Annotated in this window: 97 protein-coding genes (2 of these 97 running past the window's edge); 68 read left to right on the top strand and 29 right to left on the bottom strand. The window is 70.8% G+C overall.

Annotated elements, in window-relative coordinates; translation table 11 throughout:
• From AABA78_RS05435 to ftsZ, 13 genes are all read left to right on the top strand, one after another.
• Positions 1-520: the 3' portion of a UDP-N-acetylmuramoyl-L-alanyl-D-glutamate--2,6-diaminopimelate ligase gene (locus AABA78_RS05435; RefSeq protein ID WP_171415304.1), read on the top strand. The gene continues 1,019 nt to the left of window position 1, outside the view; only the last 520 of its 1,539 coding nucleotides appear in the window; its start codon lies off the left edge, out of view; it ends in the stop codon at positions 518-520.
• 24 nt (positions 521-544) lie between these two features.
• On the top strand, positions 545-1,945 hold the full coding sequence (locus AABA78_RS05430) for a UDP-N-acetylmuramoyl-tripeptide--D-alanyl-D-alanine ligase (RefSeq protein WP_338261938.1): 1,401 nt from the start codon (positions 545-547) through the stop codon (positions 1,943-1,945).
• Positions 1,945-3,123 carry a phospho-N-acetylmuramoyl-pentapeptide-transferase gene (gene mraY / locus AABA78_RS05425; RefSeq protein ID WP_171420265.1) on the top strand — a complete coding sequence of 393 codons (1,179 nt, stop codon included), beginning with the start codon at positions 1,945-1,947 and terminating at the stop codon, positions 3,121-3,123. The genes AABA78_RS05430 and mraY overlap by 1 nt, the downstream gene beginning before the upstream one ends.
• A 35-nt stretch (positions 3,124-3,158) precedes the next feature.
• The gene (gene murD, locus AABA78_RS05420; RefSeq protein WP_338261937.1) at positions 3,159-4,529 is read left to right on the top strand and encodes a UDP-N-acetylmuramoyl-L-alanine--D-glutamate ligase; all 1,371 of its coding nucleotides are present in this window, start codon (positions 3,159-3,161) and stop codon (positions 4,527-4,529) included.
• A 5-nt stretch (positions 4,530-4,534) separates the two neighbouring features.
• Positions 4,535-5,698, top strand: coding sequence for a putative lipid II flippase FtsW (gene ftsW, locus AABA78_RS05415; RefSeq protein WP_171420263.1), 1,164 nt, complete (start codon positions 4,535-4,537; stop codon positions 5,696-5,698).
• Positions 5,695-6,846, top strand: coding sequence for an undecaprenyldiphospho-muramoylpentapeptide beta-N-acetylglucosaminyltransferase (murG, locus tag AABA78_RS05410; protein WP_338261936.1), 1,152 nt, complete (start codon positions 5,695-5,697; stop codon positions 6,844-6,846). Before ftsW ends, murG begins: the two co-directional genes overlap by 4 nt.
• Positions 6,843-8,267: a UDP-N-acetylmuramate--L-alanine ligase gene (murC, locus tag AABA78_RS05405; protein WP_120523260.1), complete on the top strand. Its 1,425-nt coding sequence runs from the start codon at positions 6,843-6,845 to the stop codon at positions 8,265-8,267. The genes murG and murC overlap by 4 nt, the downstream gene beginning before the upstream one ends.
• A gap of 3 nt (positions 8,268-8,270) precedes the next feature.
• A complete protein-coding gene (murB, locus tag AABA78_RS05400; RefSeq protein WP_171420261.1) occupies positions 8,271-9,203 on the top strand; it encodes a UDP-N-acetylmuramate dehydrogenase in 933 nt (310 codons plus the stop codon).
• Positions 9,200-10,156, top strand: coding sequence for a D-alanine--D-alanine ligase (locus AABA78_RS05395; RefSeq protein WP_171420260.1), 957 nt, complete (start codon positions 9,200-9,202; stop codon positions 10,154-10,156). Before murB ends, AABA78_RS05395 begins: the two co-directional genes overlap by 4 nt.
• 134 nt (positions 10,157-10,290) lie before the next feature.
• Positions 10,291-11,148 (top strand): cell division protein FtsQ/DivIB, encoded by an 858-nt coding sequence (locus tag AABA78_RS05390; RefSeq protein WP_338261935.1) that lies wholly within the window; start codon positions 10,291-10,293, stop codon positions 11,146-11,148.
• Between the two features lie 41 nt (positions 11,149-11,189).
• Positions 11,190-12,425, top strand: coding sequence for a cell division protein FtsA (gene ftsA, locus AABA78_RS05385; RefSeq protein ID WP_014398878.1), 1,236 nt, complete (start codon positions 11,190-11,192; stop codon positions 12,423-12,425).
• A gap of 341 nt (positions 12,426-12,766) precedes the next feature.
• Positions 12,767-21,196, top strand: a complete 8,430-nt coding sequence (gene agmC, locus AABA78_RS05380) for an adventurous gliding motility protein AgmC (RefSeq protein ID WP_338261934.1) — start codon at positions 12,767-12,769, stop codon at positions 21,194-21,196.
• 339 nt (positions 21,197-21,535) lie between these two features.
• Positions 21,536-22,771 (top strand): cell division protein FtsZ, encoded by a 1,236-nt coding sequence (ftsZ, locus tag AABA78_RS05375; protein ID WP_171419065.1) that lies wholly within the window; start codon positions 21,536-21,538, stop codon positions 22,769-22,771.
• Between the two features lie 16 nt (positions 22,772-22,787).
• Here the strand turns inward: ftsZ and AABA78_RS05370 are convergent, their stop codons facing one another.
• Positions 22,788-23,132 carry a hypothetical protein gene (locus AABA78_RS05370; protein ID WP_338261933.1) on the bottom strand — a complete coding sequence of 115 codons (345 nt, stop codon included), beginning with the start codon at positions 23,130-23,132 and terminating at the stop codon, positions 22,788-22,790.
• Positions 23,133-23,305: 173 nt separating this feature from the next.
• On the opposite strand from AABA78_RS05370, the gene AABA78_RS05365 reads away from it, so the two are divergent.
• Genes AABA78_RS05365 through AABA78_RS05355 form a run of 3 tightly spaced genes read left to right on the top strand, consistent with a single transcriptional unit; the run spans position 23,306 to position 25,698 of the window.
• Positions 23,306-24,655, top strand: a complete 1,350-nt coding sequence (locus AABA78_RS05365) for an acetyl-CoA carboxylase biotin carboxylase subunit (protein WP_338261932.1) — start codon at positions 23,306-23,308, stop codon at positions 24,653-24,655.
• A 26-nt stretch (positions 24,656-24,681) separates the two neighbouring features.
• A complete protein-coding gene (locus tag AABA78_RS05360; RefSeq protein ID WP_338261931.1) occupies positions 24,682-24,894 on the top strand; it encodes an acetyl-CoA carboxylase biotin carboxyl carrier protein subunit in 213 nt (70 codons plus the stop codon).
• 39 nt (positions 24,895-24,933) lie between these two features.
• The gene (locus AABA78_RS05355) at positions 24,934-25,698 is read left to right on the top strand and encodes an enoyl-CoA hydratase/isomerase family protein (RefSeq protein WP_171419074.1); all 765 of its coding nucleotides are present in this window, start codon (positions 24,934-24,936) and stop codon (positions 25,696-25,698) included.
• Here AABA78_RS05355 and AABA78_RS05350 read toward each other — a convergent pair.
• Both AABA78_RS05350 and AABA78_RS05345 read right to left on the bottom strand, forming a co-directional pair.
• Positions 25,695-26,288 carry a response regulator gene (locus AABA78_RS05350; protein WP_014398871.1) on the bottom strand — a complete coding sequence of 198 codons (594 nt, stop codon included), beginning with the start codon at positions 26,286-26,288 and terminating at the stop codon, positions 25,695-25,697. The two genes, AABA78_RS05355 and AABA78_RS05350, sit on opposite strands and share 4 nt — an antisense overlap.
• 44 nt (positions 26,289-26,332) lie before the next feature.
• The gene (locus tag AABA78_RS05345; RefSeq protein WP_338261929.1) at positions 26,333-28,177 is read right to left on the bottom strand and encodes an FHA domain-containing protein; all 1,845 of its coding nucleotides are present in this window, start codon (positions 28,175-28,177) and stop codon (positions 26,333-26,335) included.
• Between the two features lie 108 nt (positions 28,178-28,285).
• Here AABA78_RS05345 and AABA78_RS05340 point away from each other — a divergent pair, with 108 nt between their 5' ends.
• Positions 28,286-29,839: a rhomboid family intramembrane serine protease gene (locus AABA78_RS05340; RefSeq protein WP_370469439.1), complete on the top strand. Its 1,554-nt coding sequence runs from the start codon at positions 28,286-28,288 to the stop codon at positions 29,837-29,839.
• A gap of 33 nt (positions 29,840-29,872) precedes the next feature.
• On the opposite strand, the gene AABA78_RS05335 is transcribed toward AABA78_RS05340, so the two are convergent.
• A complete protein-coding gene (locus tag AABA78_RS05335) occupies positions 29,873-30,730 on the bottom strand; it encodes a hypothetical protein (RefSeq protein ID WP_338261927.1) in 858 nt (285 codons plus the stop codon).
• A gap of 7 nt (positions 30,731-30,737) precedes the next feature.
• On the bottom strand, positions 30,738-32,039 hold the full coding sequence (locus AABA78_RS05330; protein ID WP_338261926.1) for a hypothetical protein: 1,302 nt from the start codon (positions 32,037-32,039) through the stop codon (positions 30,738-30,740).
• A 289-nt stretch (positions 32,040-32,328) separates the two neighbouring features.
• On the opposite strand from AABA78_RS05330, the gene AABA78_RS05325 reads away from it, so the two are divergent.
• The 4 genes from AABA78_RS05325 to AABA78_RS05310 all read left to right on the top strand — a co-directional run bounded on the left by AABA78_RS05325 (position 32,329) and on the right by AABA78_RS05310 (position 37,644).
• On the top strand, positions 32,329-34,641 hold the full coding sequence (locus AABA78_RS05325; RefSeq protein WP_338261925.1) for an ArnT family glycosyltransferase: 2,313 nt from the start codon (positions 32,329-32,331) through the stop codon (positions 34,639-34,641).
• A complete protein-coding gene (locus tag AABA78_RS05320; protein ID WP_338261924.1) occupies positions 34,638-35,597 on the top strand; it encodes an ABC transporter ATP-binding protein in 960 nt (319 codons plus the stop codon). Before AABA78_RS05325 ends, AABA78_RS05320 begins: the two co-directional genes overlap by 4 nt.
• A gap of 2 nt (positions 35,598-35,599) precedes the next feature.
• On the top strand, positions 35,600-36,400 hold the full coding sequence (locus AABA78_RS05315; protein WP_171416690.1) for an ABC transporter permease subunit: 801 nt from the start codon (positions 35,600-35,602) through the stop codon (positions 36,398-36,400).
• A gap of 197 nt (positions 36,401-36,597) precedes the next feature.
• Positions 36,598-37,644: an SPFH domain-containing protein gene (locus AABA78_RS05310; protein WP_171416688.1), complete on the top strand. Its 1,047-nt coding sequence runs from the start codon at positions 36,598-36,600 to the stop codon at positions 37,642-37,644.
• A gap of 69 nt (positions 37,645-37,713) precedes the next feature.
• Here the strand turns inward: AABA78_RS05310 and AABA78_RS05305 are convergent, their stop codons facing one another.
• Entirely contained in the window at positions 37,714-38,256 is a 543-nt protein-coding gene (locus AABA78_RS05305) for an FHA domain-containing protein (RefSeq protein WP_338261923.1), read from the bottom strand.
• Positions 38,257-38,314: 58 nt separating this feature from the next.
• Positions 38,315-39,934 (bottom strand): chromosome segregation protein SMC, encoded by a 1,620-nt coding sequence (locus AABA78_RS05300; protein WP_370469438.1) that lies wholly within the window; start codon positions 39,932-39,934, stop codon positions 38,315-38,317.
• A 149-nt stretch (positions 39,935-40,083) separates the two neighbouring features.
• Between AABA78_RS05300 and epmA the strand changes: the two genes are divergently transcribed.
• Genes epmA through AABA78_RS05285 form a run of 3 tightly spaced genes read left to right on the top strand, consistent with a single transcriptional unit; the run spans position 40,084 to position 42,568 of the window.
• Positions 40,084-41,097, top strand: coding sequence for an EF-P lysine aminoacylase EpmA (epmA, locus tag AABA78_RS05295; protein WP_338261921.1), 1,014 nt, complete (start codon positions 40,084-40,086; stop codon positions 41,095-41,097).
• On the top strand, positions 41,097-41,834 hold the full coding sequence (locus AABA78_RS05290; RefSeq protein WP_338261920.1) for a lysophospholipid acyltransferase family protein: 738 nt from the start codon (positions 41,097-41,099) through the stop codon (positions 41,832-41,834). Before epmA ends, AABA78_RS05290 begins: the two co-directional genes overlap by 1 nt.
• Complete coding sequence (locus AABA78_RS05285) at positions 41,831-42,568, top strand: inorganic pyrophosphatase (protein ID WP_338261919.1); 738 nt, start codon at positions 41,831-41,833, stop codon at positions 42,566-42,568. Before AABA78_RS05290 ends, AABA78_RS05285 begins: the two co-directional genes overlap by 4 nt.
• A 75-nt stretch (positions 42,569-42,643) precedes the next feature.
• On the opposite strand, the gene AABA78_RS05280 is transcribed toward AABA78_RS05285, so the two are convergent.
• Complete coding sequence (locus AABA78_RS05280; protein WP_338261918.1) at positions 42,644-43,303, bottom strand: MmcQ/YjbR family DNA-binding protein; 660 nt, start codon at positions 43,301-43,303, stop codon at positions 42,644-42,646.
• Between the two features lie 199 nt (positions 43,304-43,502).
• Between AABA78_RS05280 and AABA78_RS05275 the strand changes: the two genes are divergently transcribed.
• Together AABA78_RS05275 and AABA78_RS05270 are read left to right on the top strand one after the other, a co-directional pair.
• Positions 43,503-44,948 (top strand): nicotinate phosphoribosyltransferase, encoded by a 1,446-nt coding sequence (locus AABA78_RS05275; protein ID WP_338261917.1) that lies wholly within the window; start codon positions 43,503-43,505, stop codon positions 44,946-44,948.
• A gap of 41 nt (positions 44,949-44,989) precedes the next feature.
• Positions 44,990-45,961 (top strand): nicotinamidase, encoded by a 972-nt coding sequence (locus AABA78_RS05270; RefSeq protein WP_338261916.1) that lies wholly within the window; start codon positions 44,990-44,992, stop codon positions 45,959-45,961.
• Between the two features lie 159 nt (positions 45,962-46,120).
• Here AABA78_RS05270 and AABA78_RS05265 read toward each other — a convergent pair whose 3' ends face one another.
• From AABA78_RS05265 to AABA78_RS05255, 3 genes are all read right to left on the bottom strand, one after another.
• On the bottom strand, positions 46,121-47,236 hold the full coding sequence (locus AABA78_RS05265; RefSeq protein ID WP_338261915.1) for a glycerate kinase: 1,116 nt from the start codon (positions 47,234-47,236) through the stop codon (positions 46,121-46,123).
• An 82-nt stretch (positions 47,237-47,318) separates the two neighbouring features.
• Positions 47,319-47,813 carry a YkgJ family cysteine cluster protein gene (locus AABA78_RS05260; protein WP_338261914.1) on the bottom strand — a complete coding sequence of 165 codons (495 nt, stop codon included), beginning with the start codon at positions 47,811-47,813 and terminating at the stop codon, positions 47,319-47,321.
• A gap of 65 nt (positions 47,814-47,878) precedes the next feature.
• The gene (locus tag AABA78_RS05255) at positions 47,879-49,192 is read right to left on the bottom strand and encodes a class I SAM-dependent rRNA methyltransferase (protein ID WP_338261913.1); all 1,314 of its coding nucleotides are present in this window, start codon (positions 49,190-49,192) and stop codon (positions 47,879-47,881) included.
• 61 nt (positions 49,193-49,253) lie between these two features.
• Here AABA78_RS05255 and AABA78_RS05250 point away from each other — a divergent pair, with 61 nt between their 5' ends.
• Complete coding sequence (locus AABA78_RS05250; RefSeq protein WP_338261912.1) at positions 49,254-49,805, top strand: hypothetical protein; 552 nt, start codon at positions 49,254-49,256, stop codon at positions 49,803-49,805.
• Between the two features lie 117 nt (positions 49,806-49,922).
• Positions 49,923-50,489, top strand: coding sequence for an FxsA family protein (locus AABA78_RS05245; protein ID WP_338261911.1), 567 nt, complete (start codon positions 49,923-49,925; stop codon positions 50,487-50,489).
• On the opposite strand, the gene AABA78_RS05240 is transcribed toward AABA78_RS05245, so the two are convergent.
• Both AABA78_RS05240 and AABA78_RS05235 read right to left on the bottom strand, forming a co-directional pair.
• Positions 50,461-52,353 carry a FecR domain-containing protein gene (locus tag AABA78_RS05240; RefSeq protein WP_338261910.1) on the bottom strand — a complete coding sequence of 631 codons (1,893 nt, stop codon included), beginning with the start codon at positions 52,351-52,353 and terminating at the stop codon, positions 50,461-50,463. The two genes, AABA78_RS05245 and AABA78_RS05240, sit on opposite strands and share 29 nt — an antisense overlap.
• Positions 52,340-53,008, bottom strand: coding sequence for a sigma-70 family RNA polymerase sigma factor (locus AABA78_RS05235; RefSeq protein WP_171420825.1), 669 nt, complete (start codon positions 53,006-53,008; stop codon positions 52,340-52,342). The genes AABA78_RS05240 and AABA78_RS05235 overlap by 14 nt, the downstream gene beginning before the upstream one ends.
• Positions 53,009-53,244: 236 nt before the next feature.
• Between AABA78_RS05235 and AABA78_RS05230 the strand changes: the two genes are divergently transcribed.
• Positions 53,245-54,444: a Dickkopf N-terminal cysteine-rich domain-containing protein gene (locus AABA78_RS05230; RefSeq protein WP_338261909.1), complete on the top strand. Its 1,200-nt coding sequence runs from the start codon at positions 53,245-53,247 to the stop codon at positions 54,442-54,444.
• A gap of 17 nt (positions 54,445-54,461) precedes the next feature.
• On the opposite strand, the gene AABA78_RS05225 is transcribed toward AABA78_RS05230, so the two are convergent.
• Positions 54,462-55,451 carry a class I SAM-dependent methyltransferase gene (locus tag AABA78_RS05225; protein WP_338261908.1) on the bottom strand — a complete coding sequence of 330 codons (990 nt, stop codon included), beginning with the start codon at positions 55,449-55,451 and terminating at the stop codon, positions 54,462-54,464.
• A gap of 50 nt (positions 55,452-55,501) precedes the next feature.
• Here AABA78_RS05225 and AABA78_RS05220 point away from each other — a divergent pair, with 50 nt between their 5' ends.
• The 7 genes from AABA78_RS05220 (at position 55,502) to AABA78_RS05190 (ending at position 61,385) form a co-directional block, all read left to right on the top strand.
• A complete protein-coding gene (locus tag AABA78_RS05220; RefSeq protein WP_338261907.1) occupies positions 55,502-56,263 on the top strand; it encodes a crotonase/enoyl-CoA hydratase family protein in 762 nt (253 codons plus the stop codon).
• Positions 56,264-56,323: 60 nt separating this feature from the next.
• Positions 56,324-57,469, top strand: coding sequence for a cystathionine gamma-synthase (locus tag AABA78_RS05215; RefSeq protein WP_338261906.1), 1,146 nt, complete (start codon positions 56,324-56,326; stop codon positions 57,467-57,469).
• 85 nt (positions 57,470-57,554) lie between these two features.
• Positions 57,555-59,381 (top strand): discoidin domain-containing protein, encoded by a 1,827-nt coding sequence (locus tag AABA78_RS05210; protein ID WP_338261905.1) that lies wholly within the window; start codon positions 57,555-57,557, stop codon positions 59,379-59,381.
• A gap of 74 nt (positions 59,382-59,455) precedes the next feature.
• Complete coding sequence (locus tag AABA78_RS05205; protein WP_338261904.1) at positions 59,456-59,905, top strand: MaoC family dehydratase; 450 nt, start codon at positions 59,456-59,458, stop codon at positions 59,903-59,905.
• 66 nt (positions 59,906-59,971) lie between these two features.
• The gene (locus AABA78_RS05200; RefSeq protein WP_171421364.1) at positions 59,972-60,433 is read left to right on the top strand and encodes a hypothetical protein; all 462 of its coding nucleotides are present in this window, start codon (positions 59,972-59,974) and stop codon (positions 60,431-60,433) included.
• A 151-nt stretch (positions 60,434-60,584) separates the two neighbouring features.
• A complete protein-coding gene (locus tag AABA78_RS05195) occupies positions 60,585-60,980 on the top strand; it encodes a hypothetical protein (protein ID WP_171421365.1) in 396 nt (131 codons plus the stop codon).
• A gap of 3 nt (positions 60,981-60,983) precedes the next feature.
• On the top strand, positions 60,984-61,385 hold the full coding sequence (locus AABA78_RS05190; protein ID WP_171421366.1) for a hypothetical protein: 402 nt from the start codon (positions 60,984-60,986) through the stop codon (positions 61,383-61,385).
• An 89-nt stretch (positions 61,386-61,474) separates the two neighbouring features.
• Here AABA78_RS05190 and AABA78_RS05185 read toward each other — a convergent pair whose 3' ends face one another.
• Positions 61,475-62,842, bottom strand: coding sequence for a pyridoxal-phosphate dependent enzyme (locus AABA78_RS05185; RefSeq protein WP_338261903.1), 1,368 nt, complete (start codon positions 62,840-62,842; stop codon positions 61,475-61,477).
• 306 nt (positions 62,843-63,148) lie between these two features.
• Between AABA78_RS05185 and AABA78_RS05180 the strand changes: the two genes are divergently transcribed.
• Positions 63,149-64,189 (top strand): aminoglycoside phosphotransferase family protein, encoded by a 1,041-nt coding sequence (locus tag AABA78_RS05180; RefSeq protein ID WP_338261902.1) that lies wholly within the window; start codon positions 63,149-63,151, stop codon positions 64,187-64,189.
• A 4-nt stretch (positions 64,190-64,193) separates the two neighbouring features.
• Positions 64,194-65,222, top strand: a complete 1,029-nt coding sequence (locus tag AABA78_RS05175; protein ID WP_338261901.1) for a nucleotidyltransferase family protein — start codon at positions 64,194-64,196, stop codon at positions 65,220-65,222.
• Between the two features lie 78 nt (positions 65,223-65,300).
• On the opposite strand, the gene AABA78_RS05170 is transcribed toward AABA78_RS05175, so the two are convergent.
• Both AABA78_RS05170 and AABA78_RS05165 read right to left on the bottom strand, forming a co-directional pair.
• Positions 65,301-66,065 carry a Stp1/IreP family PP2C-type Ser/Thr phosphatase gene (locus AABA78_RS05170; RefSeq protein WP_171421370.1) on the bottom strand — a complete coding sequence of 255 codons (765 nt, stop codon included), beginning with the start codon at positions 66,063-66,065 and terminating at the stop codon, positions 65,301-65,303.
• Between the two features lie 146 nt (positions 66,066-66,211).
• Positions 66,212-66,580 carry a DUF192 domain-containing protein gene (locus tag AABA78_RS05165; RefSeq protein ID WP_338261900.1) on the bottom strand — a complete coding sequence of 123 codons (369 nt, stop codon included), beginning with the start codon at positions 66,578-66,580 and terminating at the stop codon, positions 66,212-66,214.
• Between the two features lie 17 nt (positions 66,581-66,597).
• On the opposite strand from AABA78_RS05165, the gene AABA78_RS05160 reads away from it, so the two are divergent.
• The 5 genes from AABA78_RS05160 to rsmA all read left to right on the top strand — a co-directional run bounded on the left by AABA78_RS05160 (position 66,598) and on the right by rsmA (position 78,233).
• Positions 66,598-67,101, top strand: coding sequence for a tRNA (cytidine(34)-2'-O)-methyltransferase (locus AABA78_RS05160; protein ID WP_014398831.1), 504 nt, complete (start codon positions 66,598-66,600; stop codon positions 67,099-67,101).
• 34 nt (positions 67,102-67,135) lie between these two features.
• Positions 67,136-73,381, top strand: coding sequence for a DnaJ domain-containing protein (locus tag AABA78_RS05155; RefSeq protein WP_338261899.1), 6,246 nt, complete (start codon positions 67,136-67,138; stop codon positions 73,379-73,381).
• 143 nt (positions 73,382-73,524) lie between these two features.
• Positions 73,525-76,302, top strand: coding sequence for a response regulator (locus AABA78_RS05150; protein WP_338261898.1), 2,778 nt, complete (start codon positions 73,525-73,527; stop codon positions 76,300-76,302).
• A 43-nt stretch (positions 76,303-76,345) separates the two neighbouring features.
• A complete protein-coding gene (gene tsaD / locus AABA78_RS05145) occupies positions 76,346-77,344 on the top strand; it encodes a tRNA (adenosine(37)-N6)-threonylcarbamoyltransferase complex transferase subunit TsaD (RefSeq protein ID WP_120558644.1) in 999 nt (332 codons plus the stop codon).
• 10 nt (positions 77,345-77,354) lie between these two features.
• On the top strand, positions 77,355-78,233 hold the full coding sequence (gene rsmA / locus AABA78_RS05140) for a 16S rRNA (adenine(1518)-N(6)/adenine(1519)-N(6))-dimethyltransferase RsmA (protein ID WP_338261897.1): 879 nt from the start codon (positions 77,355-77,357) through the stop codon (positions 78,231-78,233).
• Positions 78,234-78,241: 8 nt separating this feature from the next.
• Here rsmA and AABA78_RS05135 read toward each other — a convergent pair whose 3' ends face one another.
• Positions 78,242-78,529, bottom strand: coding sequence for a hypothetical protein (locus tag AABA78_RS05135; protein WP_338261896.1), 288 nt, complete (start codon positions 78,527-78,529; stop codon positions 78,242-78,244).
• A 178-nt stretch (positions 78,530-78,707) separates the two neighbouring features.
• On the opposite strand from AABA78_RS05135, the gene AABA78_RS05130 reads away from it, so the two are divergent.
• The 5 genes from AABA78_RS05130 (at position 78,708) to AABA78_RS05110 (ending at position 82,373) form a co-directional block, all read left to right on the top strand.
• Complete coding sequence (locus AABA78_RS05130) at positions 78,708-79,349, top strand: deoxynucleoside kinase (RefSeq protein ID WP_171417131.1); 642 nt, start codon at positions 78,708-78,710, stop codon at positions 79,347-79,349.
• A 173-nt stretch (positions 79,350-79,522) separates the two neighbouring features.
• Entirely contained in the window at positions 79,523-80,431 is a 909-nt protein-coding gene (gene panB / locus AABA78_RS05125; RefSeq protein ID WP_338261895.1) for a 3-methyl-2-oxobutanoate hydroxymethyltransferase, read from the top strand.
• Between the two features lie 2 nt (positions 80,432-80,433).
• Complete coding sequence (gene panC / locus AABA78_RS05120; protein WP_338261894.1) at positions 80,434-81,288, top strand: pantoate--beta-alanine ligase; 855 nt, start codon at positions 80,434-80,436, stop codon at positions 81,286-81,288.
• 17 nt (positions 81,289-81,305) lie between these two features.
• Positions 81,306-81,791, top strand: a complete 486-nt coding sequence (gene smpB, locus AABA78_RS05115; protein WP_014398822.1) for an SsrA-binding protein SmpB — start codon at positions 81,306-81,308, stop codon at positions 81,789-81,791.
• A gap of 36 nt (positions 81,792-81,827) precedes the next feature.
• Positions 81,828-82,373 carry a ClpXP protease specificity-enhancing factor SspB gene (locus tag AABA78_RS05110; RefSeq protein ID WP_338261893.1) on the top strand — a complete coding sequence of 182 codons (546 nt, stop codon included), beginning with the start codon at positions 81,828-81,830 and terminating at the stop codon, positions 82,371-82,373.
• Between the two features lie 36 nt (positions 82,374-82,409).
• Here AABA78_RS05110 and AABA78_RS05105 read toward each other — a convergent pair whose 3' ends face one another.
• From AABA78_RS05105 to AABA78_RS05080, 6 genes are all read right to left on the bottom strand, one after another.
• The gene (locus AABA78_RS05105) at positions 82,410-84,485 is read right to left on the bottom strand and encodes a serine/threonine-protein kinase (RefSeq protein WP_338261892.1); all 2,076 of its coding nucleotides are present in this window, start codon (positions 84,483-84,485) and stop codon (positions 82,410-82,412) included.
• 31 nt (positions 84,486-84,516) lie between these two features.
• Positions 84,517-84,858, bottom strand: coding sequence for a gamma-butyrobetaine hydroxylase-like domain-containing protein (locus AABA78_RS05100; RefSeq protein ID WP_171417119.1), 342 nt, complete (start codon positions 84,856-84,858; stop codon positions 84,517-84,519).
• Between the two features lie 102 nt (positions 84,859-84,960).
• Positions 84,961-86,673 (bottom strand): HD domain-containing phosphohydrolase, encoded by a 1,713-nt coding sequence (locus AABA78_RS05095; RefSeq protein ID WP_338261891.1) that lies wholly within the window; start codon positions 86,671-86,673, stop codon positions 84,961-84,963.
• A 28-nt stretch (positions 86,674-86,701) separates the two neighbouring features.
• Positions 86,702-87,562 (bottom strand): peptidoglycan-binding protein LysM, encoded by an 861-nt coding sequence (locus tag AABA78_RS05090; protein ID WP_338261890.1) that lies wholly within the window; start codon positions 87,560-87,562, stop codon positions 86,702-86,704.
• Positions 87,559-87,969, bottom strand: a complete 411-nt coding sequence (locus AABA78_RS05085; protein WP_171417112.1) for a FecR domain-containing protein — start codon at positions 87,967-87,969, stop codon at positions 87,559-87,561. The genes AABA78_RS05090 and AABA78_RS05085 overlap by 4 nt, the downstream gene beginning before the upstream one ends.
• A gap of 131 nt (positions 87,970-88,100) precedes the next feature.
• Positions 88,101-88,904, bottom strand: coding sequence for a carbon-nitrogen hydrolase family protein (locus tag AABA78_RS05080; protein WP_120549650.1), 804 nt, complete (start codon positions 88,902-88,904; stop codon positions 88,101-88,103).
• Positions 88,905-89,114: 210 nt separating this feature from the next.
• On the opposite strand from AABA78_RS05080, the gene rimP reads away from it, so the two are divergent.
• From rimP to purB, 16 genes are all read left to right on the top strand, one after another.
• Positions 89,115-89,600, top strand: a complete 486-nt coding sequence (gene rimP / locus AABA78_RS05075) for a ribosome maturation factor RimP (protein WP_171417110.1) — start codon at positions 89,115-89,117, stop codon at positions 89,598-89,600.
• A gap of 70 nt (positions 89,601-89,670) precedes the next feature.
• Entirely contained in the window at positions 89,671-91,371 is a 1,701-nt protein-coding gene (nusA, locus tag AABA78_RS05070; RefSeq protein ID WP_338261889.1) for a transcription termination factor NusA, read from the top strand.
• Between the two features lie 17 nt (positions 91,372-91,388).
• Positions 91,389-91,685: a YlxR family protein gene (locus AABA78_RS05065; protein WP_338261888.1), complete on the top strand. Its 297-nt coding sequence runs from the start codon at positions 91,389-91,391 to the stop codon at positions 91,683-91,685.
• Between the two features lie 120 nt (positions 91,686-91,805).
• Entirely contained in the window at positions 91,806-95,012 is a 3,207-nt protein-coding gene (gene infB, locus AABA78_RS05060) for a translation initiation factor IF-2 (RefSeq protein ID WP_338261887.1), read from the top strand.
• Between the two features lie 150 nt (positions 95,013-95,162).
• Positions 95,163-95,765, top strand: coding sequence for a DUF503 domain-containing protein (locus AABA78_RS05055; RefSeq protein ID WP_171421123.1), 603 nt, complete (start codon positions 95,163-95,165; stop codon positions 95,763-95,765).
• Positions 95,762-96,121 (top strand): 30S ribosome-binding factor RbfA, encoded by a 360-nt coding sequence (rbfA, locus tag AABA78_RS05050; protein WP_120523869.1) that lies wholly within the window; start codon positions 95,762-95,764, stop codon positions 96,119-96,121. The genes AABA78_RS05055 and rbfA overlap by 4 nt, the downstream gene beginning before the upstream one ends.
• 10 nt (positions 96,122-96,131) lie before the next feature.
• Positions 96,132-96,995, top strand: a complete 864-nt coding sequence (gene truB, locus AABA78_RS05045; protein WP_338261886.1) for a tRNA pseudouridine(55) synthase TruB — start codon at positions 96,132-96,134, stop codon at positions 96,993-96,995.
• Between the two features lies 1 nt (position 96,996).
• Positions 96,997-97,326 carry a hypothetical protein gene (locus AABA78_RS05040; RefSeq protein WP_171421125.1) on the top strand — a complete coding sequence of 110 codons (330 nt, stop codon included), beginning with the start codon at positions 96,997-96,999 and terminating at the stop codon, positions 97,324-97,326.
• Positions 97,327-97,451: 125 nt separating this feature from the next.
• A complete protein-coding gene (gene rpsO / locus AABA78_RS05035) occupies positions 97,452-97,721 on the top strand; it encodes a 30S ribosomal protein S15 (protein ID WP_014398807.1) in 270 nt (89 codons plus the stop codon).
• A 405-nt stretch (positions 97,722-98,126) separates the two neighbouring features.
• Positions 98,127-100,283, top strand: a complete 2,157-nt coding sequence (pnp, locus tag AABA78_RS05030) for a polyribonucleotide nucleotidyltransferase (protein WP_338261884.1) — start codon at positions 98,127-98,129, stop codon at positions 100,281-100,283.
• A 445-nt stretch (positions 100,284-100,728) separates the two neighbouring features.
• A complete protein-coding gene (locus AABA78_RS05025) occupies positions 100,729-101,526 on the top strand; it encodes a hypothetical protein (RefSeq protein ID WP_338261883.1) in 798 nt (265 codons plus the stop codon).
• 11 nt (positions 101,527-101,537) lie between these two features.
• A complete protein-coding gene (locus AABA78_RS05020; RefSeq protein ID WP_338261882.1) occupies positions 101,538-102,548 on the top strand; it encodes a M23 family metallopeptidase in 1,011 nt (336 codons plus the stop codon).
• A 76-nt stretch (positions 102,549-102,624) separates the two neighbouring features.
• Complete coding sequence (gene dut, locus AABA78_RS05015) at positions 102,625-103,080, top strand: dUTP diphosphatase (RefSeq protein WP_171411689.1); 456 nt, start codon at positions 102,625-102,627, stop codon at positions 103,078-103,080.
• Positions 103,081-103,194: 114 nt separating this feature from the next.
• Positions 103,195-106,068, top strand: a complete 2,874-nt coding sequence (locus tag AABA78_RS05010) for a protein kinase domain-containing protein (RefSeq protein ID WP_338261881.1) — start codon at positions 103,195-103,197, stop codon at positions 106,066-106,068.
• The gene (locus AABA78_RS05005; protein WP_338261880.1) at positions 106,065-107,024 is read left to right on the top strand and encodes an ABC transporter substrate-binding protein; all 960 of its coding nucleotides are present in this window, start codon (positions 106,065-106,067) and stop codon (positions 107,022-107,024) included. Before AABA78_RS05010 ends, AABA78_RS05005 begins: the two co-directional genes overlap by 4 nt.
• The gene (purB, locus tag AABA78_RS05000) at positions 107,021-108,334 is read left to right on the top strand and encodes an adenylosuccinate lyase (protein WP_171411692.1); all 1,314 of its coding nucleotides are present in this window, start codon (positions 107,021-107,023) and stop codon (positions 108,332-108,334) included. Before AABA78_RS05005 ends, purB begins: the two co-directional genes overlap by 4 nt.
• A gap of 31 nt (positions 108,335-108,365) precedes the next feature.
• On the opposite strand, the gene AABA78_RS04995 is transcribed toward purB, so the two are convergent.
• Complete coding sequence (locus tag AABA78_RS04995) at positions 108,366-109,322, bottom strand: phosphoribosylaminoimidazolesuccinocarboxamide synthase (RefSeq protein ID WP_338261879.1); 957 nt, start codon at positions 109,320-109,322, stop codon at positions 108,366-108,368.
• Positions 109,323-109,401: 79 nt separating this feature from the next.
• The gene (locus AABA78_RS04990) at positions 109,402-109,971 is read right to left on the bottom strand and encodes a hypothetical protein (RefSeq protein ID WP_253894810.1); all 570 of its coding nucleotides are present in this window, start codon (positions 109,969-109,971) and stop codon (positions 109,402-109,404) included.
• Positions 109,972-110,043: 72 nt separating this feature from the next.
• On the opposite strand from AABA78_RS04990, the gene AABA78_RS04985 reads away from it, so the two are divergent.
• On the top strand, positions 110,044-110,784 hold the full coding sequence (locus AABA78_RS04985; protein ID WP_171411695.1) for an RNA methyltransferase: 741 nt from the start codon (positions 110,044-110,046) through the stop codon (positions 110,782-110,784).
• A gap of 37 nt (positions 110,785-110,821) precedes the next feature.
• Here the strand turns inward: AABA78_RS04985 and AABA78_RS04980 are convergent, their stop codons facing one another.
• From AABA78_RS04980 to AABA78_RS04970, 3 genes are all read right to left on the bottom strand, one after another.
• Complete coding sequence (locus tag AABA78_RS04980) at positions 110,822-111,091, bottom strand: vegetative protein (RefSeq protein WP_338261878.1); 270 nt, start codon at positions 111,089-111,091, stop codon at positions 110,822-110,824.
• A gap of 151 nt (positions 111,092-111,242) precedes the next feature.
• Positions 111,243-112,478, bottom strand: coding sequence for a S1C family serine protease (locus AABA78_RS04975; protein ID WP_338261877.1), 1,236 nt, complete (start codon positions 112,476-112,478; stop codon positions 111,243-111,245).
• A gap of 116 nt (positions 112,479-112,594) precedes the next feature.
• A complete protein-coding gene (locus AABA78_RS04970; RefSeq protein ID WP_171411698.1) occupies positions 112,595-112,882 on the bottom strand; it encodes a hypothetical protein in 288 nt (95 codons plus the stop codon).
• Positions 112,883-112,995: 113 nt separating this feature from the next.
• Here AABA78_RS04970 and AABA78_RS04965 point away from each other — a divergent pair, with 113 nt between their 5' ends.
• The 3 genes in view from AABA78_RS04965 to AABA78_RS04955 are tightly spaced (at most 10 nt apart) and all read left to right on the top strand, a layout consistent with a single transcriptional unit that may run on beyond the window.
• Positions 112,996-114,060, top strand: a complete 1,065-nt coding sequence (locus AABA78_RS04965) for a CFI-box-CTERM domain-containing protein (RefSeq protein WP_338261876.1) — start codon at positions 112,996-112,998, stop codon at positions 114,058-114,060.
• The gene (locus tag AABA78_RS04960) at positions 114,057-114,635 is read left to right on the top strand and encodes a TlpA family protein disulfide reductase (RefSeq protein ID WP_338261875.1); all 579 of its coding nucleotides are present in this window, start codon (positions 114,057-114,059) and stop codon (positions 114,633-114,635) included. Before AABA78_RS04965 ends, AABA78_RS04960 begins: the two co-directional genes overlap by 4 nt.
• Before the next feature lie 10 nt (positions 114,636-114,645).
• A protein-coding gene (locus AABA78_RS04955) for a DHHA1 domain-containing protein (protein ID WP_338261874.1) crosses the window boundary here: on the top strand, positions 114,646-115,343 show its beginning. The gene runs 1,141 nt beyond the window's last position; only the first 698 of its 1,839 coding nucleotides appear in the window; it begins with the start codon at positions 114,646-114,648; its stop codon lies off the right edge, out of view.

Raw genomic sequence — 115,343 nt, 5'->3', positions numbered from 1 at the left:
CATGGACCGCGCGGAGAACCACCGCGGCGGCCCCGCGCCGGCGGTGCTGGTGGACTACGCGCACACGGATGACGCGCTCAAGCGCTCCATCGAAGCGGCGCGCACGCTGGCCAAGGGCCGCGTCATCGTCGTCTTCGGCTGCGGCGGCGACCGCGACAAGGGCAAGCGCCCGCTGATGGGCACCGTGGCCGCGGAGGGCGCCGACCTGGTGATGGTGACCAGCGACAACCCGCGCACGGAGGACCCGGAGGCCATCATCGCGGAGGTGACGCCGGGCCTGGAGAAGGGCGGCCTGCGCCGCATCTCCGCGGGCAAGGCGAAGGTCGGGGAGAAGGGCTACCTCGTGGACGCGGACCGCCGCGCCGCCATCGAGCAGGTCATCAACCTGGCCAAGGACGACGACGTCGTCCTCATCGCCGGCAAGGGCCACGAGACCTACCAGACGGTGGGCACGGAGAAGCTCGCGTTCGACGACCGCGAGGTCGCCGCGCGCGCGCTGGCCAACCGCATCCCGGGCTGAACGCCCCAGGCCACACCCCCCTCCATGGCCGCTCGATTCTCCGATGACGAGGTGGTGCAGGCGACGGGTGCGACCCGTCGCGGGGAGCCCGTTGCCGCGGGCTTTCCCGCCGTCTGCACCGACACCCGGTCGCTCACCCCCGGGTGTCTCTTCGTGGCGCTGCAGGGCGAGCGCTTCGACGCCCACGACTTCGTGGACGGCGCCCAGCGCCAGGGAGCGGCCGGGGCGGTGGTGAAGCGGGGGAGGGCGCTGCCGGCCCTGCCCCCGGGCTTCGCGCACTACGAAGTCGACGACACCCTGGCCGCGCTGGGCGGGCTGGGGGCGCTGCACCGCCGCCGCTTCCAGATTCCGGTGGCGGCGGTGGGGGGCTCCAACGGGAAGACGACCACCAAGGAGATGGTGGGCGCCATCCTGGCCACGCGGGGCCCCGCGCTGAAGACGGAGGGCAACTTCAACAACGAGGTGGGCGTCCCGCTCACGCTCTTCCGGCTGGAGCCGTCCCACGTGGCGGCCGTCATCGAAGTGGGGATGAACCAGCCGGGCGAAATCGAAAGGCTCACCCGGAAGGTGCAGCCGGACGCGGGTGTCATCACCGTGGTCCAGCCGGAGCACCTGGAGGGGCTGGGCAGCCTGGAGGGCGTGGCGGAGGCGGAAGGGGAGATGTTCCGCGAGCTCTTGCCCCAGGCCACCGCCGTGGTGAACGTGGATGACGCGCTCATCGTGCGCCAGGCCGCGCGCAGCGGCGCGAAGCACCTGACGTTCGGCCGGGCGGAGGGCGCGGACGTGCGGCTCGCCGCCGTCCACACGCTGGGCCGCGACGGCATGGTGGCCACCGTGCGCTACCAGGGGAAGGACTGGCCGGTGCGCCTGCACTTCGTGGGGCCGCACAACGCGCAGAACGCGACGGCGGCGTTCGCGACGGCGCTGGCCCTGGGCTACTCCCCGGAGGAGTGCGTGAGGGGCCTGGAGTCCGCGCGGCCGTACGCGCGCAGGCTCAACATCGTGGACGGCAGGAACGGCGTCACGGTGGTGGACGACTGCTACAACGCCAACCCGGCCTCCATGGAGGCCGCGCTCGTCACGCTGGGCACGCTGGTGCCCGAAGGCGGCCGGGCGGTGGCGGTGCTGGGCGACATGCTGGAGCTGGGCTCGGGTGAGGCGGAGGAGCACGCCCGGCTGGGTGCGCTCGTCGCGCGGCACGCGAAGCTGGTCGCGTTCTTCGGCCCCCGGTCCTCGGGCGGCCTGCGGAGCGCGGACATGAAAGATTCCGCCGCCCACTTCACCGAAGTGGAGCCATTGGTGGCGTGGTTGACGCCCCGGCTCTCTCCCGGTGACGTGGTGCTGGTGAAGGCCAGTCGCGGCATGCGATTGGAGCGCGTGGTGGCGGCCCTCACCGGCGCGTCCCCCCCCGGAGGGAGTCACTAGTGCTGTACCTTCTGTACGAGCTCATCCAGAACACCGAGGCCGGGCGCGTCCTCAACTTCCTGCGCTACCCGACCTTCCGCATCATCGCCGCGGGCGTCTTCGCCCTGCTCCTGGGGATGCTGATTGGCCCGCGCCTCATCGCGCGGCTGCGCCTGAAGCAGCACGGGCAGAGCAACGTGCGCGAGGACACCCCGGACACGCACCAGAAGAAGAAGGGCACGCCCACCATGGGTGGCGCGCTCATCCTCATCTGCATCGCGGCGGGCACGCTCCTGTTCGCGGACCTCAAGTCGCGCGGCGTCTGGGTGATGATCCTCCTCACCTTCGGCTACGGCTTCATCGGCTTCCTGGACGACTGGCTCAAGCTGTCCAAGCGCAACTCCAAGGGCCTGGCCGGGCGCAAGAAGATGGTGCTGCAGACCGTCTTCTACCTCATCGCCATCTTCGGCCTGATGTGCACGTGGACGAAGGCGGACGGCTCCTTCGGGCCCACGCTGCTCATCGACACGCGGCTGACGCTGCCGTTCGTGCCCTCGCACTGGTTCAACCCGGACCTGGGCTGGTTCTACGTCGTGTTCGCGTGGGTGGTCATCGTGGGCACGTCCAACGCGGTGAACCTCACGGACGGCCTGGACGGCCTGGCCATCGTCCCCACCATCGTGTCGGCGGTGACCTTCTGCGTGCTCTGCTACGTGGCGGGCACCACGCTGCACATCGCGGACACGGAGACGGTGAACGGCGTCGCCAGGCTCACGGCCACGCCGCTGTACCGCTACCTGGGCATCCTCCAGGTGCCGGGCGGCGCGGAGCTGGCCGTCTTCTGCGCGAGCATCGTGGGCGCGGGCATCTCCTTCCTCTGGTTCAACACCTACCCGGCGTCGGTGTTCATGGGCGACATCGGCTCGCTGGCCCTGGGCGGCGCGCTGGGCGGGCTGGCGGTGTTCTCCAAGAACGAGGTGGTCTCCGCCATCATCCACGGCATCTTCTTCGCGGAGGCGCTCTCCGTGATGATCCAGGTGGCGTCCTTCAAGATGACGGGCAAGCGGGTCTTCAAGATGGCGCCCGTGCACCACCACTTCGAGCTCAAGGGACTGGCCGAGCCGAAGATCATCGTGCGTTTCTGGATTGTCGCCATCCTCTGTGGTGGCGTGGCCCTGCTTTCCCTGAAACTGCGCTAGTCGCTTAGCTCTCGTAGACGAGGTCGGCCCGCCCCATGAATCCCTCGCTGTCCGGTCGGAAGGTCGCGGTGTTCGGGCTGGCCAAGAGCGGCGTCGCGGCGCTCCGGCTGCTCGTCCAGCAGGGCGCGAAGGTGACGGCGCTGGACGCGCGCTCCGAGGACGCGCTCGGCGACGTGGCGAAGGAGCTCCGCGCGAAAGGCGTCGAGCTCGTCACCGGCGCCACGCCCGAGGGGCTGCTCACCCGCCAGGACCTGGTGGTGGTGAGCCCGGGCGTGCCGCTGTCGCTGCCGGAGCTGGAGGCCGCGCGCACGTCGGGTGTCCCCGTGTGGGGCGAGATTGAACTCGCGGGCCGCTACCTCACGGGCACGCGCTTGCTGGGCATCACCGGCACCAACGGCAAGAGCACCACCACGGCGCTCACCGGCGAGCTGTACGCGAAGGCGGGCCTGCGCACCTTCGTGGGTGGCAACCTGGGCCGTCCGCTGGCGGAGGCGGCCATGTCGCCCGGGGACTGGGACGCGCTGGTGGTGGAGCTGTCCAGCTTCCAGCTGGAGGGCATCCACCAGCTCAAGCCCACGGGCGCGGCCATCCTCAACCTCACGCCGGACCACCTGGACCGCTACGCCAACCACGCCGAGTACGGCGCGGCCAAGGCGCGCATCTTCATGAACCAGGACGCGGGCAGCGACTTCGCCGTGGTGAACGCGGACGACGCGGCGGTGATGGGGCTGGCCACGTCCGCGCGCGCGCCCGTGTACGGCTTCAGCCTCACGGGCCGCCCGGTGGTGGACGCGCCGAAGCTGGCGGGGCTGGCCATCGCCCGGCCCGGCGGCTTCGAATTGGAGTTCGCGGGCGAGTCCTACACGCTCACCAACCGCTCGCTCCGGGGCGCGCACAACGCGCAGAACGCGATGGCGGCGGCGCTGCTGGCGCGGCTGGGCGGCGTGGCGAAGGACGCGGTGCAGGCGGGCCTGGACAGCTACCCGGGCCTGGCGCACCGGCTGGAGAGCGTGCGCGTGCTGGACGGCGTGGAGTGGGTGAACGACTCCAAGGCCACCAACGTGGACTCCGTGCTGGTGGCGCTCAAGGCGTTCGCGGGCGACGTGTGGCTCATCGCGGGCGGCAAGGGCAAGGGCGCGCCGTACGCGCCCATGGTGGAGGCGGGGCAGGGGAAGGTGAAGGGCGTGCTGACCATTGGCCAGGACGCGGACGCGCTGGCGCGGGCGTACGCGAACGACGCGCCGGTGCACGCGTGCGGCACGCTGGACGCGGCGGTGGCGAAGGCGCGTGAGGTCGCGCGGCCCGGGGACACGGTGCTCCTGTCCCCGGCGTGCGCGTCGTACGACCAGTTCAAGAACTTCGAGGACCGGGGCGACACGTTCAAGCGCCTCGTCGGGGCGCTCTGACCGTGATGAAGACCTCTCCTCCGGCCGCCCCCGTGCGGTTCGATCCGATTCTGCTGTGCGCGGTGCTGGCGCTCGTGGCGCTGGGCCTGGTGATGACGTACTCGGCCAGCGCGGTGCTCGCGCAGGACAAACTGGGCGACAGCCTCTACTTCCTCAAGCGCCAGCTGTCCGCCGCGGGCCTGGGCCTCGTGGCCATGGCGGTGGCCATGAAGCTGGGGTGGCGGAAGCTGGCGCGGCTGGCGTACCCGCTCCTGCTCATCGCCATCGTGCTGCTCATCGCGGTGGCCATCCCCGGCATCGGCACCACGGCGGGCGGCGCGCGGCGGTGGATCCGCCTGCCGGGCTTCAGCCTCCAGCCCGCGGAGATCGCCAAGTTCGCGTGGCTCGTCTACCTGTCCTATTCGCTCGCGAAGAAGCGGGAGAAGGTGGCCACGTTCTCCATCGGCTTCCTGCCGCACCTGGCCCTGTGCGGCATCCTGGTGCTGCTGTGCATGCTCCAGCCGGACTTCGGCAGCAGCGTGCTGCTGGTGTTCATGCTCTTCGTGCTGCTGTTCGCGGCGGGCACGAAGCTGTCGTACCTCGTGGGGTCCGTGCTGCTCGCGCTGCCGCTGGCCTTCGTCGCCATCGCGACCAGCCCGTACCGCATGAAGCGCATCCTCGCGTTCCTGGACCCGTGGGCCCACCGGCACGACGTGGGCTACCAGGTGGCGGAGTCGCTCATGTCCATCGGCTCCGGTGGCATCACCGGCCTGGGGCTGGGGGACGGCCGGCAGAAGCTGTTCTTCCTGCCGGAGGCGCACACGGACTTCATCTTCTCCATCCTCGGTGAGGAGCTGGGGCTCATCGGCGTGGGGCTGCTGGTGGTGCTGTACGCCGTCGTCCTCTGGCGCGGCATCCGCGCGGCCCTGGCGGCGGGGGAGACCTTCGGCACGTACCTGGGCCTGGGCATCAGCTCCATCATCGCGTTCCAGGCCACGGTGAACATGTGCGTGGCCATGGGCCTGTTGCCCACGAAGGGCCTGACGCTGCCGTTCGTGTCCTACGGCGGCACGTCGCTGGTGGTGCTGATGGGCTCCGCGGGCGTGCTGTTGTCGCTCAGCGCGAACACCCAGGGCGCGGCGCGGCCGGTGCGCACGGGCACGACGGACCTGCGGGAGGTGACGGCGTGAAGGTGCTCATCGCGGGCGGCGGCACCGGCGGCCACCTGTTCCCGGGCATCGCGCTGGCGGAAGAGGTCGTCACGCGCCATCCGAACAACCAGGTCGTCTTCGTGGGCACCGAGAAGGGCCTGGAGGCGCGCGTGGTGCCCAAGGAGGGCTACCCGCTGGAGTTCGTGAAGGTGCAGGGGCTCAAGGGCAAGGGCCTGCTCGGGCTCATCAAGGGCCTCATCGCGCTGCCGCTGGCGTTCCTCGCGTCGTTCCGCATCCTGTCGCGCCAGAAGCCGGACGTGGTGGTGGGCGTGGGCGGCTACGCGAGCGGGCCGGTGGTGCTGGCCGCGTGGCTGATGGGCATCCCCACCGCCATCCAGGAGCAGAACGCGCTGCCGGGCCTCACCAACAAGGTGCTGGGCCGCATCGTGAAGGTCGTCTTCACCGCCTTCGAGGAGGCGCGGACGTACTTCCCCGAAGCCAAGGTGCAGATGATTGGCAACCCCATCCGCAAGAAGCTGATGGACAACTACCTGCGCAGCAGCGCCGCGCACGAGAAGTTCACCGTCCTCATCTTCGGCGGCAGCCTGGGCGCGCGCGGCCTCAACAACCGCGTGCTGGACGCGCTGGACTCGCTGGGGGACGTGAAGGAGCAGCTCGACATCGTCCACCAGACGGGGAAGCTGGACCTGGAGACGGTGAGGAAGGGCTACGCGGACAAGGGCTTCGCGGACGTGGCCCAGGTGGTGGAGTTCATCGACGACATGTCCTCCGCCTACGCGAAGGCGGACCTGGTCATCTGCCGCGCGGGCGCCACGTCGCTGGCGGAGCTGACGGTGTGCAAGAAGGCCAGCATCCTGGTGCCCTTCCCGCACGCGACGGACAACCACCAGGAGGTGAACGCCCGCGCGCTGGTGGACGCGGGCGCGGCCCTGATGTTCCGCGAGTCGGAGCTCACCGGGCAGAAGCTGGCGCAAGAGCTGCGAGGCCTGATGACGGACCCGGCGAAGCTCAAGCAGATGGCGAAGAAGGCGGGCATCCTGGGCCGCCCCGCCGCCGCGAAGGAGCTGGCGGACGTGTGCGTGGACCTGACCACCCAGGCCTGGGGCCCGGGCGGACGGGACCGCGGACCCAAGGACGTGAAGAAGGCCCCCGGGAGCAAGGCATGAGCAGCAAGACCGTCAGCAACAAGCCCGGCAGCCTCTTCAAGACGCGCCACGCGGCGCACGTGCACTTCGTGGGCGTGGGCGGCATCGGCATGAGCGGCATCGCGGAGGTGCTGCTCAACCTGGGCTACCGCGTCTCCGGCTCGGACCTGCGCGAGAGCGACATCACCCGCCGCCTGGCGAAGCTGGGCGCCACGCTCTACGAGGGCCACAAGGCGTCCAACCTGGTGCACGCGGACGTGGTCGTCATCTCCTCCGCGGTGCGCAAGGACAACCCGGAGGTGGTGACGGCGCGCCAGCGCAAGATTCCCGTCATCCCTCGCGCGGAGATGCTCGCGGAGCTGATGCGCCTGAAGTACGCGGTCGCCGTCGCCGGCAGCCACGGCAAGACGACGACGACGTCCATGGTGGCCACGGTGCTGTCCGCGGCGGGCCTGGACCCCACGGCGGTGGTGGGCGGCAAGGTGAACGTGCTCGACTCCAACGCCAAGCTGGGCAAGAGCGAGCTGATGGTGGTGGAGGCGGACGAGTCCGACGGCAGCTTCCTCAAGCTGCACCCGTCCATCGCGGTCGTCACCAACATCGACCCGGAGCACATGGACCACTACGGCGACCTGGAGACGCTCCAGTCCGCCTTCGTGGAGTTCTGCAACCGCGTGCCCTTCTACGGCCTCAACGTGCTGTGCCTGGACAACCCCAACGTCCAGGCGCTCTTGCCGCGCATCGAGAAGCGCTTCGTCACCTACGGCAGCTCGCACATGGCGGACTACCGGCTGGAGGGCATCGCGCTGGACGGCTTCACCACCACCTTCCGCGCCTTCCGCCGCGAGGAGGACCTGGGCGAGTTCCGCGTGCGCATGGTGGGCGCGCACAACGCCTTCAACGCGCTGGCGGTGGTGGCCATCGCGGAGGAGATGGACATCCCGCTGGAGACGGTGCGCGGGGCGCTGGCGGAGTTCGGCGGCGTGCAGCGCCGCTTCACCGTGCGCGGCGAGGTGGGCGGCATCACCGTGGTGGACGACTACGGGCACCACCCCACGGAGGTGATGGCCACGCTGTCCGGCGCGCGCCGCGCGTTCGGCCGCCGGGTGGTGGCCGCCTTCCAGCCGCACCGCTACACGCGCACGCACGACCTGATGAAGGAGTTCGCCACCGCGTTCAACGACGCGGACGTGCTGCTGGTCACCAGCGTCTACGCGGCGGGCGAGGAGCCGATTCCTGGCGCCACCGGCGATGCGCTGGCGGAGGCCATCCGCGCGCACGGCCACCGCGACGTGACCTTCGTGGAGAAGCGCGCGGACGTGGCGAAGGCGCTGCTGGAGCGCGTGCGCGAGGGCGACCTGGTGCTGACGCTGGGCGCGGGCGACATCACCCAGGTGGGCCCGGACCTGCTCACCCTGATGGGCGCGGCGAAGGGCGGGTAGGGGATGGAGCCGGGGCAGGTGACACCGCTGGCGGCGCGCGTGGCGCGGCTGCCGGGCCTGGACGTCAAGCCGGGGGAACCCCTGGCGCCGCTCATCAGCGTGCGCGTGGGCGGCCCGGCGGAGGCCCTGGTGCGGCCGCGCTCGCCGGACGCGCTGGTGGACCTCTTGCGCCTGGCCCGCGACGAGGGCCTCCCCGTGACGGTGCTGGGCGGCGGCGCCAACACGCTGGTGGGCGACGGCGGCGTGCCGGGGCTCACCGTGAAGCTGCCCCCGGATTTGTTCCCGGAGGTGCTGGACGTGGGCCCGGACGACGGGCGGGTGACGCTGGGCACGGGCGCGGCCATCGCCCGGCTGGTCAACGTCATGCGCGCGCAGGGACTGGTGGGCGCGGAGTTCCTCGCGGGCATCCCCGGCACCCTGGGCGGCGCCGTCACCATGAACGCGGGCACCAAGAACGGCGAGTGCTTCCGCGTGGTGGAGGCCATCGAAGTGGCCACCGCGGACGGGGTGGGGTGGCTGACGAAGGCGCAGGTGCCGCACACCTACCGTCACGCCACGCTGCCCGCTGGAGGTATCGTCACCCGCGTGCGCTTCCATCTTCCCAAGGGCGATGTCGTGGCCAGCAAGGCGGCCATGGACGCGGACTTGGGCTACCGCAAGCGCACGCAGCCCTTGAGTCAGCCCAACTTCGGCAGCGTGTTCACCAACCCGCCGGGCGACCACGCCGGGCGGCTCATTGAACTTGTCGGCCTGAAGGGGCACACCCTGGGGCGCGCGCAGGTGTCCACGCTGCACGCGAACTGGATCGTCAACCTGGGCGGCGCGGCCGCTCGCGACGTGCGGGGCCTCATCACCCTGATGCAGGACCGGGTACAAGAGGCCACCGGCATCGTCATGCACCCCGAAGTCAAATTCGTCGGAGTCTTCCTTCCATGACCATCGGTCCTCGAGGCTTCACCCCGGCTGAGTTGAAGGCCAAGCGCGTCGGCGTGCTGTACGGCGGCCTCTCCAGCGAGCGCGAGGTGTCCCTGCGCACCGGCGCCGCCGTGGCGGGCGCGCTCAAGGGGCTGGGCTACGACGTGGTGGAGATCGACGTGGGCAAGGACCTGCCCGCGCGCCTCATCGCGGAGAAGGTGGACGTGGCGTGGCTCGCGCTGCACGGCCGCTTCGGCGAGGACGGCTGCGTCCAGGGCCTGCTGGAGGCCATGTTCATCCCCTACACCGGCAGCGGCGTGATGGCGTCCGCGGTGGGCATGGACAAGGTGTACGCGAAGGAGATCTTCGTCGCGCGCGGCATCCCCACGCCGCCCTACCGGGCGTTCGACTCGGCGGAAGCGGCGCTCGCGGAAGCGGACCGCCTGCCGTTCCCCTTCCCGGTGGTGGTGAAGCCCAGCCGCGAGGGCAGCAGCGTGGGCGTGCACATCTGCAAGACGCGCGAGGACTACACCGCCGCCGTCCAGGACGCGGCGAAGTACGCGGGCACGCTCCTGGTGGAGCAGTTCATCAAGGGCCGGGAAGTGCAGGGCGGCGTGCTGGACAACGAGGCCCTGGGCGTCATCGAGGTCAAGGCCGCGCGCGAGTTCTACGACTACGAGGCCAAGTACAAGGCCGGCAGCGGTACTCAGTATCTCTTCCCCGCGCCGCTGCCCCCGGACCTGTACGCGCGCGTCAACGAGGTCTCCCTGGGCGCCCACAAGGCGCTGGGGTGTTCGGGTGGCTCGCGCTCGGACGTCATCGTCACCGAAGCTGGCGACGTGTTCCTGCTGGAAATCAACACGCTGCCCGGAATGACGGCCTCCAGCCTCCTGCCCAAAATCGCGGCGGGGCGGGGCATCGACTTCCCGGCCCTCTGTGAGCGGCTGCTCCAGGGCGCTTCGCTCAAGGCCTGAGCCGCTCCGCGTTCTTTCCTGGAGTTCCGGACCCTTGCAGGGGCGGGGTGTCCCCTCGTGCCGCTACAGCGACGTGCCTGTAGCCAAAAACTGGCGTGGTTCGACGTCCGCACGCAGCATGCGCCTCCCTAGTCATGGCCTTCGGAAAATCCAAGAACCGCCGCCGCCTGGACGCCGCACCGCGCAATGACGCGGTGAAGGGCGCGGTCCGTTCGCACGGGCCGTCGGTGGCGAAGGCGCTGGGGCTGGCCGTCGCGACGGCGGGGCTCATCTGGGGCGGCATCGAACTGCGTGCCTGGGCGGTGGTGACGCCGCGCTTCGCGCTGGAGTCGGTGAACTTCTCCGGGCTGGAGCGGGCGTCGCGTCCGGAGCTCCTGAAGCTGTCCGGGCTGACGGCGGGGCAGAACCTGTGGACGCTGGACCCGGCCGCGCTGGCGAAGGCGATGGGCCAGCACCCCTGGGTGCGCACGGTGGAGGTGACGCGGCGGTTTCCGCACGGCGTGTCCGTGGAGGTGACGGAGCACGCCCCCGCGGCGCTGGCGGTGCTGGGCGACCTGTACGTGCTGGACGAGGAGGGCGAGCCCTTCAAGCGCGTCACCCCGGGGGACGGGCTGGACCTGCCGCTCGTCACCGGCGTGGAGCGCGACGCGTACGTGGCGGACCCGGACGGTGTGCGCGCGAAGTTCCGCGAGGCGCTGGATGTAACCCGTGCTTATGCGCGGCTGTTGCCGGGACGATCCGAGCGGCTTTCTGAAGTGCGCCTGGAGAACACCGGGCTTGCGCTGGTGACGGCGACGGGGCAGGAGGTGCGCCTCGGCGCGGGCGAAACGGAAGTCAAGCTCCAGCGGCTGGCGCGCGTTCGTCGCGAGCTCAGCACAAGGGGGCTTGCGGCCGCGATCATTCGCCTGGATAACCGTGCCCGACCGGGTTGGGTGGCGGTGAGGCTTTCGAGTGGGTCCGACTCCGTGCGGAGCGGGGACTCGACGCAGTGAGGATGCTTCCTTCACGAAAGTGAGGGAGCCTGGGAGGAGTCATGGCGAAGCAGAAGTCGGGGGAGATCATCGTCGGCCTCGACATCGGCACGACGAAGATCTGCGCCATCGTCGGCGAGCTGACCGATAGCGGTATCGACATCATCGGTATCGGCACGCATCCGTCGAAGGGATTGCGCAAGGGCGTCGTGGTCAACATCGAGGCCACGGTGTCGTCCATCCGGCGCGCCGTGGAGGAAGCCGAGCTGATGGCCGGGGCGGAGATCTCCCACGTCTACACGGGGATCGCCGGCGGCCACATCAAGGGCTTCAACTCCCAGGGCATCGTCGCGGTGAAGGACAAGGAGGTCCGCGACGCGGACATCGCGCGCGTCATCGACGCGGCGAAGGCGGTGGCCATCCCGCTGGACCGGGAGGTCATCCACGTCCTGCCGCAGGAGTTCATCATCGACGACCAGGGCGGCATCAAGGAGCCCCTGGGCATGGCCGGCGTGCGCCTGGAGGCCAAGGTGCACATCGTCACGGGCGCCGTCTCCAGCGCGCAGAACATCGTCAAGTGCGCCAACCGCACGGGCCTGAACGTCTCCGACATCGTGCTCCAGCCGCTCGCCTCCGCCGAAGCGGTGCTGAGCGAGGACGAGAAGGAGCTGGGCGTGTGCCTCGTCGACATCGGCGGCGGCACCACGGACATCGCCATCTTCTCCGGTGGCTCCATCGTCCACACGGCCGTCATCGCCCTGGGCGGCAACAACCTGACGAGCGACATCGCCATCGGCCTGCGCACCCCCGCGCACGAGGCCGAGCGCATCAAGCAGAAGTACGGCTGCGCGCTCGCGTCCATGATCAACAAGGACGAGACGATTGAAGTGCCCAGCGTGGGCGGCCGTCAGCCGCGCGTCCTGGGCCGGCAGATTCTCTCGGAGATCCTGGAGCCGCGCGTGGAGGAGATCTTCCAGCTGGTGCACCGGGAGATCCAGAAGTGCGGCTACGAGGACCTGCTCGCGTCGGGCATCGTCATCACGGGCGGCAGCACGCTGCTCGCGGGCATGCCGGAGCTGGCGGAAGAGGTGCTGGGCCTGCCGGTGCGCCGGGGCATGCCGCGCGGCATTGGCGGTCTGGTGGACGTGGTGAAGAGCCCCATGTACGCCACGGGCGTGGGCCTGGTCGTCTACGGCGCCAAGCACATGGACCGCCGCATGTTCCGCATCCGCGAGGACGGCAACGTCTACAAGAAGGTGAAGGGCCGGATGCGCGAGTGGCTGGAAGAGATCTTCTAGGCCGGTTCCCGGAACCGGTGATGCGCTGAGTCAGGGCTCCCTTCGGGGGGCCCTTTCGCGTTTCTGGGGTGGCTGGGTCCGGCGCGCGCCTTGACGCGTCAGGGAGGACGCTGACGCGTCAGTCCGGGACGCGGTGGGTTTCCAGATTCCAGAATCCGGATCCGGCTTTCGGACGCCCGCCCTAAGCACGAGCGTCCGGCCGTGCAAGTTCCAGGATTTGGACGGATCGGGAATTCGACAGAGGATGGCGCTCGGCTTGCTAGGGGGCCTGTGGCTCCCGGAACACATCCCGCAGTTCCAGGTGGGCCTCTGAACCTATGACTCCACAAAAGACTTCGCGGTTGCTGACGCCCCTACTGGGAGTACGCGGCTCCGCCGCGGCGCTGTTGGCCCTGCTGTGTGCCGTGTTCGCGGCGCCACCCGCCTACGCGGATCCGGACAGCTTCGGCAATGGTAACGGCCACAACGGCGCGCTGACGGTCAACACGGCCAACAGGGTCATCAACGCGTATACACGGCTGACGGCGAACGCGAATGCAGGCGCCACCACTGTCACGGTGGATTCCAGCGCCGGCTTCGCTGTGGGCGACCTGATCATGATCTACCAGTCCTCCGGTTTTACGGGGACGGTGGTGACTGGAGAGCAGGCGCAGTTCAACGCTGCGGCGACTCCGGTAGGCAACTGGAACTTCGCGCGTGTGTCGGTGGTCGCCGGCGGCACCCTGACGTTCGCCCCTGCGCTGACGTCGAACTTCACCGGAGGCACTCCGGACAATGACATCGCCCTTCGTAGCTCTGCGCAGGTCATCCGGGTTCCTGAGTACACGAACGTGACAATCAATGCTGGGGCCAGCCTCCGCGCGAGGGCTTGGTCCAGTGATGTCGACTCCCGGGACACCGTGGGTGGCCTCGTGGTGTTCTTCGCGACGGGAACGGTGACGAACAACGGCACCATTTCCGCAGCTGGAGCTGGTTACCGAGGTGGCGAGAAGTTCAACGGATCAGGGGATAGCTGCACCCAGCTCGACCAGGAATGGGAGGGCGGGGCGATGAAGGGGGAGGGGTTGGTTCCCCTCCGTTACAAGGTTCCCGGTGACTTTCCGGAGGTGGGGCACCTCTTCGCGGGGCGGGGCAACATCCTCAACGCTGGCGGTGGCGGCGTCTGCCACAACTCAGGTGGCGGTGGTGGTGGCAATGGTGGTTCGGGTGGCATCGGCGGCCGGACCTGGACGGGGGATGCCGATCCCGCGCGCGCCGTAGGTGGGTTGGGCGGCGTCAAGATGCTCTTTTCTCCCTCGACCCGGCTTCTCTTCGGCGGCGGCGGTGGCGCGGGTCATGGCAATGACGGGGTGAGCGGCAAGGGCGGCAATGCTGGCGGCATCGTGTTCGTGCGCGGCGCTGCCCTGGCCGGGACTGGCAACATCACGGCGGACGGTGTGGCTGGCACCAATTCCCAGAATGACGCCGCGGGTGGCGGTGGCGCGGGTGGCACGATCTCCTTGAAGTTCACGGGGGCGCTATCCTGTGGTGGCACGGGCACCATCTCCGCGAGGGGCGGTAACGGCGGCAACAGCACCTTCACCGCGTCGCCGCATGGGACGGGTGGTGGGGCGGGTGGTGGCAACATCCTTCTTCAGGGCACGACCCTCTCGTGCCTGACGTCCGTTACGGGCGGTGTGGCAGGTGTTCAGCCGAGCGCGGCCGCGATTGATGGTGTGACGTACGGGTCCGCCCCGGGTAACCCGGGCGTCGTCAACCTGCCGCCGACCATCACCACGCCGGCCAACGGTTCGACGACGGCGAACACCACGCCCACCATCACCGGCACGACGCCGGATGGCGGCAACCAGACCGTCAACGTCTATGTGGACGGCACGTTGATTGGTTCGACGACGTCGAACGCATCCGGTGTCTTCACCATTGCGTCGCCCGTCCTGACCCCGGGCGCTCACACCGTTTACGCCGTCACTCTTTCTGGTGGCAGCCCTCTGCTTCAGAGCAACACCAACAACTTCACGGTGCCAGGCGGCACGCCGACGCCGACGGTGGCCATCACCACGCCGGCCAACGGCTCGACGGTGGCGAACCCCACCAACGTGGTCATCGCTGGCACGGCCGCGAACGCGACGTCTGTCTCGTTCACGTTGAATGGGACGAACTACGGCCCCTTCACGGTGACCGGAGGTAACTGGACCGCCACGGTGCCGGGCCCGCTGGCCAACGGCTCGTACACGGTGAATGCGGTGTCCACCAATGGCACCAGCAACAGCACCACGGCCACCTCCACCTTCACGGTGGCGGGTCCGACGGTGGCCATCACCACGCCGGCGAACGGCTCGACGGTGACGAACCCCACCAACGTGGTCATTGCTGGCACGGCCGCGAACGCAACGTCCGTCTCGTTCACGCTGAATGGGACGAACTACGGCCCCTTCACGGTGACCGGAGGTAACTGGACCGCCACGGTGCCGGGCCCGCTGGCCAACGGCTCGTACACGGTGAACGCGGTGTCCACGAACGGCACCACGAACAGCACCACCGCGACCTCCACCTTCACGGTGGCCGGTCCGACGGTGGCCATCACCACGCCGGCCAACGGCTCGACGGTGACGAACCCGAACGTGACGGTGACCGGTACGGCCGCGAACGCGACCACGGTGACGGTGACGTTCCAGGGCACCAACTACGGCCCCATCACGGTGACGGGCGGCAACTGGAGCCAGGCGCTCCCCGGTCCGCTGGCCAACGGCACGTACACCGTGACCGCGGTCTCCCGTAACGCCGGTGGCAACACGAGCACCACGGCCTCCTCTACCTTCACGGTGGCGGGCCCGACGGTGGCCATCACCACGCCGGCAAACGGCTCGACGGTGACGAACCCCACCAACGTGGTCATCGCTGGCACCGCCGCGAACGCGACGTCCGTCTCGTTCACGCTGAATGGGACGAACTACGGCCCCTTCACGGTGACCGGAGGCAACTGGACCGCCACGGTGCCGGGCCCGCTGGCCAACGGCTCGTACACGGTCAATGCGGTGTCCACGAACGGCACGACCAACAGCACCACGGCCACCTCCACCTTCACGGTGGCCGGTCCGACGGTGGCCATCACCGCGCCGGCTAACGGCTCGACGGTGACCAACCCCAACGTGACGGTGACCGGTACGGCCGCGAACGCGACCACGGTGACGGTGACGTTCCAGGGAACGAACTACGGCCCCATCACGGTGACCGGCGGCAACTGGAGCCAGGCGCTGCCCGGCCCTCTGGCCAACGGCACGTACACCGTGACCGCGACGTCGACGAACGGCACGACCACGAGCACCCAGGCCTCCTCCACCTTCACGGTGGCGGGCCCGACGGTGGCCATCACCACGCCGGCCAACGGCTCCACGGTCAACACCCCGAACGTGACAGTGACGGGCACGGCGGCAAACGCCACGTCCGTGACGCTGACCTTCCAGGGCACGAACTACGGGCCCATCACGGTGACTGGCGGCAACTGGACCTACGCGCTGCCGGGCAACCTGGCCAACGGCACGTACACCGTGACCGCGGTGTCCACGAACGGTACGACCAACAGCACCACGGCCACCTCCACCTTCACGGTGAACGTGCCGGCGCCGACGGTGGCCATCAGCACCCCGGCCAACGGCTCGACGGTCAACACCCCGAACGTGACGGTGACCGGTTCGTCCACGAACGCGACGACCGTGACCCTGACCTTCCAGGGCACGAACTACGGCCCCATCACGGTGAACGGTGCGGGCAACTGGAACTACGCGCTGCCTGGCCCGCTGGCGGACGGCACGTACACCGTGACCGCCGTGTCCACGAACAGCGCGGGCACGAACAGCACGACCGCGACCTCCACCTTCACGGTGGACCAGACGCCTCCGACCGTCGCCATCAGCACCCCGGCGGACGGCTCGACCATCAACACCCCCAACGTGACGGTGACGGGCACGTCCGCGGGCGCGTCGTTCGTGACGCTCACCTTCGACGGCGCCAGCTACGGCCCCATCAACGTGGACAGCTCCGGCAACTGGAGCTACGCGCTGCCCGGCCCCCTGGCCGAGGCCACGTACACCGTGACCGCGACGGCCACCGACGCGGCGGGCAACACCAGCACGCCCGACAGCTCCACCTTCACCGTGGACCTGACGGCGCCGACGGTGGCCATCAGCAGCCCGGCTGACGGTGCGGTCATCGGCACCGACACGGTGACGGTGACGGGTACGTCCACGGGCGCGACGTCCGTGACGCTGACCTACAACGGCACCGACTACGGTCCCATCCCCGTGGATGCCTCCGGCAACTGGAGCTTCCAGCTGCCCGTGACCTTGCCCGAGGGCAGCCACACCGTGACCGCGGTGTCCACGGACGCGGCGGGCAACGAGAGCACGCCCGCGACCTCCACCTTCACGGTGGACCTGACGGTCCCCACGGTCGCCATCAGCACGCCGGCCAACAACACCTCGGTGAACACCGCCACGGTGACCGTCACTGGTACGACGACCAACGCGACCTCCGTGACGCTCACCTTCGACGGTGCCAGCTACGGCCCCATCAACGTGGACGGCTCCGGTAACTGGAGCTTCCCGCTGCCCGGCCCCCTGGCCGAGGCCACGTACACCGTGACCGCGGTGTCCGTGAACGGCGCGGGCACCACCAGCGCGACCGCGACCTCCACCTTCACGGTGGACCTGACCCCGCCGACCGTCGCCATCAGCACCCCGGCCGACGGTGCGGTCGTCGGCACCGACACGGTGACGGTGACGGGGACGTCCACGGGCGCGACGTCCGTGACGCTGACCTACAACGGCAACGACTACGGCCCCATCCCCGTGGATGGCGCGGGCAACTGGACCTACCAACTGCCGGTGTCCCTGCCGGAGGGCCCCATCACCGTGACCGCGGTGGCCACGGACGCGGCGGGCAATGAGAGCACGCCGGACGACACCACCTTCACGGTGGACCTGACGTCGCCGGAAGTCGACATCACCGCGCCGGCGGACGGCACGACGGTCGCCTCCAGCACGGTGACGGTCACCGGCACCTCCGTGGGCGCCACCTTCGTGACGCTCACCTTCGAGGGCACGGACTACGGCCCCATCCCGGTCGACGCTTCCGGCAACTGGAGCCAGGCGCTGCCCGGCCCGTTGGCGGACGGCACGTACACCGTGACCGCGGTGTCCACGGACGCGGCGGGCAACGAGAGCACGCCCGACAGCTCCACCTTCACGGTGGACACGACCGCGCCGGTGGTGGCCATCACCACGCCGGCCAACGGGTCCACGGTGGGTGCCAACGTGACGGTGACCGGTACGGCCTCGGGTGGCGCGACGAGCGTGACCGTGACGTTCCAGGGCACGAACTATGGTCCCATCCCGGTGGACGCCTCCGGCAACTGGAGCCAGGCGCTGCCCGGCCCCCTGGCCAACGGCTCCTACACGGTGACGGCGGTGGCGGTGGACGCGGTGGGCAACACCAGCCCGACCGCGACCTCCACCTTCACGGTGAACACGGCCGCGCCGACGGTGGCCATCACCACGCCGGCCAACGGCTCCACCCTCACCAACCCCAACGTGACGGTGACGGGTACGGCCGCGAACGCGACCACCGTGACGGTGACCTTCCAGGGCACCAACTACGGCCCCATCACGGTGACGGGCGGCAACTGGAGCCAGGCGCTGCCCGGCCCGCTGGCCAATGGCACGTACACCGTGACCGCGGTGTCCACGAACGGCACCACCAACAGCTCGACCGCGACCACCACCTTCACCGTCAACCCGGCGGGCACGGTGGACACGGACAACGACGGCCTGACGGACGACGAGGAGATCGCCCAGGGCACCGATCCGAACAACCCGGACTCCGACGGCGACGGCATCCCCGACGGCGTCGAGGTCAAGGTGGGCGGCACGGATCCGCTCGACAGCGACTCGGATGACGACGGCATCCTCGATGGCAACGAGGACAAGGACCACGACGGCATCGTCGATGCCGACGAGACGGACCCGAAGAACATCGACACCGATGGCGACGGCCTGACCGACGGCGTGGAGACGGGTCTCACCGAGCCCCAGGGCGACGACACCGACCCGTCCAAGTTCGTGGCGGACAAGGACCCGTCGACGAAGACGAACCCGCTGGACGACGACACGGATGACGACGGTCTGCTCGACGGCAACGAGGACGCCAACCACGACGGCCTCAAGGACCCGACGGAGACCGACCCGAACAACAGCGACACCGACGGCGACGGCCTGACGGACGGCCTGGAACTGGGCCTCACCCAGCCCCAGGGCGAGGACACCGACCCGACGAAGTTCGTCGCGGATCAGGACCCCGACACCAAGACGAACCCGCTCAACCCCGACACCGACGGCGGCAGCGTGCTCGACGGCATCGAGGACAAGAACCACAACGGCCGCGTGGACGTGCTGGAGACGGACCCGAACAACGCCGCGGACGACAAGGACGCGGACGGCGACGGCATCGACAACGCCACGGAGCTGGAGAAGGGGACGGATCCGTTCGACTCCGACTCCGACGACGACGGCGTGCCGGACGGCATCGACGGGCTGACCGACACGGACGGGGACGGCCTCATCGACGCGCTCGACCCCGACAGCGACAACGACGGCATCCTCGATGGCACGGAGCTGGGTGTCACCGTGGAGACCGCGCCGCCGGGCACCGACACGTCGTCCCCGAACTTCAAGCCGGACGCGGACCCGACGACGAAGACGGATCCGAAGAAGGCGGACACCGACGGCGACGGCCTGAAGGACGGCGAGGAAGACGCCAACCACGACGGCCGCCGTGACGCCACGGAGACGGATCCGACGCTGAAGGACACCGACCAGGGCGGCATCGACGACGGCACGGAGGTGAACGGCGGCTCCAACCCGCTCGACGCCAACGATGACTACCTGGTGGTGGGCCACGGCTGCAGCACGGGCGGCTCCGGTTCGCTGGCGCCCTTCGCGCTGATGCTGCTGGCGCTGCCCCTGGTGGGCCGCCGCTTCCGCCGCGCCGGGAACCTCCTGGCGCGCGCGGGTGGGGCGCTGGCCGTGTTCGTCACGGCCCTGTTCGCGGGCACCTCCGCCCACGCGCAGGCCACGGCTGTGTCGCAGGCCATTGACGTGCAGCAGTACAAGCCGGGCCCGGGCGTCGCGGATGTTCTCGCGGTGCACGGCGCGAAGGTGCAGCGGCACCTGGGGTGGAACGTGGGGCTGTCGGTCAACTACGCCGACAAGCCGCTCAACTTCTTCGACCCCCGCTCGGACACGTACATCACCTCCGTGGTGAAGAGTCAGGTGGGCTTCGACCTGATGGGCGCCGTCGGCCTCTACGACCGGTTCGAGATCGGCGTCGTGCTGCCCATCACGCTCCAGAGCTCGGAGAACTCGCCGGGCGTGGACGCGTCGTTCGCCAACGGGGTGAGCGGGGGCGGCATCGGCGACCTGCGCCTCATCCCGAAGGCGCGGCTCCTGGACGGTGACAACTACGGCCTGTCCGTGGTGGTGCCCGTGTCGCTGCCCACCGGCGGCGCCTCGGACTTCCTCGGCGGGTCGGGCGTGTCCGTCAACCCGCGCGTGGTGGCGGAGTACGGCCGGCGCTTCCGCGTGCTCGCCAACGTGGGCGTGGACATCCGCAAGGCGGAGCAGCTGCGCAACCTGAACGTCGGCAGCGCGCTGGCGTACGGGGTGGGCGCGGAGGCGCCGCTCGGTGACCTGCCGCTGGCCGTCCAGGCCTCGCTGGTGGGCGCGATGGGCTTCAAGCAGCAGGACGCGGAGGAGCGTCCGCTGGAGCTGCTCGCGGCCCTGAAGTACCGCGGCCTCACCGGTCTGTCCGCGCAGGTGGGCGCGGGCCCGGGCCTCACGCACGGCTACGGCACGCCCACCTTCCGCGTGCTCGCGTCCGTGGGCTACAGCACCCCGGAGCGCGCCCCGGCGCAGCCCCGGCCGGTGTGCCCGGAGGGCCCCGAGGACTTCGACGGCTTCCAGGACCAGGACGGCTGCGCGGACCCGGACAACGACGGCGACGGCATCGTGGACACGGCGGACAAGTGCCCCAACGAGCCGGAGACGGTGAACGACTTCGAGGACGCCGACGGCTGCCCGGACACGAAGCCCGCGCCGCCTCCGCCCGCGCCGGTGGACTCCGACGGCGACGGCCTGATGGACCCGGACGACAAGTGCCCCAACGCGCCCGAGGACAAGGACGGCTTCCAGGACGAGGACGGCTGCCCCGACCCGGACAACGACAAGGACGGCATCCCGGACACGGCGGACAAGTGCCCGCTGGAGCCGGAGACCATCAACGGCGTGGAGGACGAGGACGGCTGCCCGGACAAGGGCAAGGTCAAGGTGCTCGTCGAGGGCGAGCGCATCCTCATCCTGGAGAAGGTCTACTTCGCCACGAACAAGGACGTCATCCTGCCGCGCTCGTTCCCCATCCTGAAGCAGGTGGCGGCCGTGCTGCGCGCCAACCCGCAGGTGGAACTGCTGCGCATCGAGGGCCACACGGACAGCCAGGGCAGCGACGTCGCCAACCTGGACCTGTCCAAGCGCCGCGCCGCCAGCGTGAAGACGTTCCTCGTCAACGAGGGCATCGCGAGCGAGCGCCTGGAGTCCGAGGGCTACGGTGAGACGAAGCCCGTGGACACCAACAAGACGGCCGCAGGCCGGGAGAACAACCGCCGCGTGGAATTCAACATCGCGCGGATGGGCAAGGTGGAAGTGGAGAAGCCCGCCCCGTAGCTCGCGCTCGCAGGAATGAAAAACGGAAGGCCCGGTTCCCCCGAGGGAGCCGGGCCTTTTCGTCATCCGAGCCCCGTCCTGTCACGTCATGCGTGCGCGAAGGGCGTGGACGACTGGCCACGGCGAGTCACCGGACGCGAGTCAAGAGGGTGTTTGCACGCGCGCGATGTCCGCATGCCCGCTGATGCCACACGCGTAAGTGGGCGTCAGGACTCGGGCGCGCAGCAGGGCGCTACAGGCTGGTAGCGGAATACTTGCCAAAGCGCCCGACTTCCTGATGATTGTCGACGGTGGGTGTTTCCGCGGACGGCGCCGCGGTGCTTCCGCCACGAGGACGACATGGACCAGTTCGAGCAGAACAAGCAGGCCGCGAAGATTCGTGTCGTGGGCGCGGGCGGGGCGGGCTGCAACGCGGTCAACACGATGATTCTGTCGAAGCTCGACCGCGTCGACTTCATCGCCGCCAACACCGATGTCCAGGCGCTCGCCGCGAGCAAGGCGCCCACCCGGCTGCAGCTGGGCCAGGCGCTCACCAAGGGCCTGGGCGCGGGCGCCAACCCGGAGATGGGCCGCGAGGCCGCCCTGGAGTCGCGCGATCAGATCGCCGCGGTGCTGGAAGGCGCCGACATGGTCTTCGTCACCGCGGGCATGGGCGGTGGCACCGGCACGGGCGCCGCGCCCATCATCGCGGACATCGCCAAGAGCCTGGGCTGCCTCACGGTGGGCGTCGTCACCAAGCCGTTCCTCTTCGAAGGCAACAAGCGCCGCAAGCAGGCCGAGCAGGGCATCGTGGAGCTCAAGGCCGCGGTGGACACGCTCATCACCATCCCCAACCAGCGCCTGCTGTCGCTCTCCAACGAGCCCATGCCGCTCTTGGAGACCTTCAAGCGCGCGGATGAAGTCCTGCTCAACGCCGTGCAGGGCATCAGCGACCTCATCCAGTACCACGGCTACATCAACGTGGACTTCGCGGACGTGAAGACCATCATGAGCGACAAGGGCCTGGCGCTCATGGGCACGGGCCACGCCTGCGGCGACCGCCGCGCCATCACCGCCATGCAGCAGGCCATCTCCAGCCCGCTGCTGGAGGACGTCTCCATCGACGGCGCCACGGGCCTGCTCATCAACATCACCGGCGGCCGCGACATGACCCTGCAGGAGGTCAACGAGGCGCTGACGCTGGTGCACGACGCGGCGGACGGCGAGGCGGAGATCATCTTCGGGTCGCTCATCGACGAGCAGATCCAGGACGAGGTGAAGATCACCATCATCGCCACGGGCTTCGTGCACCGGGACGCGCCCAAGGCGCGCCCCATGGCGCAGGTGGTCCAGGTGCCGCTGGTGGGCCGTCCCTCCACGCCGCCCCTGGCCCTGTCCTCGCCGCGCGAGGAGGTGGCCAGCCTGGTGCCCGCGAAGAGCACGCCGCGTCCGACCATGTCCACCGTGGAGACGCCCAAGTCGTCCATGCAGAGCGCGCGCACGGCCGTGGTGAAGGACGCGGCGCTGCCCCTGGACGAGGATCAGTTCGACATCCCCACGTTCCTGCGCCGCCAGGGCCAGACGGAGCTGCCGTAATCAGGCAGCCGGGACGCTAGCCGCGGGGGAGGCGGGCCACGCTCGCCGTGCCCCTGCCGGTGAGGCGGTCGCACTTGGTGAACAGTCCGTCCACCTCGTCGTAGAGCGCGTCGATGCGCTCCGACACGCTGGGGGCGGGCAGCAGCCCCTCACCGGACAGCTCCTCCAGGCGGGTGCCGGCCCGCTGCAGGAGCTGCAGGGCCTTGAGCAGCGAGCGGCCCTGCTTCGTGCCGTCGGGCGTGAAGAGGGTGCCGCCCTCGTAGAGCGTCACCAGATTGGCGCGGGTGTCCTGCTGCCGCTGGTTGAGCCGGTTCCGGTACAAGTCCAGACGGCGGGCGCGGCGGGCACCATGCAGGTCCACGACGCTGTGCGTTCCTGTCGAGGGAGGCTTCACGTCGGGCAAGGTACGCCAGGGGTTCGCAAGTCCGCAAATTTACGGGACTGTACGGACCTGTTGCGCACCTGCCCGAACGCTTGTCAGTCAAGGGGGTGGGGGTTAGTTTGGCCGCCCTTCGCAACGCCAGGGTGCCTGCCATGTTCCAGAAGCTGCTCATCGCCAACCGGGGTGAAATCGCGCGTCGCATCGGGGCCGTGGCCCGGGGCATGGGCGTGAAGACGGTGGCGGTGTACTCGGACGCGGACGTGAACCTCCCCTTCGTGAAGGAGGCGGACGAGGCCGTGCGCATCGGCCCCGCGCCCGCGAAGGACAGCTACCTGAGCATCCCCGCCATCCTGGAGGCGGCGAAGAAGACGGGCGCGCAGGCGGTGCACCCCGGGTACGGCTTCCTGTCGGAGAACGGCGAGTTCGCGCAGGCGTGCGCGGACGCGGGCCTGGTCTTCGTGGGCCCGCCGCCGGAGGCCATGGCCCGGATGAAGGACAAGAGCCAGGCGCGCAAGCTGGTGTCCGCCGCGGGCGTGCCGGTGGTGCCGGGCAGCGACGGCGTCCTGCCGGACGTGCAGAGCGCCCTGGAGGCCGCGGAGCGCATCGGCTACCCGGTGCTGTGCAAGGCCGCCAGCGGCGGTGGCGGCATCGGCATGGCGGCGGCGAAGGACCCCGCGGAGCTGGAGAAGGTCTACCGCCAGTGCACGGACCGGGCGAAGGCCGCCTTCGGCCGCGAGGGCGTGTACCTGGAGCGCTACTTCCCGGCGCCCCGCCACATCGAAGTGCAGATTTTGGGCGACACCCACGGCCACCTCATCCACGGCCTGGAGCGCGAGTGCTCCATCCAGCGCCGGCACCAGAAGGTGGTGGAGGAGGCCCCGTCGGTGCTGTTCGCCAATGGACGCAACGCGGCGCTGGCGGACACGCTCTTCACGGCGGCCGTCACGGCGGCGAAGACGTTCGGCTACGCGAACGCGGGCACGGTGGAGTTCCTGTACTCGGACGGGCAGGTGTACTTCATCGAGATGAATGCCCGGCTCCAGGTGGAGCACCCGGTGACGGAGCTGACCACGGGGCTGGACCTCATCGGCTGGCAGCTGCGCATCGCCTCCGGTGAGAAGCTGACGGTGAAGCAGGAGGACGTGAAGCGCAAAGGCGCGGCGCTGGAGTTCCGCATCTACGCGGAGGACCCGGTGAAGTACTTCCCGTCCCCCGGCCCGCTGAAGGTCTTCCAGCCGCCCACGGGCGAGGGCGTGCGCCTGGACTCTGGCTACGCGGAAGGGGACGTGGTGACGCCGAACTACGACCCCATGATTGCGAAGCTCATCATCAGCGGCGCCACGCGCGACGAGGCCATTGCCCGCGCGGTGAAGGCGCTGGAGTCCTTCCGCATCGAAGGCATCAAGACGAACATCCCGCTCCACCTGCGCATCCTGAAGGACCCTGCCTTCAGCGCCGGTGAGCTGGACACGCACTTCCTGGATTCTCACGCGAAGCCTTAAGTATCCCACCCGAGGAGGGACGGTTCATGGCGGACGTTGCGGCGCACATCACGGGCACGGTGTGGAAGATTGAAGTGAAGGTGGGCGACACGGTGGAGTCCGGCACCACGCTGGTCATCCTCGAGTCCATGAAGATGGAGATGCCCGTGGAGGCCGAGGAGGGCGGCACGGTGAAGGAGATCCGCTGCAAGGAAGCGCAGGCGGTCAACGAGGGCGACGTCCTCGTGGTGCTCGGGTAGTCACGGGCTTCACGAAGGGGACGGGGAGCGACGCCAGGGATGGAGCCCACGCTGGAGGTGGAGGATCGCGAGGGCGGTGTCCGGGTGCTCACCGTCTCCAACCCGTCGCGGCGCAACGCGCTGAATGACGCGTTGCTGGCCCGGCTGGACGCGGCGCTGGAGCCCGCCGGCCACGTGCGCGCGCTGCTGGTGCGCGGCCAGGGCGGGCACTTCTGCGCGGGCTATGATTTGACGCACCTGGGGCCCCCGGGCGCGGACGGGCGGCTGCCGGATGACCCGCTGGTGGCGTGCCTGCTGAAGCTGGAGCGGCACCCTGCGCCGTCGGTGGCGCTGGTGCAGGGCGGCGCGGTGGGCGCGGGCTTCGACCTGGCGGCCTCGTGCGACTTCCGCGTGGGCGCGGGCGACGCGTTCTTCCTCATGCCTCCGGCCCGGCTGGGCATCGTGTACTCGCCGGAGGGGCTGGCGCGGGCGGTGCGGCTCGTCGGGCTTTCGCGCGCCAAGCAGCTGTTCCTCACCGCGCGGCGGCTGCCGGCGGCGGAGGCGCTCGCGTGGGGGCTCTTGGACGAGTGCCCCGAGGACGCGGAAGCGCGCGCGCTGGCGCTGTGCGCGACGCTGGCCGCGGGGGCGCCGAAGGCGGTGTCGGGGATGAAGGAGGCGTTCGGGCTGCTGGCGCGCTCCGGGTTGTCCCCGGAGGACGTCGCGCACCTGCGTCAGGTGCGCGGCGAGGCCTTTGGCAGCGAGGACGCGAAGGAGGGGCGCGCGGCCTTCCTGGAGAAGCGCGCGCCCCGGTTCAACGGCCGCTAGGTGTCGCCGAACAGCTCGCCCATCCGCAGCTGGAGCGCGGAGGCGATCTTGTAGAGGGACGAGATGGACGCCGAGGACTCCGCGCGTTCAATCTGGGACAGCAGGGACACGGACAGGCCCGTGCGGCGGGCCAGCTGCTTGAGCGTGAGCTCCTGCGTCTTGCGCGCGTCGCGGATGGTGCGGCCGATAGCGCGGTGCAGGTCTGCTTCCGGGTCCTGGGACAGGCCCTTCTTCTGCAGCGCGTTGCGCACGGCGGCCGTGAACTGCTCCGGCTCCATGGGCTTCTTCACGTAGTCGGACGCCTGCGCCTTGAGCGACGCGACGGCCGTGTCCACGGTGGGGTAGGCCGTGGCGACGATGACCGCGATGTCCGTGTCGTACTTGCGGATCAGCTCCAGCACTTCGGTGCCAGACATCTGCGGCATCATCATGTCGAGGATGACGAGGTGGAAGTCGGAGCCCCGGAGGATGTCCACCGTCTGCGTGGGGTCCGTGGTGGTGACGACCTCGTAGCCTTCACGGGTCAGCACCAGCTTGAGGTAGTCGCAGTTGTCCTGCTCGTCATCAACTACCAGGATGCGAATCTGCACAGCGTCTCCTCGCTGCAGGGTTGAGGGAAGTGCTGCGGGGGGGACTACTCGCCATTGCTCGAGGCGGGGGGATTGGGCGCTTGCGGCACCGCCGCGGTGCCATCACCCTTCGTGCTGCGGTTGCTCAAGATCTCCACCACGCGGGCCCGGTGCTTATGATCCGGCGGGCAGAGCGTGAGGAACTTCTCGTAGTGCTGCTCACTCTTGGCCGTGTCACCGAGCTTCGCGTAGAGCACTCCCAGCATCAGGTGACATTCGGGGACCTTCGGAGCGATCCGCGCGCAGTCCTCGGCGATTTCCAGCGCGCCGCGCGTGGCGGATTCCTTGTTGAGGCGGTTTACCTCTTTCTGGATCTCGACCTTGTCCCGCTCGACGTCGGCGGCCGTCTTGCCCTTCATGTACTCGGACTTGGCCTGGACCGTCTTGCCCGGCGCTTCCACTGCCGCCGCGCGCTGGGCCTCGTCGACCTGCTTCTTCAGCGTCTCGTAGCGGCTGTTGAAGGAGTCGATCTTCGAAGAGAAGCCCTTGAGGGCGGTGGCTGCCTCGGTGGCCTGGGTGTTCTGGAGCGCCGCCTCTGCCGTGTCGAGTTGCTGCCTGGCCTTGTCCTCGGAGTCCAGCCGCTTCTGGAGACTCGTCGTCTTGCTGGCCGGGTAGCCCTTCGCCTGCTGCAGCGAGGTCAGCGCCGTGCGGGCCTTGTCGAACTCCGCGGCCGCGAGCGCGGTGTTGAAGTCGTCTTCCAGCACCTTCGTGTCGACGGCGGGAGGCTCCGGTGCCTTCTCCGGCGTCGCGGGCGGATTCGCGGCCACGGTCTCCGGAGGCTTTGTCGTGGGCGGCGTCTCCGTGGGCGGCTGCGGATCCGCGGCCACCACGGGCGGAGGTGCGTCCGGCGGCTTGGGCAGCAGGTCCTGGCCCTTCACCACGAAGAGCGCCGCGCCCGCGCCGATGGACAGGAACGCGATGACCGCTGCCACCCACATCTTCTTGGACCCGCCGCGCTCCTGCGCGGCGATGTCGTCCGCCAGCGAGCCCGGCCCCACGAAGCGCAGCTTCACGTGGCCCATCTCGATGACGTCGCCGTGGGCGAGCGTCGCCTGGGCGTAGCTCTCACCGTTGACCGTCAGCCCGTTGGCCGACTGCATGTCGATGACGCGCCACTCGCCGGTCTCCTCGCGCACGATCTTCGCGTGCGTGCGGGACAGCGAGCGGTGGTCCAGCGCCACGTCGTTCTCCGACGTGCGGCCGATCCGCAGCTCCGTGCGGTTGCAGTCGTACTCCTGGCCCTTGAACTCGGCGGGGGCGAGCACCAGCAGCCGGGGCTGCTCGTCCTCCGGCACGCGCTCCACGCGCCGGGGCCGGTCCGCCTCCATCTGGTCCATGCGGATGATGGACGTGGCGTTGCGGCGCGCCTCCGCGGACACCGGCGTGTGGCCCGGCTCGTCGCCGTCCTCCTCGTCGGGGTCCTCCGCCTCGTCCTCGCCGTCCACCATGGTGTCGCGGGGGGCGGGGCCGCCGCGGTCGTCCTCCTCCTCCGGCTCTGGCCGGCGGGAGGCGGGCACCTTGGCGGTGATGGCGCCAGTGGGGGCGGCCGCGTTGGCCGCGCCCTCGACCTGCAAGGCCAGATCGTAGTCGCCGATCTGGATGAGGTCGCCCTCCTTGAGAGGGAGCTGGCCTGCGACGCGTTCACCGTTGATCCGGGTGCCGTTGTAGCTCCCCAGGTCTTCGAGCACGACGTGTCCATTGAGGCGCACCAGCCGGGCGTGTCGACGTGACACGTTCCGCTCGGTCAGGCGGATCGTGTTGCCCTCCTGACGGCCAATGGTGATTTCGTCGCGCACGAAGGGAACAACGGTCTTGCGCCCCTCGTCGTCTTCGATGATGAGCTTCAGCACGGGTCCGGTCCGAGTACAGCTATAGCAGAATGCCCTTTGCCGAGACAAGCCATGTATCCCCCGAGAACAACAGGGTTTTTCGCCCATCCCAGGGTCAGGGGGGCACTGTTGTCCATCGGTCGATTGGCCGGAAAGGGTGGGGAGCGCAGGCTACCGGGGCTCACGATAGCGCTGATCGCGGCGCAGGCCATTCTGTACGCAACGCTGGCGTCCGGCGGGCCGCCCGGGGTGGACGCGCTGCTCCGCTGGGGAGCCAAGTCGGGCCCCCTGGTGACGGACGCGGGGCAGGGCTGGCGCCTGCTGTCCGCCAACCTCCTGCACCGGGACGCGCTGCACCTGGGCCTCAACCTGCTGGTGTTCGCGGGGGTGGGCACGGCGGTGGAGCGGGCGTGCCGGTGGTGGGACTACGTCGCACTGCTGGTCGTGTCGGGGCTGGCGACGATGACGGGCTCGCTCTGGTGGTCGCCTGCGGTGAGCGTGGGCGCGTCCGGGTGGGTGTTCGGCTGCGTGGGGGCGCTGCTGGTGCTGGGGCGGCGCGCCCGGAACGGCCCGGGGGCGCGCTTCCGGTGGTTCTCCGGGGAGAACGCGCTGCCCACGGTGCTCGTCTTCCTGTGGCTCGGGTGGACGAGCGTGGGCGTGGACAACGCCGGGCACCTGGGGGGGCTGATGGCGGGGCTGCTCATGGGGGTCCTCCCGCGGTCGCGGGCGTGGGGGCCGGGGCTGTCGCGGGCGGTGTCGCTGGTGGGGCTCGCGGTGCTGGGCGCGGCGGTGGTGGTGACGGAGCGGTCGGGGTGGCGGGTGGAGCGCGACGACGGCTTCGGGGTGGCGGTGGCGCTGCCGGACGGGTGGCGCCGCGAGGAGGATGGCCAGGGCCGGCGTGCCTTCTCCAACGGCCTGACGGGCCTGGGGCGGGCCACGCTCACGGCGGAGGCCATCGAGGCGGGTGAGCCGGGGGACGGCTCCGCGCAGGCCCGGCACTTCCTGGACGAATCGCTGGTGCCCGGCAGGGCGGGGCCCGAGGGGCGCACGGTGTCGGTGGGCGCCGTGGAGCCCGCGTCGCTGGGCGGACGGCCCGCGCAGCGGATCCGCGCGGAGCTGGACGGGGCGGGCCGGCGGACGCACCTGGTGGCGTGGTTCGTGCCACGCGGGGAGTGGGTGTACCGGCTCGTCTTCACCTGGCCGCAGGCCTATCCGGCCTATGCGCGGGTGGTGGAGCGGATGACGGCGGACGTGCGCTTCGAGGAGCCCGCGAGCCTGCGGATCGCCCGCGCCCGGGCGCTGCTGGTGCCAGGGGTCGCGGGGCCGCTGCGCGAGCTGGGGCATTCGCTGCGCAGGTGGGGGCTGGCGGCGGACGCGGTGGAGCCCCTGGCGTCGGCGGTGCGGCTGGCGCCGACGCAGGTGGACACCCGCGTGGAGCTGGCCCGCGCGTACTTCGAGTCCGGGCAGGTGGAGGAGGGCTGTCACGCGGCGGCGGAGGCGCGGGTGTACGGGCCGTCCGACACGGGCGCGCTGGAGGCGGGCGTGCGCTGCGCGCTGGCGCGGGGGGACACCGCCGGGGCCCTGCTGCGGCTGGAGGAGGCCCGCCGCGTGGACCCACGGGATGCGCGGCTGCGCGCGGCCGAGGGCGCCTTGAAGGCCGCGCTCGAACCGTCGGGGCCATAGCCGGACGCTGGAGCAGCGCGAGGGAGCGCCGCTTCAGCGCTGGCCGAACGGGCGCACCGCGAGCCCCACGCCCAGCAGCCCTTCGTCACGCCGGAAGAGCCCCGCGTCGTTCTTCACGCCCGTGGCGGCGAGCCGTACGAACACCGGCGCGTCGTTGACCGCGAGGAGCACGTGCTCCAGCGCGACCTCGCCGCGCGCCCGGAAGTGCGCGCCCCCGTCGAATTCGAAGCTCCAGCCCGCGAGCCCCGTCGCGCGCAACGCCCACCGTCCATCCCGCGTCTCCCAGCCCGCGTCGAGCAGCAGGGACGTGAAGGGGGACACCTCGTTCCGGGTGCCGTCCGGCGCATGGCGCAGGGCATGACTCGCGGCGGGGCCCACGGCCAGCCAGCCCCATTCGGTGTTCGTGCGAAGCGGATCCAACAGCAGCCCCACGCGGCCCGTCTCCAACGTCCAGCCCGCGCCCTCCCAGGTGCGCCGCTCCAGGTGCGCCGCGCGCGCGGCGAGCGCCACGTCGAACGGGAAGGGGATGCGCCGGGGCCGCCCGATGGAGACGAGGATGGCGCCTTCCTCCACGTGTCTGCGCAGCAGGCCCTCGTAGGCGGTGAAGGTCAGCCCAGGCTGCTCGCCGCCCCAGGCCTCCGTCATGAGCAGCCGGTGCGAGTCGAACCACAGCGAGTCCGCCTTGCTGCCGCTCGAACGGTCCGCGCGCACCAGGAACCCCGTGCGCACGGCGAGGGCCTGCGTGTCGTCCTGCACGCGCAGCGCGGTGCCCAGCACCCAGCCGGTGCCGGGGTCGAAGCAGGTGGGGAACGTCTCCCCGGCCGCCGTCCGGCCCTCACACGACAGGCCGGGCACGGTGCCCAGGAGCAATGCCAGCGCGAGCGCCACCATGCCGTGCCTAGCCCTTCCCGGGGGACGACGTCGGCGCGGACCTTCTCGCCGGAGCCCACAGCGAGAAGCGCAGGCCCGCCTGCGCGGACCATTCCCAACCCGCGGGCGCGTTCGCCACGTCGTCGCGCCACGTCCCGCGTCCGTCCAGCGTCAGGCTCACGGGCTGGTCGTTGATGGCCAGCAGGATGACCTCGTAGCCCGCGCGCAGTCGCAGCCGCTCCGGACGCAGGGGCCGGCCGTCCACGTGCTCCGCGAGCAGCACCTTCTGGGCCTCCGCGCCGAAGCGCACGTGGTGGAAGCCGTCCCGGTCCAGCGTGAGGTCCCCCTCCAGCGCCGCCGCGGGGACGAGCGTGAAGAAGCCGTTCGTCCGGTCGCGCTCCACGGCGGGCCCTGCCCGCACGCGCACGTAGGACACGAGGTCGCTCGAATGCCACAGGTCCAGCGTCAGGTCGGTCGCGGCCAGGGAGAGGAAGTCCGCGTGCACGTCCTCGCGGCGCACCTGCTCCCCGTGGAGCACCTCCATCCAGAAGCCCAGGTTGGCGTAGACGTCGAAGCGCCGGGGGCGGCCGTAGAAGGTCGTCACCCGGAAGAGGGGCGCGTCGTGCTGGCTGCGGAAGTCGTAGCGCAGGAGCGTGGCCTCGTAGGATGCCGCGTCTCCCAGGTACAGCTCCGTGTCCAGCAGCGTCATCCGGTGCAGCCGGTCCGAATCGCCGGGCCACTCCAGGTCCACGCCGAAGTCCACCCGCACGCGCTCGTCCACGCCGTCCGTCCCGCGCAGCCAACGCGGCGCCCACGCTCCGCCCAGGTAGACGCGCCGGTGCAGGTCGAAGTTGTACTGGAGCACCCGTCCGCGCTCGTCGCGGTACCAGCCCGGCGGCGCCTCCGCGATGGCGGGCACCATGCGGTACTGGCGCGCTGTCTCCGTGGGCATCAAGTGCGACACGCACCAGTCCACCCGCTGCAGGGGTTGATCATTCTCGTGGCCCTCCGCGTCCAGCTCATTCGCGGGCGACACCAGGCACTCCTTCTTCGCCTCGTCGCAGCGGGCGCGCCACTGACCGGAAGGCACGGCGGGCGTGGGTGGCAGGGTGAGGCACCGCACCTGCCCGTCAAAGGGTTGCTGGGGAGACGACGCGTTCGGAACGGCCATCTGGAAGTCCCACGGCTCCGGCGCCACGGGCGGCTCCGGCGTCGTGGCCTGCGTCGCGTCCACCGGCGCTTCTGCCGGAGCCTCGGGCTCCGCCACCTCCTGCGCCTCCACCTGCCCGAGCAGGAGGGCACATCCCAGGGTCACCGCTGAAACCAGCATCACTGCTCCTCATGAGCGGCCTTCCGCGCTCCGGCCACGCGGTCAGGCTTCGTGATGGGGTGCCTCTACAAGGCCCGTGCCCCTGGCAGGAGGACGGGCTTCCGCGGACTTGCCCGTGCGACTGTGCAGGCGCCTGCACAGCACCTGTGCACGCGGAAGCGCGCGCTGGCGCGAGAACGACGCACCCCCTTCCAGGTCGGTCGACCGGCGAAGGTGGTGGGGATATAAGCCCCCCGGCCCCATGTGGTGCACGGTGGGCCCGTCCCGGACGACGAAGGAGCACGCGCGCGTGGCAAGCGACGGCGAAAAGAACTCGCAGGGGGAATCCACCTTCGCCCAGGCCATCCTGGGTGACGACACCCTGACGTCTTCATGGGCGAGGCGATGGCTGGCCCTGTCCTTCAGCACCCGCGTGGTCCTGGCGACCGCGGGCTTCGCGGCGCTGCTCTTCGTGCCCTACCTGGGCGCCGTGGGACTGTGGGACCCCTGGGAGACGCACTACGGCGAAGTGGGCCGGCAGATGATCCAGCGCAGCGACTACGTCTATCCCTTCTGGGAGAACGCGTGGTTCTTCTCCAAGCCGCCGCTCACCATGTGGATGCAGGCGCTGGGGATGAACATCGTCGGCGCGCTCAGGGGCGACGGCGCCATGGGCCTCTACACGGAGTGGGGCATGCGGATGCCCTTCGCCCTCTTGAGCATCACCGCCGTGGCGCTCTTGTCGCTGGCGGTGGCGAGGGTGGTGAGCATGCGCGCGGGCCTGGCCACGGGCTTCGTGCTGGCCACCATGCCGCTGTACTTCCTGCTCACCCGGCAGACCGTCACCGACACGCCCTTCGTCACCACCTTCGTGTGCGCCATGGCGTGCGCGCTCATCGGGCAGTTGGACGACACCACGAAGCACCGTGCCGGCTGGTGGTACGCGTTCTACGTCTTCGCGGGCCTGGCCACGCTGGCCAAGGGCCTTTTGGGCGTGGGCCTGCCCGCGGTCATCCTGGTGCTGTACGCGGCCGCCGCCGTCATCCCGTGGAGCCGCGAGAGCCTGGAGGCGCACCTGCGCTGGCTCTTCAACGGCGAGGACCGCGCCCAGGTCCGCGCGGGCACGCGGCCCATGCCCGTGCTGTGGGCGCAGATGTACCGGATGAAGCTGGGCACGGGCATCCTCGTCTTCTTCGCGGTGGCGGTGCCCTGGTACCTGACGCTGTGCCTCTTCGACGGCGTGGACGACGAGGGCAAGCTGTTCTGGTACCGCTTCTTCATCCATGACCACCTGAACCGCCTCACCGCGGGCGTGCACACCACCACGCCGGGCGGGTCGTTCACCTACTTCATCGAGCAGGGCGGCTTCGCCATCTTCCCGTGGGTGGCGCTGCTGCCCGGCGCGTTCGCGGTCGTGTCGCGCCTGAAGCTGCGCTCGCGGGACAAGGCGGACCACCTGGCGCTCATCGCCGTGCTGTGGGTGGCGTTCGCGTTCTACCTGCTGGCCTCCAGCGCCACGAAGTTCCACCACTACGTCTTCCCCATCCTGCCGGGCCTGGCCATCCTCATCGCGCTGTTCGTGGACCGGCTGTGGAAGGACGGCATCTCCGAGCACGCCGTGAGCCTCATCTTCGGCCTGGTGCTCTTCATCCTCGTGGGCAAGGACCTGGCGGAGAACCCCAAGGACTTCACCGACCTGTTCGTCTACAACTACGACCGGCCCTACCCGCAGGACCTGGTCTCCCGGCCCATCGCGTTCTTCTCCTCGCGCCCGCTGTGGATGGGCGACCTGGTGACGCTGGTGCTGCTGGCCTTCGGCGTGTACCTCGCCTTCGACGCGTTCTCCTCCAAGGTGAAGCAGGAGCGTCCGGCCGCCGGGCGTGCCGTCGCGCTGGGGCTGCTGCTCACCGGCGGGGCCACGCTGGCCGCGGTGGCCACGCAGGGGCAGGTGTCCGCCATGGGGCTGTGGGGCGTGGCGCTGCTGGCGCTCGCGGGCTTCCTCATCTGGCAGTCGTCGCGGCCGGAGGAGGCGCCGGGGCGCACGGTGCTCCAGGTGGTGGGTTTCGGCCTGGCGATGGTGGGCGTGGCGCTGGCGGTGCGCGGCTTCAAGGGCCCGCCCGCGTCGGACGCGCTGTTCAAGGCCCTGTCCGGCACCATCAACGTGAAGGTGGGCATGGGCTTCGCTTTCGGCGTGGCCGGTGTGCTGGCGGTGGTGGCCGCGCTGCAGCGCTCGCGCGTGCTCTTGTTCAGCACGTTCTGGGGCCTGGCCGCGGCGTTCGCGCTCTGGTTCAACTGGGGCCACTGGGTGGACCTGTCCCACCACTGGACGCAGCGCGACCTGTTCTGGCGCTACTACAACCAGCGCCAGGCGGGAGAGCCCATCGCCGCGTACATGATGAACTGGCGCGGGGAGACGTTCTACTCGCGCAACACGGTGGAGCAGTTCCGCGCGGGCGACGCCAACACGCGCATGCGCCAGTACGTGGCGCGGCCCGGCCGCGAGTGGGCGCTGGTGGAGCACAACCGCGTGAACCTGCTCAGGACCGCGGTGGGCTCCGACAAGACCGTCACCCTCATCGACCGGGACATCAACAACAAGTTCGTGCTGGTGACCATCGAGTGAGCCGCCCCCTGCCCGCCGTTCGCGTGGAGTCCCCCGGGGAGGGAGGCCTGCGCGTGCGCGGGCTGGCGAAGCGCTTTGGCGAGCGCACCGCCGTGGAGGACCTCACCTTCGACGTGCGGCCCGGTGAGGTGTTCGGCCTGCTGGGCCCCAACGGCGCGGGCAAGACGACGACGGTGCGCATGCTGACGGGGCTGCTCCAGCCCTCCGGCGGCGACGCGGAGGTGTGGGGCCACTCCGTCACGCGCGACGGCGAGTCGCTGCGCAAGGTGGTGGGCCTGCTCACCGAACAGCCCGGGCTCTACGACCGGCTCACCGCCCGGGAGAACCTGCGCTTCTTCATGAAGCTGCACGAACTGGACGAGTCCGTCGCGTGGCCCCGCGCGAAGCACTACCTCGACCGCTTCGGGCTGGGCGGCCGCGAGGACGACCCGTGCGGCGGCTTCAGCAAGGGCATGCGCCAGAAGCTGGCCATCGTGCGCACGCTGGTGCACGACCCGCGCGTCATCTTCCTGGACGAGCCCACCAGCGGCCTGGACCCCGAGTCCGCGCGCACCGTGCGCGACGCGGTGGCGGAGCTGGCCTCCGAGGGGCGCACCATCGTCCTGTGCTCGCACAACCTGGCGGAGGTGGAGCGGCTGTGCGAGCGCGTGGCCGTCGTGCGCCGCCGCCTGCTGGCGCTGGGCCCGGTGCGTGAGTTGCGCCGCGCGGGGCAGGCGCTGGACGTGCGCGTGGAGGGCGACGCGGAACGCTTCCTGCCCGCGCTGGCGGCGCTGCCGTTCACGCCCAACGTGCTGGTGGAGGGCGGCCGCCTGCGGGTGATGGTGGCGGACGAGGCGCAGGCGCCGGACGTGGTGGCGTGCCTGGTGGGCGCGGGCGCGCGCGTGCACAGCGTGGTGCCCGCGCAGCGGCCGCTGGAAGAGGTGTACCTGGACCTGCTTCGGGAAGAGGAGACGTGAGCATGGCCTTCCGGCCGCGACGCGCGTTGGCGGTGTTCTGGAAGGACTCGCTGGACCTGCGCAAGAACGTGGGCCTGCTCCTGTCCATGGCGGTGCTGCCGCTGGTGATGGTGACGGTGCCCATCGGCGTGGTGTGGACGTACGTGCGGCAGCCGGACCACTCCGACCTGCGCACGGTGGCCCTCTTCTACGACCCCACGCTGCCCCTGGGCGCGAGCGCGGCGCGCTTCCTCATCGACAAGTCGCTCACCGACTGGTTCGGCATGTTCCTGGTGATGCCCGTCTTCATCCCCATCCTCATCGCGTCCCAGAGCGTGGCGGGGGAGAAGGAGCGGCGCACGCTGGAGCCGCTGCTCGCGTCGCCCGTGTCCGCGGCGGAGCTGGTGGCGGGCAAGAGCCTGGCCGCGCTGGTGCCCGCGGTGATGATGACCTGGTTCGCCTTCGCCCTGTTCTGCGTGGGCGTGGACTGGGTGGCGTGGCCGCTGGTGGGCGCGCCGCTGATGCCCAACGCGCTGTGGGGCTTCGGCGTGTTCGTGCTCGCGCCGCTGTTCGCCTTCTTCGGCAACGGCGTCGCGGTGCTCATCTCCGCCCGGGTGAGCGAGGCGCGCATGGCGCAGCAGTTGTCCGCGCTGGTGGTGCTGCCGCTGGTGGGCCTGGTGGGCGGGCAGGTGGCGGGCGTGCTCAAGGCGGGCCTGGGCTACTACGCCATCCAGGGAGCCGTCGTGCTGGTGCTGGACCTCGTCCTCTTGGGGGCCAGCATCCGGCTCCTGGACCGGGAACGTCTGGTCAGCCGCTGGGGTTGAGTCACTGGCGGGTGGGACAGTGGACTGCCAGGGGGCCGGCCGGACGGGCAGGCGCCCGTGAAGCTGGTATGTTCCAGGGGAGGATGCCGGGGGAAGCGCGGTGGCGCTTTCGCGCTGGCGGCCCCGCATTTAGGGGTTGGGGTTACGAAGCTTTGAAGACCTGCCGCCCAGGCGGCCACGGAGGCGCTGAAACAGACATGGGGATCTTCGACAGCATCAAGGGCGAGGCGCAGCGGAACTTCATCGCCCGCGCGGACAGCGCGAAGGGCGAGATCGTCTACAAGTATCCGGAGAAGAACGTCCGGATGAAGACGCAGCTCACCGTGGACGCGGATGAGGTGGCGCTGTTCGTCAAGGACGGCAAGGTGGAGGGGAAGCTGGGGCCCGGCCGCCACACGCTGGACACCAACAACATCCCGTTCCTGTCGCGCCTGCTGGAGGGCTTCACCGGCGGCAACATGTTCATGGCGGAGATCTTCTTCGTCTCCAACCGCGAGCACACGGGCGTGAAGTTCGGCGGCCCCATCGGTGACGTGCGCGACCCGGAGACGGGCCTGGGCATCGGCACCATGGTGTACGGCGACTTCTCCATCCGCGTGACGGAGCCGGAGAAGCTCGTGGTGGGCCTGGTCGGCATGGGCCGCGCCTCCAACGAGGAGTTCCTGGGCTGGTTCAAGGGCCAGGTGCTCAAGGTGACGCGCGACCGCACCGCCGAGCTGCTGGTGAAGAAGAAGTGGCCGCTGCTGGACGTGACGAGCGGCGCCTACGTGGAGGAGATGGAGCAGGAGATCCTCGCTGGCCTCAAGCCGCACGTGGACTCCTACGGCCTCACCATCGTCCGCATGGGCAACTTCGTCGTCAGCATCAAGCCCGAGGACGAAATCACCCTGAAGAAGCTGTCCAAGGACGTCGCGTACTCGCGGCTGGCCGGCGGCTTCCAGCAGTACGCGCAAGGCCAGGCGATGCTCGGCGCGTCCGAGGGCATGGCCAAGGGCGGTGGCGGCTCCGACGGCGCCATGCAGGGCATGGGCATGGGCATGGGGTTCGGCATGGCGCAGATGTTCGCCAACCAGCAGAACCAGCAGCAGCAGCAGCGCCCCGCGGAGCCCGCGCAGGCGGCCGCTCCGGCGGACACGCGCAGCCCGGCGCAGCGGCTCAAGGAGATCAAGGAGCTGAAGGACGCGGGCGTGCTCTCCGACGAGGAGTACAACGCCAAGCGCGCGGAGTTGATGAAGCTGCTGTAGTCCCGCGTCTGTCGTGACGTGCAGAGGGCCCTGTCTCCCGGAGCGTGGGAGGCGGGGCCTTCGCGCGTTTCAGGGGGCGGGCGTGCCGGGCACGGCGAGGCGCAGGTGCTGGTGCAGCGTCTCCGCGCGCAGGTAGAGGAACTGCACGTCGCCGAAGGCCAGCGTGGCGCCGTCGTGGAGCATCACCTGGGCCTTGAAGCCCAGGGGCGCGCCGTTGATGAAGGTGCCGTTCATGGACTGGGCGTCGCGCACGGAGAAGTCCCCGGCGCCCGCGTTCCAGCGCAGGGTGGCGTGGTGCTGGGAGACGGAGGGCTCCGGCACCACCAGGTCGCACGCGTCGGTGCGGCCCACGGTGAACTCCTCGCCGTCCTGGTTCGGCTGGAGGAAGTGCACCTCCAGGTTGTCGAAGTCGCGCAGCATCGCGAGCAGCCGCTCCCCCATGCGCGAGCGGTGCGCCATGCCCACCGTGCGCATGCCCGCCATGCCGGAGGCCACCACGGACTTGAAGGCGGCCTCCACGGGCTGCTGGATGAGGGCCACGGAGCCGGACGCGGCCCGGAAGGACTCCAGCGAGGCCCCCGCGAAGGGGCGGAGCTGTTTCACGGACACCATGGCTCTGGACCCTACGTGCAACCGGCGGGGACGGGAAGGGCCCTCCGGGGCCTGTGGCCTAGGAGGGCAGCGGCGTCGCCTGTGCGCGGGGCATCTGCTGCGGCCCCGAGGTGGGCGTCGTCGCGGGCGGCGCGGGAGCGGGTGGCGCGGGCGTGTCGTCCAGCCGGCGCAGGTCCAGCTTCATGGGCACCTGGAGCGTGGTGCTCAGGCGCAGCAGCAGCACGTCCGGCGCGAGGCCGTTCTCGCCAATCGCCTGCGTCAGCTCGCGCGCGGAGGGCGCGGTGCCCCGGGCCCAGAGCTCCTTGAGGAACGCGCCCGCCTCCGGGGCGTGCCACCACGCCGGGCCGAAGCGCGCCTTCAGCTGCCCCTGGAGCTGCCCCGCCAGGAACCACGCCCGGAAGCTGTCGGCGGACTGGTAGAAGTCCTCCTGGTCCACGAGGTAGCGCGCCACGTCGTCCTCCGTCATCGGCATGGCGCCGGTGCGCGCCATCAGCGCGCGGTACAGCTCGCGCGGATCCACGTCCGTGCGGCGGTGCAGCTCCAGCTGGTAGAGCAGCCGGCCCGCCGCGTGGCGGATGAGGTACAGCTTGTGCGCGCTGGACGTCGCCAGGTACTGGGCGCGCTTGTCCGCGTCCCCCAGCACGCCCGCGTTCTCCTCCAGCCACACCGGGTCCTCCAGCAGGTCCTCGAAGAGCGCGGAGTACGCCTCGCCCACGGTGGGGTTGCCCAGCCGCGCCAGCTCGAAGCGCGCCTCCTGCGTGAAGGCCGTGTGCAAGAGGTGCCCCACCTCGTGCAGCACGCGGCCCTGGTGCAGCACGCCCGTGCCGGGCTTGAAGGACAGCCGCACGTCGGACGGCACCTTCACCGCCAGGGCCAGCGGGCGCGGGTTCTTCTGGGGCAGGTCGCGCGCGTCCACCTTCACGTTGGGCAGCGCGCCCAGGTCGATGCCCAGCCCCGCCACGGTGGCCTGCGCCTTCGCCAGCGACTCGCCCTTGGGGAACGCGTCCTCCACCTCGCGCGAGCGGAACAGGCGCGGGATGTCCGCGCGCGTGATTTGAGCGAAGGGCAGCCCCAGCTCGCGCTGGGACAGCCGCTCCATCACCAGGCGGTACGGCTCCTGCGTGGCCTGGAGCACCTCCTCCGCCAGCTGCGCCAGCCGCTCCAGGTCCGCTTGCCGCAGCTCGCTGCCGAAGGCCTCGTAGGACTCGAAGCCCATCTGCTTCACCAGCTCCCCCGTCTTCGCCTCGCGGCGCAGGAGCGTCTGGTTGAGGCGGGTGAGCGCGGGCGTGGCCGCCGCGTAGAGCGCCTTGCGCTTGAGGGCGCTCTTCTCGTTGGCGAGCAGTCGCTCCAGGTCGTGGTAGCGCACCTCGCGCCCGTCCACGCTCAGCTTGAGCGACGCCTCCAGGTTGGCGGACGCGTCGTTGTACTCGGCCAGCTCGCGCGCCAGGAACTCACCGGCGAAGTGGCCGTGGAGCGCGGTGAGGGCGCGCAGCTCGCGCGGGTCCTTCGTCAGGTGCCGGAGCCGGTCGATGCGGCGCAGGTTCTCCAGGCTGAAGAGGGCCTGCTTGCCGCTGTAGGTGGCGGCGATGTCCACCGCCTTGCCTTCGGTCCAGTAGTCCCAGACCAGCCGGTGCTGCTCCTCCAGGAGGAGGGCGGACTCCGCGGAGAGGGCGTTCACCTCCCCGGTCAATTGCTCTTCCTCGCTGGGAGGGGGGACCACCACCGGGGGCGGCGCCTTGTGACAGGCGCTCAGCAAACACACGGCGGCGGCGAGGAGGGACGGAATCCTTGGGGACATGGGCCGCCCATGTTACTTCCGACCTGCCGATGCCCAACGTAAACCCATGGCGGGCGGCCCGAGGACGCCAGGGCCTCTACTCCGCCCTGCGTCAGTTCTTCGCCGGCCAGGGGTACCTGGAAGTGGAGACGCCGCTGCTCGTGCCCACCCCCGGCATGGAGCCGTACATCTCCCCCTTCGAGACGCCCTTCGTCCCGGAGACGGACCTGGGCCGGGCCCGCACGCTCTACCTGCACACCAGCCCCGAGTACGCGATGAAGCGCCTGCTCGCTCAAGGCGCGGGGCCGCTGTTCCAGATCTGCAAGGTCTTCCGGAATGGCGAGGTGTCCCAGACGCACAACCCGGAGTTCACGCTGCTGGAGTTCTACCGGCCGCACGCGGACTACCACGCCATCATGGACGACCTGGAGGGCGCGCTCGCCCAGGCGGGCCGGGCGGCGGCGGACGCGAAGGACGGGGAGCCCGGCGCGGATCCGGCCTTCTTCACGCGCACGCCGTACGAGCGCGTGACGGTGCGCGACGCGGTGCTGCGCGCCACGGGCGTGGACATCCACGTGCACGCGGACGGCGCGTCGCTCAAGCGCGCGGCGGAAGGCGCGGGCGTGCGCACCGGTGACGCGACGTCCTTCGACGACGTCTTCTTCCACCTGTTCCTGCAGAAGGTGGAGACGGGCCTGGGCCACGAGCGGCCCACCTTCCTCATCGAGTACCCCGCGTCCATGGCGGCGCTGTCCCGGCTGAAGCCCGGCGACGGCCGCGTGGCGGAGCGCGTGGAGCTGTACGCGAAGGGGCTGGAGCTGGCGAACGGCTTCTCCGAGTTGACGGACGCGGCGGAGCAGCGCGCGCGGCTCGTGGAGGAGCAGGAGCTGCGCCGCAAGCTGGGCCGCGCCGTGTATCCCCTGGACGAGCGCTTCCTGGAGGCGGTGGGCCGCATGCCGCCCTCGGCGGGCATCGCCGTGGGGCTCGACCGAATCCTGATGCTGCTGCTCGGGGTCCAGCGCATCGAGGACGTCCTCCTGTTCCCCGCTCACGGGTTCGTCTGATGCTCAAGGTGCTCCAGACGGTGTTCGCCGGCTCGGCCGCGGTGGGCCTCACGGGGGTGACGTCCGCGACGGTGACGGTGCTGTCCGGGTTGAACCAGCACCCGGCGGCGGACAAGGTGCTCGGGGCCTGGGGGCGCTCGGCGCTCGCGGCCGCGGGCGTGCGGCACGAAGCCTTCGGCCTGGAGAACATCCCGAAGGACGGCAACGTCGTCTTCGTGAGCAACCACCAGTCGCACTTCGACGCGATGGTGAACTTCGCGCACATCGACAAGCACACGCGCTACGTCGCCAAGGCGGAGCTGTTCAAGGTGCCCGTGTTCGGCCGGGCCATGCGCGTGGCGGGCAACATCCCCGTGCAGCGCACGGGCGGCGCGGACGACCGGGCCCGGCTGCAAGAGGCCGTGACGGCGCTGCGCGAGCGGGTCAGCGTGCTGTTCTACGCGGAAGGCACCCGCAGCCCGGATGGTGAGCTGAGGCCTTTCAAGAAGGGCGCGGCCACGCTGGCCATCCAGGCGCAGGTCCCCGTCGTCCCCATGGCCATCTCCGGGACGCGGCTCATCCTCCCCAAGGGCGGCCGGGCCATCCAGTGGGGCCAGCGGGTGGCCCTGGTGGTGGGCAAGCCGGTGCCCACGCAGGGGCTGACGCTGGCGGACCGGGATACCCTCACCCGCCGCCTGGAAGAAGCGGTGGCCGGCCTGTACGCCGAGGCGCGCCAGCGCTCGGGAGACACTCCATGAAGAAGAGCACCCAGACCACGTCCCAGTCCCATCCCTGGCATGGCATCTCGCCCGGGCCGGAGGCTCCTGAAGTCGTCACCGCGTACATCGAGATCGTCCCCACGGACGCCGTGAAGTACGAGTTGGACAAGGAGTCCGGCATCCTCATGCTGGACCGGCCCCAGCGCTTCAGCAGCCAGTGCCCCACGCTCTACGGCTTCATCCCGCGCACGTACTGCGGCGAGCAGGTGGCGAAGCGCTGCGCGGAGCGCACCGGCCACAAGGACATCCACGGCGACGGGGACCCCATCGACATCTGCGTGCTGACGGAGAAGGTCGTCTCCAACGGCAACCTGCTGGTGCACGCGGTGCCCGTGGGCGGCTTCCGGATGATCGACGGCAACGAGGCCGACGACAAGATCATCGCGGTGCTGGAGTCGGACCTCGTCTACGGCGAGCTCCAGTACATCGCGCAGCTGCCGCGCCCGCTGCTGGACCGCCTGAAGCACTACTTCCTCACCTACAAGCAGATCCCCGGTGAGGGAAAGCGCAGCGTGGAGATCGCGGAGGTCTACGACCGGCAGGAGGCCATGGAGGTCATCCGCCGCAGCATGCGCGACTACGACAAGCTGTTCGTGGAGCCGGAGGCGAAGCCGGCGAAGAAGTCCGCGCCGTCCGCCCGTCGCAAGGCTCCCGCGGCCAAGGCTCCGGCCTCCAGGGGCTCGGCGGGCCGTGGCACCCGGGGCGGGAAGTAGCCGCTTCTTGAAGTCCTGACGCGCGGGAAGGGAGCGGCCCAGGCCCCCTTTCCGCGCGGTGTCGTGCGTGCGCCGTTAAGAGCGGCGTGCGCGCTTGGGCGCGGCGGCGGCGGGGCGCTTGCCACGGGCCGGAGTGGCGGGCTTGCGCGCCGTCTTGGCCTTGGCGGCGGAGGCCGTCTTCGCGACCTTCTTGGTGGTCTTCTTCGCCACGTTCTTCACGCGGGCGGCGGCCTTCTTGGCCACGGTCTTCACCTTCGCCACGACCTTCTTGGCGGCCTTCTTCACCGGGGCCGCGGCCTTGCGCGTGGAGGCCTTCTTGCCCGCGGCGGCCTTGGACGGCTTCGCGGCGGGGCCGGGGACGGCGGTGCCCCGGGCAGGGAGCTGATCCACGAGCTTCCTGGGCGCGATGGCGCGGTAGCTCTCGTCGATCCACGCCTTGATGACGGGCACCGGCACCTGCGAGGCCTCGTCGAAGTGGGCGGTCACCCAGCCGCTCTTGCCCAGGCCGTACTCGGTGGGCTCGGTGAAGGGCAGCGTGAGCGCGGCGTCCTTGGACTCGGGGAGCTTGGCGGAGAGGTTCAGCTTCTCGCCGTCGACGGTCATGAAGAGGAAGGTCTTGTCATTGACCTTCATCGCGCGGTGGCCCCAGGGAAAGTCCTCGTGGGCGCCGGGGTAGCTCATCGCATGTTCGCGCAGTACGGCTTCGACCTTCTGCGTCTCGTTCTCTGCGGGCATGGGCACCTTGCTTCGTTGTGTGTCGTGACAGCTTAACCGGACCTGTCGCATCCGGCGCATTCCGCGATGTGTCTGTTCTAGGAGGAAAGGCGGGTGACAGGCCACCCGTGGTTTCCCGCATCCGTCGGAACCCTTGGCCCTAGGTGCCGGGTGGGAGGCACGCATAGTCTCGGGGTCAACGATAAGGAGTCGCCTCCCGATGCCCCAGTCCCTGCTCGCCACGGATGGCTACAAGTTCAGCATGGCGGAGGCCGGCTGGCCCCTGCGGAAGGAAACGTTCTACTACTCGCACCGCAAGGGCGGGCCCCAGGTGATGCCGCTGGACCTGGAGGCCTGGGTCCGCGCCCTCCTGCCGGAGCCGCGGGCGGAGGACTACGCGTTCCTCGCCAGGCACGACTACGAGATGGGCGTGGGCTTCAAGGCCGCCATCCTGCGCAAGGAGCGGCTGTCCGTGCGCGCCGTTCCGCGGGGCGCGCTGTTCCTGCCGCGCGAGCCCATCCTCACCATCACCGGCCCCTCCGCGCTGGTGTCGTGGCTGGAGCCGCTGCTGTTGCAGCTCAACTACCGCGTCCAGGTGGCCACGCAGGCGCTGCAGGACCGCGAGGCGCTGGCGCGCACGCTGGCCACGGTGTCGTGCGAGGAGGAGAAGCGCATCGCCCTGGAGACGCTGGACCAGGTGGGCGTGAAGGCCGTGTCCATCCGGGTGGATTCGGGAGGCTACCTGCAGCGCGTGCGGGCGCAGGTGAAGGAGTTGGTGGACATCGTGGAGGACCCCTCGCGCATCTTCGAGGTGGGCCTGCGGGCGGCGACCTGCCTGGAGCAGCACGCGCTGGCCCTGCGCGCGTGCCAGGAGGCGGGCGTGCAGCGCACGAGCAACGTGGAGGGCGCGCGCGAGCTGGGCATGATTCCCGTGGGCACGATGGGCCACGAGCACGTGCAGCGCTACGGCTCCGACGACGCGGCCTACCGCGCGATGCACGAGCGCCGGCCGCAGCGCTCCAGCTACCTGCTGGACACCTTCGACACGCTGACGTCGGGCATCCCGGCGGCGTTCAAGCTCATCTCCGAGGAGCCGCAGGGCGGGGACTCCATCCGGTTCGACTCCGGGAACAAGAAGCTCCAGTACCTGTACGCGGTGACGCGCGCGCGGGACCTGGGCATCAAGCCGGTCATCATCCTGGAGGACGGCCTGGACGCGCAGATGACGCGCGAGTTCGAGGAGCTGCGCAAGCAGGTGGGCTGGGAGCCGACGACGCAGTTCTACGGCTACGGCGGCCACATCGTGGCGCGCACCATGTCCCATGCGCTGACGCGCGACCGGGTGGCGGCCATCTACAAGCTGTCGTGCTCGGGCGCGACGCCGGTGATGAAGTTCGGCAACGAGCTGGCGGAGGGCAAGCAGAGCGTGCCGGGCACGCCCGTGCTGTTCCGCCGCCGCACGGGCTCCGGGCCGCTGGGGCTGGTGGGGCAGGCGGGGGAGGCGACGCCGCAGGGCTACTTCCCGCTGATGGAGTCGGCCGCGTCCGCGCCGTCGCTGGTGGGCGCCGAAGGCCTGACGCCGGAGGAGCAGCGCATCGGGTACACTGCCACCACGCAGGCGCTGGTGGAGTCCCTCACCCGGCGCCACTTCCCGCAGGGCCGCTGACGTCAGGCGCGGCGGCCGCTGGCGGGCCTGGAGAGGACGTCATGCCGCTGCCCCCACCCCGGTTCCACGACGACGCACGCGTCGGCCAGCTCTACCTGGAGCGCGTGGCGGAGGTCTCCCAGGAGGCCTACCGCTACGCCGCCGAGCACCGCGTGCGTCCGGCCCGTGAGGACAAGCTCCGCATCGCGGCGTTCGGCATCGACGCGCAGGTGGCCTTCTGCACGCCGGGCGCGAGCCTCTTCGTCCCGGGCGCGGTGGAGGACACGCAGCGCACGCTGCGCTGGCTGTACACGCACCTGGACCGGCTGACGGGGCTCGTGTTCTCGCTGGACACGCACCGGGTCTTTCAAATCTTCCATCCGGCATGGTGGAAGGACGCGGAAGGGCGTCCGCCCGCGCCCATGACGGTCATCACCGCGAAGGACGTGCGGGAGGGCCGCTGGCGGGCGACGCGCCATCCGGAGGAGAGCCTGGCGTACTGCGAGGGGCTGGAGGCGAGCGGCCGGTACGTGCTGACCATCTGGCCGTACCACGCGCTCCTGGGTGGGCAGAGCCACGCGCTGGTGCCGGCGATGTACGAGGCGAGCCTCTTCCACGCGCTGGTGCGGGACACGCCCACGCACTTCGAGCTGAAGGGCGAGCACCCGCTGACGGAGAACTACTCCGTGATGGCGCCGGAGGTGACGGAGGTGAAGGGGCAGCGCGTGGGCGAGTTCAACGCGCGGCTGATGGAACACCTCCTGTCGTTCGACCGCGTGTACGTCTTCGGGCAGGCCAGCTCGCACTGTGTGCTGTCCACGCTGCGCGACCTGCGGCAGTACCTGGAGCGCACGGACAAGTCGAAGCTCCAGCGCATCCACATCCTGGAGGACGCGATGAGCCCCGTGCCCGCGCCCCCGTTGCAGCCGCTGCCCGCGGCGCTGGACTTCCCGCGCGTGGCGAAGGAGGCGCTGGAGGACTTCCGCGCCGCCGGGATGCGCGTGGTGAGGACGACGGATCCGCTGGAGCCGTAGCGAGGGCTTCGGCGCCGCGTTGCTACGCGGTGCCAGGCTCTTGGCTGCCGCCGTGACGTTGCGCGGACGGCGACGTCGGCCGCTGGGGCATGAAGGCCGCGATGCCGCGTGGCTTCGCGGTACTGCGCTCCCGCCGGCCGCCGTGACGTTGCTTGGGGGCTACCGGCCCAGGCGCGCGAGGGCCCACTTCGCGGTGGCTTCGCGCAGCGTCTCCCGCGCGCTGGCACCGGGACGGGCCTGACTGCTCAGCTCCACCACTTCGCGGAAGAGGGACAGTTCGGGGCCGTTGTCCCGCTGCACGATGCCCGCGAAGAGCACCACGTCCGTGCCCTGCGCGCGCGCCAGCCTCGCTAGCGCCACGGGCCCCTTGCCCATGGACGTCTGCCGGTCGAAGCGCCCCTCGCCCGTGAGCACCAGGTCCGCGAGCAGCACGCGCCGCTCCATCCCCAGCGCCCGCGCCACCAGGTCGTAGCCGGACGTCAGCTTCCCACCCGCGAGCGCCGCGAGCCCGTAGCCCAGCCCGCCCGCCGCGCCCGCGCCCGGCAGGTTCGCCGTGGCCTCGTCCACGATGCGGCAGAACGTGGCCAGCGCCGTCTCCAGCTCCTCCACCGCCGCCGCGTCCGCGCCCTTCTGCGGAGCGAAGAGGCGCGCGGAGCCGTCCTTCCCCAGGAGCGGCGTCGTCACGTCCGTGGCGATGAGCAGCTCCACCTGGTCCAGGCGCGGGTGCTTCCCACTCGAGTCCACGCGCGCCAGCCTCGCGAGGCCCGCGCCGCCCGGCGGCAGCGGTGCCCCGTCCGCGTCGAGGAAGCGGAAGCCCAGCGCCTCCAGCGCGCCCTTGCCGCCGTCCGTGGTGGCGCTGCCGCCCAGCCCGACGATGAGCCGCTCGCAGCCGGTGTCCAGCGCCGCGCGCAGCAACTGCCCCGTGCCGTGCGTGCACGCGGCCCGCGCATCCCGCTGCTCCGGGGGCACCAGCGAGAGCCCCGAGGCCTGCGCCATCTCCACCACCGCCGTGCGCCCTTCGTCCAGCCGCGCCCAGCAGGCCTCCACGGGCGCGCCCAGCGGGCCTCGCACCGTGAGCCTGCGGCGCTCGCCCCGCGGCGTGCCCACGAGCAGCGCGTCCAGCGTGCCCGGACCTCCGTCCGCGAGCGGCGCCACGTCCAGCACCACCTCGAGCGAGGCCTGCCGCAGCCCCTCCGCCATGGCGTCCGCGGCCTCGGCCGCGCTCATGGTGCCCTTGAACTCCTGGGGCGCGAGCAACCAACGCGGGCGAATCATGCGTGGACACCCACGGGCTCGGACCGCGCGGACTCGGGGGAACGCCGGTGGGCGAGCCGCCACCGCGTCTGCAGCATGGACCTCATCGTTCCTCCCGGGCCGGGGCGATATTGACCCCGGCATACCATTCCAGGAGGGGACGTGGCCCCTGGAGCGAGGGCATCACGCGCTGCGAAATCCGCTCCAACCGCACGAGCAGCCGGGTCACCTCTTCGGACGGCTGTCGCGCGGGGCCCTGGATGCGCTGGCAGAAGAACGTGCGGCACCCGAACGGCCGGTCCGCGTACACCGTGCAGCGCAGGCCCGCCGCGTCCAGGTAGGGGCACGCCCCGTCGGCGCGAGCGGGCGGCAGGGGCTTGCTGCGCCTGAGCAGCTCCCACTCCGGGAGCCACAGCCAGGGCTGACGCTTCGTGACGGACAGCTGGCAGCACTCACCGCTCGCGGGGCACGAGTACGGGGCGTACGCCGCGTCCGCCTGACGGTACACGGCGCGCGTCTCCTGGATGGCGCGCTCCAACGCCCGCGTACCGGACGCGGGGCTTTCGTCGTCTGCGTCGTCCCAATCCCGGCGTGCCATGCCCTGAACCGTTTCCGCACGTCGGGGCCCGGTGGATGGACCCCTTGGATGGGTCCTACCCTATCTCACAGCATGCGCAGCACGAAACATTTCAGGTAGCGGGTTTCGCGCAGGTTGAGGAGGACGGGGTGGTCGCGGCCGGCGCCCCGGCGCTCGATGATCTGCACCCGGCGCTTCGCGTCCGAGGCCGCGGAGGCGAGCATCTCCTCGAAGGCCTGCTCGTCCACGTGGTACGTGCAGCTCGCGGTCACCAGGATGCCGCCGGGCCGCAGGAGCTGGAAGGCGCGCAGGTTGAGCTCCTTGTAGCCGCGCACCGCCGCCGGGATGGCGTCCTTGTTCTTCGCGAAGGAGGGCGGGTCCAGCACGATGGTGTCGTAGCGCTTGCCCTCGTCCACCGCGTCGCGCAGGAAGTCGAACGCGTTGGCCGTCACCACCTCCAGGTTGGTGAGCTTGTTGGACTGGGCGTTCTCGCGCAGCTGCGCGGAGGCGGACTCCGAAATCTCCACCGCCGTGACCTGCTTCGCGCGCGTGGCCAGCTGGAGCGCGAACCCGCCCACGTAGCTGAAGCAATCCAGCGCCTCGCCGAAGGCGTACTGCGCCGCCATCACGTGGTTCTCGCGCTGGTCCAGGAACGCGCCCGTCTTCTGGCCTTCCAGCAGGTCCGCGCGCATGCGCACCAGGCCCTCGTCGAAGGACACGGGGCCCGGCGGCAGCGCGCCGCGCAGGAGGCCCTTCTCCGGGAGGAGGCCCTCCAGGTGGCGCACGCTCACGTCTGAGCGGTTGACGATGCCCTTGGGGTGGAACTGCTCCTCCAGCAGGTCCGCGATGAGCGCCTTGCGCTGCTCCATGGCGGGGACCAGGAACTGCACGCTGAGGTAGTCGCCGTAGCGGTCCACCACGAGCCCGGGCAGGCCGTCCGCCTCGCCGTGCACCAGCCGGTACGTCGTCTCCCCGGGCAGCGCGAGCTTGCGCAGCGCTTCCGCGGACTGGAGGCGCTGGCGGAAGAAGTCCACGTCCACCGCGACGTCGTCGTTGGTGAGCCAGCGCAGCGAAATCTTGGACTGCTTCGAATAGAAGGCCTTGCCCATGAACCAGCCGCGGCCATCCACCACGCGCACGACTTCACCGCCCTGGAGGCCGGGGTCGCCGTTGAGGTCCGCGCGGTAGATCCACGGCGGGCCCGCGAGCCAGCGGTCGGAGCCGCGGCGCAGGAGCATCACCTGGGGCGTGCCGTCCGGACCCAGCTCCGGCGACGTGCGGTCCGGCCGCATCTTCTCGGGGCGCTGGCCGTGCTTCTCCGGACGCGCGCCGGGCTTGCCACCGCGTCCGGGGGGAGGGGCGCCGGGACGGCCGGAGCGGGGGGGAGAGGAGGGCTTCATCGAAGGCGGTCTCGGAGGCAAAGAGGCGGGAGGGAACGGGCGGCGTATACTCGCAACCCGCGTGAGTTACGAGTTGGTCCTTCAGGCGCGGGCGCCGGGCGCCCCCTTCGACATGGAAAGGGTGGAGGCCCTGCTGGCGGCGCGCCCGGGGACCGTCCGCCCGGACGGCGTGCGCGAGTGGGACCTGGGGGTGGGCGTCGTCGAGGTGCTGCCCCTGCGCGACGGCAAGCGGGTGGTGGGCACCGAGCTGCGCGTGCCGCTGGAGGACCGCGAGGAGCTCATCCGCGAGGCCCTGACCGAAGCCGCCGCGCTGGCCCGCAAGGCCCAGCTCCGGCTGTTCGACCCGCAGCTGGGGCGGGTCCTCACGGGCTCCGACACGGAGATGGTGGTGGAGCAGTACCTGCGCACGGAGCTCTACCGGCGCACCGCGAAGCCCATGGAGATCACCCCCGGCCTGGAGGAGGCGATGAACCGGGCGGAGCGGGTGGACTCGCTGGGCCTGCCGTCCGAGCGCATGTCGCTGTCGACGCGGCTGGTGCTCTTCGCGGTGGGCGGCTTCGCCATCCTCTTCTTCGTGATGCGCTTCCTGATGGGGCAGCTCAACGGCGAGTGAGCCGGGCGGGGGCCACCCCACGGGGCGGCGGGGACCCTGGCAGGCGCTCACCGCCGGGAACACGCGTTGTCCGGCTGGCAATGAGCGCCGGAGTGAATCTGGCGTTAACGTGCCAGCGTGCTCAAGGTCCTCGTCATCGTCTGCATCCTGTTGCCCCTGGCGGAGCTGTACCTGCTGATCACGCTGGGGCACCACATCGGCTTGGGAGCCACGCTCGCGCTGCTGGCCGGCTCCGCCGTGCTGGGAAGCCTCATCGCCCGGAGGCAGGGCGAGCGGGTGTTCCGCAACTGGCGTGAAGCCATGGCCGGCGGCGGAGTGCCCGAGGAGGGCCTGCTCAACGGCGTGCTGATCCTGGTGGGCGGGGCGCTGCTCATCGCGCCGGGGTTCATCTCGGACGTGATGGGGCTGGCGCTGATGGTGCCGCCGGTGCGCCGCTGGATGACGGCGCGGGTGCGGCGCTCGCTGGAGCAGACGCTGCAGTCGGGCGCCGTGCGGTTCACGCACATGGGGGGCATCGGGCCCATGCCGGCCGAGGACCCGTTCCTGGACGCCCGGCGCTTCGATTCACAGGAGACGCCCGCGACGACGGAGCCCTCGGACGACCCCGCGACCTTCCGTCGCCCCCGGAGCGAAGGGGGCGAGGTGGACGCGGAGTTCACCAGCGACGAGGAACCCCGGGGCTGACGGGCGTCCGCTGCGGCGAGCCGTTCCACCGCGGCGTGACGGGCGTGGGGACCGGCAGGGGCGCGGGGGCGTTCGCGGGTGCGCCCGGCTGCGGCTCGGCGGACAGGCCCAGGGCAATACGAGCCTCGGTGGCGTAGCGGCCGTTGGGGAACTCGCGGAGGTACTGGCGGAACTCGTCCTCCGCGTCCGAGGGCTGGTGCTGCTTGTTGAAGCAGCGGCCGCGCAGGATGCGAGCCTCTTCCCGGTGGCCCGTGCGCGGGCTGGCTGCGGCGATCTCCCCGAGTCCCACGAGGAAGCGCCCGCACGTGGCGGCGGCGGTCTGCACCTTGGCGTAGCCGAGGAACCGTTCATCGGAGTCGTCCGACAGGAGTCCGCCCGGGACGAGCGCGCTCAGCGTCTTGCGCTTGCGCGGCTCCGTGGGAGCGGCCGGGGCCATGGACGGAGCCTGCACGGCGCCCGGTGTCGGCAGGGGCGCGGAGGACGCGAGCGAGCCCGTCGGCGAGCCGGGGTAGGGCACGAAGTCGTCGGACGGAGAGGCCTCGTTCGGAATCACGGCCACCGCCTGGGGAATCTCCGTGTTGGACGCCTGCGCCTGGGCCGGAGCGCTCTCCAAGGGATTGGAGGCGGTGGCAACGGATTGGCGCGGCATTTCTGGGGCAGGGGAGTCCGGCGTCACGTTGGCGACGGCCTGCGACGGTGCGGCGTTGTCCTCCACGGACGGGGTGCCGGGCGCGGGCGCATCCAACGGATTGGCGGCCGTGGCAACGGACTGGCGCGGGGAGCTGCCGCCCTCCGGTCGTGGAGGGGCCTTCTTCGTGGGCAAGGCGCTCGCGACCGCGGGGCCCGGTTCGGCGGCTCGCAGGTCGCGGAACGCCTGCCGGTCTCCGGCGGAGAGGGCGCGGGGCTTCAGCGCTTCGCCCGTGCCAGCGAGTTCCACGCGTTCACCCGCGTCCACGAAGCGGGGAGGCTGACCCTCCGCGTCCACGCGCACGCGTCCTTCCAGGACCGCCACCGCGGCACCGGCCGCCGTGCGCTCCACCGAGAAGACCGTCCCCACGACGGAGACGCGCAGGCCGGCGGACTCCACGAGGAACGCCTCGCGCTTCGCATGAGAAGCACGCACGGAGAGCCGTCCCTGCTGGACGGTCAGATGCACGGCGTTCGACTCCGCGCGCGCGAACACGACGTCCGAGCCCGCCGACAGCCGCACCCGGCTCGCATCCGGAAGCCGCAGCACCGCCGAAGCCTTCGGAGGCGTCCGCACCGCCATGCCCGAGCGAAGCCGCATCCCGGCCGCCAGCGCATGCTCCGAACCGGAGGCCTCCCGCAGCACCGCACCGGTCACGAGCTCCGCCTCCGTGGTGGACGCAGCCTCCTGCCGGACCGCGACCGCCTCTTGCTTCTCGAAGGCAGTCTCCTGCCGGACCGCGACGGCTTCTTCCGTTGACCCGGGTTGGCCGGTGGACTCCACCCCGGCCGGCGCGGTCCCAGTGCCCGAGCCCGTCGCGATGACCGACGGGGCTTGTGTCCCCGCCTTCTTCCAGAGCGAACCGCCCAGCCACAGCACCAGCGCGACGGCGCAGGCCCCCGCGAGCGTCATCGCCCAGGGCGACAGGAACCTCGGCTCGCGCCGGGCCATCCGCTTCGCCGCCTCGGCCTTCAGCTTCGCCCCGGTCTCCTCCCACCGCACGGAGGGCTCCACCGAACGCGCCGAGTGCAACAGCGCCCGGGCGTCCACCACGCGCTTCCACTCCGCCGCGCACGCGGCGCACTCCGCCGCGTGCGCCTCCACGCGGGCCTGGGCGGCCGCATCCAGCTCCCCCGCGGCCAGCGCCCACAGGGCCTGCGTCTCATGGCCGGCCATGGGAACCTCCCACCGGCCGGGCGACGACCAGACGCTGCATGGCCTCGGTGAACTCCAATCTCGCGTGGTGCAGGCGGCTGCGCACGGTGTTGGCGGAGCTTCCCACGGCGAGGGCAATCTCGTCCGGGCTCATGCCGCACAGCTCGTGGTAGACGAAGACGATGCGCTTCTTGGGCTTGAGCTTCTCCAGCGCCGCCTCCACCAGCCGGGCGGCCTGACGCCGCTCCGCGGCGCGCTCCGGGTCCTCGCCCGTGGCCACCACCTCCGGCGGGTCCGCGAAGGGGTCCTCCGGCCGGCGCCGCTTCCACCTCAGATGGCTGAGCGCCACGTTGGCGCACACCCGGTAGAGGAACGTCCTGAAGCGCGACTCGCCCCGGAAGCCCTTCACCGCCGTGAGCAGCCGCAGGTACGTCTCCTGGAGCAGGTCGTCCACCTCCACGCGGTTTCCCACCAGGTGGCGCAGCGTGCGCGCCACGTCCTGCTTCGTGGCCTCGTAGAGCTGCTCGAAGGCGGCCAGGTCCCCCTCCTGGATCCGGTGGACCAGGAGCCGCAGGTGGGCCTCGTCGGAAGACGCCGGAGCGCGCGCGCCCACCACGCCCACGCCGGACTCCGGCGGGGACGCGGACGCCCACGTGCGCGCTCCTCGGCTGAACACCAGGGCTTCTCCTTCAGGGCGACGCCGGACGTCCCCTTCCTCCAGGAACGCCCTCCAGTCTGTGTCGGTGGTCCAGACGAGCACACTGCCTCCGTGCCCCTGGGTCTCCGGAGAGACGAAAAAAGATCAAAATTATTTGATCAATCCGACCCCCTCTTGCGTCGAAGGCTCTCGAAATCGGATGACCCCCCCGGTGGCCGGTCCGGACCCATCCCATTCCTTTGGAGCCCCCACTCATGAGGAACACCACGCTTCGCGGCACGTTGTACGTGCCGTTCCTTGCGCTGTTAGGCCTGCTGTCGGGTTGCATCCTCGAGACGAGCGGCGGCGGGTACTGGCCCGACGACGACTACGACACCAGCTACGGCTGCTCCTCCACGTCCGACTGTGGCTCCAACCAGTACTGTCACTCCGGCAGCTGCTGGGACCTGGGTTCCAACACCCAGGGCTGCGTGTACTCCAGCGAGTGTCCCGGCACGCAGATGTGCATCAACGGCTGGTGCGCCCAGTCCTGCTACCGCGACTCGGAATGTGGCGCGGGCGGCCGCTGCAAGGACAACTTCTGCACCACCACCGGCACCACCGACGGCGGCACCAAGACGGACGGCGGCACCAAGACGGATGGCGGCACCAAGCCGGACGCGGGCACGGACGGCGGCACCAGGCCGGACGGCGGCACCAAGCCGGACGCGGGCACGGACGGCGGCTCCGCCCCTACCTGCCGGGTCAATACTGACTGCGGCACGGACAGCTTCTGCATCAACGGCACCTGCCGGAAGCAGTGCGACAGCGACGACAAGTGCGGCCCCGGCGGCGTGTGCTACCAGGGCCTGTGCCAGACGCCGCAGCCGGACCCGAACGCGTGCACCACGGAGGCCCAGTGCCCCAACGGCCGCGACTGCGTGAACGGCCAGTGCCGCGCGCCCTGCACCTCCACGACGGAGTGCTCGGCGGACACCAAGTGCGAGGTGGGCTACTGCCTGCCGATTCCTTCCGGCGGCCAGTGCAAGGCCAACTGCGAGTGCCCGGCGGGCCAGGTCTGCACCAGCGGCCAGTGCAAGTCGCCGCAGCCGGACCCGGGTCAGTCGTGCCAGGCCAACTGCGACTGCCCCTCCGGCCAGACGTGCACCAACGGCTACTGCAAGCTGCCCACGCCGGACGCGGGCACGGGCAGCAACTGGTCCTGCACGGTGAACTGCGAGTGCCCGTCCGGTGAGGTCTGCACCAGCGGCAAGTGCAAGCTGCCCCCGGCGCAGCCCTCCACGGACGCGGGGACCACCGGCACGGTGTGCCGCGCCAACTGCGAGTGCCCCGCCGGCCAGATGTGCTCGAGCGGCCAGTGCAAGCCGGTGAACCACGGCTCCGGCAAGGTCTGCCAGGCCAACTGCGAGTGCCCGTCCGGCGAGCGCTGCCAGGACAACGTCTGCTGGCTGTAGCGGTCAGCGGCTGACGCTCACCGCGAGGGAGCCACCATGCGCCAGCAGCGGTGGATCTCCTTGCGGTGGAAGTCCTCGGGGATGGAGCGGGGGGTGAGCTCCTCCACCTTCTCCATGCCCCGGGTCGCGGAGTCCTTCAGCTCGAAGCCCAGGAAGTTGGTGGAGAAGTAGAGGACGCCTCCGGGGGCCATGAGCGCCCGGAGGTGCTCCAGCATCCGCACGTGGTCGCGCTGCACGTCGAAGGTCCCCGACATCTTCTTCGACGTGGAGAACGACGGCGGGTCGCAGACGATGAGGTCGTAGCGGTCCTCGCCGTGCTTCGCCTGGTCCTCCAGCCACGCCTTCGCGTCCGCGCGGATGAGCACGTGGCGCGGATCCGCCAGGCCATTGAGGACCAGGTTGTCCTCCGCCCAGTCCAGGTACGTGTTGGACAGGTCCACGCTCACGCTGCTCGCGGCGCCGCCCGCCGCCGCGTACACGGTGAACGCGCCGGTGTACGCGAAGAGGTTGAGGAAGTGCTTCCCCTTCGCCTCGCTGCGCACGCGCGCGCGGGTGTTGCGGTGGTCCATGAAGAGGCCGGTGTCCAGGTAGTCGCCCAGGTTCACCCAGAACTTGAGGCCCTGCTCCTCCACCACCAGCCGCTCGCTGCCCTCACCCACGCGGCCGTACTGCGAGCGGCCCCAAGGCTGGGGCGTGTGCGTCTTCACGGACGTGCGCTCGGGCGGCACGCCCAGCACCGAGGTGACCGCGGCGAGCACCTCCGCGCGGTCCGCGTCCGCGTTCGCGCCCTTCGCGTGGGCCTTGCGGCGGGGGAACTCCACGACGTGGGCGTGGTCGCCGTAGAGGTCCACCGCGTAGGAGTACTCGGGGATGTCCCGGTCGTAGACGCGGAAGGCGGTGAGCCCCTGCGCGCGGGCCCACTTGCGCAGGCGCTTCGCGTTCTTGCGCAGGCGGTTCTCGAACATGCCCGCGCCCGGTGTCGTCTCCTCTTTGCCTTCGTCCGCCATGCGCCCCTCATATTGCAGGCCGCCCCGGGGGCGGGGGAAAACCCGTGCCCATGAGCGTGCGCGTCGAGAAGAACGGCCCCGTCACCACCGTCATCCTCCACCGGCCGGAGGTCCGCAACGCGGTGGACGCTGGCACGGCCCAGGCGCTGGCGGACGCCTTCCGTGCCTTCGACGCGGACCCCGACGCGCGCGTGGGTGTCTTGTACGGCGACGCGGGGACGTTCTGCGCGGGCGCGGACCTGAAGGCCGTGTCCGAAGGGCGCCTGTTGCGCCTGGAGCTGGACGGGGACGGGCCCATGGGGCCTTCGCGCATGCGGCTGTCCAAGCCCGTGGTCGCCGCCCTCAGTGGCCACGCGGTGGCGGGCGGTCTGGAGCTGGCCCTGTGGTGCGACCTGCGCGTGGCGGAGGAGGACGCGGTGCTGGGCGTCTTCTGCCGCCGCTGGGGCGTGCCCCTCATCGACGGGGGCACCGTGCGCCTGCCCCGGTTGATTGGCCTGTCACGCGCCCTGGACCTCATCCTCACCGGCCGTGCGGTGTCCGCCGCCGAGGCGCTGGGCATGGGCCTGGTCAACCGCGTGGTGCCGAAGGGCGAGGCCCGGGCCGCCGCCGAGTCGCTGGCCGCGCAAATCGCCGCCTTCCCCCAGGCCTGCATGAACGCGGACCGGGCCTCCGCCTACGCGCAGGCCGACCTGACGTTCGAAGACGCGATGCGCCAGGAGTTCCAGGGCGGGGTGAAGGTGCTCCAGACGGAGTCCATCCCCGGGGCCACCCGGTTCGCCCGGGGCGCGGGCCGGCACGGCCGCTTCGAGTAGGACCCCGGAACAGGGCCGGGGACGCTGCGCGGCCGGTGGGACTGTGTTAGGTCGCGGGCCATGCGCTTCGACACGCTCGCCATCCACGCCGGCCAGGAGCCGGATCCCACCACCGGCGCCATCATGACGCCCGTGTACCTGACCTCCACCTATGTCCAGGACGGGCCGGGGGAGCACAAGGGCTACGAGTACAGCCGCACGCAGAACCCCACGCGCAAGGCGCTGCAGGACTGCCTGGCCGCGCTGGAGGGCGCGAAGTACGGCGCCGCGTTCGCGTCCGGCCTCGCCGGCACGGACATGCTGATGCACATGCTGGAGGCCGGTGACCACGTCATCGTCTCCGACGACGTGTACGGCGGCACCTTCCGCATCTTCGACAAGGTGTTCAAGCGCTCTGGCCTGAACTTCTCCTTCGTGGACCTCTCCAAGCCGGAGAACTTCGAGGCGGCCATCACCCCGAAGACGAAGATGGTCTGGGTGGAGACGCCGACGAACCCGATGCTCAAGCTCATCGACCTGGGCCGCATCGCCGAAATCGCGAAGAAGCGCGGCATCCTGTCCGTCGCGGACAACACGTTCATGACGCCGTACTTCCAGAAGCCGCTGTCGCTGGGCTTCGACGTCGTCGCGCACTCCACGACGAAGTACCTCAACGGCCACAGCGACGTGGTGGGCGGCTTCGTCTGCACCAGCCGCGACGACATCGCGGAGCGGATGTACTTCCTGCAGAACGCGGTGGGCGGCGTGTCCGGCGCCTTCGACAGCTTCCTCGTGCTGCGCGGCGTGAAGACGCTGCACGTGCGCATGGACCGCCACGCGCAGAACGCGATGAAGGTGGCCCAGTACCTGGCCACGCACAAGCAGGTGAAGAAGGTCACCTACCCGGGCCTGGAGACGCATCCGCAGTACGCGCTCGCCAAGCAGCAGATGACCGGCTTCGGCGGCATGCTGACGTTCGACATCCACGGCGGCCTGGAGGCGGCGCGCACCTTCCTCAAGACGGTGAAGGTCTTCGCCTGCGCCGAGTCCCTGGGCGGCGTCGAGTCCCTCATCGAGCACCCGGCCATCATGACCCACGCCTCCATCCCGCGTGAGACGCGGGAGAAGCTGGGCATCGCGGACGGCTTCATCCGCCTGTCCGTCGGCATCGAGGACGCGCAGGACCTCATCGACGACCTCGCGCAGGCGCTCGAGCGCGTGAAGTAGTCCGGGCGCCCGCTCGCGCTCCAGGCAGCCGGCCTGCCCTCCGGGGCAGGGGGAATGTTGGTTGGTGCACAACGTTCCCGCCGCGATGCGTAACCGACTGCTTGTCTCCACCTGCCTCCTGGGCGCGTGGCTCGCGACTGGCTGCGAGTCCCCGCCCGCTTCCACCGACTCCGACTTCCCTCCCGTCGCGCTGCCGGAGTCACTCGCCGCGTCCAACTGCAACCAGGTCGTCACGAAGGCGGTGACGGCCAGCGGCGACGACGGCAACGTCCCCGCCAACACGCAGGACGACGACCTGTCCACGCGCTGGAGCGCGCAGGGCACGGGCGTCTGGCTCCAGATGGACCTGGGCACGGCGCAAACGCTCACGGGCACCACCATCGCGTGGCACCGGGGCAACGAGCGCCAGAACCACTTCGTCGTCTCCACGTCCACCGACGGCAGCAGCTTCACCCAGGCGTACGCGGGCGACAGCGCGCTCAACACGGCCGCGCAGACGGTGGCGTTCTCCTCGCGCAGCGCGCGCTACGTGCGCGTCACCGTCAACGGCAACACGGTGAACGACTGGAACTCCATCGCGGAGGCGCGGGCGTGCTCGGCCTCCGCGCCGCCGTCCACCAGCGACTCCGGCCCCGCGCTGCCACGGCTGCCTTATCTACAAAGCGTGAAGCAGACGTCCGCCATCGTGGCCTTCCGCACCGCCAGCAGCTGCAACCCCACGGTGCGCTACGGCGAGGGCACCAGCCTCACGTCCTCCGTCAGCGCGGGCGTGACCGGCACGCGCCACGCGGTGAAGCTGTCCGGCCTGTCCGCGGGCCGCACCTACGGCTACGTGGTGGAGGCCTGCGGCAGCAAGACGGGCCTGCGCTCCTTCCAGACGTCCACGCTGTCCACCGCCACGAAGGCGCACTTCACCGCGATGGGCGACTTCGGCACCGGCGGCAGCATGCAGGCGAAGGTGATGGCTGTGATGAACACGCCCGCGTGGCGCTCGGAGCTGCTGCTGGCGCTGGGTGACAACGCCTACCCGGACGGCACGGACGCGGAGTTCCAGGAGCACCTCTTCACGCCCATGGCGGGCCTGCTGCGCGAGGTCCCCATGTTCGCCACGCCCGGCAACCACGAGTACGTGACGAACCAGGGGCAGCCCTACCTGGACAACATGTACCTGCCGGCCAACAACCCGCAGGGCACCGAGCGCTACTACTCCTTCGACTGGGGCCCGGTGCACTTCCTCTCGCTGGACTCCAACTGCGCGGTGGGCCTGGCGTCCGCGGACCGGTGCACGCTCGCGGCGCAGAAGGCGTGGGCGGAGGCGGACCTGGCCGCGAACACGCGCCCGTGGACGGTGGCCTTCTTCCACCATCCGTCCTGGTCCAGCGGTGAGCACGGCTCGCAGCTCACCATGCGCCGCCAGTTCGGCCCGCTGTTCGAGAAGTACGGCGTGGACCTGGTCCTCACCGGCCACGACCACGACTACGAGCGCAGCAAGCCCATGTACGGCGACAACGTGGCCTCCAGCACCCAGCGCGGCATCCCGTACCTCGTCGTCGGCAGCGGTGGCGCCACGCTGCGCGCCTTCGCCACCAGCCAGCCCGCGTGGACCGCCGTGCGCGACGCCGCGGCCTACGGCTTCCTGGACGTGGTGGTGGACGGCGGCACGCTCACCGCGCGGCTGATCACCTCCAGCAACACCGTGCGCGACACGCTGGTCCTCAAGAAGACGCTGCTGAAGTCCGCCACCCGCGTCCACGCCAGCGCCCTGGAGGCGGACGAGGCCCGGGCGGAGGAGGCCCAGGACACGCCGCCGGGCCCCACGGACGACCGCGCCGAGCCCAGGCTGCGCGGCCCCGTGCCGCCCGCGGACACGCCGGAGTCCGTGGCCGATCCGGAAGAGCCGCTTCCGCAGTAGCCGCGAGGCCCGCCGGAGGGTAGGGAAGGGCGGAATGAACCGCCGGCGGGCCCGGCACCAACGGAAGGGACACCATGCGCTACTTCGAGGACTTCCCCATCGGCGAGATCATGGAGCGGGGGCCGTACGTGGTGACGCGCGAGGAGATCCTCGCGTTCGCGCGCCAGTTCGACCCCCAGCCCTTCCACATCGACGAGGACGCCGCCGGCAAGAGCATCTACGGCGGCATCATCGCCAGCGGCTGGCACACCGCCGCCATCTGCCACAAGCTCATGGTGGAGGGCCTGCTGGGCAAGGCCGCCGGCATGGGCTCACCGGGCCTGGACGAGCTGCGCTGGAAGAAGCCCGTGCGCCCGGGTGACACGCTCACCGTGCGCATCACGACGCTGGAGGCGAAGCCCTCCGCGAGCAAGCCGGACCGCGGCGCGCTGAAGCTGGGCCTGGAGGTCGTGAACCAGCACGGCGAGGTGGTGATGACGGAGGTGGCCAACGCCCTCTTCGCCCGCCGCCCCCCGGCCCCCTAGCGAATCGCCCCACACTTTGAGTTCCAGGGCTGACCTGGGGTAGCAATAGGCCCAAAGGAGAAGCCCATGTCCAACCCCAACGAGGTGGTTCCTCCCCCGGCGCCCAGCCGGCTGAAGCGTCCCGTGGAAGTGGTGCGCGCGGAGCTGCTGGCCGACGCGGACGTGAAGCAGCAGGCGGAGATGCTGAAGATTCCGGTGGCGCAGTACGTGGAGAAGATCCTCGACTACGCCATCCACCCGGACAAGCCGCCCCAGCTGGAGATCATCCCGGACGAGGAACTCAAGGCGCGCGACCCGAAGATCGCGACGGTGGAGGAGATCGGCACCCACCTGCAGAAGATCATCGACGGGGAGATCGTCATCAGCCCCGCCCAGCAGCGCGACGGCTTCAGCAGCGACAAGAGCCACGAGCAGCGCTACGGCGCCGCGCTGGGCGCCGCCAACAACAAGGGCGGACAGACCGTGGCCCCCAAGCCGGGCGCCGCCGTGAATCCGGCCGAAGCGAAGAAGGGCCCCATCCGGGGCTGAGCCCTTCCGCTAAAGCCCCGGAACCCCGGGGCTTTTCCGGCGGTGGCGAGGATAATCCGGGAACCGGAAACTTCTGGGGCGTCCTTCCGAGAATCCTACTGTCAGTCTCACTTCGAGGGCCCGCGCGGTCCTCCCCGAAAAGGATCAGACCATGGGTGGCATCGGCAAGGCTCTCGGCAAGGTGATGGACATCGTCAAGCCGTTCGTGACGATGGTGAACCCGCTTCTCGGCGCGGCGATGTCGTTCGCCAGCGGCCTGATGCAGGGCAAGAACCCCCTCCAGTCGCTGCTGGGCGCGGCCACCGACCTCATCCCGGGCGGCGGCGTGTTCAAGAACGCCCTGGGCGCGTTCGCCAACTCCGGCCTGATGGACGGCGCGGGCGGCAACAGCCTGCTGTCCGGCGCGCTGAACCTGGCGACGGGCAAGAGCAAGGTCACCGACATCCTCGGGGACCTGTTCAAGGCCAACAAGAACCCGCTCACCAGCCTGGGCATGGGCAACGCGACGGAGCTCGCCGCCCAGAAGATGTCGACGTTCCTCTCCTAGTCCATGAAGCCCGTCCGCTTCGACCCCAAGGTCCACCACGAGCTGCTCAACCTGTGGCGCAAGCCGTGGGAAGAGACGATGACGCCGGATGCCCTTCCGGAGTTCGGGTTCGTGGTGCCGGACAAGGCGGCGGGTTTCCTGTACCGCACGGACAGCTCCGTGGCGCTGATTGAAGGCATCATCGCCGCGCCCGGGCTGTCCAAGGAGGACCGCAACGAGGCGGTCAACGCCATCGTCGCCGCGGTCCGCGACGAGGCCCGGCGCCAGGGCTTCAAGCTGCTGCTGGGCTATTCGCAGCTGGACGCCATCAAGAACCGCGCGGAGCGCTTCGGCTTCATCCACGTCGGCACGGGCTTCCACATGGTGGCCCTGGACCTGACGAAGCCGGACCCCGCAGGGCTCTGAGCACACCGCACCGCTGAAGCACGACGGGCCCGAAGGGAGGATTCGCTCCTCCTTCCGGGCCCTCGGTGTTTCCAGCGCCTGTCCGCGGCTTAAGCGGCGGTGCGGTGCAGGTGGTCGATGAGGTCGATCTTCGTGACGATGGCGATGACCGTCTCGCCTTCCTTCACCACGGCCACGTTGTCGCGCGCGAAGATTTCACGCAGCCGGTCGATGCTGGCGTCGGCGGACACGGCGCCCTGGAGCGGGGCGACGATGGGGTCGATGGCGTCCTGGAACTTCACCTTGTTGGCCACCAGGGCGTTGAGCAGGTCGTACTCGTGGACCATGCCCACGGCGCGCCCGTCGTCGGACACCACCGGCATCTGGCTGATGCCGTGGCTGCGCATCGTCTCCACCACGCGGTCCACGCGGTCACCGCGCTTGGCCGTCTTCAGGTCGCGGGGCTTGGCGCCGATGATGTCGCGCACGGTGCCGGCGCCCTTCTCCTGCATGAAGCCGTTGTCGCGCATCCACTCGTCGGAGTGGAACTTGCTGATGTAGCTGCTGCCGGAGTCCGGCAGGACGACCACGATGGTCTTCCCCTTGCCGACCTCCTTCGCCAGCTGCACCGCCACGTGCACCGCCGCGCCGGACGAGCCGCCCGCGAAGATGCCCTCCTCGCGAGCGAGGCGGCGCGCGGCGTTGAAGCACATGCGGTCATCCACCTGGCGCACGTCGTCCACGACCTTGAAGTCCATGGCGCCGCAGAGCATGTCCTCGCCGATGCCCTCGACCTTGTAGACGTGCGGCTCGGTGAGCTTGCCCGTCTTGAAGTAGCCCTCGTAGACGGAGCCCTCCGGATCCACGCCGATGTTCTTCAGGCCGGGGATCTTCTCCTTGAGGTACTTGCCGGCGCCGCTCATGGTGCCGCCGGTGCCCAGGCCGGACACGAAGTAGTCGAACTTGCCCTCGGTCTGCTGGAAGATCTCCGGACCCGTCGTGTGGTAGTGCGCCTCGATGTTGTCCGGGTTGTGGTACTGGTTCAGCATGAACGCGCCGGGCGTCTCCTTGGCCAGCCGCTTCGACGTCTCGTAGTAGCTGCGCGGGTCCTCCGCCGGAACGTTCGTCGGCGTGACGACGACCTGGGCGCCCATGGCCTTCAGGCGGTTGATCTTCTCCAGGGACATCTTGTCCGGCATGGTGAAGATGCACTTGTAGCCCTTCACTGCGGCGGCCAGCGCCACGCCCATGCCGGTGTTGCCGGACGTGTTCTCCACGATGGTGCCGCCGGGCTTGAGCCGCCCCTCCCGCTCGGCCTTCTCGATGATGTAGAGCGCCATGCGGTCCTTGATGGACGCGCCGGGGTTCATGAACTCGCACTTCACGAGCACGGTGGCGTCGTTCGGACCGACGAGCTTGTTGAGCTTCACCAGCGGCGTGTGGCCAATGGCGGTGAGGATGTTCTGTTGGATGTCCATCGTGCGTGGCTTCCCGAAAAAAGTGAGGGTCGGGGCCTTATATGTGCTCCGCCCCGTCAGGGGGAACATGCCCGGAGGCGCGGCCCTTCCTGACGCAGGATGCCGCGAACGGGTGGGCGTTTCCTCTTGCCCCCGCCAGGGCACGTCCCCCTGGCTTCGGAGCCGTGGGGCCCTGGGGCGCCTCGTCGCGTAGGCGACAGGGCAGGCGTCCGTCGGGTGTGGGGCCCACGCGGGCTTTGACCCGCCGCGCCGTGCCTCCGATACTCGCGGGCGTCGTTCCTTCCCCCTCCGGAGCACCCGCCCCCCATGGAACTTGAGGCCGCCCTTCGCGACCAGGTGGGACAGGCCATTGGCCGTCCCGTCCCCGATGCCCCCATCAAGAAGCTGAAGGGCGACGCGAGCAACCGCTCCTACTACCGCGTCGGCACCGCCCCGGACAGCTGGGTGCTGATGGTGATGCCGCCGGACGCGACGAAGAAGAGCGAAGAGGCCACCAAGGGCGAGCCCCCCAAGGAGCTGCCCTTCATCAACGTCCACCGCTACCTGGAGAAGCTGGGCGTGCGGGTGCCGCGCATCCTCCGCTACGACGAGCCCGCCGGCATCATGGTGCTGGAGGACCTGAGCGACATCACCTTCGAGTCCGCGCTGGAGGGCGGCCGCCACAACCAGGCGCTCTACACGCGCGCGGTGGACCTCTTGGCGAAGCTGCGCGTGCAGGCGGAGAAGCAGCGCGACCCGGAGTGCCTGGCCTTCACGCGCGCCTTCGACGAGGACCTGTACGACTGGGAGCTGCACCACTTCCGCGAGTGGGGCCTGGAGGCCTGGAGCGGCAAGCTGCCCACCGACGCGGAGCGCGCCCAGCTGGACGCCACGTTCCGGGACATCGCGAAGCAGCTCGCGGCCGCGCCGCGCGGCTTCACGCACCGCGACTACCAGAGCCGCAACATCATGGTGAAGGAGGGCGAGCTGGTCGTCATCGACTTCCAGGACGCGCTCCAGGGCCCTCGGCAGTACGACCTGGTGGCGCTGCTGCGGGACAGCTACGTGGAGCTGGACCGCGACTTCGTGGACACGATGCTGGACCGCTACATCGCCACGTTCGAGCAGGAGAGCGGGGAGAAGATCGACGCCAAGGAGTTCAAGGCGTTCTTCGACCTGCTCACCATCCAGCGCAAGCTGAAGGACGCGGGCCGCTTCGAGTTCATCAACCGCGTGAAGGGCAACCCGGGCTTCCTCGTGTCCATCCCCGCGTCGCTGCGCTACGTGAAGGCCGCGTTCGCGCGCCGGCCGGAGCTGGCGCCGCTGCAGAAGCTGGTGGCGAAGTACGTGCCCGAGCTGGCGGCCTGAAGCCATGAAGGCGATGGTCCTCTGCGCGGGCCTGGGCACGCGCCTGCGCCCGCTCACCGAGCGCTGGCCCAAGCCGGCCATGCCGTTCCTCGGCCAGCCGCTGCTCCGGTATCACCTGGCGGTGCTGAAGGCCGCGGGCGTGACGGCGGTGGGCATCAACACGCACCACCTGCCGGACACGATGGCGGCGGTGGCCCGCGCGGAGTGCGAGCGCGCGGGGCTGCCCCTGCACGTCGTGCACGAGCCCGTCATCCAGGGCACGGGCGGCGGCATCCGCGGCCTGCGCGACTTCCTCTCCGGCGAGGACTTCCTCGTGTTCAACGGGGACATCCTCTTCCCGGTGGACCTGCGGCCCGTGGTCGCGGCGCACCGGGCCTCCGGCGCGGTGGCGACGATGGTGCTCCTGCCCATGCCGGAAGGGGAGAAGTACGCGGCGGTGGAGGCGGACGCGGGCGGGCAGGTGCGCCGCATCGCGGGGTACGGGCCGGGCGGTGAGGGCCTCACGCCGTGGCACTTCACCGGCGTGCACGTGATGTCCCCCAGCGTGTTCGACTTCATGACCGCGGAGGGCCCCGAGGACATCAACCGCGAGGTCTACGTGCGGGTGATGCAGGCGGGGCTCCAGGTGCGCGGGCACGCGGTGGACGCGTACTGGTCCGACCTGGGCATGCCGTCGCGCTACCTGGCCACGGTGCGGGACGTGCTCGAAGGGCGCGTGCCGCTCCAGGCGCTGGGGAAGGACTCGCCGCTCGCGGGGCTGAAGGACGGCGCGGCCGGAGCATGGGTGCATCCGGAGGCCCGCGTCGCGGGCACGGTGCGCGGGCCCGTGTACGTGGGCGCGGGCGCTGTCGTGGAGGAAGGCGCCACCGTGGGCTCGGGCGTGTCGGTGGGCCCGGGCGCGCGGGTGGGGCAGGGCGCGCGGCTGGAGCGCTGCGCCGTGTTCGAGGAGACGCAGGTGTCACCCGGTGAAGCGCTCACCGAGGTGCTCGCGTGGGGCCCGCACCGGGTGCCCGCGCCGCTCTCCGGCCGCTGACCCCGCTTGGAACGACGAAGGCCCGTCCTCCCTCTTTCGGGAGCACGGGCCTTCTCGCGTCCAGCGGTCAGCGGGGCGTCAGGCGTTGTGCCAGCGCGCCAGCACGCAGGTGACGTTGTCGTTGCCGCCCGCCGCGTTGGCCAGGTCGATGAGCTGGCCGCAGGCCTTCTCCAGCTCCGGCGTGCGCGACAGGATGTCCTGCATCTGCGCGTCGGTGATCATGCCGCTCAGGCCGTCCGAGCACAGCAGGAAGACGTCGTTCTCCAGCGGATCCACGCGGGTGACGTCCACCTGCACCTGCTCCTTCATCCCCAGCGCGCGGACAATCACGTTCTTGTGGGGGAAGTTTTCAATCTCCTCCGGCGTGAGCTTCTTCGCCTTGAGGTAGTCGTTGAGCAGCGAGTGGTCCTCCGTCACCTGCTGGAGCATGCCGCCGCGGAAGAAGTACACGCGGCTGTCGCCCACGTGGCCCACGTAGGCCGCGCTCTCCGCGAAGTGCACGGACACGATGGTGGTGCCCATGCCCTTGTACTTGGAGTCCGTCGTGGCGCGCTCGAAGATGCGCGCGTTGGCCAGCTTGATGCCGGTGGACAGCCGGTTCTCATCGTAGTTGCGCTGCTTGTCCATCTTGAAGGGCCAGGTGGCGTCCTGGTCCTTGGACGTCATGCGGAAGAACTCACCCAGCTCGTCCACCGCGATGCGGCTGGCGATCTCACCGGACGAGTGACCGCCCATGCCGTCCGCCACGACCACGAGGTTCTCCTCGGTGAGCACGAGGTAGTTGTCCTCGTTGTGGTTCCGCTTCATCCCGACGTGGGTGCTGCCGGCGACCTCGATGCGCATGCGAAGGGACTCTTCCGGGGAGAGGCGTGAAAATCGCGGCGCGACGTTAACAAAGCGTTCCAAAAGGGGTCAAAAACCTCTCGCCTGTCGCAGCGGTCCCCCCTCCGGGTGCGGGTGGGCGGGGAGGCCCCAGCCCCCTGGCCCTGTCAGGCCCCCGGGGCTTCCCCCGGGGTGAAGACCAGGCGGTCGCCCTCCTGGGTGCCGCTGGCCGAAAGGACGCCCGCGGGCAGTTCCAGGACGGAGCGGGCCTTGAAGTAGATGGACGAGGTGCGCCAGGGAGGCATGGCGGACAGTTGCTTGACGATGCGCCCTTCCGCGTCCAGGAAGGCGACGTCGATGGGGATGCGCATGAAGAAGGTGTGGATGGAGTTGCAGGGCTCGATGTGCATCCCGCCCCCCATGGGCAGCGAGGCGCGGCCCATGAGCCCCTGGAAGCGCTGGACGAAGGACTCGGCGCGTTCCGCGCGGTCCGCGAGCAGCCGCTGCCGCGTTTCGTTGGTCACCCTCCAGTGCATGTCCGGTGTTCTATCCCATGCTTGAGCCCCTGGCGTCCCCCCTGCACCTGGTCCTCGTGTCCCCGCAGATTCCGCCCAACACCGGCAACGTGGCCCGGCTGTGCGCGGTGACGGGCTGCCGGCTCATCCTGGTGGAGCCCCTGGGGTTCTCCATCGACGACCGCAACCTGAAGCGGGCGGGGCTGGACTACTGGGACAAGGTGTTCCTGAAGCTGTACCCGACCTACGACGCCTACGTGGCGGAGTACCCCCAGGCCCGCCGGTGGCTGTTCTCCGCGAGGGCGGAGACGTCGCTGTACGCGGCGCGGTTCGAGCCGGGGGACCACCTGGTGTTCGGCTCGGAGGTGACGGGGCTGTTGCCGGAGGTGATGGAGGGGGGGACGGGGACGCCGGTGACCATCCCGATGCTGCCGGAGCGCCGCAGCTTGAATCTTTCGACGTCGGTGGGGATTGGCGCCTACGAGGCGCTGCGTCAGGTGCAGCTGGGCACGGCAGCCAGGCAGGCACCGCCGTCGAATTGAGGGGCGGGCGGGACGGGCTACACTCCGGGGCAGAATGTCCGCCTCGCAGGTCGCCGAAGCGCTGTATGCCGCCCACAAGTCCCGAGCCACCGGCCGGCTGACGCTGCACGCCGGTGGACGCGAGTCCGCGCTGTGGCTGCGCGAGGGCGACCTCGTGGGCGCGCGGCTGGGCTTCGGGTACCAGACGCAGGCGCAGGCGCTCTTCCAGAACGGGCTCCTGGGCGTGGACGCCCTGGACGCGCTGTGGGCGCGGGGTGGAGCGGCGGCGCCGGACGAGGAGCTGCTGGAGGACAGCGGGCTGAAGCCCGCGGTGGTGCACGAGCAGCAGGTGCTGGCGCAGGTGCGGCGGCTGAGCGAGCTGGCGGAGCGCGCGGACTTCGAGGCGGAGGCGGTGGAGGCGGCGGGTGGGTTCGCGCCCATCGCGGGCGTGCGGGTGGTGCGCGCGGCGCTGGAGCCGGCCCCGACCGAGGCCGTGCCCGCGAGGGTCTACCGCTGCCCGGAAGTGGCGGCGTGCGAGCCGTGGCTGACGGATGCGTCGGAGCGGGGGTTGTTGGAGACGCTGGGAGCGTTCCGGCAGCCGGAGGCGCTGACGGGGGCACAGCAGGCGCTCCTGCGCGTGCTGGAGCGCGAGGGCCGCATCGAGGCCCTGTCGGTGGAGGAGTGGGAGGAGCGCGAGCGGCTGCGGCGCGAGGAGGAGCTGCGGCAGGCGGAGGAGGAGGCCTGGGAGATTGAGGAGGCGCGCCGGCGCGAGGAGGCGGAGCGGCGCGCGGAGGAGGCGAGGCTCGCGGAGCTGGCGCGGCTGGAGGCGGAGCGGCTGGCGGAGGAGGCGCGGCTCGCGGAAGAGGCGCGGCTGGCGGAGCTGGCGCGCATCGAGGCGGAGCGGTTGGCGGAGGAGGCTCGGCTCCGGGCGCTGGAGGAAGCACGGCTGGCGGAAGAGGCACGGCTGCGCGCGGAGGAGGAGGCGCGGCTGGAGGCGGAGCGGCTGGCGGAGGAGGCGCGGCTCGCGGAGCTTGTGCGGCTGGAGGCGGAGCGGCTGGCGGAGGAGGCTCGGCTCGCCGAAGAGGCTCGGCTCGCGGAAGAGGCCCGGCTGGCAGAAGAGGCTCGGCTGGCGGAAGAGGCTCGGCTGGCGGAACTGGCGCGCATTGAAGCTGAGCGATTGGCCGAAGAGGCTCGGCTTGCGGAGCTGGCGCGCCTTGAAGCCGAGCGATTGGCGGAAGAAGCCCGACTGGCTGAGCTTGCGCGGATCGAGGCTGAGCGACTCGCGGAAGAGGCACGGCTCGCGGAGTTGGCGCGCATCGAAGCCGAGCGTTTGGCTGAAGAGGCACGGCTCGCGGAGCTTGCGCGCATCGAAGCCGAGCGTTTGGCTGAAGAGGCGCGGCTTGCGGAACTGGCACGCATTGAGGCTGAGCGACTCGCGGAAGAGGCGCGGCTCGCGGAGCTTGCGCGCATCGAAGCCGAGCGACTCGAGGAAGAGGCGCGGCTCGCGGAGCTTGCGCGGCTGGAGGCGGAGCGGCTCGCGGAAGAGGCGCGGCTCGCGGAGTTGGCGCGCCTTGAAGCCGAGCGTCTTGCGGAAGAAGCACGGCTCGCCGAAGAGGCGCGGCTTCGCGCTGAAGAAGAAGCTCGCCTCGCGGAAGAGGCACGGCTAGCGGAAGAGGCGCGGCTTCGCGCCGAAGAGGAAGCTCGTCTCGCGGAAGAGGCACGGCTTCAGGCGATCGAGGAAGCGCGGCTGGCTGAAGAGGCGAGGCTCGCGGAAGAGGCTCGGCTAGCGGAAGAGGCGCGGCTTCGCGCCGAAGCTGAAGCTCGTCTCGCAGAAGAGGCGCGGCTCGCGGAAGAAGCTCGACTCGCTGAAGAGGCACGTCTGGCCGAGGAGGCTCGCCTCGCCGAAGAAGCTCGACTGCGTGCGGAGGAAGAGGCACGGCTCGCGGAGGAGGCTCGGCTAGCTGAAGAGGCACGGCTCGCCGAGGAGGCCCGCCTGGCCGAGGAAGCCGCTCGAGTTGAAGCGGAGCGCCTTGCCGAAGAAGCGCGACAGGCAGAAGAAGCGCGCCTCGCCGAGGAAGCCCGGCTTCGTGCCCTTGAAGAGGCTCGACTCGCTGAACTGGCGCGCCTTGAAGCCGAGCGCCTCGCCGAAGAGGCGCGGCTTGCGGAAGAGGCCCGTCTCGCCGAAGAGGCCCGCCTTCGCGAAGAGGAAGAGGCGCGTCTCGCCGAGGAGGCTCGGCTCGCGGAAGAAGCCCGGCTTCGGGCGATCGAGGAGGCCCGACTCGCGGAAGAAGCCCGGCTGCGCGCAGAGGAGGAAGCGCGCTTGGCGGAAGAGGCCCGCGTTGCCGAAGAGGCTCGGCTCCGTGCGGAGGAAGAGGCCCGACTCACGGAAGAGGCTCGCTTGGCCGAGGAGGCCCGGCTCGCGGAAGAGGCCCGGCTTCGCGCTGAAGAGGAAGCGCGCCTGGCGGAAGAGGCCCGGCTCGCAGAAAAAGCCCGGCTTCGTGCGGAAGAGGAGGCGCGCCTGGCGGAAGAGGCCCGGCTCGCAGAAGAAGCCCGGCTTCGTGCGGAAGAAGAGGCGCGGCTGGCCGAAGAGGCCCGCCTCGCGGAAGAGGCTCGCCTCCGTGCGGAGGAAGAAGCCCGGCTGCGTGCTGAAGAAGAGGCTCGCCTAGCAGAAGAGGCTCGCCTCGCGGAAGAGGCTCGCCTCGCCGAAGAAGCCCGGCTGCGTGCTGAAGAAGAGGCTCGCCTAGCAGAAGAGGCTCGCCTCGCAGAAGAAGCACGGCTTCGTGCCGAAGAAGAGGCTCGCCTCGCCGAAGAGGCTCGGCTCGCGGAGGAGGCCCGTCTTCGCGCGATCGAGGACGCTCGGCTCGCGGAAGAAGCTCGACTCGCTGAGGAAGCTCGACTCGCTGAGGAAGCTCGGCTGGCTGAAGAAGCCCGGCTGCGTGAGGAGGAAGAAGCTCGGCTGGCTGAAGAGGCGCGGCTCGCGGAAGAGGCCCGCCTCGCCGAAGAAGCCCGCCTTCGCGCAGAGGAAGCGGCGCGTCTTGCCGAGGAGGCTCGGCTCGCGGAAGAAGCCCGCCTTCGTGCAGAGGAAGAGGCTCGGCTCGCAGAAGAGGCACGGCTGCGTGAGGAGGAAGAAGCGCGGCTGGCTGAAGAGGCTCGACTCGCCGAAGAGGCTCGACTCGCCGAGGAAGAACGCCTCCGCGCGCTTGAGGAAGCACGGCTGGCTGAGGAGGCCCGGCTCGCCGAAGAAGCTCGCCTTGCCGAAGAGGCTCGCCTCGCCGAGGAGGCCCGACTTCGCGCGGAGGAAGAGGCTCGCCTCGCCGAAGAAGCCCGCCTCGCGGAAGAGGCTCGTCTGGCCGAAGAGGCTCGCCTTCGCGCGGAAGAGGAGGCCCGACTTCGCGCGGAGGAAGAAGCTCGCCTCGCTGAAGAAGCGCGACTCCAGGCGATTGAAGAGGCTCGCCTCGCGGAAGAGGCGCGACTCGCCGAGGAAGAACGCCTCCGTGCGCTTGAGGAGGCTCGGCTCGCCGAGGAGGCTCGCCTTCGTGCAGAAGAAGAGGCCCGGCTTGCGGAAGAGGCTCGCCTTCGTGCTGAGGAGGAAGCGCGAGTAGTCGAAGCCGCGCGGCTCGCGGAAGAAGCACGGCTGGCAGAGGAGGCTCGCCTCGCGGAAGAGGCTCGGCTCCGTGCGGAGGAAGAAGCCCGGCTCGCCGAAGAGGCTCGCTTGGCGGAGGAGGCCCGACTCGCCGAAGAGGCTCGCCTTCGTGCTGAAGAGGAGGCGCGGCTGGCCGAAGAGGCACGGCTTGCGGAAGCGGCACGCCTCACAGAAGAGGCTCGCCTTCGTGCGGAGGAAGAAGCCCGCTTGGCCGAGGAGGCTCGCCTCGCAGAAGAAGCCCGGCTGCGTGCTGAAGAAGAGGCTCGCCTCGCAGAAGAGGCTCGGATCGCGGAGGAGGCCCGTCTTCGCGCGATCGAGGAGGCTCGCCTCGCAGAAGAGGCTCGGCTCGCTGAAGAAGCCCGGCTGCGTGCGGAGGAGGAAGCTCGACTCGCTGAGGAAGCTCGACTCGCTGAAAAAGCCCGGCTGCGTGCGGAGGAAGAAGCGCGGCTGGCTGAAGAGGCACGGCTTTCGGAAGCGGCACGCCTCGCCGAAGAGGCCGCTCGAATCGAAGCCGCTCGTCTCGCCGAGGAGGCCCGTCAGGCGGAAGAAGCCCGTCTCGCCGAGGAAGCGCGCGTTCGCGCCGAAGCCGAAGCACTGCGCCTCGCCGAAGAAGCCCGCCTCGCTGAAGAAACTCGGCTGGCCGAAGAGGCTCGAATCGCCGAAGAGGCCGCTCGAATTGAAGCCGCCCGCCTCGCCGAGGAGGCTCGCCTGGCCGAGGAGGCCCGTCAGGCCGAACTCCACCGCCTCGCCGAAGAGGCCCGTGCCGCCGAAGCCGCTCGCCTCGCTGAAGAGGCCCGCGCCGCCGAGGCGCAGCGCCTGTCCGAACAGGGCAAGCCCGCCCATCCGCCCTCACTGCCCCGGCGCACCCGCCCGGCCACGCCCTCCGCGCCGCCTCCGGTCCTCGTCCCCGTCGCCGCCGCGCCGGTGGAGCCCGAACCGCTGTCGCTCGGGCCCGAGGACATCATCCTCACCGCGGAGCCTGAACCCTCCGCCCCGTCGAACTCCTGGGCGGACTCCATCCCCGCGTCCCCCCGCGACGCCCTGGAACTGCCCGTCAGCGACAACACCACCGCCCTGACCGAGGCTCGCAAGCGCGCCCAGGCCGCCCTGCTCCAGGACATGGCCGAGGCCCTGCGCCGCTCGGCCTCCGTGCCCCTGGACCCCTGGCTCACCGAGGAGTCCTCGCGCTTCCCCGTCGCCCCGCCCCCGGAAGCCGACCTCCCCCTCCTGGAGGTGGAGCCGGAGAGCTGGGGCGACATCGTCCCCGCCGCGGCGCCCCTTCCCGACACCCGCGCCCCTGCTCCGGATGCCCCCGTCGTCCCCGTCCAGGCCGCCCCCCAGCCGGACCTCTGGGCCGTCCAGCCCCCCAAGTTCCCCGCGTCCTCCACACCGCCCGTGCGCCCCGCCCGCGCCAGCGAGGACGACCTGTGGCGCATCGTCTCCTTCGACGAGTCCAACGACCCCGCCCAGAACCTCACCGCCTCCTTCGAGGCCGCCCTCCAGCAGGTGGACGCCCATCTGGAAGCCCTCATCCGCTCGGATGTCCGGTCGGCGGGGGATGCCAACGAATTCCTCGTCGAAGCCATCGTCGAGGCGACATTCGAGCCGCTGCCTTCTCCCCGCTCCACCGCCTTCCCCGGTGACAACGGAGGGGCTTCTGGCCAGACTGAGGACGAGCTGTCCGGTGATCTGGACGAATGGGATTTTGACGAGGACGACGTGGCGGCCGAAGACCCCTCCAACCCCGACGAAGCCTCCAAGCTCCGGCGCCAGCGCCTCCTGCGCCGCGCCATGGAGAACATGGGCGCGCTCGGAGCCCGCCCCGTTCCCGCCGCCGCCGCGAGCACCCCGGGCGCGCCCGAAGCCGCCGCGCCGCCCGCCGCCGTCGCCGCCCCGCCGGAGCCCCCCAAGCCCGACGAGGGCCGGCTCGCGCAGCAGATTGAGCAGCGCTACGCCGACATCCAGACGAAGAAGGACCACTTCGTCACGCTGGGCGTGCCGCAGGACGCCTCGCGCGACCAGGTGAAGGCCGCCTTCCTGAGCCTCGCCAAGGTCTTCCACCCGGACCGGCTGCCCCCGTCGCTGCCCCACCTGGCGCCGAAGATCACCGCTGTCTTCGAGTCCATCCGCGAGGCCTACGAAGTCCTCCACGACGACACCCGCCGCAAGAACTACCAGCAGGCCCAGCAGGGCGCGCAGGCTGCTCCCAAGCCTCCGGCGCCCAGCGGCCGCCCCGGCAGCCCCGCCGCGGCCCGCGCGGACACGAACGCGGACGACCTCTTCCGCATGGGCGAGGTCTTCTTCCGCAAGCGCGACTTCGTCGCCGCCAGCGAACACTACGAGCGCGCCTACGGCCTGGACCCCAAGCCCGTGTACCTCGCGGCGCGCGCCTGGGCCGTCTACATGGACCCCAGCCGCAAGGCCGACATGCCCCGCGCGAAACAGTGGATGGCGGATGCGGTGCGCACCGACCCGAACTGTGATCGCGCCCACTACCAGCTGGGCGTCATCGCTCGCGTGGAAGGGGACATGGACCGGGCGGAGCGGCACTTCCGCGAAGCGGTGCGCGCGAACCCGAAGCACCTGGAGGCGAACCAGGAGCTGCGGCTCATCGACATGCGCAAGAAGAACCCCCCCAAGAAGGGCCTCTTCCGCTGACCTGCCTGTTCTCCAGGGAGGGAACCGGCCGGTTTTCCGGACAGTCCCGCCCATTGACACACCTGAAAGCCGGACCCGATGCTTGCCCCCACGGGGCGCGTCCGTTGGATCCGCCGTCCCGCCCGTTTTGAAAGGCATGCCACGTGGCCAAGCAGCACCTGCTCCTCGTCGACGGTGACGCGAAGAGTCTGCGCGTGATGGAGGTCAGCCTGAAGAAGGCCGGCTTCTCCGTCACGACTGCGATCCACGGCAAGGATGCGCTGGAGAAGGTCCAGATCAGCCCGCCGGACCTCGTGCTCGCGGACACCAAGATGCCGGAGATGGACGGCTTCGAGCTCTGCAAGCAGCTCAAGTCCGACGAGCGCTTCAAGTTCATCCCCTTCGTCTTCCTGACGAACCAGAAGTCGGTCGAGTTCAAGGTGCGCGGCCTGGAGCTCGGGGGCGACGACTACCTGACGAAGCCCATCTACATCAAAGAGATCGTCACCCGCGTGAAGATGATCCTTCAGAAGGCCGAGAAGGAACGCATCGAGAAGCGCGAGACGACCAAGGGCGGCTTCGCGGGAAGCCTCGCCGACATGGGCGTCGTGGACCTGGTCCAGACCTTCGAAATCGGCCGCAAGACGGGCGTCATCTCCATCCAGGGCGAGCGCACCGGCGTCGTCTACTTCAAGGAAGGCCGCGTCATCGACGCGGAGCTGGGCCGGCTCAAGGGCGAGAACGCCTTCTACCGGCTGCTCAACACGTTCGAAGGTCAGTTCGACGTGCAGTTCACCACGTTGGACCGCACCGAGCGCATCGAGGTCTCCACGCAGGGCCTCCTCATGGAGGGCATGCGCCGGCTGGACGAGTGGGGCCGGATGCTCGAGCAGCTCCCGCCGCTGGAGACGGTCTTCGAGATCGACTACCACCAGCTGGCGGACCGCCTGTCGGAGATCCCCGACGAGGTGAACGGCCTGCTGCGCCTGTTCGACGGCAAGCGCGCGCTGTCGCGCGTGGTGGAGGACTCGGACTTCGAGGACCTGGCCGCGCTGGGCATCATCAGCAAGCTGTACTTCGAGGGCCTCATCCGCGAGCTGGGCAACGCGCCGCAGGAGCCCGTGCAGAGCAGCAAGCCGGGCATCGAGCAGTGGCTGAACACCGCGCCGCCCATCCCCGTGGACGTCGCGCCCGCGCAGGAGGCCGCGCCCGCGGAGGCTCCGGCCCCCGTCGAGCCGCCCCCCGTGGAAGTGGCGCCCGTCGCGGAAGCCCCGCCCGTCGAGGAGGCCCCGCCCGCGCCGGCCGAGCCCATGGAGGAGGTCACTCCGGTGGCGGAGGTTGCGCCCGCGCCGGTCTCCGCGCAGCCCGCGCAGGTGATCCTCTTCCCGCCGCGCACCCGCCCCGGAGAGGGCGCTCCTCCTCCGTTCGGGCAGGAGGGCGTGGAGCCCGTCGTTCCGCCCCTGTCGCAGGAGGGCTCGGCGTTCCTGGTGGAGCCGCCCCCGGCGCACCGTGCGGTGGATCATGCCCGGCGCAGCCTGCTGCTCGACTGGAACCGGGTGGACACGGAGGGCCTGAGCTCCTCCAGCACCTGGGGCCCCGGTTCGCCCTGGGCGTCCGCGCCCCGCGCGCCGGCCGCCGCGCCCAGCCCGTTCGCCGCCGCGCCCGTGCCGGCGCCGGTGGAGCCGCTGCCCTCGCGTCCGCCCATCTTCGGTGGCGCCGCCATCGCGCCCAGCCCGCTGGCGCCCGTGCCGCCGCCCACGCCGGCCCCGCCGTCGTCGGAGGTGACGCTGGTCAGTGGGACGGAGCCCCATCAGGACGAAGTGCCGGTGGAGGAGGCCACGCCGCAGCAACTGGCGCTGCCGCCGTATCCGGGCCACGGCATCGTGCCGCCCCAGGTGGCCCCGGTGGCGCTCAACGTCGAGTACCCCGCGACGACGCCCTTCGATGCGCCCCCGGCTCCCAGCGCGCCGGTGGACCTGGCCGCGCAGGACGTGCCCGCGTCCGAAGCGTACTTCACGGAGCCCGAGCCCGTCGCGCCCGTGGCGAGCGCTTCGGCGCCTCCTGCTCACGGTGCCACCGCGGCGGCGCACGGTGCGAACACCGCGGCCTCCACGAAGCCCGCCGCCGCGAAGTCCGCGCACGACGAGGACGACGCGGCGATGATCGCCGCGATGAAGCCCAAGCGCACGGGCCTCTACGTCGCGGGCGGCCTGCTCCTGGTGGCGGCTGTCGCGGCGGTGGTGATCTCCAAGGGCTCGGGCAGCTCCGAAACGCCCAAGCCGCCCGAACCGAAGGTGACGCAGCCCGCTCCGCCCGTGGAAGCGCCCAAGCCGCCGGAGACCACGCCTCCGCCGGAGGTCGCGCCGCCGCCCGTGAAGACCGTGGACGCGCAGACCGACGCGGGGGCCACCCCGCCGAAGACCGTCATCGCCACGGGCCCGGAGGACGCGGGCGCGCCGGTGAAGACGGCCACGCCGGAGCCCGCCACCGTCCCCGACGCGGGCCTCGCGGTCGCCCCGACGCCCACGCCGCCCCCGGACGCGCCGCCGCCCGTGGTGCAGGCGAAGCTCACCTACGCGGACTTCGTCAGGGAAGGCCGCGCGGCGATGGCGCGCAAGAGCTTCAAGTCGGCCGTGACGAACTACCGCAAGGCGCTCGCGCTGGACACCGACTCCATCGAGGCGAAGACGGGCCTGGGCATCTCGCTGGCCAACAACAGCAGCACCAGCGAGTCCGGCTACCGCGAAGCGGCCAGGCTGCTCCAGGACGTCGTCAAGGCGGAGCCCAAGAACGCCAAGGCCTGGTTCTGGCTGGGCAGCTCGCTCCAGTTCTCCGGCGATCAAACCCGAGCGGCCGAGGCCTATAAGAAGTATCTGTTCCTCGAACCGACGGGGAGCTCGGCGGAGGACGTGCGCGCACTGCTCAAGGGGATGGGCAGCTAGGCGGCCTGTCCGCTTCAGCCTCCCCGTCCTTGCTGGAGTCGTCGTGCTCGTCCTGGGACTCGAAACCTCGTGCGATGAAACCGCCGCCGCCGTCGTGGAGGACGGGCGGCGCGTCCTGTCGGACGTCGTCTCCACGCAGGTGGACATCCACCGCCGCTGGGGCGGCGTCGTGCCGGAGCTGGCCAGCCGCAACCACATCGTCCAGGTGATGCCCGTCGTCCACGAGGCGCTCACCCGCGCGGACAAGACGCTGGACGACATCGACCTGCTCGCCGTCACGTCCGGCCCCGGCCTCATCGGCGCGCTGCTCGTGGGGCTCCAGGTGGCCAAGGGGCTGAGCCTCGCCACCGGAAAGCCCTTCGTGGGCGCCAACCACCTGGAAGGGCACCTGCTGGCCATCCGCCTCCTGGAGGACGCGCCCGCGCCGCCGTTCCTGGGGCTCGTCGTGTCCGGCGGCCACACCAGCCTCTACGAGGTGCGCGACTACGGGAACTACCGCCTCGTCGGCCGCACGCGCGACGACGCCGCGGGCGAGGCCTACGACAAGACGGCGCGCATCCTCGGCCTGCCGTACCCGGGCGGGCAGCCCATCGACGAGCTGGCGCAGAAGGGGAACCCGGAGGCCATCCGCTTCCCGCGCGCGCTGCCGGGCGACAACCTGGACGTGTCCTTCTCCGGGCTGAAGACGTCGGTGCTCCACCACGTGCAGAAGCACGGCGTGCCGGAAGGCCAGGCCCTCCACGACCTGTGCGCGTCGTTCCAGGAGGCGGTGGCGGACGTGCTGTCGAAGAAGCTCGTCGCCGCGGCGAAGAAGCTGGGCCACACGCAGCTGGTGCTGTGCGGCGGCGTGGCGGCGAACTCACGGCTGCGCGCGCTGTGCAAGCAGCGAGCGGAGGAGCGGGGCCTGCGGATGTTCCTGCCGCCGGTGCGGCTGTGCACGGACAATGGCGCGATGATCGCCGTCGCGGGGTATGAAGCGTGGCGCCGCGGCTTGCGCGGTGACTTCCGCCTCGCGGCCGACCCCGCCTGGCGCATGGAGTAGGGGCCTGACAGTGGATTCTCCGCGCGACATCCTCAAGCGCCACGGCCTGCGGGCCAAGCACAGCTGGGGACAGAACTTCCTCGGAGACCCGGACGCGCTCCAGTCCATCGCGGACGCGCTCGCGCTGCGCGAGGGCGAGCCCGTGGTGGAGCTGGGCCCGGGCCTGGGTCACCTCACGCGCTTCCTCGCCGCCACCGGCGCGCGCGTCACCGCCGTGGAGCGCGACCGCGACATGGTGGCCGTGCTGGAGAAGGAGGCCATCCCCGGCGTGCGCGTGGTGCCCGGCAACGCCGCCACGGTGGACTTCGCCCAGGTGGCCGGCGCGCCCGAAATCGCGCTCGTGGGCAACCTGCCGTACCACCTCACCAGCCCCATCCTCTTCCAGGTGCTCGCGCAGCGCGCCCACATCTCGCGCGCCGTCTTCACCCTCCAGAAGGAGGTCGTGGTGCGGCTGGCCGCGGAGCCCGGCAACCGCGACTACGGCCTGCTCACGGTGCTGCTCGGCCTGCACTTCGACGTGGAGCAGGTGCTCACGCTGGAGGCGTGGCGCTTCCATCCGCCCCCGAAGGTGGACTCCGCCGTGCTGCGCCTCACGCGGCTCAAGCAGCCCCGCGCGCCGCTGGTGGACGAGGCCCGCTTCACGCGGCTGGTGAAGGCCGGCTTCGCGCAGCGCCGCAAGACGCTGATCAACTCGCTCAAGTCCGACAAGGGCCTGGCGAAGCCGGAGGCGATGCTGGCCGCGCTGCAGACGGCGGGCATCGACCCGGGCCGCCGCGCGGAGACGCTCTCCCCGGAGGAGTTCGCCGCCATCGAGCGCGCCCTGGGCCCCGTCACCGCCATGGCGCCGCCGCCCCCGGACGCGCCGGAAGAGGACAGCTCACAGGAGTAGGGGAGACGTCAGCGCTTCTGGCCCAGCGCGGCCAGGAGCCCGCCCTGCTGGGCGAGGAACGCGCGGAACTCGTCCTCGTCGATGCGCAGGCGCGCGAGCACGCCGCTGAGCACGTCCTCCACGGAGCCCTCCGGCCGGCGCTTCAGCTCGAAGGCCGTCTTGAGCAGGGCCACGCCATAGAGTGGATCCACGTCCACGGGAGGTGCGGGCGGGGCCGTGGCCGTACGGGCGGCGGGCGCCACTTCCGTGGGCTCCACCAGGTCCACCACCGTCTTCACCCGCTGCCTGCCGCGCATCTGTGGCCCGCTGCTCCGCTGTTGCGTGTTCGCGGGCACCGTAGGGGATGACCTCGGAGGGCGCAAGGGTGGGGTGGCCCGGCGAAAATTGCCGGATGCGCGGGGGCATGGTTGTGTTATCCGCCCCCCGCGCGCATGTGTCACATGCGTGGATTCCGGGGGCGGAGGCCTCGGGCCGATGGACCACCGCTACATCGTCGTCGAAGGCCCCATCGGCGTGGGCAAGACGAGCCTCACCCACCTGCTCACGGAGCGCCTGGGCAGCCGCCGCATCCTGGAGGTCGTGGAGGAGAACCCCTTCCTCTCCAGCTTCTACGGGGACCGGCAGAAGTTCGCGTTCCAGACGCAGGTGTTCTTCCTGCTGTCGCGTTTCCGTCAGCAGCAGGAACTCTTCCAGCAAGACCTGTTCCGCGCCGTCACCGTGAGTGACTACCTGTTCGCGAAGGACCGCATCTTCGCCAACCTCACGCTGGCCTCGGACGAGCTGGCCCTCTACGACCGCGTCTTCGAGGCGCTGGGGCCCCGCGTCCCGCAGCCCGACCTGGTCATCTACCTCCAGGCCCAGTTGGACGTGCTGCTGCATCGCATCAAGAAGCGCGGCCGCGAGTTCGAGCGGAAGTTCGACGCGGGCTACCTGGAGGCCCTCACGCACGCGTACAACGACTTCTTCGCGCATTACCAGGACACGCCGCTGCTGGTGGTGAACACGTCGGACATCGACTTCGTGCACAACGAGCAGGACCGCGAGGACCTGATGCAGGCCATCGCGTCCGCGAAGTCCGGCGTGCAGCACTACACCCCCCGGTCCCGCCGGGGCTGACAGCCGCCGCCCGGCTGGTTGCCTGGAGTGGTGCGGTCATCCCCCCACGCGGCCTTTGAGGGCGTTAGAGTGCATCCCCGTGGAACCCTGGCCTCCGGCGATCCCCCTGGGGACGGCGAGGGGCCTGACGTTCCACGCGGCTGTCCCACCCGTCTTGCCACAGGAGGTGAACCGTGAAGGACAAGGTCACCATCCACACGCTGAAGCGCCTGAAGCAGTCCGGTCAGAAGATCTGCATGGTCACCGCGTACGACGCGACGTTCGCGCGCATCCTCGACGAGGGAGGCGCGGACGTGCTCCTGGTCGGTGACTCGCTGGGCATGGTCATCCAGGGCCAGGACTCCACGCTGCCCGTCACCATGGACCAGATGGTCTACCACTCGGCGGCGGTGAGCCGCGGCGCGAAGCGGGCGCACGTGGTGGGCGACCTGCCGTTCATGAGCTACCAGGTGTCGCCGCAGGAGGCGGTGCGCAACGCCGGGCGGCTCGTGTCCGAAGGCAACGTGGGCAGCGTGAAGCTGGAGGGCGGCGCCGAGTTCGCCGACACCGTGCGCGCCATCGTCCGCGCCAGCATCCCCGTCATGGGCCACCTGGGGCTGACGCCGCAGTCGGTGCACAAGATGGGCGGCTACGTGGTGCAGGGCCGCGACGAGGACGCCGCGCGCCGCATGCTGGATGACGCGCTCGCGCTGGAGGCCGCGGGGGCCTACGCGCTGGTGCTGGAGGGCGTGCCGCTGGAGCTGGCGCGCACCATCACCCAGAGCCTGAAGATTCCGACCATCGGCATCGGCGCGGGCAAGCACTGTGATGGCCAGGTGCTGGTCTGCTACGACCTGCTGGGCATGAACCCGGACTTCAAGCCGAAGTTCGTCAAGCGCTTCGCCAACCTGCACGGGAACATCACGGAGGCCGCGAACACGTACTTCTCCGAGGTGCGCGCGGGCACCTTCCCGGATGAGGACCACAGCTTCAAGGCCACCAAGGGCATCCGCCTGGTGACGCCCACGCCCGTCGTCCCCGACGCGGAAGGCGCTGGCGAGGCCGCGGAGAAGGTCGGCGGCATCTACGGGGCTCCGGTCTAGCCATGGCCCCCCACGTCCTGCGCACCGTTCCGGAAGTGAAGGCCTGGGTCGCGTCCCTCCAGAAGGAGGGGAAGTCCCTGGCGCTCGTGCCCACCATGGGCTTCCTGCATGAGGGGCACGTCTCGCTCATGAGGGAGGGCGGCCGGCGCGCGGACGTGGTGGCCTCCTCCATCTTCGTGAACCCCACGCAGTTCGGTCCCCGCGAGGACCTGGCGCGCTACCCGCGCGACTTCGAGGGAGACCTGGCGAAGTGCGCGAGCGCGGGCGTCACGGCCGTGTTCGCGCCCGAGCCCGCGGCGATGTACCCCCCGGGCTACCAGACCTACGTGGACGTCACGGAGGTGAGCCAGGGGCTGTGCGGCGAGCGGCGTCCCGGCCACTTCCGGGGCGTCGCCACCATCGTCACGCAGCTCCTGGCGCTGTTCCGCCCGGCCGTGGCGCTGTTCGGGGAGAAGGACTACCAGCAGCTCCAGGTCATCAAGACGCTCAACCGCGACCTGCACCTGGGCGCGGACATCGTGGGCATGCCCACCATCCGCGAACCGGACGGGCTGGCCATGAGCAGCCGCAACGCCTACCTGTCCGCGGATGAACGCCGCCGGGCGCTCGCCCTGTCGAAGGGCATCCGGGCGGCCCAGGCCCTGCTCGCCTCCGGCACCCGGGACACGGGAGCGCTCGTGGAGGCCGCCCGCCGTGAATTGCAGGCGGCGGACCTCCGGGAGGACTACGTGGAGGTGCGGGACGCCGGGACGCTCTCACCCCTGGTGACGGTGGCGCCCGGACAGACGGCGCGCATGCTGGTGGCGGCCTTCTCGGGCACCACGCGGCTCATCGACAACATGCCGCTGGCCGGTTAGGAGACCCGGGACACGTTATGGCCGCTGGAAAGTCGAAGGGTGTGGGTGCGGAGCCGGGGGTGAAGCTCATTGCCGAGAACCGGCGTGCGCGCTTCGACTACACGGTGGACGAGAAGATAGAGGCCGGGCTGGAGCTCACGGGGAGCGAGGTGAAGTCGTTGCGTGAAGGAACGGCCAACCTGTCGGACGCCTACGCGCTCCAGAAGGGCACGGAGCTGTTCCTGCTCAACGCCCACATCGGCTCCTACAAGGCGGCCAGTGTCTTCGACCACCTGCCCACGCGGGGCCGGAAGCTGCTGATGCACCGCGCGGAGATAGACCGGTGGACGGCCAAGGTGCGCGAGCGCGGTTACTCCATCATCCCGCTCGTGCTGTACTTCAGGAAGGGGCGGGCCAAGGTGGAGCTGGGCCTGTGCCGCGGCAAGACGCACGAAGACCGCCGCCACGACATCAAGGAACGGGAGACGAAGCGGGAGATGGACCGGGAAGTGCGCCGTCGTTGAGGGCGCGCCCGCAATTCCCCCGCTGGACAGGCTGGAATGGACAAGAAGGTTTCCGACAAGAAGGAGCGGCTGCTGGCCGCGCTCGACCAGGGGATGGTGATGATCCACCTGGACGCGCGCCGCCCCGGCGTGCTCGTCCCCGCCAGCCTCCGAGGCGAAGCACACCTGCGCCTCAACCTCTCCTACCGCTTCGAGCCACCCGACCTCACGGTAGGGGAGTGGGGCGTGCGCTCCACGCTGAGCTTCTCCGGTTCGCGCTTCACGGTGGCGGTGCCCTGGTCGGCGTTGTTCGCCATCGCCAGCCACGTGACGAAGGAGTTCTGGATGTACCCGGAGGAGATGCCGCCGGAGCTGCTCCAGCAGCCCCCGGTGGCGTCAGCCTCCGTCGCGCGTCCGCCGCCGCCCACGCCCGTGCCCGTGCCCGTCGCCGCAGAAAGGCCCCGCGCCTTCCTGCGCGAGGTCCAGGCCGAGCGCACCGATGAGCCGGAGTCGCGTCCGGAAGTGGCCCCGCCGCCGCCCGAGGGTGGGCCCCCGGACGAGCCGCAGCCGCCGCGCCGTGGCCACCTGCGGCTGGTGAAGTAGGGCGGGCCGCCCCGGAGCTTGGAGCTCGGTGACGCGTCAGCGCCTGAGCTCCGCCTCCACGTCCGCCTTCTTGCCGCCCATGAACGAGCCCGTCCAGGCGCGGTAGCCCTTGAGCTTGAGCTGCACGGAGATGGAGCGCGAGGGGTAGGTGTTGTCCATCGCCAGCGGCGTCACGCCCACCTCCACGCCGTCCACCAGGACGGTGGCGCCGGGGGGCTCGCTGCGGATGGACAGCAGCGCCGTCGGAGCGCCGAGCGCGTGCAGCACCTGGGCCTCGTAGCGGGGCCACAGGTACAGCGTGCCCGCCGCGAGCACCGCCGCGACGCCGAACAGCGCCACCGCCAGGCCCCAGCGCCTGCGGGGACGGGAGGAGGCCACGGGCTCGAGCTCGTACGTCGTGCCCTCCGGACGGGGCGCGCGCGCCTCCAGCTCCAGGTCGCCCTGGCCCGCCTGACGGATGCTGGGCCGGTTCATCCGCTCGGACTCGTCCACGTCCGAGATGGACTGCGTGGCCAGGGCGGGCGCATTCGCCGGAGCCTGGGCCGCGGAGGAGGCCGCCGCATTCCCTGCGGCCGGCGAAGACTTCGCCCTCGCGGGTGCATTCGCTTGAGGCCGTGCGGACGCTGCGGACTCCGTCCCTCGCGCGGTCCCGGCCCCAGCGCCTGCCGCCGCCCGGGCCGGAGTCGCGCCCACCGGAGGCCGCGAAGGGCCTGGGCCCGCTCCTCGGGGAGCCACGGGCTCGGCGCCGGGCCACGCGGGCGCGCTCGCGGAGGCAGGGGCGGCGCCAGCGCCGTGTCCCGTCGCCGTCCCCGGTCCCGCGGTCTCAGGAGCCACGGGTGACGCGGTCGCGGAAGGCCCGCGCGTGCAGGACTCGCAGGGCGACTCAGGGGACTCCAGGGCCGAGCCACACAGCGCGCAGGTGTGGACCACGGCGCCGGACGCGGACAGCGAGACGCCTCCCACTGGCGGGCTCCATGGCTCCTCTTCCTCCGCCCCCACGGGGATGGCCGCCGCTGGCGCCCTCCACGGCGCGGACGCCACCGCGCCCGAAGCCGCGGCAGCCGCGCCGCCATAGGCCATCGTCACCGAGGCGGAGCCGGGCGAGGAGGGAGCCCGCCCCGGGGCCACGCCCTCGCGCGGCGCGGCGGACATCTCGAACGAAGCGGAGGTCGACGCCGGAGCCTCCGCCAGGGCGGCCCGGGCCACTTCCCCCACGGACATGGGCAGCCGCACTCCTCGAAGGAAGGTCGCCAGCGCATGCGACGACGCGGGCTCACCCGTCGTCGCCAGCCACCGCGCGAGCGCCTCCGACACGTCCTCCGGCTCCGGGAAGCGGCCCGCCGGGTCGCGCGACAGCATGCGCAGCACCAGCGTGGCCAGCGACGCCGGCACGTCCGGCAGCGACGCGGGCGCGCGGTTGAGGATGGAGTGCGCGACCGCCATCGGCTCCGCGGATCCGCCGAACGGGTGCTGCCCCGCGAGCATCTCCGCCAGCAGCGTTCCCAGCGAGAACTGGTCGCTCAGCGCCGTGGCCGGCTCGCCCCGGAGGACCTCCGGTGCCGCGTAGGGCACCTTGCCCTTGAACGCCCCGGGCTCCGTGCGCGACAGCCCCGCGAGCCGCGCGATGCCGAAGTCCGTGACCTTCACCTCGCCTTCGCGCGACACCAGCAGGTTGGACGGCGACACGTCCCGGTGGGCCGTCATCACCACCTGGCCGCCGTGCTGGCGCCGGTACGCGTGCTGCAGTCCCGCCTGGGCCTGGCTCGCGATGAACACCGCCAGGTGCGGAGGGATCCGCAGCCCCTGCCGCGTCACCGCGCGCATCAGCGCGCCCAGGTCCCAGCCGTCCACCAGCTCCATCACCAGGAAGAGCCCCTCGGCGCTCTCCCCCACGTCGTGCACGGTGACGATGTTCTGGTGCTGCAGCAGCATGGCCAGCCGCGCCTCGGAGACGAACATGTTCGCGATGTCCGTCTCGCGGGCCAGGTGCGGCAGCACGCGCTTGATGGCCACGGTACGCTCGAAGCCCTCCGCGCCCTTCGCCACTCCCAGGAACAGCTCCGCCATGCCTCCCGTGGCCAGCGGTTGCAGCAGCCGATAGCGCGACGTCACGAGGACCTCCGGAAAGGCGCGGTGGGGCGCATCACCCCTGCGACTGGGTGATGTCGCGCAGGTGCTTCCACGGGTAGATGCCCGTGTTGTGCTGGTCGCTGAAGACGAACGCGAGCGCGTAGTTGCCCACGGGCTGCATCTGCAGCACGCGCAGGTTCGCGGGCACCTGCGAGGGGTCCAGCGTGCGCTTCGCCGTCCACTCGTCCACGCACGCGGCGCACGGGCACTGCTGACGCAGCACCTGCGCGGTGGCGGTCGTCGTCGCGCCGTCGTCCCACGTCAGCGTCAAAGACTCGCCGTCCGCGGACAGCTTCGCATCCGTCGCGCTGACGGGCTTGGGCGCGGGCTTGATGCGATCCCAGAAGTTGCTCACCGGTCCACCTTCCAATGCTTGGGGCAGCAGCCCCTCCCTACCATCCTTCCGGCGGGGTGGGGTGGCTGCCGCGAAACCGGAAGGGGCCCGGGGCGCGGAGCTTCAGGAAGCCAGCTTGACGGGCTGCCGGTGGCCTTCCAGCCGCACGCCCCGCTGGGCCAGCACCGCGCGCAGGGCCAGGACCACCTTGGGGTCCAGCTGCGCGCCGCTCAGGTTGTCCAGGATCTCCATCGCCTTCTCCAGCGGCATGGCCTTCTGGTAGGGGCGCGTGGAGGTGCACGCGTCGAACGTGTCCGCGCACGCCACGATGCGCGCGAGCAGCGGGATGGACTCGCCCTTGAGCTTGTCCGGGTAGCCCGTGCCGTCCCAGCGCTCGTGGTGGTGGCGCACGCACGCGCGCACCGGGCCCAGGAACGTGACGGGGCCGATGATGGCGTCGCCGATGGCGGGGTGCTCGCGCATCGTCGCCATCTCCTGGTCGGTGAGGCGCGACTGCTTGCAGAGGATGTTCTCCGCGATGCCAATCTTCCCGATGTCGTGGAGGATGCCGCCGTACTGCAGCTGCCGCAGCTCGCGCTCGGTGAGCTTCAGCTCCTTGCCAATCTCCACCGCCACGTCGCCCACCCGCTGGCTGTGGCCGCGCGTGTACGCGTCCTTGGAGTCGATGGAGTTGGCCAGCGCGACGATGGTCTCCAGGTAGCCCTTCTCCAGGCTCTCGTAGAGGCCGCGCGTCTCCATGTCGTACGCCAGGAGCTGCTTGCTCATGTAGTTGAACGTCTGGGCCAGCTCCCCCAGCTCGTTCTTCTGCTTGAGGTGCACCTCCACGCCGAACTTGCCGCGCGCCAGCTCCAGCGACGTCGCGATGAAGGTCTTCAGCGGCTGCGTGAGGTTGCGGGAGAAGATGGCCGCCAGCACCAGCGCCACCAGGATGGCGCCGCCCAGGCCCAGGAGGATGCGCCGCTCCATGGTCTCCACCTGGCGGTAGGCGTGCTCCACCGGCTGCTCGGACACGATGGCCCAGCCCGCCTCCGGCAGCACCGAGTACGCGGACACCACCGCGTTTCGCCCCTCGCCGAAGTTGCCCACGTGGAACAGCTCCGTGTCGGGCGTGCCCTCGCGCTGCTTGAGCAGGTGCGCCAGCGGCAGCCGCTTCGACACGTCTTCGCCCACCGCGCCCAGGTCGCCGCCGCCGGTAATCAAGCGGCCGTGCCGGTCCGCCAGGTAAGCGAACCCCGTGCTGCCCACGCGCTCCTGCGCCAGCATCTGCCGCAGGCCCGCGAGCGTCAGGTCCGCGGCCATGTAGCCCTGCACCGGGTCGCCCACGGGGAAGGCCAGCGTCACCACCGGCCCGCCGCCGCCCTGGGGCGCCACCACGTCCGAGTAGCGCACCCCGGTGAGCCCCTCGTCGAGCAGCGCCCGCGCGCGCTCCTCGTGCTCCGCCACCGCGCTGGGCGCCATGTCGTGCACCGCGAAGGCCTGCAGTCCCGGCAGCCGCTGCTTGTCCGCGCCGAACACGGTGAGCGCCAGCACCTCCGGGCGCTGGTTGAGCACCGACGCGATGTGCAGCTTCTGCGTGTCGCGCGACAGGGTGAAGAAGCCGCCCGGCACGCTGGACAGCCCCACCACCATCTCCGTGGGGTCCTCCAGGAAGCTCTCCGCCTTGAGCCGCAGCTGCTTCACGCGCTCCTGCGCCAGCTCCTGCGCGTCGCGGATGAGCAGCTCCCGCGTATGGGACACCGACAACCAGCCCACCATCAGCGTGGGGATGATGCTGACCACCAGCATCAGGAGGAGGATGGCTTTGAAAAGTCGCACGGCGGTGGCTCCTCGCGCGGACAGGCGGCTACTTCTGCCAGCCGTCCTTCACCTTGACGTTGAGTTCGAGCGATTCCGCGGCCAGCTCGAAGCGCCGTGGCTGGGAGGGCAGGGACCGCCCCTGCTCCGGACTCACCGCCGTCACCGTCCAGCGATAACGGCCCGCGGGCAGCGGCGGCAACGTCCATTGCCGAGCAGCCTGCACGGAGCGCACCGGCGCCGGAGCCGCTCCGCCTTCCACGCCTTCCGCGACGACCTCCACCTCGTAGCGCGTGGCGCCCGCGACGGCGGTCCACGCCAGCGTCACCGGCCCCAGCAGGGCCCCGCTTCCGGTTCCGGACGAGGCCTTCAGCGTGAGCCGCGCCTTGTCCGCGGGCTGCGCCAGCTGCGGCGCGCCGGGCGGCTCCGGCAGCACGGTGCCCTGCTGCACGCGCACGGACTCGCCCTTCGCCAGCACGCGGGTGGCGTGCTGCGCCTCCACGGTGACGGGCGGGCCCTGCCGGTGGGTGACGGTGGTGGTGCCGCCGTCGTGGTCCACCTCCACCGTGAAGTTGGACGGCTGGGGCGGGTTGAGCAGCGCCCACGCCTCGTCCGCCTTGTGCAGCGCGTCCGCGTACCGGGCGGCCTGGTAGTGCTCTTCCGCGTCCTTGAGGCGGACCTCGGCCTCACGGCGGCGCGCATCGTCCGGCGCGGCCTTCACCGCCGCGCGCGACATCTCCAGCGCCTTGAGCGCCGTCTGCGGCTCCGTGCCGGGCGCCTTGCGCGGCCCCGGCGCCGTGGCGCTTCCGGGAAGGGGAGCGCCTTCCGGAGGCTCGCGCCCCACCGCCGGAGCGGTTGACGGCACCACGGACAGCCCCATCCACGCGCTGAGCCAGAGGGCGGCCTTCATTGGAATTCAATCTTCCTGCCCGCACGAACCGTGGCGGATGGGGTGGTGACGGACAGCGACTGGGTGGCCGGCTTCTCCAGGGTGGCGTCCACCCGTCCCCGGAGGACGGTGACGTCCGTCCGGAGCTTGCTTTCCGCGATGCCCACCAGGGAATCGCCTCCCAGGTGCAGGCTGCTGCCATTGGCGAACACCAGCTGGGCGCTGGCCCCGGCCTCGGTGCGGACCTTGTCGTTCTCGTAGAGGGGAAGCTCGTCGCGCGCGGGGCTCCACTCGTCCGCCACCGCGCGTTTGATCTGCACGTCCCCCGTCAGCTCCCGCAGATGCGCCCGGGGAACGGGCGGAGGCAGGGGCGCCTCGGTGGGCCCCCGGGGCTTCTCATCGGCGGTGCAGCCGGGAGGAAGGGCCATGAGTGCGACCGCGAAAAGCAGGGGAGGCCAGCGTCGTCCATTCACCAGAGGGGTCTTCCTGAAGGCCCACTCTAACCGGCAAAAGCCGCGCTGGAAGGGCCCCCCGCCCCATCCCATGCACGGGCGCCTGCCTAGTCCAGCCGCCTGTGCGCCAGGCACGGCAAATTCCGCCGGATGCGTGCCTGGAGCTCCGGATCCACCGGCGCCACCGCCAGCCCCTCGCCCTCGGAGGCCCGCGCCGTCACCAGGCCCCACGGGTCCACCACCATGGCGTGGCCGTACGTCAGCCGCTGCGCGGAGTGCCGCCCGCCCTGGGCCGGCGCCAGCACGTACGCCTGGTTCTCGATGGCGCGGGCGCGCAGCAGCACCTCCCAGTGGTCCTTGCCGGTCATCATCGTGAACGCCGCCGGCACCGCGAGCAGCGTCGCCCCGTCCTTCGACAGCCGCCGGTACAGCTCCGGGAAGCGCAGGTCGTAGCAGACGCTCATCCCCAGCCGGCCCACGGTCGTGTCCGCCGCCACCACCTCCGTCCCGGGGGCGACCGCGGCGGACTCCTGGTAGGTGGCCCCGTCGCCGACGTCCACGTCGAACAGGTGCATCTTCCGGTACACGGCCAGCCGGGCGCCGTCCGGGCCGAACAGGACGCTGGTGTTGTAGAGCCGGCCGCCGGGCGCTCCCTCCTCCAGGATGGAGCCGGCCAGCAGCGTCGTCTTCGTCCCCCGGGCCAGCTCCGCCATCCGGCTCAGGGTGGGGCCGTCCAGGCCCTCGGCGGCGGAGGGGCGCTCGGGCTCCGGACCCATCCAGGAGAAGTTCTCCGGCAGGCCCACCAGGTGGGCTCCCAGGGAGGCGGCCTGGCGCACGAGGCGCGTGGCCACGTCCAGGTTGTGGGCCTTGTCCGCGGTGGACACCATCTGGGCGGCGGCGATGAGGTGCATGGGGGCGTTATAATGCCACCGGCGTCACTCGGAACCCCTGGGAATCCTTCAATCCCGGGGGGCGTTTGACCCGGTGCCTCCGGGTGTGTCCTTCCTTTACACCCCGAGGGGGCGTGTGTTACGGACGCCCCGACATTTTTCGACGCATCACATTCGAAAAGTGGGCCGCCGTGCCCGCTTTTCGCGTTTTTGGAGACCCGTTTCCTGGCCATGGAGTCGAAGAACATCAAACAGACGGTGGAGGAGAAGGCAGCGTCGCTGCTGGACCCCATCGTGGCGAACGAAGGCCTGGAGCTCCTGGACGTGGAGTACGTCCGCGAGCGTGAGGGCTGGGTGTTGCGGCTGTTCATCGACAAGCCCGGTGGCCGGGTGGGACTGGAAGAGTGCTCCCAGGTGTCGCGCGCCGTGGATCCGGTGCTCGACGTGGAGGACTTCATCCCCCAGGAATACAACCTGGAGGTGTCCAGCCCCGGGGTGAACCGGCCCTTGAAGAAGCCGGCGCACTTCGAACGGGTGAAGGGGCAGAAGGTCAAGGTGAAGACCTTCGGCCCGCTGGGAGAGCCTCCGCGGAAGAACTTCAGCGGCACGCTCACCGATGTGGCGGCCGACGCCATCTCCGTGGACGTGGAAGGGGGCGGCGTCTTCGTCATCCCCTTCAAGGACATCGCCAAGGCCCATCTGGAGTTCGAGTTCTAGAAGCCCACATACAGGGGACCCTGTTCGCGCCAGGGCCGCCCGTGGACCCATTTTCGGAGAAGACAAAGCCATGCCCACGCCCGCCAACCCGGCAGTCAACCTCAACCTCGTCCTGGATCAGGTCGCCAAGGACAAGGGCATCGAACGGGCCGTGCTCATTGCCACCCTCGAGGACGCGATGAACACCGCGGCCAAGAAGCACTTTGGCCAGGACCGCAACCTGGAGGCCAAGTACGACCCGGACAAGGGCGTCGTGGAGCTCTTCCAGGCCATCACCGTGGTCGCGGAGATCACCGACCCCGTCCAGGCGGTCAACCAGATCACCATGGACGAGGCCCACAAGAAGGGCATGGAGGTGGAGCCCGGCGACGAGCTCGTCTTCCAGATCTTCTACCGGGACGAGGACGCCGCCGAGGCCAAGGCCCAGGACGACCAGTACGGCGACATCCTCCGCCTGAAGACCTTCCGCCGCGGCTTCGGCCGCATCGCGGCGCAGACGGCCAAGCAGGTCATCCTGCAGCGCACGCGCGACGCCGAGCGCGAGAACGTCTTCAACGAGTACAAGGACCGCAAGAACGAGATCGTCACCGGCATCGCCCGCCGGTTCGAGCGCGGCAACATCGTGGTGGACCTGGGCCGCGCGGAGGCCGTGCTGCCCGTGCGCGAGCAGGTCCCCCGTGAGACCTACCGCCCCGGCGACCGCGTCCAGGCCTACGTGCTGGACGTGCTGCGCGAGTCCAAGGGCCCGCAGATCGTCCTGTCGCGCGCGTCCGTGAACCTGCTCACCAAGCTCTTCGAGATGGAGGTGCCGGAGATCGCCGAAGGCATCGTCGTCATCGAGGCGGCGGCGCGTGAGCCCGGTGGCCGCGCGAAGATCGCCGTGTCCAGCCGCGACTCGGACGTGGACCCCGTGGGCGCGTGCGTGGGCATGAAGGGCAGCCGCGTGCAGGCGGTGGTGCAGGAGCTGCGCGGGGAGAAGATCGACATCGTCCCTTACGATGAAGACCCGGCCCGCTTCGTGTGCTCGGCGCTGGCCCCCGCGGAGGTCAGCCGCGTCATCATCGACGAGGCGAACCACGCGATGGAGCTCATCGTCCCGGACGACCAGCTGTCGCTGGCCATTGGCCGGCGCGGTCAGAACGTGCGCCTGGCCGCCCAGCTCACCGGCTGGAAGCTGGACATCAACAGCGAGAGCCGCGTGCGGGAGATGCGCGAGTTCGCCAGCCGCTCCCTGGGCGCCCTGCCGGGCGTCAACGAGATGCTGGTGGAGACGCTCTACGCGCACGGCTTCCGTCAGGCGCGCGACGTGGCGGACGCCAACGCGGAGATGCTGGCGCAGATCCCCGGCATCGACCCCACCCGCATCGCCTCCATGCAGGAGGAGGCCAAGAAGCGCATGGTGGAGGACCAGCAGGAGCTGTCGCGCATGGACTACGAGCGCGAGCAGGCCCGCCTGGCCGAGGCCCGCCGCCACCCGGACGAGCTGTCCCAGCCGGAGCGCATGGCGCGCGTGCGCGGCGTCGGGGAGAAGACCATCGAGCAGCTCATCCTCGCCGGCTACCGCACGGTGGAGGACATCGCGAACGAGAAGGACCTCACCCGCCTGGGCGACGTGCCGGGGGTGGGCATCAAGAAGGCCCGCCAGCTGAAGAGCGCGGCGGAGAACTACCTGGTGGAAGAGGCCAAGCTGCGCGCGGAACTGAACGCGGAGCGGGGGCTGCTGGCGTCGGCTGGCGGCTCGGAGGGCGCGGAAGCGGCCAAGGCACCGTAACCACAGGGGGTAGGGAGATGCGCCGCGCAACGAAACGGCCGGGGACACATCCCATGGAAATCACGGCGTCAGGTCCCGTCCGGACCTGCGTCGGGTGCGGGTCGCGCAAGTCACAGGCGGAACTCACCCGGTTCGTGGTAGGTCCCCAGGGCGGCGTGGTGGCGGACAGGCGGCGGAGGCTGCCAGGGCGGGGGGCGTACCTGTGCGGTGCCGGTTGTCTGACGGCAGCGCTCAAGCGTAAGGCGCTGGGCAGGGCCTTCCGGGGCAAGGCGGGGCAGGTCGACCCGTCAGCGCTCGGACAGGCTTGGGAGTGAGGGCGGGTGGGTGGAGAGGTTGCGGGGAGAGGTGGCTGTTAAGCACCACTCGCACACAATTTCGGCTTTGGACTAGGGTGCTCGGCCTCGTCGCTGGCGGAGCAGAAGGCCAATCAAGGTATGTCGAAGAAGCGCGTTCACGAAATCGCCAAGGAGCTCAAGAGCCACGGGATTGAGCTCGACAACAAGGAGGTCGTGACCGAGCTCGCCGGGCTGGGTTACGACGTCAAGAGCCACTCGTCCTCTCTGGATGACGACCAGGCCACCGCCGCGGTCCAGAAGATCCTGGACAAGCGCAAGCCGAAGCAGGCCGCGCCTCCCGTCGCCGCCAAGGGCTTCGTGGTGCGCCGCAAGGTCGGGCCTCCCGCGGGCATGTCCGCCCCGGAGAGCCAGGACTCCTACGCACAGTCGAACGAGCAGGCCTACGAGCCGGAGCCCGCGCAGGAGCCGCAGGCCGCTCCCATGGAGCAGGAGCCGCAGCAGGCCCCCGCCGCCATGGAGCAGGCGCCCGCCGCCACGGAGCAGGCACCCGTGGCCCGGACTCCGGAGGCGCCGGCCGTGACGGCCACGCCGCCGGAAGCCACCGTCGCAACCATCGCGGCCGCCCCGGAGGCGCCTGCCGCGCCCGAGGCTCCGGCCACCCCGCCTGTTGCCGCAACCGCCACCCCGCCCGTGACGCCGCCTTCCACCCCGCCTCCCGCGGCCGTGGTGGAGACGCCCCGGGCCGCCGAGCCGACCCCGGCCACGGCGACACCGCGCAGTCCTACGCAGGAGAGTCCCCGCTTGCCCAACCCCCCTCAGCGCTCGCCGGTCCCGCCCACCGCACGGACGCCTTCTTCCACGTCGACGTCCGCGACGGTCATCTCCCGAGGTCCCGGCTACGTGCAGCGTCCGGGTTCCACGGGCGGGCGCCCTGGTGGGCCGCCGGGCAGCCGTCCGGGTGGTCCTGGGGGTCCTGGCAGCCGTCCGGGTGGTCCTTCCGGGCCGGGCAGCCGTCCTGGCGCGCCCATGCAGGGCCGTCCGGGCTCGCCGCCCATGCAGAGCCGGCCGGGAGCGCCCATGCAGGCGCGTCCGGGTCAGACGGGGCCGGTGCGTCCGTCCTCGCCCCCCACGGCCGGTGGCACCGGGGCTCCGGTGCAGCCGAGCGGCCCGACCATCATGGTCGGCGGCGTCCCGCACGCCCAGGTCGCGCCCACGCCGGGCGCCCAGGCCCGCCCCACGGCCACCCAGGCCGTGGTGATTTCGCGCCCGCTCATCCAGGTCCGCCGCGTCACGCCCACCACGACCCAGGCCAAGCAGTACCCCATGGCCCCGGGCCGCACGGCGCTCGGCACGGAGAAGCGCGAGTACAAGGTCGTCCCGGATCACCTGGGCCGCGGCCGCGAGCTGGTGGACGTCTCCAAGAACAAGGAGCGTGGCCAGCGCAAGCGCACGGGTCCTGAGACGACCAGCGTCTCGAAGCAGGAGCTGTCGGACATGGTCTGGGGCCGCATCCAGATCCCCATCCGCGGCAAGAAGCGCAAGCCCACGAAGAAGGGCGCCAAGACGCAGATCACCCAGATGGCCGAGGAGAAGAAGGTCATCAAGCTCCAGGAGGGCATCAGCGTCTCCGACCTGGGTCAGCGCATGGGCATCCGCACCGCGGAGCTCATCAAGAAGCTGATGGCCATGCAGAAGATGGCCACGGCGAACCAGATCCTGGACGCCGACACCGCGGAGCTCATCGCCACCGACTACCACTGGAAGGTCGAGCGCGTCGGCTTCGAGGTGGAGGACTACCTGCCGGAGGTCGCGGCCAAGGCGGAGGACGAGCGTCCCCGTCCGCCGGTGGTCACCATCATGGGCCACGTCGACCACGGCAAGACGAGCCTCCTGGACGCCATCCGCCAGGCCAGCGTGGCCGCGGGCGAGGCGGGCGGCATCACCCAGCACATCGGCGCGTACAGCGTGTCCACCGCGCGCGGCGACGTCACGTTCCTGGACACCCCGGGCCACGAGGCCTTCACGTCCATGCGCGCCCGTGGCGCCAACGTGACGGACATCGTGGTGCTGGTGGTGGCCGCGGACGACGGCGTGATGCCCCAGACCATCGAGGCCATCAAGCACGCGAAGCAGGCGGAGGTGCCCATCGTCGTCGCCATCAACAAGATGGACGTCCCGGGCGCCAACCCCGACCGCGTGAAGAAGGACCTCGCGAGCCAGGAGCTGGTGCCGGAAGAGTGGGGCGGCGACACCATCATGGTGCCCGTCTCCGCGAAGACGAAGATGAACCTGGATCTCCTCCTGGAGAACCTGGCGCTGCAGGCGGAGGTCCTCGAGCTGACGGCGAATCCGTCCCGTCCGTCCGTGGGCGCCATCGTGGAAGCGAAGCTGGAGCGTGGCCGCGGTCCCGTGGCCACGGTGCTGGTGCAGGAGGGCACGCTCAAGCTGGGCGACGCCATCGTCACCGGCACGCACTACGGCCGCGTCCGCGCCATGAACAACAGCCGCGGCGAGGCAGTGAAGGAAGTGAAGCCGGGCTACTGCGCGGAGGTCGTCGGCCTGTCCGGCGTGCCCACCGCGGGTGACGCCATCAACGTCGTCTCCGACGAGAAGGCGGCCAAGCAGATCGCCGACCACCGCGGCATGAAGGAGCGGCAGGCGGAGCTCAGCAAGGTCAGCCGCGAGTCCCTGGACCAGCTCTTCGCCAAGACGAAGGCGGGCGGCGGGCCCAAGGAGCTGCGCGTCATCATCAAGGCGGACGTGCAGGGCTCCGCGGAGGCCGTGCGCCAGGCGGTCGAGAAGCTCACCACGCACAAGGTGCGGGTGGTCATCATCGACGCGGGCGTGGGCGCCATCACGGAGACCGACGTCATGCGCGCCGCCGCTTCCAAGGGCGTCGTGCTGGGCTTCAACGTGAAGCCGGAGTCGGGCTCGGAGGCCGCGGCCAAGGCGCAGCAGGTGACGCTGCAGAGCTACTCCATCATCTACGAGCTCATCGACGGTGTGCGCTTGGAGATGGAGAACCTCCTGGAGCCCATCCGCACCGAGCGCAAGCTGGGCCGTGCGGAGGTGCGCAACACCTTCAACGTGCCGAAGCTGGGCACCATCGCTGGCGCGGCCGTCCTGGACGGCGTGATGAAGCGCGGCTCGTTCGTGCGCCTCATGCGCGAGAACAAGCAGCTCTTCTCCGGGAAGATGGCGTCGCTGCGCCGCTTCAAGGACGACGTGAAGGAAGTCGCGCAGGGCTTCGAGTGCGGTATCGGCATCGAGAACTTCAACGACCTCAAGGCCGGCGACATCATCGAGGCCTACGAGATCGAGGAGACCCGGCAGAGCCTCTCGTAAGCCGGAGAGACAGCGCCTCTCGTCATCCTGGAGAGGCGCACTCGACGGACCCCGGGGAAGGCCCCACCTTTCCCGGGGGATGGACGACGCGTCGGTGGGGCCCTGGCGGGGATGGAGCGCTCAGGGCCGCTGCCGGCCTGGGGGACCTCTATGTTCGTCGGTGTCGCACGCCTCACCCTCCAGATTCCGGAGAGCGCCTCGCTGAAGTCCAAGCGGCAGGTGCTCCGCCGGGTGACGGACCGGGTGAAGGCCCGCTTCAACGTGGCCGTCGCCGAAGTGGACGACCAGGACCTCTGGCAGAAGGCGTCCGTGGCCCTGGCCGTCGTGGGCAACGAGCGTCCGCACGTGGATGAGCAGTTGGAGAAGATCATCCACTTCATCGAAGAGATGTACGTCGCACCGCTGATGGCCCGGGAGACGGAGATCCTCGCCTTCGGGGACACGCTCTACTCCGACAAGAAGCCCACGGGCTTCCGCGCCCCGGCGAAGGTGCCGGCGCCGGAGGACGAGGACGCCCACCTGTCCCCCGAGGACGCGCACGCGCACTCGGAGGCGGCCATCGCCCGGTTCCTGCGCAGCGACCGTTCGCTGGCGGAGGCGGAGGGGCTGGGCTCGTGGGACCAGCGGCACGAGGGCGCGGGCCCCGGGCCCGGGACGTCCCGCCCCACGGGTGAAGGTGGAACCTTGACGCTGGACGACGCGCGGGCGAAGGCCCGGGCGCTGCGCAACCCGCGAGATTGGGAGAAGAAATGACGACGCATGCACGACCCGAGCGCGTGGGGCAGGAAATCCAGGCGGCCATCGGTGCCCTGCTGACGCGGGGAGAGTTGCGCGACCCGCGCATCGGCTTCATCACCATCACCGGCGTGAAGGTGTCGCCGGACCTGCGGGTGGCGAAGGTGTTCTATTCGATGCTGGGCACGGACCAGGAGAAGGCGGACACGCAGAAGGGCCTGGAGGCGGCCAAGGGCTTCGTGCGCCGCGAGGTGACGTCCGCGGTCAACCTGCGCGTGTCGCCGGAAATCTTCTTCGCCTTCGACGCTTCGGTGGGCGAGGGCGATAAGATCGACCGGCTCCTGCGCGAGGTGCGCGGCAAGGAAGGCTGGTAGGCCCCGCTTCATGGACGGCGTTCTCGTCATCGACAAGCCCCTGGGTCCCACGTCCTTCGACGTGGTCCGCCAGGTGCGCGGCCTGCTGAAGGTGAAGAAGGCGGGCCACACGGGCACGCTGGACCCCATGGCCACCGGCGTGCTGCCGGTGTGCCTGGGTGAGGCCACCAAGGTCGCCGGCATCATCACGGAGGGCGACAAGGCCTATGACGCCGTGGTGCGGCTGGGCGTGGAGACGGACACCCAGGATGCCCAGGGCAAGCCGACGGCGGAGGCCCCGGTGCCCCCGCTGACGGCCCCGCTGCTGGAGGCGGTGCTCGCACGCTTCCGGGGCACCTTCGAACAGGTGCCGCCCATGTACTCGGCGGTGAAGGTGGCCGGGAAGCGGCTGTACGAACTGGCGCGCGCCGGTGAAGAGGTGGAGCGGGCCAGCCGCACCGTCACCGTGCATGAGCTGGTGCTGCGCGACTTCTCCGCGGACCGGCTGACGCTGTCGGTGCGGTGCACCAAGGGCTTCTACGTGCGCACGCTGGCGTACGACCTGGGCCGCGCGCTCGGCTGCGGGGCGCACCTGGAGGCGCTGCGGCGCACGATGAGCGGCCCCTTCACCCTGGCGCGCGCGCTGCCGCTGGGGGACCTGGCGTCCCTGTCGCGCGAGGCCGTGGAGGCGCGGCTGGTGTCGCTGGCGGACTCGCTGACGGACCTGCCCGCCGTCCGGGTGAACGCGGACGAGGCGCGGCGCGTCCTGCACGGCGTCCCCGTGGAGGTCGCCCCCGTGCCGGGCCGCGTGCGGGTGCTGGGCCCGGATGACGCGCTGCTCGCCATGGCGGAAGTGGTGGGCGGGCGGCTGCGCTACCTGCGGGTGTTCAACTGAAGTGGCCACCCGCACCCATGACATCTCCGTGAGCGTGGCCCCGGCCCTCCGGGGCGCCTTCGACGGGCGGCGCGAGCTGTCCCTGGGCGTCCCCGCCGCGGCGGGCATTGGCGACGTGGTGGAGGCGCTCCTGCGGCTGTACCCGCGCACCCGGCAGCTGCTGGCGGGCGACGGCGGCGAGCCGGGGGGCCTGTACCTGCACGTGGCCCTGGACGAGGCGTCCGCCCGGGAGCTGTCCCCGGGCGGGGGCGGAATGCCGGGCGGCTGCCGGTTGTACGTCTTCGCACTGTCACGGCCCCCGAAGGGCGGACGGACGGGCGGCGAAGGTTGACCCTCCAGGGGGTGAAGCTTATAAGCGGCCCGCTCGTTAGAAGGACCATGAGGCCGGGTCTGTACCCCTCCGCGGACCCAGGCGGCACGAGCGGTCACCCCGGAGCGGGATTCAGGAAGAAGCCCATGTCGTTGCATCAGGAACGCAAGAGCGAGCTGGTCACGAAGTTCCGCACCCACGAGTCCGACACCGGCTCGCCCGAGGTGCAGGTGGCGCTGCTGTCCGAGCGTATCAACATGCTCACCGAGCACTTCAAGACCCACAAGAAGGACCACCACTCCCGCCGCGGTCTGCTGAAGCTGGTCGGTCAGCGCCGCCGCATGCTGGACTACCTCAAGTCCAAGGACGTGGCCCGCTACAAGAAGCTCATCGAGGGCCTCGGCATCCGCAAGTAGTCCTCGAGAAGTCCCCGGGGCGCTGGCACACCACCAGCGCCCCGTGCATTTGGGCAGCACGCAGCACGGTTTGCAGAACAGAAGCGCGGAACATGGGCGAAGGAGTGGGCGAGGGAGAGGTGGAGGCGGGCTCTTTTGGTTTCCGTTCAGACCGGCCGACCTGAAGTCCTGGGGTGGGCGGGTGTGATCAGGGATCAAGAGGTCTGGTCCATCCCTCCGGCGCTCCGCAACGGAGCCCGTTTCCGCAGTACAGGCAGCGTTCGTCTGGCATGTGCCTGCTTCAGGCCCTGGCGACCGCTCAATCCCAGAGGGCCCCTTTACGGGCGGCTCCTGCCCCACGCACGTGGGCGGGCCGCGGCTGTCAAAGGGTCCTCGCACGCGAAGCAGGCACAGAGGCCACACGACATGTTGAAGAAGAGCGTCAAGATTGGTGAGAACGAGCTGAGCATCGAGACGGGCCGTCTGGCCAAGCAGGCCGACGGTTCCGTGGTGGTCCGCTACGGCGACACCATGCTGCTCGTCACCGCGGTGAGCGCGCGGGAGAAGAAGGACGTCGACTTCCTGCCCCTCACGGTGGAGTACCAGGAGAAGCTGTACTCGGCGGGCCGCATCCCGGGCAGCTACTTCAAGCGCGAGGGCCGCCTGACGGAGAAGGAGACGCTGGCCTCCCGTCTGGTGGACCGCTCCTGCCGTCCGCTGTTCCCGGAAGGCTACGCCTACGAGACGCAGGTCATCGCATCCGTCATCTCCGCGGACCCGGAGAACGAGGGTGACATCCACGGCATCACCGGCGCCTCCGCGGCGCTGTGGGTGTCGGACATCCCGTTCAACGGCCCCATCGCGGGCATCCGCGTGGGCCGCGTGGGCGGCCAGTTCGTGGCGAACCCCACCGCCAAGCAGCGCGAGCAGAGCGACCTGGACCTCGTCATGGCGGTGAGCCGCGAGGCCATCGTGATGGTGGAGGGTGGCGCGGAGGAGGTCAGCGAGGCGGACATGGTGGCGGCGCTGGAGTTCGGCCGTCAGAACGCCCAGCCCGCGCTGGACCTGCAGGACCAGCTGCGCACGGAGCTGAAGAAGCAGGTCCGCGCCTACGACAAGCCCGCCACCATCGACGAGGGGCTGCGCAACCAGGTCCGCGCCCTGGCGATGGAGGGCGTGAAGGCCGGCTACGCCATCAAGGAGAAGGCGGCCCGCTACGACGCGCTCTCCAAGGTGAAGAAGGCGGCGATCGCTGCGCTCAAGGAGAAGATGGGCGCGGAGTTCACCCCGCAGGTGGAGAAGCACGCCAAGCAGGTCATCGAGGACCTGAAGTACGACCACATGCGTGAGCTCACCGTGAACGGTGGCCGCATCGGTGACCGTCCGCACAACGTGGTGCGCTCCATCACCAACGAGGTGGGCGTGCTGCCCCGCACGCACGGCAGCGCGGTGTTCACCCGCGGCGAGACGCAGGCGCTCGTGGTCGTCACGCTGGGCACCAGCGAGGACGAGCAGCGGCTGGAGCTGCTGAGCGGCCAGGCCTTCAAGCGCTTCATGCTGCACTACAACTTCCCGCCGTTCAGCGTGAACGAGACCAAGCCCCTGCGCGGCCCCGGCCGTCGCGAGGTGGGTCACGGCGCCCTGGCGGAGCGCGCGCTGCGCAACATGATTCCCGCCAGCGACTCGTTCCCCTACACGGTGCGTCTGGTGTCGGAGATCCTCGAGTCCAACGGCTCGTCCTCCATGGCGTCCGTGTGCGGTGGCACGCTGGCGCTGATGGACGCGGGCGTGCCCATCAAGGCGCCGGTCGCTGGCATCGCCATGGGCCTGGTGAAGGAGGGTGAGAAGATCGCCATCCTGTCGGACATCCTCGGTGACGAGGACCACCTGGGCGACATGGACTTCAAGGTCTGCGGCACGTCCAAGGGCATCACGTCCATCCAGATGGACATCAAGATCACCGGCCTCACCACGGAGATCATGAGCCGCGCGCTGGAGCAGGCGCGTCAGGGCCGCGAGCACATCCTGGCGGAGATGGCGAAGACGCTGAGCGCTCCGCGCAAGGAGATCAGCCAGTTCGCGCCGCGCATCACCACCATCCAGATCCGTCCGGAGTTCATCAAGAACGTCATCGGGCCGGGCGGCAAGGTGATCAAGGACATCATCGCGCGCACGGGCGCGGCCATCAACATCGAGGACACCGGCCGCGTGGACATCGCCAGCGCGAACGGCGAGGCGGTGAAGGCGGCCATCGCGATGATCCAGGCGCTCACGCGCGAGGCGGAGATCGGGAAGATCTACACGGGCACCGTCCGGAAGATCGCCGAGTTCGGCGCCTTCGTGGAGCTGTTCCCGGGCACCGACGGCCTCATCCACATCTCCGAGCTGTCCGACAAGCGCGTGAAGAGCGTGTCGGACGTGCTGAGCGAGGGCGACGAGGTGCTGGTGAAGGTCGTCAGCATCGACAAGACGGGCAAGATCCGCCTGTCCCGCAAGGAGGCCATGGCCGAGCGCACCGCCGCGCAGGGCACGCCCCCGGCCGCGGCCGCCGCCCCGGCGGCGACGCCGGACGCGAAGGCCTGAGTCCGGCCCCCGCGTAGCGGCCCTCCCTGAAGGAAGGCCGCTTCCGGAAAGCGCCCCGTCTCCTCCCGCCTCCGGGCGCGAAGGGGCGGGGCGTTGTCGTTGCGGGCAGGGGGCCGGCCTCCGGAGGCGCACCGCGAGAACCTGTCCGACAGTCGGACCCGTTGGGAACTCCGGGGCTGGAGGGTGGCGGCTCCCCCCGCGCGGCGGAAACCTGTCCGACAGTCGGACCCGTTGGGAGCCCCGGGGCTGGAGGGTGGCGGGTCCCCCCGCGCAGCGGAAACCTGTCCGACAGTCGGACCCGTTGGGACGGCTTCGGCGGAAGGTGGGCCGTGGGGATGCCCGGGGCCTGGTTCCGAATCGCGCGGTGTTTTCGTCCTGGGCGGCGGGAGGCTTAAAACCCCGGGAGGGCTTCCCGCGTTGATGGGGGACCGCCCGGAGGCGCTCCATGCCGTCCTACCCATCCAGCTCCTCGGAGCCTTCGAGCAGCTTCCTCACGGACGTGTCCCGGTTCCTGGGGGCGTTCCGCTGGGCGTTCATGCCGCTGGGCCTGCTCGCGTTGGTCGCGGTGGGCGTGCACGCGGCGGCGGACACGCTGGATGACCGGCTGCTCACGGTGGTGGACCGGCTGGACTCCGCGTTCGATGCGTGGGTGGGCCAGTTCCCCGCGACCGCGTCCCTGGTGGACTGGGTGTCGCTGGAGACGCGCACCCGGCTGGCGCGGGCCCTGGCACTCGGCTGGGAGCTGGCGGCGGACCTGCTCCTGGCGCTGCCCGCGCTCGGCTACCGCGAGGTGGAGGCTTCCCGGCCCGTGGAGCCGTGGCGGCCGGTGACGGCGTCCGCTCCGGAGTCCTCCTCGTGGAAGGCGCTGTTGCGGCGCTGTCTGCGGCGGCCCACGCCGATGCGGTGGGTGCGGCCGCTGGCCACCGCGGGCGTGGTGCTCGCGGGCGCGTGCACGGTGGCGCGGCTGGTCCAGGGCACGGTGTACCTGTCGTGGCGGCCGCTCTTCGGCGACGTGGCCTCGGACTGGGCGGCCCGGGGACTGGCGGTGGCGGCGCTGTGCGGCGTGAGCGTGTCGCTGGGCTGGCGCGCGGTGCTGCGCAACCTCCAGCACGCGGACGCGGCGTGTGAAGCGGCGGGCCCCCGGCGGGCGTGGACTCGCGGGCTCGTGGGGTGCCTGCTGGTGGCGCCCCTGGGCCTCGCGGCGGCGTGGGACGCGGCCCCGGTGCTGTCCTTCCTGCGCTGAGGCCCTGACGCATGTTCGCTCGACGCGCCCGGGGACTGCTGGACTTCACCTTCGCGCTCCTGTGCGTGTGGTGCGCGTACCACCACACGCCCGCGGGCGCGCTGCTGCGGCGCGCGGGGGCCTGGGCCTTCCACACGCGCACCACGGCCCGGCCGCTGCTCGCGTACTACGACGGCGTGAGCGGCACGGCGGTGCCCGTGCCGGACGCGCTGCCCGCCGCGATGCTCACGCGCGTGCCCACGAGCGCGGAGGCGCTGGCGTGGGGAACGCACTCGGCGCTGAAGGCCCTGGACCCGAAGGCCCGCGAGCCCGCGCTGGCCCTGGCCCGCGAGGAGGGCATTGCTCCGGAGACGCTGGTGGATCCGGTGCGCGGCCCGGCGGCGACGCGGCGGCTGATGGACGCGCTCGCCGCGGACTTCCCGTCGGAGGAGGCGCGGGTGACGGCGGTGTTCGCCGGGCGGGTGCCCGCGCGCTTCGCGCTGCAGCGGGTGGACGCGGAGGGCGGGGCGCTGAGCCTGGAGCGCCTGGCGAAGCAGCTACCGCCGGGCTTCGAGGGCTCCTCCGTGGGCGCGGCGCAGGCGCTGGCGCTGTCCACGGCGCTGATGCTCGGGTGGCCGGTGGCCGAGAGCGCTCCCGTGACGAGCCCCTTCGGCTACCGCGTCCACCCCACGCTGCGCACGCGCCGGATGCACACCGGGGTGGACCTGGCGGTGCGCTCGGGCACGACGGTGACGGCGGTGGCCGCTGGCGTGGTGCGCCGCGCGAGCGAGGACTCCGTCAACGGCCGCGTGCTGGTGCTGGACCACGGGCGGGGCGTGACGACGGCGTACTGCCACAACTCCGAGCTCCTGGTGAAGCCGGGCACGCGCGTGGTGAAGGGGCAGGCCATCGCGCTGTCCGGCAGCACGGGCCGGTCCACCGGGCCGCACCTGCACTACCAGCTGGAGCTGGCCGCGCGGCCGGTGGACCCGTTCGGGTTCCGCACCGCCCTGCGCGTGGCGGACGGCGCGACCGAGCTGTGAGGGCAGGGGCCACACGACCCGTGACGTCGGGGCCAGGAAATGGAGGGGGGGAGGGGTGCGTGGTACGGCAGGAGGCATGGACCCCACGCTGACCGTCCCCGTGCGCCGGGTGCGCTCGCATCCGGACCCGCTGCCCCTGCCCCGCTACGAGACGGAGCTGGCGGCCGGGTTGGACCTTCGGGCCGACATCGACGGGGAGCGGGTGCTCCAGCCCCTGGAGCGGATGGCGGTGCCCACGGGGCTGGCGTTCGCGCTCCCCCCGGGCTTCGAGGGGCAGGTGCGGCCCCGCTCGGGGCTGGCGCTGCGACATGGGGTGACGTGCCTCAACTCTCCCGGGACGGTGGACGCGGACTACCGGGGGGAGGTGCAGGTGCTGCTCGTGAACCTGTCCAACACTCCCTTCACCCTGCGTCGGGGCGACCGGGTGGCCCAGCTGGTGGTGGCCCCGGTGACGGCCACGGCGCTGCGCGAGGTGGACGTGCTGGAAGTGACTTCCCGGGGTGACAACGGTTTCGGGTCCACGGGCCGCTGACGGCCCGGTGCGCAACGTCGTTCCTCAACGGCTCCGGAGCGGGCAGAATGGAGGCCCCCGGCCGTCCGCCGGGAAGGCCGCCCCCCCGCGGCCCTGTTCCGGAGTTTCACTGCTTTGCTCTGCTACCGCTGCGGCAGCCACGTCCCCGATACGAGTGAAACCTGCGCCACGTGTGGCCAGAAGCTGGACGCGGCCGCGCGTCAGGCCGCGGGGGCCGCGCGCCGGAAGGGAGCGGAGGGCGCGCCCTACAGGCCGGGCGACGTCGTCGCGGACCGCTACGCCATCCAGGAGGTCGTCGGGTCGGGGCCGCTGGGCTTCGTCTTCCGCGCGCAGGACCAGGCCATCGACGTGGAGGTGGCGCTGAAGGTCATCCAGCCCCGGCTGGTGCAGCAGCCGGAGGAGCGCACGCAGTTCGCGCTGTCCATGCGGGTGGGCAAGAAGCTCAACCACCCCAACCTGGTGCGCGTGTACGAGGAGGGCGTGGACGGGGACCGGCCCTTCTTCACGATGCAGCTGCTGGAAGGGCTCACGCTGCGCCGGATGATGGAGCAGCGCGCGGCGAAGGGGCAGCTGTTCTCGCTGAAGGAAGTGGAGCCGCTGCTGGCGCAGATGGCGGCGGCGCTGGACGGGGCGCACCGCTTCGGGCCGCACTCGGACGTGAAGCCGGAGAACGTCTTCGTCCTGCCGGACATGCTGAAGGTGTCGGACTACGGGCTGGGGCTCGCGGTGCCGCACCTGCCCTTCGTGCAGGCGCAGAAGGGGCACCGGGCGGCGGCGTACATCGCTCCCGAGTACGTGAATGGCGCGGAGCTGGACACGCGCATGGACGTGTACTCGCTGGGCGTGTTGATGGGCGAGATGGTGACGGGGCTCCTGCCGGAGGACGGCGGCGTTCCCGAGGTGTCGGTGCGGCATCCGGACCTGCCGCCCGCGTTCGAGTCCCTCTACCGGCGCGCGCTCAACCCGAACCCCCTGGCCCGTCCGAAGTCGGGCGGCGAGCTGCACGCGGAGTTCTCCGCGCTGGTGCAGCGGCATCCGGCCGCGGCGTCGAGGCAGCGCGCGGTGCCTGCGTCGGGGGCGCTGCCCGCGGCCGTGGTGGCCGCGAGGGCGGCGAGCAAGCCGCTGCCGCCGGTGCCCACGGGCATGTTGCCGGTGGCGACCGCGCCCACGCCGGCCGCGCCCATCCCGGCGCGGGAGGAGGAGCCTCCACCGGATGCGACGCAGCCGCTGGACGCCGCGACGCTGGCGGCCATCCTGGGCTCCAACGCGCAGGCGCTGGACTACATCACGGGGCCTGAAGCGCGCTCCGTGTCCGACGCCGCGACGCAGCAGGAGATGCGCGCGGTGGCCCCGGCGGGACGCAGGGGCGCGGAGGCGGCGCAGGACCCACGGCTGCTGGGCCAGGCCCCCGACGCGGCGACGCAGCAGGAGGCGCGGGCGGCCTCGCGCGCGGGCGATGAACCGCGAGCGGCTCCGGCCAAGGCCGCCGAGCCGGTGATGCGCATCTTCGCCAAGGCGGAGGAGCCGTCGTTCCCGGCGGATCCGCGTGGGGCCCGCTCCGCGGAGGGCGCGGCCGAGGGCCGGTCCTCGGGCCGTGGCGGTGATGCCGCTGGCGATGGACGCGGTGGCCGTGCTTCGGAGTCGGGTGGGGGGCGCGGTGAGGCATCGGCCAGCGACGCGCGCTCCAGCGGCCGTGGCGAAGCCGCTGTCGGTGAAGGCCGCTCCGGTGGCCGGGGTGAAGCGTCCAGCGAAGGGCGCTCCAACGGTCGCGGTGAAGCCGCGTCCAGCGATGGGCGCTCCGAAGGGCGCTCCAACGGTCGTGGTGAAGCGTCCAGCGACGGTCGCTCCGGTCGCGGTGCGGACGCTTCCGACGGCCGGTCCAGCAATCGCAACTCGGATGCATCCGCCACGGAGTCACGGTCCGGCCGGGGTTCCGATGACGACGAGCCTTCTGAGTCCCGTTCCTCCAGCCGCGGTGGCCGCAACCCCCGGGCCTCGGGGGCGGTGTCGTCGGTGAACGCTCGCGGCCCCCGGGCGTCGGCGGCCCAGGGCGCGGTCCGCTCCTCCGGCGCTCAGAGCGAGAACTCCTCGGCGGGACGCCCGCGCAAGGGCGAACCCCCTCCTGACGTGTCGGGTGTCCGCTCCTCGGCGCGCCGGCTGCCGCCCTCGGTGTCCGGGCTGCACACGCTTCCCACGACGCGGGCCACGCAGGCGAAGCCGGCCCGCTCCGGCCCCAGCTCGATGATGTGGATGATCATCCTCGCGGTGGCCGGCGTCGTGCTGGGCGCGGGCGGTGGCTACCTCTACCTGCGCGTGCGTCAGGCCCAGGCCGCGAAGAACAGCCCCACGCCCGCCATGCCCGGCGCGACCGCCGCGGCGGGCGGCATCATGGCCGCGGACCACTGTCCGGACGGCATGAAGCTGGTGAGCGGCGGCAGCTTCAAGAAGGGCGCGTCCCCGGAGGACCTCCAGGCGTCCGGCTCCACCGACGAGATGCGCATGGACAGCGTCATGGTGGACTCGTTCTGCGTCGACGAGTTCGAGTTCCCCAACCAGTCCGGCCGCAAGCCTCGCGTCAACATGACGTGGCTCGACGCGAAGTCCAGCTGCGAGGGCATCGGCAAGCGGCTGTGCTCGGAGGACGAGTGGGAGAAGGCCTGCAAGGGCCCCGGCAACGCGCGCTTCTCCTCCGGTGACGAGCAGGCGCAGACGGCCTGCAACACCGGAACGACCGACGGCACCACGCGAGCCCTGGCGTCCTCCGGGGCACATCAGGCCTGCCGCTCCGGCTACGGCGCGGTGGACCTGTCCGGCAACGCCGCCGAGTGGACCGCCTCCAACTACCCCGACACCGAGGACCGGCTCATCAAGGGCGGCGCCTTCAACACGCCTGGCGACACCGCCCGGTGCGCCGCGCGCCGGCGGGGGGCCGTGTCGCTGAAGGCCCCGGACGTGGGCTTCCGCTGCTGCCAGAACGTGCTGCGATGACGACCCTCCGGAGGCTCGCGCTCCTCACGCTCCTCCTGCCCGCTGTCGCCCTCGCGCAGGCCACGCCGCGCAGTCCTGCCCGGCCCCGCGTGGTGGCCGTGAAGTCCTCGAGCCTGGCGCCGTACGCCTCCTTCCTCGCCGGCTTCGCGTCCGAGGCCCGCGCGGACGTCACCGAGCTGACCCTGGAGGAGAGCCCCACGGAGGCCGCGCGCGTCTTCAAGTCGCTGGCCGCGCAGAAGCCCGCGCTGGTGCTGGCCCTGGGACCGCTGGCCGCCAACGCCGCGCGCCGCTCGCTGGGCGAGGACGTGCCCGTGCTGTTCGCCATGGTGCCGTACCACGAGAAGTACGGCCTGGAGGCGCCCAACGTCACCGGCATCGCGCTCACCAGCGACTTCGGACCGGAGCTGGCCGCGCTCAAGGCCGTGGCTCCCGCGGCGAAGCGCGTGGGCATCCTGCATGACCCGCGCTCCTCGGCGGGCGCGGTGGCGCAGGCCCGCTCCGCTGGCGCGGCCCTGGGCCTCACCATCGTCCCGCTGGCCGTGGAGGCGCAGGAGCGGGTGGGCGAGGTGCTGGAGGGCGCGGCGGGGAAGGTGGACGGGCTCTTGATGGTTGCGGACAAGACCGTGGGCAACGCTTCCGTCGTCCAGGCGCTCATCGCCTTCAGTGCCTCCCGCAAGGTGCCGCTGGTGGCGCTCACGGCCAGCCAGGTGAAGGAGGGCGCGACGCTGGCCCTCGCGCCAGCCCCGCTGGCGCTCGGTCAGCAGGCGGGGAGGCTGGCCAACCGAATCGTCCACGAGAAGGTCGACCCCGGCGCGCTGGCGGTGGCGCGGCCCGAAGGCCTGGACCTCTCGTTCAACCTCACCGCCGCGAAGAAGTCAGGTCCGTCCTGTGACGTCGCGCTGGAAGTGCTCCGGTTCGCGGCGCGCCGGGACTTTGCCGTGAAGGTCTACGAGTGATTCCACGCTACAGCCGTCCCGAAATGGCCTCCCTCTGGTCCGACGTCGCCCGCTACCGCCGCTGGCGCGACGTGGAGCTCGCCGCGCTGGAGGGCATGGTCGCGCAAGGCCTCGCCCCCAAGGACGCGCTGGCGGACTGCCTCGCCCGCGCCGGTGACTTCACCGAGGCGGACGCCGCGCGCATCGAGGAGATTGAACGCACCACCAAGCACGACGTCATCGCCTTCCTCACCTTCGTGGAGGAGCGCGTGGGGCCCAGCGCCCGCTGGCTGCACCTGGGTATGACGTCCTCGGACGTGCTGGACACGTCGCTGGGGCTCACCCTGCGCGACAGCGTGGACCTGCTCCTGAAGGGCATGGACCGCGTGATGGCCGCGGTGGAGAAGCGCGCCTTCGAGCACAAGCACACGCTGCAGATGGGCCGAAGCCACGGCATCCACGCGGAGCCCATCACCTTCGGGCACAAGCTGGCCATCTGGTACGACGAGCTGCGCCGGGGCCGCACGCGCCTCGTGCACGCGCGCGACACCATCGCCGTGGGGAAGATTTCCGGCGCGGTGGGCACGTTCGCGCACCTGCCGCCGTCGGTGGAGGAGCACGTCTGCCAGAAGCTGGGCCTGAAGCCCGCGCCCGCCTCCAGCCAGGTGGTGCAGCGCGACCGGCACGCGGAGTTCTTCACCGCCATCGCCCTCGTCGGCGCGAGCCTGGAGAAGTTCGCCGTCGAAATCCGCCACCTCCAGCGCACGGAGGTTCGCGAGGCGGAGGAGCCCTTCACGCCGGGACAGAAGGGCAGCAGCGCCATGCCGCACAAGCGCAACCCCATCCTGTCGGAGAACCTCACGGGGCTCGCGCGCCTGTTGCGCGGCTACGCGGTGAGCGCCATGGAGGACGTGGCGCTGTGGCACGAGCGGGACATCTCGCACTCGTCCGTGGAGCGCGTGATTGGCCCGGACGCCACCGTCCTCCTGGACTTCATGCTCCACCGCTTCGCGGGCCTGGTGGAGAACATGCGCGTCTACCCGGAGCAGATGAAGAAGAACCTGGACCTGCTGGGCGGCGTGGTGAACTCGCAGCGGCTCCTGCTGGAGCTGGCGCGCAAGGGCATGGACCGGCAGGCCGCGTACGTCGTCGTCCAGCGCAACGCGATGCGGATGTTCGAGGAGGGCGTGGACTTCCGGCAGGCCCTGCTGAACGACGCGGACCTGCTCAAGATGATGACGCCCGAGGAGGTCTCCGACTGCTTCTCCCCGGGCTACCACACGCGCCAGATGGACGCGGTGTTCCAGCGCGTCTTCGGCCGCGCCAGCTGAAAAGCCGCGCGGCCTCAGACGGGCGAGGGGGCTAGAGGTAGCCCTTCGCCCGCAGGTTCCCCTCGATGCGCGAGTGCACGTCGCCGGGCGTCAGCGCGAGCGACGTGCCGGTGATGCGCTCGTAGGCGGCCACGTACTTGGTGGCCAGGTCCACGCGCACGTCGTCCGGGATGGCGGGCAGCGCGCCGTGGCCGGAGAAGTTCCGCTCGCGGATGAGCCACTGGCGGATGTTCTCCTTGTCCAACATCTTCTGGTCCTCGCCCTTCGCGAAGCGCGCCTCGTACTCGTCCGCCACCCAGTAGCGGCTGGAGTCCGGGGTGTGCATCTCGTCGATGACGAAGAGCTCGTCGCCCACCTTCCCGAACTCGTACTTCGTATCCACCAGGATGAGGCCGCGCGTGCGCGCCCACTTCTGGCCCTCCAGGAACAGCCCCCGGGCGGCCTCCGTGATGCGGGCCCAGTCACGCGGCGTGGCCAGCCCGCGCGACAGGATTTCCGCCTCGGAGATGGGCTCGTCGTGCTTGCCGTACTCGGCCTTGGTGGACGGCGTGAGGATGGGGGATTCGAACGCGCTGTCCTTGCGCAGCCCTTCGGCGAAGGGGACGCCGTAGGCGGTGTGCGTGCCCTTCTCGTAGTCGCGCCACAGGCTGCCCGTGAGGTAGCCGCGCACGACGACCTCCACGGAGTAGGGCTGGCAGGCGCGCGCCACGGTGACGTTCGCGTCGGGCACGTCCAGGACGTGGTTGGGGACGATGTGCTTCGTGCGGTCGAACCAGAAGGCCGCCAGGCGGTTCAGCACCTCGCCCTTGAAGGGGATGGTGGTGAGCACGTGGTCGAACGCGGAGAGGCGGTCGCTCGTCACGAGGATGAGCGTGTCGCCCTTGCGGTACGTGTCACGGACCTTGCCCTTGTAGGGCGTGCCGAGCGACGGCAGGTCCGTCTGGCGAAGCGTGTGGGTGAGTTGCGCGTGGAGGGCGGAGGTGTTCACGTCGGAGGCGCCTCGTGGCCCGGCCACTCACCGCCGGGAAGGGGCGGGGGAGCGGGGCCAGCTCATGAGGCGCGCGACTCTACTGGAGGCCCGCCGCCATGGAAGCAGGACCGTAGGCGGATGCCAGATAGAGGAACGCCGGGTTGATCCGCAGGATGCCGTCCACGTAGGCGACCGCATACGGCGCGCCCGCGGCCCGGTCCACCTGCACCGCGCCCTCCGGCTGGATGTCCCAGAGGGCCAGTAGCGTGCGCGCCACCAGCTCCGCGGCCTCGCGCTCCGACAGGCCCTGCAGGCTCTCCCGCCGGTCCTCCGGCCAACGGTCGCCCGTCCGCGCGTCGAAGACGAACTGGAGGCCGCTGCCCGCGTCCGGCGGCTGGAGCAGGTCCGCGCGGGACTCGAAGCCCGGCGCCGCGACGAACTCGTTGCCCTGGATGATGGGGAAGAGGGCCACGCCCTGCGCGGACTGCCCGGCTTCCTGCTCCGACTGGCGGGCGATGTCCCGGAAGAGCTCCAGGCGGACGGCCGGGGACTCGAACTCCACGACCTCCGGCGAGCTGCTCAACGCCTGCCGCGCCGTGAGCGACGGACGCACGGGCGTGCCCGCGCCACCGCACGCGGTGGTGAGGAGCGACAGCGACAGAAGCAAGCCAGGGACCCAGCGACGCATCACCGGGAATATACCGATCACGCGGACGCACCACCAGCTAAACTCCGGGGCATGCGTCCAGGTGCGGAGCTGACTGTCGTCCTTCATCAGACCCGTTCACCCGACAACCTGGGTGCGGTCTGCCGGGTCATGGCGAACTTCGGTTTTGAACGCCTCGTCCTGTCGGAGCCCATCGTCCGGGACTTCAGCCTGGCGGAGCGGATGGCCGTGAAGAGCGGCCACATCCTTTCCGGCATGCGGGTCGCCCCGACCCTGGCGGAGGCCCTGGAGGACTGCGTGTACGTGGTGGGCACCACGTCGCGCACCCAGGTGGAGAAGCGCGCCCCGCTGACGCCGGAGGACGCGGCGCGCCGGCTGGCGGAGGAGAGCAGGCGGGGGCGGGTGGCGCTCCTGTTCGGCGGTGAGCAGCGCGGGCTGTCCGACGAGGACCTCACCCACTGCCAGGACCTGCTCGTCATCCCCACGGAGGACGTGCAGCCGTCCATGAACCTGGCGCAGTCCTCCGCGGTGCTCCTGTACCTCTGCCACCGGCAGGGGCTGACGGAGGCGCCCGTGCTCCCTCAAGAGGAGGAGGCCGGCGCGCGGCTGGGGACGCTCAACGCGCTGAGCGGGCGCATGCGCGCGGCGATGCTAGCGGCGGACTTCCTCAACCCGGAGGCGCCGCAGCACGTGCTGCATGAGCTGGAGCGGACGTTGATGCGTGCGCGGCTGACCCAGCGGGAGGCGGAGCTGTGGCTCAACGCCTTCAAGCATCTGGGCCGCGCGGTGGCGCCGGGGACCTCCCGCGGGTAGGCGGGGGGCCGGCGCCACACGGAACAGCCGGGGCGACTTAAGCCGCCGCGTCCTTCTTGTAGGTCTCGGCGTAGTGCTTCTCGCACAGGCCGGCCTTCATCGTCTTGATGCGGCACTCCGGCTTGGAGCACACGCGGTAGCGCGAGTGGGGCAGGTCGCCCTGGCGCCACTTCTTGAAGTGGAAGAAGCAGTAGCTCTTCGCGCGGTAGGGGCGCTTGCAGCCCTCCACGGTGCACGCCTTCTTGCCGCTGCCCTTGGCGGTGCGCGGCCAATGGGTGAGCTTCGTCGTCTGGGTGGCCTCGGCCATGGTACGGACTCTCCTGCGAATCGATGCTTGGAAGACCCGCGGCGCCACCTGTGGGTGGATCCGCCACGATGTGAAGGCGGACGGTGTATCGCCGGGTTTCGCGGAACGCAAGGAGCCTGGAGGCCCGGCGGGGCCCCGGAGGCCCCGTCCGTCAGGGGGCGGCCAGGCCGTCCTCGGCCTTGGGAATGCCGCCGGACCGGCCGGACTGGGTGCGCGGCACGGGGGACAGCAGCTCCTCCAGGACGGAGCGGGCCCCGGCGGCGTGCTCGCTCGGCGTGCTCCCCGACGCCAGGGTGGCGGGCGGGGCCTCCACCAGGGGCAGGTCCTCCAGCTTCACCTTCACCGTCATGGGGCGGCCCAGCCGGCGCAGGTTGAGCCGGATGTGCTGGCCCACGCCGCGCGCGGCCACCTGCCAGCGCAGGGTGTGCGCCCGCTCCACGGACAGGCGGTCCATGTTCAGGATGATGTCGCCCGTCCGCAGGCCGGCGCGGTCCGCGGGGCCGTCATCCACCACGTCCGTCACCACCACGCCCCGGCCGCGCGGGTTCAGGTTGAACGCCTGCGCCACCTCCGGGGAGAAGTCCTGCACGCTGATGCCCATCCACCCCCGGCGCATGCGCCCGTGCGTCTTGAGCTGCGGAATCACCGTCTTCGCGATGTCGATGGGGATGGCGAACCCGATGCCCTGGCCGGACACGTTGACGGCGTTGGCCACCGCCACCACGTCGCCGTGCAGGTCCAGCACCGGCCCGCCGGAGTTGCCCGGGTTGATGGAGGCGTCGATCTGCACGTAGTCGAAGTCGCCGTCGCGGCCATTGGGCGTCACGTCCGTGCGGCCCAGGTAGCTGACCACGCCCACCGTCACGGAGTGCGCCAGCCCGAACGGGTTGCCGATGACGACCACCCAGTCCGCGATGCCCACGTGGGACGCGGACGCCAGCTTCAGCACCGGCAGCTTCCGGGGCGCGTCCACCTTGAGGAGCGCGCAGTCCGTGCGCTCGTCCTCGCCCACCACCGTGGCGGGGAACTCCTCCACGTAGCCGTTCGCGCTGCGGATGGAGATGGAGACCTCCGACGCCCCGTCCACCACGTGCGCGCTGGTGAGGATGTAGCCGTCCGGATGGATGATGAACCCGGAGCCGATGCCGCGCTGGGGCTCCTCGCCGGGGGCCACGTCCGCGCTGTCCTGGCGCGTGGTGATGGACACCACGGCCGGCATGGCCTTGCGGGCCACGTCGCTGATGTTGGAATGCTGCCGGGAGACGGCGCGGTTGCGCGCCTCCAGCCAAAGCTTGTCGGGTGTCCGTGCCGCGGCGCTGCCTGCTGCTCCCAGCGCGCACGCCAGCACCGCCACCCTGATGACGCCCCCGACCTGCGTCCAACCCATGGGCCCGCCTCTCCACCACCGTCCAACCCAACGCCCCGGCGCAACCTAGGCACGGGGCAGGGCGGGCGGAAGGGGGAGTCTTGCGATCAGCAACCGGCCCCGTGGCGCGACGACGCCTACTTCTTCTTGGCGATGATGTTGTCGATGGCCGCCCGGTCCTCGGCGGTGATGCGCTCGCGCGGGCCCGAGGCGTTGGCGGACTTCTGGGACACCGCACCCTTCGCGTCCTCCAGCGCGCCCTCCACGCTGCCCTTCACCTTGTCCATCGTGGAGGGGCTCACCGTGCGCTTCCAGGTGCGCTCCATGTGCTCCAGCGGCGAACGGCCGTCCACGTTGCCCCGCGCCAGGAAGACGCCGAGTCCCACCGCGCAGGTCGTCCAGACCAGGAACTTCAACACGCCCATGATTCACATCCTCCTACGTCGTCTTACATCGACCCCGGACGCATGGCGAGTTTCCTGACAGGGGGTTCGGGAGTCGCTGACAGGGGGCCTGGGGGCCCTTAAGGTCCACGGGCTTGCAGCCCGAAGAACTCATCAGGGCCGCCCAGACGCGGGCGGCGGGATTGGACGTGGGGCGGGGGGACGCCGCGCTGGAGCGCGTGCGGGCCCAGGCCTCGGCCTTGTTCGCGAAACTGCCGGAGCCCCCGGTGTACCGGCGCGCGGAGGACCCGTCGCGCAAGGCGGCCCAGGCGCTCTTGCCGGAGATGGAGCGGGTGCTGGCGGAGGCCTTCGCGGTGGCCCGGGAGCCGGCGGTGTCGCCGCTGGTGGACCGGCTGGTGGCGGCCCTGCGCGCGCACGCGGAGGCGCTGGTGCACACCGCGGACGGCCGGCTGGAGGCGGCGGAGCTGGCGTGGCGCCGGGCCCAGGAATTGGAGCGGGCCGCGCACCCCACCCGGCAGATGGTGGGCCAGCCGTCGCGGCCGCCGCCGGTGTTCGACAAGGGCAGCGGCCAGTCCCGCTACGACCCGCGCAACGCGCCCCAGGCGACCGTGAAGCTCGTCTGCCCCAACACGGGCTGCAAGCGCATGGGGGACTACGCCTTCATCCCGACGCACGCCTACCACCGCTTCGTCTGCCCGGCGTGCCGGGTGCCCTTCCTGGCCTACTTCGGGGAGCTGCGGGCGCTGGAGGTGGAGCACCGGCGCAGCTCCAAGCGCTACCGCTTCACGGTGGACGAGGTGGGCAGCGCCGTCACCACGCGCATCGACTTCGAGGAGGCGAGCGGGCAAGAGTTCCCGGCGGCCCGGCGCGACCTTTTGGCCTTCCTCTACACGGAGCAGCGCGAGCTGAAGGCCGTGGTGAACCTCACCAACGGGAAGCTGATGTGGGTGAGCCCCGCGTCGTCGTGCTTCGTGGTGACGGCGGCCTTTGGCGAGGGGGCGCCGGAGCTCACGGCCTTCCGGGCGTTCCGGGACGACGTGCTCCGGAAGAGCCGGCTCGGCCAGGGGTTCATCGACGGGTACTATCACTGGGGCCCTCCGCTGGCGGCGTGGGTGGTGCGCCGGCCGCGGGTGAAGGCCGGGGTGCGCTGGGCCCTGACGCGGGTGCACGGCCGCCTGACACGGAGGGAGCGCGAATGACACAGCAGGCTGGAACCGAGGGGACGAAGCCGCCGGGCGCGCGCGGGGATGGCGCGAAGACGGCGCTGGCGGTGGTGGCGGTGCTGGGGCTGGCCGCGCTGGCGTTCATGGGCGTGCGCGAGGCGCAGCGGGCGCGGCTGGTGCCGGACGGGGCGTCGCCGCCGTCCTTCCAGATGACGAAGCACGCGGGCGGCGAGCTGGCGCTGTCGGACCTGAAGGGCCGGGTGGTGATGCTCGACTTCTGGGCGACCTGGTGTCCGCCGTGCCGCGAGGAGATGCCCTCCCTGGTGAAGCTGGCCAAGGAGTACGAGTCCCAGGGGCTCGTGTTCGTGGCGGCCAGCCGGGACGACGGCCCGACGGCGCCGCAGGAGGTGGACTACTTCCTCCAGCGCTTCCAGCCGGAGCTGCGCCCGTACGTCGTGTACGCGGACGACAACGTGGCGCGGGCCTTCCAGGTGAACGCGCTGCCCACGCTCTACTTCCTGGACCGCGACGGCAAGGTGATGGACGCCCAGCGCGGCATGCTGTCCGAGGACGGCCTGCGCCGCCGCATCGAGCGCGCCCTCAAGCGCTAGACTGGAGGGCATGACCCTCTACGACGCGGACACCGTCGACGCGTGCTCCTGGCCCCAGACGCCGCAAGCGCGGCTGGCACGCGACTACTTCGTCCCGCTGATGAAGCGCGGCAGCACCCCCTTCCTCAGCGACCGCACCACCCTGCGGCTGGTGGCGATGGACGACCTGCGCATCCCGCTGGCCATCAACGAGGCGGAGTACGACAACTCGCCGCTGCACTCGACGTGGGTGCGCTACATCGGCCTGCCGGTGGCGGCGGTGACGGCGGAGGCGTACGGCGCGGCGCGCGCGGTGGTGATGCGCGGGGCCATGCGGACGCTGGGCGCGATGTTGAAGGCGGCGCGCATCGACAAGTGCGTCTACGTGGACCACTGGCTGGTGCTGCGCAACCTGCACGTGAGCCTCGATGAAGCGCAGGTGGAGCGCCTCACCGCCTTCCTGGTGGAGCAGTTCCCCGGACACGCCATCGTGTTCCCCGCCATCAACCCCGCGAGCGCGTCGCCCCTGCTCAACACGCTGGCCGCGCGGGACTACGGCTTCGTGTACGCGGCGCACACGCGCATGACGCTGCCCACGCAGGATGTCAGCCGGCAGGTGCGGGAGAACCGGCGCCGCGACGGGCGGCTGCTGGAGGCCGCGGGCTACCGCATCGTGGACGGGCGGGAGATGCCGGACTGCGCGCCGCGGCTGCGGGAGCTGTACCGGTC

It is taken from the genome of Corallococcus caeni, assembly GCF_036245865.1.
Lineage (GTDB): Bacteria > Myxococcota > Myxococcia > Myxococcales > Myxococcaceae > Corallococcus > Corallococcus caeni.
This window is presented reverse-complemented; position numbering and strand designations above follow the sequence as displayed.

Bases quoted from the DNA above. Each gene is read 5' to 3' on its own strand.
- AABA78_RS05365 (WP_338261932.1), top strand. From the start codon at position 23,306: ATGTTCCAGAAGCTGCTCATCGCCAACCGGGGTGAAATCGCGCGTCGC.
- AABA78_RS05290 (WP_338261920.1), top strand. From the start codon at position 41,097: ATGCTCAAGGTGCTCCAGACGGTGTTCGCCGGCTCGGCCGCGGTGGGC.
- AABA78_RS05130 (WP_171417131.1), top strand. From the start codon at position 78,708: ATGGACCACCGCTACATCGTCGTCGAAGGCCCCATCGGCGTGGGCAAG.
- AABA78_RS05180 (WP_338261902.1), top strand. From the start codon at position 63,149: ATGGAACTTGAGGCCGCCCTTCGCGACCAGGTGGGACAGGCCATTGGC.
- epmA (WP_338261921.1), top strand. From the start codon at position 40,084: ATGCCCAACGTAAACCCATGGCGGGCGGCCCGAGGACGCCAGGGCCTC.
- AABA78_RS05200 (WP_171421364.1), top strand. From the start codon at position 59,972: ATGTCCAACCCCAACGAGGTGGTTCCTCCCCCGGCGCCCAGCCGGCTG.
- dut (WP_171411689.1), top strand. From the start codon at position 102,625: ATGGACCCCACGCTGACCGTCCCCGTGCGCCGGGTGCGCTCGCATCCG.
- AABA78_RS05205 (WP_338261904.1), top strand. From the start codon at position 59,456: ATGCGCTACTTCGAGGACTTCCCCATCGGCGAGATCATGGAGCGGGGG.
- AABA78_RS05210 (WP_338261905.1), top strand. From the start codon at position 57,555: ATGCGTAACCGACTGCTTGTCTCCACCTGCCTCCTGGGCGCGTGGCTC.
- ftsW (WP_171420263.1), top strand. From the start codon at position 4,535: ATGAAGACCTCTCCTCCGGCCGCCCCCGTGCGGTTCGATCCGATTCTG.
- pnp (WP_338261884.1), top strand. From the start codon at position 98,127: ATGTTGAAGAAGAGCGTCAAGATTGGTGAGAACGAGCTGAGCATCGAG.
- rpsO (WP_014398807.1), top strand. From the start codon at position 97,452: ATGTCGTTGCATCAGGAACGCAAGAGCGAGCTGGTCACGAAGTTCCGC.
- AABA78_RS05085 (WP_171417112.1), bottom strand. From the start codon at position 87,969: ATGGCCCTTCCTCCCGGCTGCACCGCCGATGAGAAGCCCCGGGGGCCC.
- AABA78_RS05240 (WP_338261910.1), bottom strand. From the start codon at position 52,353: ATGGCCGGCCATGAGACGCAGGCCCTGTGGGCGCTGGCCGCGGGGGAG.
- AABA78_RS05135 (WP_338261896.1), bottom strand. From the start codon at position 78,529: ATGCGCGGCAGGCAGCGGGTGAAGACGGTGGTGGACCTGGTGGAGCCC.
- truB (WP_338261886.1), top strand. From the start codon at position 96,132: ATGGACGGCGTTCTCGTCATCGACAAGCCCCTGGGTCCCACGTCCTTC.
- AABA78_RS05225 (WP_338261908.1), bottom strand. From the start codon at position 55,451: ATGGCGGACGAAGGCAAAGAGGAGACGACACCGGGCGCGGGCATGTTC.
- AABA78_RS05185 (WP_338261903.1), bottom strand. From the start codon at position 62,842: ATGGACATCCAACAGAACATCCTCACCGCCATTGGCCACACGCCGCTG.
- murC (WP_120523260.1), top strand. From the start codon at position 6,843: ATGAGCAGCAAGACCGTCAGCAACAAGCCCGGCAGCCTCTTCAAGACG.
- AABA78_RS05230 (WP_338261909.1), top strand. From the start codon at position 53,245: ATGAGGAACACCACGCTTCGCGGCACGTTGTACGTGCCGTTCCTTGCG.
- rbfA (WP_120523869.1), top strand. From the start codon at position 95,762: ATGACGACGCATGCACGACCCGAGCGCGTGGGGCAGGAAATCCAGGCG.
- AABA78_RS05160 (WP_014398831.1), top strand. From the start codon at position 66,598: ATGCTTGAGCCCCTGGCGTCCCCCCTGCACCTGGTCCTCGTGTCCCCG.
- AABA78_RS05430 (WP_338261938.1), top strand. From the start codon at position 545: ATGGCCGCTCGATTCTCCGATGACGAGGTGGTGCAGGCGACGGGTGCG.
- AABA78_RS05190 (WP_171421366.1), top strand. From the start codon at position 60,984: ATGAAGCCCGTCCGCTTCGACCCCAAGGTCCACCACGAGCTGCTCAAC.
- AABA78_RS05310 (WP_171416688.1), top strand. From the start codon at position 36,598: ATGGGGATCTTCGACAGCATCAAGGGCGAGGCGCAGCGGAACTTCATC.
- AABA78_RS05330 (WP_338261926.1), bottom strand. From the start codon at position 32,039: ATGCTGGTTTCAGCGGTGACCCTGGGATGTGCCCTCCTGCTCGGGCAG.
- AABA78_RS04980 (WP_338261878.1), bottom strand. From the start codon at position 111,091: ATGGCCGAGGCCACCCAGACGACGAAGCTCACCCATTGGCCGCGCACC.
- AABA78_RS05360 (WP_338261931.1), top strand. From the start codon at position 24,682: ATGGCGGACGTTGCGGCGCACATCACGGGCACGGTGTGGAAGATTGAA.
- AABA78_RS05025 (WP_338261883.1), top strand. From the start codon at position 100,729: ATGCCGTCCTACCCATCCAGCTCCTCGGAGCCTTCGAGCAGCTTCCTC.
- AABA78_RS05065 (WP_338261888.1), top strand. From the start codon at position 91,389: ATGCGCCGCGCAACGAAACGGCCGGGGACACATCCCATGGAAATCACG.
- ftsA (WP_014398878.1), top strand. From the start codon at position 11,190: ATGGCGAAGCAGAAGTCGGGGGAGATCATCGTCGGCCTCGACATCGGC.
- AABA78_RS05110 (WP_338261893.1), top strand. From the start codon at position 81,828: ATGGACAAGAAGGTTTCCGACAAGAAGGAGCGGCTGCTGGCCGCGCTC.
- AABA78_RS05355 (WP_171419074.1), top strand. From the start codon at position 24,934: ATGGAGCCCACGCTGGAGGTGGAGGATCGCGAGGGCGGTGTCCGGGTG.
- AABA78_RS04960 (WP_338261875.1), top strand. From the start codon at position 114,057: ATGACACAGCAGGCTGGAACCGAGGGGACGAAGCCGCCGGGCGCGCGC.
- AABA78_RS05305 (WP_338261923.1), bottom strand. From the start codon at position 38,256: ATGGTGTCCGTGAAACAGCTCCGCCCCTTCGCGGGGGCCTCGCTGGAG.
- AABA78_RS05195 (WP_171421365.1), top strand. From the start codon at position 60,585: ATGGGTGGCATCGGCAAGGCTCTCGGCAAGGTGATGGACATCGTCAAG.
- AABA78_RS05215 (WP_338261906.1), top strand. From the start codon at position 56,324: ATGCGCTTCGACACGCTCGCCATCCACGCCGGCCAGGAGCCGGATCCC.
- infB (WP_338261887.1), top strand. From the start codon at position 91,806: ATGTCGAAGAAGCGCGTTCACGAAATCGCCAAGGAGCTCAAGAGCCAC.
- AABA78_RS05220 (WP_338261907.1), top strand. From the start codon at position 55,502: ATGAGCGTGCGCGTCGAGAAGAACGGCCCCGTCACCACCGTCATCCTC.
- AABA78_RS05090 (WP_338261890.1), bottom strand. From the start codon at position 87,562: ATGAAGGCCGCCCTCTGGCTCAGCGCGTGGATGGGGCTGTCCGTGGTG.
- AABA78_RS05285 (WP_338261919.1), top strand. From the start codon at position 41,831: ATGAAGAAGAGCACCCAGACCACGTCCCAGTCCCATCCCTGGCATGGC.
- AABA78_RS05005 (WP_338261880.1), top strand. From the start codon at position 106,065: ATGACGACCCTCCGGAGGCTCGCGCTCCTCACGCTCCTCCTGCCCGCT.
- rimP (WP_171417110.1), top strand. From the start codon at position 89,115: ATGGAGTCGAAGAACATCAAACAGACGGTGGAGGAGAAGGCAGCGTCG.
- AABA78_RS05390 (WP_338261935.1), top strand. From the start codon at position 10,291: ATGGCCTTCGGAAAATCCAAGAACCGCCGCCGCCTGGACGCCGCACCG.
- AABA78_RS04985 (WP_171411695.1), top strand. From the start codon at position 110,044: ATGCGTCCAGGTGCGGAGCTGACTGTCGTCCTTCATCAGACCCGTTCA.
- AABA78_RS05335 (WP_338261927.1), bottom strand. From the start codon at position 30,730: ATGGTGGCGCTCGCGCTGGCATTGCTCCTGGGCACCGTGCCCGGCCTG.
- AABA78_RS05080 (WP_120549650.1), bottom strand. From the start codon at position 88,904: ATGCACCTCATCGCCGCCGCCCAGATGGTGTCCACCGCGGACAAGGCC.
- AABA78_RS05260 (WP_338261914.1), bottom strand. From the start codon at position 47,813: ATGGCACGCCGGGATTGGGACGACGCAGACGACGAAAGCCCCGCGTCC.
- murB (WP_171420261.1), top strand. From the start codon at position 8,271: ATGGAGCCGGGGCAGGTGACACCGCTGGCGGCGCGCGTGGCGCGGCTG.
- murD (WP_338261937.1), top strand. From the start codon at position 3,159: ATGAATCCCTCGCTGTCCGGTCGGAAGGTCGCGGTGTTCGGGCTGGCC.
- nusA (WP_338261889.1), top strand. From the start codon at position 89,671: ATGCCCACGCCCGCCAACCCGGCAGTCAACCTCAACCTCGTCCTGGAT.
- AABA78_RS05055 (WP_171421123.1), top strand. From the start codon at position 95,163: ATGTTCGTCGGTGTCGCACGCCTCACCCTCCAGATTCCGGAGAGCGCC.
- AABA78_RS05170 (WP_171421370.1), bottom strand. From the start codon at position 66,065: ATGCGCATCGAGGTCGCCGGCAGCACCCACGTCGGGATGAAGCGGAAC.
- AABA78_RS05280 (WP_338261918.1), bottom strand. From the start codon at position 43,303: ATGCCCGCAGAGAACGAGACGCAGAAGGTCGAAGCCGTACTGCGCGAA.
- AABA78_RS05275 (WP_338261917.1), top strand. From the start codon at position 43,503: ATGCCCCAGTCCCTGCTCGCCACGGATGGCTACAAGTTCAGCATGGCG.
- AABA78_RS05175 (WP_338261901.1), top strand. From the start codon at position 64,194: ATGAAGGCGATGGTCCTCTGCGCGGGCCTGGGCACGCGCCTGCGCCCG.
- AABA78_RS04975 (WP_338261877.1), bottom strand. From the start codon at position 112,478: ATGGGTTGGACGCAGGTCGGGGGCGTCATCAGGGTGGCGGTGCTGGCG.
- smpB (WP_014398822.1), top strand. From the start codon at position 81,306: ATGGCCGCTGGAAAGTCGAAGGGTGTGGGTGCGGAGCCGGGGGTGAAG.
- AABA78_RS05020 (WP_338261882.1), top strand. From the start codon at position 101,538: ATGTTCGCTCGACGCGCCCGGGGACTGCTGGACTTCACCTTCGCGCTC.
- AABA78_RS05270 (WP_338261916.1), top strand. From the start codon at position 44,990: ATGCCGCTGCCCCCACCCCGGTTCCACGACGACGCACGCGTCGGCCAG.
- AABA78_RS05395 (WP_171420260.1), top strand. From the start codon at position 9,200: ATGACCATCGGTCCTCGAGGCTTCACCCCGGCTGAGTTGAAGGCCAAG.
- AABA78_RS05265 (WP_338261915.1), bottom strand. From the start codon at position 47,236: ATGATTCGCCCGCGTTGGTTGCTCGCGCCCCAGGAGTTCAAGGGCACC.
- AABA78_RS05255 (WP_338261913.1), bottom strand. From the start codon at position 49,192: ATGAAGCCCTCCTCTCCCCCCCGCTCCGGCCGTCCCGGCGCCCCTCCC.
- AABA78_RS04970 (WP_171411698.1), bottom strand. From the start codon at position 112,882: ATGGGCGTGTTGAAGTTCCTGGTCTGGACGACCTGCGCGGTGGGACTC.
- AABA78_RS05155 (WP_338261899.1), top strand. From the start codon at position 67,136: ATGTCCGCCTCGCAGGTCGCCGAAGCGCTGTATGCCGCCCACAAGTCC.
- AABA78_RS05315 (WP_171416690.1), top strand. From the start codon at position 35,600: ATGGCCTTCCGGCCGCGACGCGCGTTGGCGGTGTTCTGGAAGGACTCG.
- ftsZ (WP_171419065.1), top strand. From the start codon at position 21,536: ATGGACCAGTTCGAGCAGAACAAGCAGGCCGCGAAGATTCGTGTCGTG.
- panC (WP_338261894.1), top strand. From the start codon at position 80,434: ATGGCCCCCCACGTCCTGCGCACCGTTCCGGAAGTGAAGGCCTGGGTC.
- AABA78_RS05165 (WP_338261900.1), bottom strand. From the start codon at position 66,580: ATGCACTGGAGGGTGACCAACGAAACGCGGCAGCGGCTGCTCGCGGAC.